79 protein-coding genes, 7 tRNA genes and 1 pseudogene are annotated in these 110,507 nt (G+C 57.3%); 45 read left to right on the top strand and 42 right to left on the bottom strand.

Annotated elements, in window-relative coordinates; genetic code table 11:
* Positions 1–59: 59 nt before the first annotated feature.
* The 6 genes from nrdF to KHW85_RS04315 all read right to left on the bottom strand — a co-directional run bounded on the left by nrdF (position 60) and on the right by KHW85_RS04315 (position 6,952).
* Positions 60–1,022 (bottom strand): class 1b ribonucleoside-diphosphate reductase subunit beta, encoded by a 963-nt coding sequence (gene nrdF, locus KHW85_RS04340; protein WP_019126625.1) that lies wholly within the window; start codon positions 1,020–1,022, stop codon positions 60–62.
* Between the two features lie 140 nt (positions 1,023–1,162).
* A complete protein-coding gene (locus KHW85_RS04335; protein ID WP_291458937.1) occupies positions 1,163–2,473 on the bottom strand; it encodes an alpha/beta fold hydrolase in 1,311 nt (436 codons plus the stop codon).
* A gap of 237 nt (positions 2,474–2,710) precedes the next feature.
* Entirely contained in the window at positions 2,711–3,004 is a 294-nt protein-coding gene (locus KHW85_RS04330; RefSeq protein ID WP_291458936.1) for an AzlD domain-containing protein, read from the bottom strand.
* Between the two features lie 35 nt (positions 3,005–3,039).
* Complete coding sequence (locus KHW85_RS04325; protein ID WP_291458935.1) at positions 3,040–3,729, bottom strand: AzlC family ABC transporter permease; 690 nt, start codon at positions 3,727–3,729, stop codon at positions 3,040–3,042.
* Between the two features lie 104 nt (positions 3,730–3,833).
* Complete coding sequence (locus KHW85_RS04320) at positions 3,834–4,757, bottom strand: ribonuclease H (RefSeq protein ID WP_291458934.1); 924 nt, start codon at positions 4,755–4,757, stop codon at positions 3,834–3,836.
* An 11-nt stretch (positions 4,758–4,768) separates the two neighbouring features.
* A complete protein-coding gene (locus KHW85_RS04315) occupies positions 4,769–6,952 on the bottom strand; it encodes a prolyl oligopeptidase family serine peptidase (RefSeq protein ID WP_291458933.1) in 2,184 nt (727 codons plus the stop codon).
* Here KHW85_RS04315 and KHW85_RS04310 point away from each other — a divergent pair, their 5' ends adjacent.
* Together KHW85_RS04310 and KHW85_RS04305 are read left to right on the top strand one after the other, a co-directional pair.
* Positions 6,953–7,522, top strand: coding sequence for a GtrA family protein (locus tag KHW85_RS04310; RefSeq protein WP_291458932.1), 570 nt, complete (start codon positions 6,953–6,955; stop codon positions 7,520–7,522). It abuts the gene before it with no gap.
* Between the two features lie 63 nt (positions 7,523–7,585).
* Complete coding sequence (locus KHW85_RS04305; RefSeq protein WP_291458931.1) at positions 7,586–8,482, top strand: patatin family protein; 897 nt, start codon at positions 7,586–7,588, stop codon at positions 8,480–8,482.
* A gap of 130 nt (positions 8,483–8,612) precedes the next feature.
* On the opposite strand, the gene KHW85_RS04300 is transcribed toward KHW85_RS04305, so the two are convergent.
* The 7 genes from KHW85_RS04300 to nrdH form a co-directional block, all read right to left on the bottom strand.
* Positions 8,613–11,159 carry an FtsX-like permease family protein gene (locus KHW85_RS04300; RefSeq protein WP_291458930.1) on the bottom strand — a complete coding sequence of 849 codons (2,547 nt, stop codon included), beginning with the start codon at positions 11,157–11,159 and terminating at the stop codon, positions 8,613–8,615.
* A 5-nt stretch (positions 11,160–11,164) separates the two neighbouring features.
* Positions 11,165–11,896: an ABC transporter ATP-binding protein gene (locus KHW85_RS04295; protein WP_291458929.1), complete on the bottom strand. Its 732-nt coding sequence runs from the start codon at positions 11,894–11,896 to the stop codon at positions 11,165–11,167.
* 83 nt (positions 11,897–11,979) lie between these two features.
* Positions 11,980–13,773, bottom strand: coding sequence for an ABC-ATPase domain-containing protein (locus tag KHW85_RS04290; RefSeq protein WP_291458928.1), 1,794 nt, complete (start codon positions 13,771–13,773; stop codon positions 11,980–11,982).
* Positions 13,774–13,777: 4 nt separating this feature from the next.
* Positions 13,778–14,257: a hypothetical protein gene (locus KHW85_RS04285; protein ID WP_291458927.1), complete on the bottom strand. Its 480-nt coding sequence runs from the start codon at positions 14,255–14,257 to the stop codon at positions 13,778–13,780.
* A gap of 302 nt (positions 14,258–14,559) precedes the next feature.
* A complete protein-coding gene (gene nrdE / locus KHW85_RS04280) occupies positions 14,560–16,716 on the bottom strand; it encodes a class 1b ribonucleoside-diphosphate reductase subunit alpha (RefSeq protein WP_291458926.1) in 2,157 nt (718 codons plus the stop codon).
* On the bottom strand, positions 16,686–17,102 hold the full coding sequence (gene nrdI, locus KHW85_RS04275) for a class Ib ribonucleoside-diphosphate reductase assembly flavoprotein NrdI (protein ID WP_178704823.1): 417 nt from the start codon (positions 17,100–17,102) through the stop codon (positions 16,686–16,688). The genes nrdE and nrdI overlap by 31 nt, the downstream gene beginning before the upstream one ends.
* Positions 17,103–17,193: 91 nt before the next feature.
* The gene (gene nrdH, locus KHW85_RS04270; RefSeq protein ID WP_009407829.1) at positions 17,194–17,454 is read right to left on the bottom strand and encodes a glutaredoxin-like protein NrdH; all 261 of its coding nucleotides are present in this window, start codon (positions 17,452–17,454) and stop codon (positions 17,194–17,196) included.
* Positions 17,455–17,955: 501 nt separating this feature from the next.
* Here nrdH and KHW85_RS04265 point away from each other — a divergent pair.
* Both KHW85_RS04265 and KHW85_RS04260 read left to right on the top strand, forming a co-directional pair.
* Positions 17,956–19,551 carry a SpaH/EbpB family LPXTG-anchored major pilin gene (locus KHW85_RS04265; RefSeq protein WP_291458925.1) on the top strand — a complete coding sequence of 532 codons (1,596 nt, stop codon included), beginning with the start codon at positions 17,956–17,958 and terminating at the stop codon, positions 19,549–19,551.
* 99 nt (positions 19,552–19,650) lie between these two features.
* Positions 19,651–20,640 (top strand): class C sortase, encoded by a 990-nt coding sequence (locus tag KHW85_RS04260; RefSeq protein ID WP_291458924.1) that lies wholly within the window; start codon positions 19,651–19,653, stop codon positions 20,638–20,640.
* On the opposite strand, the gene KHW85_RS04255 is transcribed toward KHW85_RS04260, so the two are convergent.
* Positions 20,602–22,242: an L-serine ammonia-lyase, iron-sulfur-dependent, subunit alpha gene (locus tag KHW85_RS04255; protein ID WP_291458923.1), complete on the bottom strand. Its 1,641-nt coding sequence runs from the start codon at positions 22,240–22,242 to the stop codon at positions 20,602–20,604. The genes KHW85_RS04260 and KHW85_RS04255 overlap by 39 nt on opposite strands.
* 173 nt (positions 22,243–22,415) lie before the next feature.
* On the opposite strand from KHW85_RS04255, the gene KHW85_RS04250 reads away from it, so the two are divergent.
* The 5 genes from KHW85_RS04250 to KHW85_RS04230 all read left to right on the top strand — a co-directional run bounded on the left by KHW85_RS04250 (position 22,416) and on the right by KHW85_RS04230 (position 26,207).
* Positions 22,416–22,898, top strand: coding sequence for an S-ribosylhomocysteine lyase (locus KHW85_RS04250; protein ID WP_009407833.1), 483 nt, complete (start codon positions 22,416–22,418; stop codon positions 22,896–22,898).
* A gap of 45 nt (positions 22,899–22,943) precedes the next feature.
* The gene (gene mtnN, locus KHW85_RS04245) at positions 22,944–23,708 is read left to right on the top strand and encodes a 5'-methylthioadenosine/S-adenosylhomocysteine nucleosidase (protein ID WP_291458922.1); all 765 of its coding nucleotides are present in this window, start codon (positions 22,944–22,946) and stop codon (positions 23,706–23,708) included.
* A gap of 27 nt (positions 23,709–23,735) precedes the next feature.
* Positions 23,736–24,206, top strand: a complete 471-nt coding sequence (locus tag KHW85_RS04240) for a low molecular weight protein-tyrosine-phosphatase (RefSeq protein ID WP_291458941.1) — start codon at positions 23,736–23,738, stop codon at positions 24,204–24,206.
* The gene (locus KHW85_RS04235) at positions 24,203–25,051 is read left to right on the top strand and encodes a hypothetical protein (RefSeq protein WP_291458921.1); all 849 of its coding nucleotides are present in this window, start codon (positions 24,203–24,205) and stop codon (positions 25,049–25,051) included. The genes KHW85_RS04240 and KHW85_RS04235 overlap by 4 nt, the downstream gene beginning before the upstream one ends.
* Positions 25,052–25,148: 97 nt before the next feature.
* A complete protein-coding gene (locus tag KHW85_RS04230) occupies positions 25,149–26,207 on the top strand; it encodes an ROK family protein (protein WP_178705853.1) in 1,059 nt (352 codons plus the stop codon).
* A gap of 89 nt (positions 26,208–26,296) precedes the next feature.
* Here KHW85_RS04230 and KHW85_RS04225 read toward each other — a convergent pair whose 3' ends face one another.
* The 4 genes from KHW85_RS04225 to KHW85_RS04210 form a co-directional block, all read right to left on the bottom strand.
* A complete protein-coding gene (locus tag KHW85_RS04225; protein WP_009407838.1) occupies positions 26,297–26,845 on the bottom strand; it encodes a phosphoribosyltransferase in 549 nt (182 codons plus the stop codon).
* Between the two features lie 72 nt (positions 26,846–26,917).
* Positions 26,918–27,439, bottom strand: coding sequence for a SprT-like domain-containing protein (locus tag KHW85_RS04220; protein WP_178705856.1), 522 nt, complete (start codon positions 27,437–27,439; stop codon positions 26,918–26,920).
* Positions 27,436–32,247 (bottom strand): DUF3418 domain-containing protein, encoded by a 4,812-nt coding sequence (locus KHW85_RS04215; protein WP_366494699.1) that lies wholly within the window; start codon positions 32,245–32,247, stop codon positions 27,436–27,438. The genes KHW85_RS04220 and KHW85_RS04215 overlap by 4 nt, the downstream gene beginning before the upstream one ends.
* Before the next feature lie 45 nt (positions 32,248–32,292).
* A complete protein-coding gene (locus KHW85_RS04210; RefSeq protein ID WP_009407841.1) occupies positions 32,293–33,072 on the bottom strand; it encodes an alpha/beta fold hydrolase in 780 nt (259 codons plus the stop codon).
* Between the two features lie 168 nt (positions 33,073–33,240).
* On the opposite strand from KHW85_RS04210, the gene KHW85_RS04205 reads away from it, so the two are divergent.
* The 5 genes from KHW85_RS04205 to KHW85_RS04185 all read left to right on the top strand — a co-directional run bounded on the left by KHW85_RS04205 (position 33,241) and on the right by KHW85_RS04185 (position 37,962).
* Entirely contained in the window at positions 33,241–33,531 is a 291-nt protein-coding gene (locus KHW85_RS04205; protein WP_048712395.1) for a hypothetical protein, read from the top strand.
* Positions 33,532–33,549: 18 nt separating this feature from the next.
* Complete coding sequence (locus KHW85_RS04200; protein WP_291458920.1) at positions 33,550–34,698, top strand: VIT1/CCC1 transporter family protein; 1,149 nt, start codon at positions 33,550–33,552, stop codon at positions 34,696–34,698.
* A gap of 117 nt (positions 34,699–34,815) precedes the next feature.
* A complete protein-coding gene (locus KHW85_RS04195) occupies positions 34,816–35,556 on the top strand; it encodes a trimeric intracellular cation channel family protein (RefSeq protein WP_048712392.1) in 741 nt (246 codons plus the stop codon).
* Positions 35,553–37,085, top strand: coding sequence for an amino acid permease (locus KHW85_RS04190; protein WP_291458919.1), 1,533 nt, complete (start codon positions 35,553–35,555; stop codon positions 37,083–37,085). The genes KHW85_RS04195 and KHW85_RS04190 overlap by 4 nt, the downstream gene beginning before the upstream one ends.
* Before the next feature lie 196 nt (positions 37,086–37,281).
* Positions 37,282–37,962 (top strand): HNH endonuclease family protein, encoded by a 681-nt coding sequence (locus tag KHW85_RS04185; protein WP_291458918.1) that lies wholly within the window; start codon positions 37,282–37,284, stop codon positions 37,960–37,962.
* Positions 37,963–38,079: 117 nt separating this feature from the next.
* Here KHW85_RS04185 and KHW85_RS04180 read toward each other — a convergent pair.
* Positions 38,080–38,152 (bottom strand) — tRNA-Arg (locus KHW85_RS04180).
* A 275-nt stretch (positions 38,153–38,427) separates the two neighbouring features.
* On the opposite strand from KHW85_RS04180, the gene KHW85_RS04175 reads away from it, so the two are divergent.
* A complete protein-coding gene (locus KHW85_RS04175) occupies positions 38,428–40,353 on the top strand; it encodes a solute carrier family 23 protein (RefSeq protein WP_291458917.1) in 1,926 nt (641 codons plus the stop codon).
* A gap of 442 nt (positions 40,354–40,795) precedes the next feature.
* On the opposite strand, the gene KHW85_RS04170 is transcribed toward KHW85_RS04175, so the two are convergent.
* The 5 genes from KHW85_RS04170 to KHW85_RS04150 form a co-directional block, all read right to left on the bottom strand.
* On the bottom strand, positions 40,796–46,708 hold the full coding sequence (locus tag KHW85_RS04170; protein WP_291458916.1) for an SdrD B-like domain-containing protein: 5,913 nt from the start codon (positions 46,706–46,708) through the stop codon (positions 40,796–40,798).
* A gap of 265 nt (positions 46,709–46,973) precedes the next feature.
* Positions 46,974–47,741, bottom strand: coding sequence for a hypothetical protein (locus tag KHW85_RS04165; protein ID WP_291458915.1), 768 nt, complete (start codon positions 47,739–47,741; stop codon positions 46,974–46,976).
* A gap of 297 nt (positions 47,742–48,038) precedes the next feature.
* Positions 48,039–48,127: transfer RNA gene (locus KHW85_RS04160), tRNA-Ser, on the bottom strand.
* A 76-nt stretch (positions 48,128–48,203) separates the two neighbouring features.
* Positions 48,204–48,290: transfer RNA gene (locus tag KHW85_RS04155), tRNA-Ser, on the bottom strand.
* Between the two features lie 76 nt (positions 48,291–48,366).
* Entirely contained in the window at positions 48,367–49,731 is a 1,365-nt protein-coding gene (locus tag KHW85_RS04150; protein WP_178705768.1) for an AGE family epimerase/isomerase, read from the bottom strand.
* A 176-nt stretch (positions 49,732–49,907) separates the two neighbouring features.
* Between KHW85_RS04150 and pgm the strand changes: the two genes are divergently transcribed.
* The 10 genes from pgm (at position 49,908) to KHW85_RS04100 (ending at position 64,484) form a co-directional block, all read left to right on the top strand.
* The gene (gene pgm / locus KHW85_RS04145; RefSeq protein WP_178705765.1) at positions 49,908–51,581 is read left to right on the top strand and encodes a phosphoglucomutase (alpha-D-glucose-1,6-bisphosphate-dependent); all 1,674 of its coding nucleotides are present in this window, start codon (positions 49,908–49,910) and stop codon (positions 51,579–51,581) included.
* Between the two features lie 153 nt (positions 51,582–51,734).
* The gene (locus tag KHW85_RS04140) at positions 51,735–52,952 is read left to right on the top strand and encodes a hypothetical protein (protein ID WP_291458914.1); all 1,218 of its coding nucleotides are present in this window, start codon (positions 51,735–51,737) and stop codon (positions 52,950–52,952) included.
* Positions 52,945–54,321, top strand: coding sequence for a hypothetical protein (locus KHW85_RS04135; RefSeq protein WP_178705762.1), 1,377 nt, complete (start codon positions 52,945–52,947; stop codon positions 54,319–54,321). The genes KHW85_RS04140 and KHW85_RS04135 overlap by 8 nt, the downstream gene beginning before the upstream one ends.
* Positions 54,318–55,739, top strand: a complete 1,422-nt coding sequence (locus KHW85_RS04130; protein WP_291458913.1) for a multicopper oxidase domain-containing protein — start codon at positions 54,318–54,320, stop codon at positions 55,737–55,739. Before KHW85_RS04135 ends, KHW85_RS04130 begins: the two co-directional genes overlap by 4 nt.
* 75 nt (positions 55,740–55,814) lie before the next feature.
* The gene (locus KHW85_RS04125) at positions 55,815–57,137 is read left to right on the top strand and encodes an MFS transporter (protein ID WP_291458912.1); all 1,323 of its coding nucleotides are present in this window, start codon (positions 55,815–55,817) and stop codon (positions 57,135–57,137) included.
* A 5-nt stretch (positions 57,138–57,142) separates the two neighbouring features.
* Positions 57,143–58,438 (top strand): phosphatase domain-containing protein, encoded by a 1,296-nt coding sequence (locus KHW85_RS04120; RefSeq protein WP_291458911.1) that lies wholly within the window; start codon positions 57,143–57,145, stop codon positions 58,436–58,438.
* 386 nt (positions 58,439–58,824) lie between these two features.
* On the top strand, positions 58,825–60,423 hold the full coding sequence (locus KHW85_RS04115; protein WP_291458910.1) for an ABC transporter substrate-binding protein: 1,599 nt from the start codon (positions 58,825–58,827) through the stop codon (positions 60,421–60,423).
* Between the two features lie 335 nt (positions 60,424–60,758).
* Positions 60,759–61,682 (top strand): ABC transporter permease, encoded by a 924-nt coding sequence (locus KHW85_RS04110; RefSeq protein WP_291458909.1) that lies wholly within the window; start codon positions 60,759–60,761, stop codon positions 61,680–61,682.
* Positions 61,675–62,643: an ABC transporter permease gene (locus KHW85_RS04105; RefSeq protein WP_291458908.1), complete on the top strand. Its 969-nt coding sequence runs from the start codon at positions 61,675–61,677 to the stop codon at positions 62,641–62,643. Before KHW85_RS04110 ends, KHW85_RS04105 begins: the two co-directional genes overlap by 8 nt.
* A gap of 35 nt (positions 62,644–62,678) precedes the next feature.
* Complete coding sequence (locus KHW85_RS04100) at positions 62,679–64,484, top strand: ABC transporter ATP-binding protein (protein WP_291458939.1); 1,806 nt, start codon at positions 62,679–62,681, stop codon at positions 64,482–64,484.
* 198 nt (positions 64,485–64,682) lie between these two features.
* Here KHW85_RS04100 and KHW85_RS04095 read toward each other — a convergent pair whose 3' ends face one another.
* Positions 64,683–65,783, bottom strand: a complete 1,101-nt coding sequence (locus tag KHW85_RS04095) for a LacI family DNA-binding transcriptional regulator (RefSeq protein WP_291458907.1) — start codon at positions 65,781–65,783, stop codon at positions 64,683–64,685.
* Between the two features lie 141 nt (positions 65,784–65,924).
* On the opposite strand from KHW85_RS04095, the gene KHW85_RS04090 reads away from it, so the two are divergent.
* The 5 genes from KHW85_RS04090 to KHW85_RS04070 all read left to right on the top strand — a co-directional run bounded on the left by KHW85_RS04090 (position 65,925) and on the right by KHW85_RS04070 (position 75,746).
* A complete protein-coding gene (locus tag KHW85_RS04090) occupies positions 65,925–67,850 on the top strand; it encodes a sugar-binding domain-containing protein (RefSeq protein ID WP_291458906.1) in 1,926 nt (641 codons plus the stop codon).
* Complete coding sequence (locus KHW85_RS04085) at positions 67,843–68,913, top strand: sugar ABC transporter permease (RefSeq protein ID WP_291458905.1); 1,071 nt, start codon at positions 67,843–67,845, stop codon at positions 68,911–68,913. The genes KHW85_RS04090 and KHW85_RS04085 overlap by 8 nt, the downstream gene beginning before the upstream one ends.
* Before the next feature lies 1 nt (position 68,914).
* Complete coding sequence (locus KHW85_RS04080) at positions 68,915–69,742, top strand: carbohydrate ABC transporter permease (RefSeq protein WP_178705737.1); 828 nt, start codon at positions 68,915–68,917, stop codon at positions 69,740–69,742.
* Positions 69,743–69,856: 114 nt separating this feature from the next.
* Positions 69,857–71,245: an extracellular solute-binding protein gene (locus tag KHW85_RS04075; protein WP_291458904.1), complete on the top strand. Its 1,389-nt coding sequence runs from the start codon at positions 69,857–69,859 to the stop codon at positions 71,243–71,245.
* A gap of 520 nt (positions 71,246–71,765) precedes the next feature.
* Positions 71,766–75,746, top strand: coding sequence for a cell wall protein (locus KHW85_RS04070; RefSeq protein WP_291458903.1), 3,981 nt, complete (start codon positions 71,766–71,768; stop codon positions 75,744–75,746).
* A 272-nt stretch (positions 75,747–76,018) separates the two neighbouring features.
* Here KHW85_RS04070 and gluQRS read toward each other — a convergent pair whose 3' ends face one another.
* The gene (gluQRS, locus tag KHW85_RS04065; RefSeq protein WP_291458902.1) at positions 76,019–77,053 is read right to left on the bottom strand and encodes a tRNA glutamyl-Q(34) synthetase GluQRS; all 1,035 of its coding nucleotides are present in this window, start codon (positions 77,051–77,053) and stop codon (positions 76,019–76,021) included.
* A gap of 23 nt (positions 77,054–77,076) precedes the next feature.
* Here gluQRS and KHW85_RS04060 point away from each other — a divergent pair, with 23 nt between their 5' ends.
* The 5 genes from KHW85_RS04060 to KHW85_RS04040 all read left to right on the top strand — a co-directional run bounded on the left by KHW85_RS04060 (position 77,077) and on the right by KHW85_RS04040 (position 80,862).
* Entirely contained in the window at positions 77,077–77,655 is a 579-nt protein-coding gene (locus KHW85_RS04060) for a CrcB family protein (RefSeq protein WP_291458901.1), read from the top strand.
* The gene (locus tag KHW85_RS04055) at positions 77,652–78,029 is read left to right on the top strand and encodes a CrcB family protein (protein ID WP_291458900.1); all 378 of its coding nucleotides are present in this window, start codon (positions 77,652–77,654) and stop codon (positions 78,027–78,029) included. The genes KHW85_RS04060 and KHW85_RS04055 overlap by 4 nt, the downstream gene beginning before the upstream one ends.
* Before the next feature lie 71 nt (positions 78,030–78,100).
* Positions 78,101–79,186, top strand: a complete 1,086-nt coding sequence (locus KHW85_RS04050; protein WP_291458899.1) for a methionine ABC transporter ATP-binding protein — start codon at positions 78,101–78,103, stop codon at positions 79,184–79,186.
* Positions 79,183–79,905, top strand: coding sequence for a methionine ABC transporter permease (locus tag KHW85_RS04045; protein ID WP_291458898.1), 723 nt, complete (start codon positions 79,183–79,185; stop codon positions 79,903–79,905). Before KHW85_RS04050 ends, KHW85_RS04045 begins: the two co-directional genes overlap by 4 nt.
* A gap of 117 nt (positions 79,906–80,022) precedes the next feature.
* Entirely contained in the window at positions 80,023–80,862 is an 840-nt protein-coding gene (locus KHW85_RS04040) for a MetQ/NlpA family ABC transporter substrate-binding protein (protein WP_291458897.1), read from the top strand.
* A 149-nt stretch (positions 80,863–81,011) separates the two neighbouring features.
* Here the strand turns inward: KHW85_RS04040 and upp are convergent, their stop codons facing one another.
* A complete protein-coding gene (gene upp / locus KHW85_RS04035; protein ID WP_009407884.1) occupies positions 81,012–81,650 on the bottom strand; it encodes a uracil phosphoribosyltransferase in 639 nt (212 codons plus the stop codon).
* 57 nt (positions 81,651–81,707) lie between these two features.
* Between upp and tadA the strand changes: the two genes are divergently transcribed.
* Positions 81,708–82,715, top strand: a complete 1,008-nt coding sequence (gene tadA / locus KHW85_RS04030) for a tRNA adenosine(34) deaminase TadA (RefSeq protein ID WP_291458938.1) — start codon at positions 81,708–81,710, stop codon at positions 82,713–82,715.
* A 103-nt stretch (positions 82,716–82,818) separates the two neighbouring features.
* Here tadA and KHW85_RS04025 read toward each other — a convergent pair whose 3' ends face one another.
* The 7 genes from KHW85_RS04025 to KHW85_RS03995 form a co-directional block, all read right to left on the bottom strand.
* Positions 82,819–83,433: a biotin transporter BioY gene (locus KHW85_RS04025; RefSeq protein WP_291458896.1), complete on the bottom strand. Its 615-nt coding sequence runs from the start codon at positions 83,431–83,433 to the stop codon at positions 82,819–82,821.
* Positions 83,434–83,444: 11 nt separating this feature from the next.
* Positions 83,445–83,951: a holo-ACP synthase gene (locus KHW85_RS04020; protein WP_291458895.1), complete on the bottom strand. Its 507-nt coding sequence runs from the start codon at positions 83,949–83,951 to the stop codon at positions 83,445–83,447.
* An 8-nt stretch (positions 83,952–83,959) separates the two neighbouring features.
* Positions 83,960–93,133 (bottom strand): type I polyketide synthase, encoded by a 9,174-nt coding sequence (locus tag KHW85_RS04015; protein WP_291458894.1) that lies wholly within the window; start codon positions 93,131–93,133, stop codon positions 83,960–83,962.
* Positions 93,134–93,152: 19 nt separating this feature from the next.
* Positions 93,153–94,742 carry an acyl-CoA carboxylase subunit beta gene (locus tag KHW85_RS04010; RefSeq protein WP_009407895.1) on the bottom strand — a complete coding sequence of 530 codons (1,590 nt, stop codon included), beginning with the start codon at positions 94,740–94,742 and terminating at the stop codon, positions 93,153–93,155.
* Positions 94,739–96,544: a biotin carboxylase N-terminal domain-containing protein gene (locus KHW85_RS04005; protein WP_291458893.1), complete on the bottom strand. Its 1,806-nt coding sequence runs from the start codon at positions 96,542–96,544 to the stop codon at positions 94,739–94,741. The genes KHW85_RS04010 and KHW85_RS04005 overlap by 4 nt, the downstream gene beginning before the upstream one ends.
* Entirely contained in the window at positions 96,541–97,317 is a 777-nt protein-coding gene (locus KHW85_RS04000; protein WP_291458892.1) for a biotin--[acetyl-CoA-carboxylase] ligase, read from the bottom strand. The genes KHW85_RS04005 and KHW85_RS04000 overlap by 4 nt, the downstream gene beginning before the upstream one ends.
* 162 nt (positions 97,318–97,479) lie before the next feature.
* Positions 97,480–98,220 (bottom strand): TetR/AcrR family transcriptional regulator, encoded by a 741-nt coding sequence (locus KHW85_RS03995; RefSeq protein ID WP_178704085.1) that lies wholly within the window; start codon positions 98,218–98,220, stop codon positions 97,480–97,482.
* A 133-nt stretch (positions 98,221–98,353) separates the two neighbouring features.
* On the opposite strand from KHW85_RS03995, the gene KHW85_RS03990 reads away from it, so the two are divergent.
* Positions 98,354–98,644, top strand: a complete 291-nt coding sequence (locus KHW85_RS03990; protein ID WP_178704087.1) for a hypothetical protein — start codon at positions 98,354–98,356, stop codon at positions 98,642–98,644.
* A gap of 162 nt (positions 98,645–98,806) precedes the next feature.
* Here KHW85_RS03990 and KHW85_RS03985 read toward each other — a convergent pair whose 3' ends face one another.
* The 4 genes from KHW85_RS03985 to KHW85_RS03970 form a co-directional block, all read right to left on the bottom strand.
* Positions 98,807–100,387 (bottom strand): Ig-like domain-containing protein, encoded by a 1,581-nt coding sequence (locus tag KHW85_RS03985; protein WP_291458891.1) that lies wholly within the window; start codon positions 100,385–100,387, stop codon positions 98,807–98,809.
* Positions 100,388–100,705: 318 nt separating this feature from the next.
* Positions 100,706–100,781 (bottom strand) — tRNA-Phe (locus KHW85_RS03980).
* 28 nt (positions 100,782–100,809) lie between these two features.
* Positions 100,810–100,883 (bottom strand) — tRNA-Asp (locus tag KHW85_RS03975).
* A 61-nt stretch (positions 100,884–100,944) separates the two neighbouring features.
* Positions 100,945–101,017, bottom strand: a tRNA-Glu gene (locus tag KHW85_RS03970).
* A gap of 218 nt (positions 101,018–101,235) precedes the next feature.
* Between KHW85_RS03970 and KHW85_RS03965 the strand changes: the two genes are divergently transcribed.
* Genes KHW85_RS03965 through KHW85_RS03950 form a run of 4 tightly spaced genes read left to right on the top strand, consistent with a single transcriptional unit; the run spans position 101,236 to position 105,429 of the window.
* Positions 101,236–103,086 (top strand): mechanosensitive ion channel family protein, encoded by a 1,851-nt coding sequence (locus KHW85_RS03965; protein ID WP_291458890.1) that lies wholly within the window; start codon positions 101,236–101,238, stop codon positions 103,084–103,086.
* A 15-nt stretch (positions 103,087–103,101) separates the two neighbouring features.
* Complete coding sequence (gene msrB / locus KHW85_RS03960; RefSeq protein ID WP_178705922.1) at positions 103,102–103,569, top strand: peptide-methionine (R)-S-oxide reductase MsrB; 468 nt, start codon at positions 103,102–103,104, stop codon at positions 103,567–103,569.
* Between the two features lie 7 nt (positions 103,570–103,576).
* Positions 103,577–104,494, top strand: a complete 918-nt coding sequence (locus KHW85_RS03955) for an EamA family transporter (RefSeq protein ID WP_291458889.1) — start codon at positions 103,577–103,579, stop codon at positions 104,492–104,494.
* Positions 104,491–105,429, top strand: coding sequence for an EamA family transporter (locus tag KHW85_RS03950; RefSeq protein ID WP_291458888.1), 939 nt, complete (start codon positions 104,491–104,493; stop codon positions 105,427–105,429). The genes KHW85_RS03955 and KHW85_RS03950 overlap by 4 nt, the downstream gene beginning before the upstream one ends.
* A 16-nt stretch (positions 105,430–105,445) precedes the next feature.
* On the opposite strand, the gene KHW85_RS03945 is transcribed toward KHW85_RS03950, so the two are convergent.
* Positions 105,446–105,517, bottom strand: a tRNA-Lys gene (locus tag KHW85_RS03945).
* 66 nt (positions 105,518–105,583) lie between these two features.
* Here KHW85_RS03945 and KHW85_RS03940 point away from each other — a divergent pair.
* From KHW85_RS03940 to KHW85_RS03930, 3 genes are all read left to right on the top strand, one after another.
* Positions 105,584–106,222, top strand: a complete 639-nt coding sequence (locus KHW85_RS03940) for a hypothetical protein (RefSeq protein ID WP_291458887.1) — start codon at positions 105,584–105,586, stop codon at positions 106,220–106,222.
* 59 nt (positions 106,223–106,281) lie between these two features.
* The gene (locus KHW85_RS03935) at positions 106,282–106,452 is read left to right on the top strand and encodes a hypothetical protein (protein WP_291458886.1); all 171 of its coding nucleotides are present in this window, start codon (positions 106,282–106,284) and stop codon (positions 106,450–106,452) included.
* Between the two features lie 96 nt (positions 106,453–106,548).
* Entirely contained in the window at positions 106,549–107,577 is a 1,029-nt protein-coding gene (locus KHW85_RS03930) for an NUDIX hydrolase (protein ID WP_291458885.1), read from the top strand.
* Positions 107,578–107,590: 13 nt separating this feature from the next.
* Here the strand turns inward: KHW85_RS03930 and KHW85_RS03925 are convergent, their stop codons facing one another.
* The 3 genes from KHW85_RS03925 to KHW85_RS03915 are packed head-to-tail and all read right to left on the bottom strand — an operon-like array spanning position 107,591 to position 109,738.
* Positions 107,591–108,028 carry a septum formation family protein gene (locus KHW85_RS03925; RefSeq protein WP_291458884.1) on the bottom strand — a complete coding sequence of 146 codons (438 nt, stop codon included), beginning with the start codon at positions 108,026–108,028 and terminating at the stop codon, positions 107,591–107,593.
* A gap of 12 nt (positions 108,029–108,040) precedes the next feature.
* Positions 108,041–109,102 carry an inorganic phosphate transporter gene (locus KHW85_RS03920; RefSeq protein ID WP_291458883.1) on the bottom strand — a complete coding sequence of 354 codons (1,062 nt, stop codon included), beginning with the start codon at positions 109,100–109,102 and terminating at the stop codon, positions 108,041–108,043.
* 3 nt (positions 109,103–109,105) lie between these two features.
* Positions 109,106–109,738, bottom strand: coding sequence for a DUF47 family protein (locus KHW85_RS03915; RefSeq protein ID WP_291458882.1), 633 nt, complete (start codon positions 109,736–109,738; stop codon positions 109,106–109,108).
* A gap of 301 nt (positions 109,739–110,039) precedes the next feature.
* Here KHW85_RS03915 and KHW85_RS03910 point away from each other — a divergent pair.
* A pseudogene (locus KHW85_RS03910) lies at positions 110,040–110,507 on the top strand (phosphoenolpyruvate carboxykinase); the annotation flags it as partial.

Genomic DNA, 110,507 nt, shown 5'->3' with positions numbered 1-110,507 from the left:
GCCGCTTGGCGAGCACCCCCACTTGTAAAGCTCAATGAGCTGAGCTGGTAGAGCAGAACTCAGAAGTCCCAGTCTTCATCTTCGGTGTCGACAACTTCACCCATGACGTAGGAAGAGCCAGAACCAGAGAAGAAGTCGTGGTTCTCATCCGCATTCGGTGAAAGCGCCGCAAGAATTGCGGGGTTCACGTTCGTGGCGTCTGCGGGGAAAAGGGCCTCGTAGCCCAGGTTCATCAGGGCCTTGTTGGCGTTGTAGCGCAGGAACTTCTTAACGTCCTCGGTCAGGCCAAGCGGATCGTAAAGGTCCTCGGTGTATTCTTCTTCGTTTTCGTACAGTTCGAAGAGAAGAGAGAAGGTGTAATCCTTGAGCTCTTGACGACGTGCTTCATCGGATTCGTTCACGGCCAGCTGGTACTTGTAGCCAATGTAGTAGCCGTGAACTGCCTCGTCGCGGATGATCAGACGGATCAGGTCTGCAGTGTTGGTGAGCTTTGCGTGGGCGCTCCAGTACATGGGAGCGTAGAAGCCCGAGTAGAACAGGAAGGATTCAAGCATGGTCGAAGCGACCTTGCGCTTTTCCGGGTCGTCGCCCTGATAGTAGGACTTCACAATCTCTGCCTTGCGCTGCAGGGCCTCATTCTCATTCGACCAGCGGAAGGATTCGTTAATCTCTTCGGTGGACAAAAGCGTGGAGAAGATCGAAGAGTAGGACTTCGCGTGCACCGACTCCATGAAGGCGATGTTCGTGTAAACGGCCTCTTCGTGGGGAGTGCGGGCATCGGGGATCAAAGAGACCGCACCAATGGTTCCCTGAAGGGTGTCAAGCAGGGTCAGACCAGTGAAGACACGGTTCGTCATACGCTGTTCTTCGGCGTTCAGCGTCTTCCACGATGCCAAGTCGTTGCTCAAGGGCACCTTTTCGGGAAGCCAGAAATTACCGGTCAGACGATCCCAGACCTCAAGGTCCTTCTCGTCCTCAATGCGGTTCCAGTTAATCGCTTCGAAAGCTGGCGTTACGCTCACGCGTCCTCCTGACACGAATGTTTTCCACGGCCTCGGCGTGATGGTCGGCGGGCCTGATAGTTTTTAAGGTTACCGTGTTGACGCGCGCGCGTCTGCGCCTCGTCGGAATATTCACGAAAGTGTCTCACGGACCCTAGGTGTTAATCTGCGAGCAGCCCCAGCAAGTGATCGACAACCTTCCCTCCCGAATAGGCAGAGCCATCGTGTTGGTACTCATTCGTGATGTAGTGGTGAGCGCCAATGAGCTCGCCCGTCTGAAGGGACAATTCACGCGGCACAAACATGTCATCGTAGTAGACCGCGGCTGCAACGGGGACCGTGTTCTGCGCCAAGGCCTCGGGAAGGTAAACCGGCGCTGCATCTGTCACCTGCGCGAGGATATCGGCGACCTCCGCCAAGGGAGCGAGTCCCGGGTCCTCGTCGAAGACGCGGTGCATGAAGTGCTCGCCCGTCAGGTAGTAGGGCTCGGAGGTATCCAGGGGATCAGCGTCCTTCGCGAAACCGGGGATCTCTTCGGCTAGGCGGTCAGCTGACCAATTCGTTGCGGTTCCGTGCAATTCGGGCGTTGCGCAGGCGTAGATGAATTCCTGGAAAACACCGTAAATCGGAGCAACATTCGTTGCGTCTCCGATTGCTTCGAGGAATTGGGTGGACAGGCGGCGCTGGCCGTTGATGGTCACCCAAGGACCCTCGAGCAGATAGTGCAGCTGGTCGGTGCGTCCCTGTCCGCCCAGCATCATGCCGATCTGGCGGAAGCGTGCACTGCTCAGGCGCTCACCGGTGGGAAGAAACTCTTCGGTATCGCGCAGGTGCGCTGCGATTTCGCGGACTGTTGTTTCATCCTCGGGGTGACGCTGGAAATAGACGCGGTTGCGCGCTGCTGTGCGCTGGTAGGTCAGGCGGTAGATCTCATCGACATGGACGAGGCCGGGCAGGCCTCCCGTGATGAGGCTGGCTTTCAGGCCCTGGGGCGCAAGCGAGAGGTAGGAAGTTGTGATGAAACCGCCGTAGGACTGGCCAAGAGTCGTCCATGGTTCGTCTCCCGCGAGCTCGTGGCGGAAAGCCTCGGCATCGTAGACGATCTGATCTTGGCGGAAATAGCGCAGGTAGTTGGCCTTTTCCTGTGGCGTCGGAAGGAAGGAGAGGGATTGCGTATCCATGCGGGTGGACTGACCGGTGCCTCGTTGATCGAGGAGGACCACGCGGTAATCCTGAAGTAGGCGGTTTATCCACCCGCTGTCAAAGGTGCCGAAACGAGGGCTGGGATAGCCGGGTCCGCCTTGGAGGAAGACTGCATAGGGCGCGTTTTCCTTGCCGGGACGCACGACCTCGCGCGCGAAGATCTCGATGGTCGGGTTATCTGCACCGAGGGGGCGAGTGTGATCGAGGGGAACGTCGAGGCGGTGCTCGTAGACGGTGTGAGCGTGGTGAGTGTAAGAGGTCGTACGCATGGAACAAGGGTAGCGCCGCGGAGCGCGCGGCGGGACCCGCGGAGTCGGCTGCGGGCGCCGTTCCGCCTGCCGCTCCCCGAATATCACACGAAGTCGGTAAATGTCGCAGGGAATAAGCTGTGTCTTTTGTCGACTTCGTGTGGAGGGGGGTGAGTCTTCGTGTGAGATGGGTCGGGCGGGACGAGGCGGTGGCTGGGGTGTCGAACGCGGCGGGGCGGGGCAGCGCAGGTAAGGCCGCTAGAGCCAGTTCAGCATGAGGATGTAGCTGAGTGTCCCGAGGCCGACGCTCCACAGAAGGCGTCGTTTCGTTGCCAGGTGGACAACAACCGTAATGGTGGTTGCGACAATGGCTGCCCACCACTGGGAGCCCGCAGTGCCCGCATTGTCACTCAAGGTTGCCAGAACAAGGATCAGCAAAATTCCCGGAGGCATCCATACAGCCAGATTCCGAACAAAGCTGGACTCGCGCAGCGGTTCAAGGATTTTAAAGGGGAGCGCGCGCAAGGTGAAGTCGATGACGAAGACGACCAAGAGGATTCCAAAGAGGTAGGGGAGCGAGTGAGATATCAGGATCCCTCACCTCTTTCCGTCATCACATGGCGCACCACAAGGGAAGCGACGAATAGCAGCAGTGCAAGCAAAAGCCGTTGTTGTGGCCAGACCAGCATTGCGATGAGGAATGATCCGGCCGCCAAAATAACCGAGGGAATGTCCTTGAGGGAGCGAATTGAATCGATGGTTAAAGTAATGAACAGCGCAGTGAGCGCGAAATCCAAGCCCTGGATCTGAGCAGGAATGAAAGACCCTGCAAGAACGCCAATTAATCCCGAGGTCACCCATGTCGCGAGATAGGTCACTTGCATGGCAAGAAGACGAGGCTTCGTCCAGCCTTCGGGGCGCGCAGCGGTGATCGCGTAGGCCTCATCAACCAGGGCATACATGGAAAATAGGCGCGCGAGCTTGCCCTCAACGAGGTGGAGAGGGAAGGAAAACGCGTAGAAGAGATGCCGGAAGTTAACGAGCAGCATCGTCACCGCAATGACGGCAATGGGGGTGTATGAAGCCGCCAAAGTAATGACAAGGAGCTCCGCAGATCCTGAATAGGCAGCGAGAGAAAGTGCCGGTGCCATCCACCAGGGCATACCAAGCTGCATGACCAAAATGCCGTATGCAATCCCCAAAGGAATATAGCCCGCCGCAATGGGTGCAGTCATGCGGATTCCGGTGAGGATTTCCGCGCGGGTTGAGGATGGCATTCCCCCATTTTGAGCCGCGGGAACAGGACGTGCATTCGGTGTTCGCGAATCGGAACAGAATGTATCCGTTAACCCGGATGGTCGAGGCTCTTGAGTGAGACGAGTTACCGAGCCGAGATTGGTGAGGACTGGTGCATGAGAATTCGAGGCCCGTTTTCCCCTGCAACCCAGGTGCTGCTTTCGCGCAGCTTTCCGCCCGTCCAGGTCAAAACGTAGGTGATGACCCATGCGTCCGGATAGCCTGTGGCGGTGTTGTGATGGTCGCCTACGCCCTGCACGTGACTGACCTGGAAATTTGAGGACTCCGCATGCTCGGGTGCGCGCCCTTCCAAACCTTGTGTGAGAGAACCGTTGTGCCAGATCCGAATGCACCCGGGTGCTTCGAGTGCTTTGAGAGCAAGAGAGTCTGCGCGAAGCCATGCCTCAAGGAATTGGCGCTCAAGCAGTACTTCCGGCGTTTCCATCTCCGTCGTGTTTCCCGGAATTTCCCTGCCTGCCGAGGCAGCATCAGCTGCGGGCATGGAGGTTTCGAATTCCGTCGCCGTGCTTTCCGCAGGTGAAGCGAACCCCGGTCCGTGAGGAATAGCGCGACCATCGCGATAAGCTTCTGCGCAGGAACGCGCTGCGTCATCGGCACGCTCGTTGAGTGGATGCCCGGCATGCCCCTTGACCCACTCGAAGGTAACTCTGCGCCCCTGCATAGCGCGGTCGATTTCTTGAATGAGCTCGAGGTTTTTAATGGGTTTCTTATCGGCCTTGACCCACCCGCGCTTCTTCCAGCCGGGTGACCACTTGGAGATCACATTGATCGCGTACTGAGAGTCTGCGAGGATGTGGAGATCTTCGTCGGCTAAACCTGCTTGATCGGTGGCTTTGAGGAGTTCAAGGACAGCATTCAATTCGCCCAAATTGTTGGTACCGCTGGGCCACCCGCCCGCATCCCAACACTCCTCTGAGATTACCCATGCCCATCCAGCAGGTCCAGGATTGCCCAGAGAAGAACCGTCTACTGCAGCTGTAATTGTCATAGAAAATTCCTCTACCTGGTGATTCCGACCTGGTGCAGTACGAAGGCAAATTCTTGAGCCCTGGCCTGCCAACGCCCCCTGCGCCCAGAAGCTCCCGCGTGTCCAGCGACCATTTCGGTACGGATCACGATAGGAGGCTGATCGGGAACCTGCGCGGTGGCCTGTCGAAGACGCTGGACCCATTTGTGGGGTTCAACGTAGAAGACTCGCGTGTCATTGATCGAGGTGGTCGCCATGATTGCGGGGTAACGCACGCCTTCGCGGACATTTTCGTAGGGGGTGTAGGAACGCATGAGCGCGTAAACTTCAGGATCTTCAATGGGATTTCCCCATTCCTCCCATTCGCCCACGGTCAAGGGGAGTGAGGGATCCAAGATGGTTGTTAGCGCGTCAACGAAAGGCACTCCCGCGATTATCGCGGCAAAACGATCGGGCTGCGCGTTCGCGACTGCACCCATGAGAAGACCACCTGCGCTACGACCCTCGGCGATCAAACGATCTGGGTGAACCCATCTGGAATCAACCAGATAGTTCGCAACGTCCAAGAAGTCGGTGAAGGTATGGGATTTCACCAGTTTCTTGCCGTCTTCGTACCATGCGCGTCCCATTTCTCCACCGCCACGGATATGGGCGATTGCGTGCACGATGCCTCGTTTAAGGGCAGGAAGACGCAAGATGTCGAATTCGGGGTCAAAGGAAATTTCATAGGACCCGTAGCCGTGGATCCACCCCGCATGTGTTCCGTCGGGCTGGGCATCGCGACGATGAACCAAAGTGACGGGAATTTGAGTGTGCCCATCTCGGGCACTCACCCACACGCGTTCTTCCGTGAAATCAGACGGATCCCAGTTGGGAACCTGAGTGACCTTGAGGATATGCGACTTCCCTGTTCGCAGATCGAGTTCTTCCACGGTGGGTGAGGTGAGGACGCTCTGGTATTCCACTCGAACAAGACAGTCTTCAAATCGCCCAGAACTGAGGGGGTAGAGGCTGCGGATCGCACCTTCTTTGTTGAGTTCTTCCCCGAGCGTCCACAGATCACTGCAATCCGAGGCCGGGATGGGCTTGCCGTCGACGACTTCGAGGCGGCGTGTACGCAGGTAGTAGCGTGCTTGGGGGAGCGCGTCACTCCTGTAGGACAGGGTGAAGAAATCGCGATAGGCCTCGAGATCGCTCAGGCGCTCACCGTCACGGGCAGTGTAGAGCGTCACCCAGCGCTTGGGGTCCACGAGCGAATCCATCGTGCCCTCTTGAGGCAAAGGAATACATGCCAAACTTCCTTCACGTGAAAGCGCCGTGTGGATGACAAGCAGGTGATCGCCTGCGGGCTCAACGTTGATCTGGACATCATCACGCTTGGCAACAATGGGCCGCGGAGGAACGCTGGGTGCATAAGGATCCCACAGCCATGCACCGCCACTGGTTGTCGAGGTCGAATGAACAACGACGTGCCACGGGTCGTTCGACACGGAAAACCACAGATCGAAGGCCTCGTCCGGCTCTTCCAACAGCAGGGAATCCTCATCGATATTTGCGCCCACTTGGTGATGCCAGAGCTGGAACTGGCGCCACGCTTCATCAACCCGCGTGTAGATGAAGGACCGTGAATCAGACGCCCACGCGAAGCCATAGCCCGCGTCACTGACGACCCGGTCAACGATGTCGCCGCTGGATGTGTCCTGAATGATCCACGTCCAGCGTTCGTCCCCTTCGGTATCGCGAGACCAGGCAATCAAGTGTCCATCTGCGGTTGGCACCAATTCCCCGACTTTGAAGAACTCTTCGCCTTGGGCACACAGGTTTTCGTCGAGAAGGAGCTGCTCGCCTTCCAGTGTTTCGCTATCTGCCAGCAGCGGGGTTTCGGTGTAGTGCAGGGCAGAAACTCGATAATGCTTCGCGTAGGAATCTTCGTGGAATTGGCGCTGGAAGTACCACCAGTCACCAATCCGCTGAGGAGCCGAATAGACAACAGGTGCAGTGAAAGAATCGAACTCTGAAACAAGAGTGTCGACCAATTCCCGTGTAGGTTCGCACACCTTGTCCGCCCAGCGGTTTTCCGCCTGGATATGAGTCACAACCTGGGGATCATTACGGTCGCGCAGCCAATCCCAGGGATCGTCAAAGTAGTCCCCATGGATGGAACGAACGCGCGTGCCAAAACGCTGCGGGGCAAGAGGAGCTGCTTCTTCAGTCATATGGATACTGTAAGGGAGTACACCCGCATCTGGAGACCGTTCGGGGCACGCTGGCCAAACGCCCTCAAATTAAACGTTAAAATCAGTACCGTGCCCACAGATCAACACATCACTACACAAGCCCCCCAGAGCCTCGGAGAGACTCTGCGCGCGTGGATTAAGGAATTCATCCAATTCGGACTGGTTGGAGCAACCGCCTTCGTCATCGACATGGGGCTGTTCAACCTTTTTCAGCACGGACCGCTGGGATTCCTTTCAGGCCATGTCAATACCGCGAACGCGCTTGCAGCCAGCATCGCGACCATCTACTCGTGGATCATGAACCGCGTGTGGACCTACCGCGGGCGAACTCAGGAAAATGCGGGACGTGAAGCATTTCTATTCTTCTTTGCGAACGTGTGCGGCATTGGAATTACGCAGTTCTGCCTGCTGTTCACGCACCACATCCTCGGTTTGACGTCGCCTCTGGCGGATAATATTTCCGCCTATGTCGTCGGCTTTGCGCTGGGAACGGCTTTCCGCTTTGTTTTCTATCACTACGTCGTATTCACGGGAACAAAGAACAGGTAATTTTCGCCATATATTCGTCCCCACCCCTTCGCCTGCCCCCGCTTTGCGCCGTAGAGTCGAGGGGTGAACACGAAAACTCTCAAGCACATTGATGACACTGCCCTGGTTTTCGAAGGCGGCGGTATGCGCGGCGCCTTCACCGCTGGAATCGCCGCAACCCTGATCGAAGAGGGTATTGATTTCCCCCATGTTTCGGGGATTTCCGCGGGTTCATCGAACACCGTTAACTATGTGTCTCGAGATGCTCAGCGTGCTCACGATACTTTCACGACAGTCGCCGACAGCCCTGAATTCGGAGGTCTCAAGCACTGGGTGCACGGCCGCGGGATGTTCAATGTCGACTATTTGTACGATGAGATCGCTCAGCCCGACGGCGATGCGCCTTTGGACCTCGATACTTTCCTTTCGAACCCGGCAGAGGTTCGCATCGGAGCCTTCAATGCGACCCGAGGGGAAGAAGTCTGGTTCACCAAGGAAGATATGCGTACGGTGGAAGAAGTTGGTCGCTGCGTTCGTGCCTCCTCGACGCTGCCGATCATCATGCCGACGGTCACGATCGATGGCGACACCTACGTTGATGGAGCCCTTGGGCCCGATGGTGGAATCCCGCTGGATGCACCCATGCGCGATGGCTACCGCAAGTTCTTCGTCGTCCTTACGCGCCCGCGAGAATTCGTCAAGTCCCCGATCAAGCCCGGCGTTTACTCCGCCCTCAGGCTGGCTTTCCCCCATCTTCCCTCCATTGCCGAGGCCGTGGCCCGCCGTACCGTTGCCTACAACGCTGCCCGCCGGAAGCTATTTGAGCTGGAGGAACAGGGACGTGCGCTGATCGTGACCCCCGAAGATCTGGCCATCGACAAGATGGAGATGAATGTTGACCGCCTTGAAGATGCCTTTGATGCCGGAGTTGCTCTGGCGCGTCGGGATCTTCCCCGTTGGGAAGCTTTTTTGGGGCTCTAAGGCAGTCTTCAGCGCTCATCAGCGCAAGAAAACTCAGCACCTTGAATAACAAGGGTGTGGGGCCAGACGGAAAACCGCCCGGCCCCACACCCTTACTTGTGATCTGGCAGAAAGCCTGAATATTCCGGTCTTATTCGGTAGCCAGGGCGACCGAAGGACTGACCTTTGCTGCTCTGCGACCAGGTAGCCACGAGGCAAGGAGTGCAGCAAGGATCGCGATCATGACCACCGCAAGGATCTGCATCCATGGGATGGTGATGAAGACCGTTACACCTTCCAGGGGAAGCGCAAGGATGCCGATCGCTCCAAAGAAGATCCCGCAGGCGGTTCCGATAAGCGCTCCTGTCACCGAGATGAACAATGCTTCAAGAGCGAGCATGGATTTCATCTGCCTCTTGGTCAGGCCAAGGGCTCGAAGCAGGCCATTTTCGCGGGTGCGTTCGGCAACTGACAGTGACAGAGTGTTCGCAACGCCCACCAGTGCAACCAGGACAGACACTCCCAGTAGAGCGACGACAATGAGCAGCATCCGGTTAATGATGCCCGTGTACATCTCACGTTCGATCGCTGAACCGCCAACAGACAGACCGGTGTCAATCTTTTCCAGGTTCTTCTGGACAGCTGTCGCAGAGGCACCATCCTTGAGCTTGACAATCATTCCGGTAATTGGAGCCTTGGGAGCAATTTTCAGTAGATTCGCCTGACTGACCTTATACGGTGCTGTGGAATTCTTGTCGTACTTTGCCTTCAGGGTCATGCAAGACCCTTCGGCTGCACACAGCTTGACGTTCTTCCCATCCAGGGAACCCAAACTGACCATCACAGTCGCATCGTCGATCTGGTCGACGCTCGAGTGCGCGACCGTTGAGTAGTTGGGCTCTCCTAAAATTTGCATCGCTCCGGGCTCTTCAGAACCACTACCACCGGGGGCAATGGTTCCATCCTCTGCATTAGCGCCGCCGACGGTGGAATAGACAGGGACTGTAGCGGCAACTCCATCGGTCGAAGAGATGCGCGACTGGATATCGCTACTCAGGGCCTCGTCGCTGAAGCTCGACACCGAAATATCGAAAGGACGACGCTCATTGACTTCATTAATCAAGGAGTCGCGCATCGACGAGGCGCCGACCATCATGGTGACAACTAAGGTGACGCCAATGACAATCGATGTACCGGTTGCGGCTGTTCGACCGGGGTTGCGGACCGTGTTTTCGCGTGCCATTCGCGCAAGCATTCCCGGCCACAGCTTCCCAAAGAGCTTTGTTGCCGCGGGGACAATGACGGTGCAGGTAATGAGAATACCCACCAAGCACAGCAATGACAGGCCGAAAGAGGCCAAGAATTTCTGCGAATCATTGTGAATACGAAGTGAGGCGAACAAACTTCCACCGCACAGCACCGTCATCAGCAGTCCCAGGGTCAACGCGAAACGGTGGCTCTTCTGGGAAGTCGCGTCGGCCTCGTTAATCGGGGAAAGGGCAGCGATCGGTGGAACTTGAGAAACCGCGCGGGCAGGTCGGCGCCCAACGAAAACGGTCAGTAGGGTACCGAAGAGCCACACGAGCACGACATAGAGGGGTGAAATCGAGGAGATGACATCGACAAAAGTGGTGTCCTCTGTGGTTGTGCTCAGCAAGCCGCCCAGTAGGAGTCCCAAGACGATGCCGACGAGCGAGGAAATCCCGCCAACCGCATAGGTCTCGCGGCGAACCAGAGAGCGCACCTGCTTCGTACTTCCGCCGAGTGCGCGCAGAAGTGCCAGTTCGCGCCTGCGCTGTTGGAGCAGTACTCGGAAGGTCGAAGAGACGACAACCGAGGCAACCACGATTGCAATAGCCGGGAAGATCAGCGCAATCGCGGTGATCATCGCCGATGAGATTTGAATCGCTCGCAGGTTTTCGTCCACGGTTGCGGAAACACTCGTCACTTTGACGCCCTTGAGTGAAGCCAGCTCAGTTGTGAGCTTTTGTGTCCACTTTTCCTGATCATCAGTTGAGGGGTTTCCGTACTTATTCACTGCAGGCGCATTGGTCGCAACGTGAATTTCACCGGTCGGCTTCATTCCCGTGCTCGCCTCGAAACCTTGAGTCGTCACGTAGGACGGTGCCAAAGTGCGATTTCCAGAAGAGTAGGTTCCGACGATGGTGAACTCGTGTGCGGAAACCGCATTGTCACGGGACAGGCTTGTCAGTTTGTCGCCAATTTTGAGGGAAGATTCCTTTGCCGTGCGCTGGGGAATGACGATTTCCGAGGCCGTGGCAGGGGCTTTTCCTTCACTCATCTTCACTGCGCTGAGGGGTTCCGCGAGCGCTGGAGAGAGGAAGATCGTTGTCTGATCGTTGCCGGCCTTCACTGCAATGGGGTATTGCGCTGTAATTCCAACCGCCGTCACGCCCTGAATCTTTGCGATCTTTTGGGTGAGGGTATCGAAATCATTGCCGACCTGGGCAGGCGTCATGTTCAGCGCCTCGTCATCGGCAGGACTGTAGGTGACCACTGATGTGGTCCCGCGGTAGGAATTGCGGACGCTACCGGTAAGCGATGAGGTCATCGTATTTGAGAACAAGAGCGTGATGACGATGAACGCAGTGGAGATGGCAACCGCCAAGCCAGTTGAGAAGTAGCGGCGACCGTGGGAATGAAGATTGGCTTTTAACAGCCGTGTCGTTGCGCTCACGGATGTCACCTCAACGCGGCATTCAGCTGCTCTTCGCTGGCATTGCGAAGATCGGACACGATTTGGCCGTCACGGACAACCAAGACGCGATCAGCGTAGGTTGCGGCATGAACATCGTGAGTGACCATAATGACGGACTGACCCAGTTCGGTAACTGCTCGACGCAATAGATCAAGAACCTCTGAGGTCGAGTGAGAATCTAGGTTACCGGTGGGTTCGTCAGCAACGATGACTGCGGGACGGCTCATCAGTGCACGAGCTACAGCCACACGCTGCTGCTGGCCACCCGAAAGTTCTGATGGCCTGTGGTTGAGGCGTTGTTCCAGCCCCAGCGAAGAAACAACGAACGTGAACCAGTCTTCATCAACTTTCTGTCCCGCAAGTTCCAAGGGGAGAAGGATGTTTGCCTTGGCATCCAGGGTGGGAATCAAGTTGAAGCTCTGGAAGATAAAACCGATGCGATCACGGCGAAGTTTCGTCAGATCAGCATCTTTCAAAGCGGTGATCTCTGTGTTTTCGATGAGCACGCGGCCTGAGGTCAGCGAATCGAGTCCCGCAAGAATGTGCATCATGGTGGACTTACCCGAGCCGGAGGGGCCCATAATTGCGGTAAATTCACCAGCGTAGAAATCAACGGTGACGTTATTGAGGGCAGTGACCTGGGTATCACCCATGCCGTAAACCTTGGACACGTTAGCGAGGCGAACGATCGGGGTCGCAGATGGATCTGTATTCATGCCTCCATCATGGCGGCGCGAGCAGAGCGAGCGCTATGGGGGGATGCCCTGGGCCTTCCCTGATTTCCCCCGGTGTGCCCCCCTTAGTCTTTGGTGGTGCTGGAGGGCTCTTTCTCGCTCAAGCTCAGTCCTCGGAAGCGGTTGAGGGCCGCCGCGACATCGACGAGGCGTGGGCGGGCGAGGCGTCCTGGCAGGGCGTGCGCCCCGAACTTTACGACGGCATCCAGACCTTCAGAGTTCAGTGCGCGCTCAAGGCGCGCCAAAAGATCACTGAGGCTACTTGCCCCATTCGCGTAGGTGTAAAGCAATCCGCGAAGCATCCATGCAATTGCCTCGGTCTGCCCAGGATCCACAATCTGCTCAACGTCGCCCAAGTCAAGGTTGATCTTGTCGATGGTGATTGAGGACAAACCTGCTGCCTTCGTCTTTGGCCGATCGGAGGAATGCAAACGCGCAGGGGCGCACCGCGCTAAAGGAGCGCTCATTGTCAGGTTCTGATGTGCACGAGGAAGCTCGTCGATGACTTGACGGGCTCGATCGCTCACGTCTAGGCAGCGGTAGTGGTCCATCATCAAGACCCGATCTGCCTGATCGAGATAATCTCCCGATCCACCCATGACGAGGATCGTTGAGACACCCAGATCTTTGTGAAGAGAGGAAATTCGATCAACCAGAGGAGTAATCGGCTCTTTCTCTGATTGGACCAGCTCGCGCATGCGCGCATCACGGATCATGAGGTTCGTTGCGCTGGTGTCTTCGTCGATCAGTAGAAGCGTCGAAGCCAACTGGATTGACTCGATTAAGGATGCAGCCTGCGATGTTGAACCCGAGGCATTCTCAGTGGAGAAATGCGTTGTGTCGGTATCTCCCGGAAGATGAGTGATGAAGGATGAGACGTCGACGCCGGTGACCGCCCGACCATCGGCAGCGCGTACCTTCATCGCATCCTCAAGGGTTGCAACGTATTCGCGGCCATCTCCAGGAATGTGCGCATATACGCCGCGCTGAATCGCGCCCAAAAGCGTGGACTTACCGTGGTATCCGCCGCCGACAATCACCGTGACTCCGGGCTCGATTGCCATCCCGCGAAGGATGCCGGCGTGGGGGAGCTCGACCTCGGCCTCGAGAGTAGCGGGGGAGGTGAAGGGAAGTGCACCCTCCATGGGGGACTGCGAGACTCCGCTGCGGCGAGCAAGAATGGAACCGTTGGCGATGAAAGATACCCAGCCGCGATCGATGAGGATCTGCTGCAGGGCACGATAATCCTCGTAAACCGCGATATGACGCAACAAAGCCTCACGTTCGCGTTCGACTTCAGGAATATCGCTCAGGTAGTCGAAAGTATCTTGGACTGCATCCGGTACGTCGAGGTCGAAAATCTGTGCTGCGCGGTGGCCAAGGATTGTTCGGCCTCGTGCGGGCATACGGACTTCAAAACGCAATTCAACGCGGTCGGGCTTGACGGTGCAGGCACTGCGATCAAGAATCTCGACGCTGGGGGACATTACCTGAATGTCATGAAGGCGTCGCTCGCGTAGGGAACGGTTGAAAGCACGCAGTAGGTAATCTGCGCACGCTGCCCGGGCATCGGGTGAGGCGATTGCGGCCTGTGGAAGTCCCATTTCCTGCGGGGTTGAAATGGCACGCACCTTCGAGGGCGGAGCGTAGGGATCGGCCTGAATTCGGTCGATTGAAAGCGAGAAGCTCCCGAAATCCCACATTCCAACGACGGACTTGTAAGCGGGATACGAGCGTCCATCAAGTTTGTGAAGCGTTCGGATGAGTTCCTCATCGCTACCGGTGTGTTTGCGGAACTCAGCGGTAGAACTCTGGCCGGAAATGCGCTGTGCGCGCTCTTGATTGCTTGAGGTGCTCATGAGCTCAGCCGATCGCGTGCGAGATCGTGATGATCGCGTAAATGATGAGGAAAACGACCAGGCAGGAGTGAATGACTGTGCCTGCGATGCCCAGAGATCGGGCGATGAGGGCCTTCTGATAGGAATTTTCGGGAAGGGATGCCGAGCGAGCGCTCTTGATCGCGGAAGTGCTCCATGCCCATGCCGGAATCGAGCCGAAAAGGCCGATGAGGAACAGACCAAGAAGAGCAAGAACCAGTGGGCCGTTGCTGGGGACTTCGCGTGCCTCCAGCGTCGGGGTGGTCGGCGTGTAGGTGAATTCAGGTGCGCCGAACTGGGGTTGGGGGGAAGTTTGGGGCTGTTGGGGTGCAGCGGGAGTTGGCGCTGGCATTGCCGAGGGTGGTGCTGGCACTTGCGGTACCTGCGCGGATTCCGCGTATCCCGGAGCGTTCATTGGGACGGGGGCTGTGAATGGTCCGGAGTTCTGCGGATCAGGTTGCGTCATGCCTCCATCATAGGCAATGGCTTGAGGTACAGGCGCGTTCCAAGCATCCTCTAAGCGTGCTCCACATGAAGTCGGTGTTTGTCACAGGTTATGCCCTGTGTCTTTTCCCGACTTCGTGTGACTTTCCGAGGCCGTGCCCCCACGTGACTTTCCGAGGCCGTGCCCCCCCACGTGGCTTTCCGAGGCCGTGCCCGCTGGTCCGCGTGCCTCTTTCCGCACCCGGAGGCACTCCGCGCAGTAGCACAAATACAATGCGGGGGCCGGTTTCCCGACCCCCGCTCTACCCGCAAACGGGCTTGACGTCACAGCATGCAGGACACGCAGCCCGAAACTTCGGTGCCTTCCAGTGCCATCTGACGCAGTCGCATGTAGTACAGGGTCTTGATGCCCTTCTTCCACGCGTAGATGTAGGACTTGTTAAGGTCACGCGTGGTCACCGTATCGGGGTAGAACAGCGTGAGCGACAGGCCCTGATCGACGTGCTGGGTCGCCACCGCGTAGGTGTCGATGATCTTCTCGGGGCCGATTTCGTACGCATCCTGGTAGTACTCCAGGTTTTCGTTCGTCATGTAGGGCGCAGGGTAGTAGACGCGACCGATCTTGCCTTCCTTGCGGATTTCGATGCGTGACACGATCGGGTGGATCGACGAGGTCGAGCCGTTGATGTACGAGATCGAACCGGTCGGCGGGACCGCCTGCAGGTTCTGGTTGTACATACCGTACTGGGCGACGTCGGCCGCCAGAGCCGCCCAATCCTCCTGCGTGGGCAGGTGGATTGTCGAGGCCGCAAGAAGTTCGCGGCAGCGCTCAGTTTGGGGCTCCCACACCTGGTCGATGTACTTGCGGAAGTACTCGCCCGAGGCGTACTGGGAATCCTCGAAGCCCTCGAAGCTCACTCCGCGCTCGCGGGCAATCGTGCACGAGGCCTTGATGGCCTCGTAGGCGACGGCCATAAAGTACATATTCGTGAAGTCCAGGGCTTCTTCGCTGCCGTAGTAGACGTGCTCGCGGGCGAGGTAGCCGTGGAGGTTCATCTGGCCCAGGCCGATGGCGTGACTCATAGCGTTACCGCGGGCGATCGAAGGCACCGACTGGATATCCGACAGATCGGAGACGGCAGTCAGGCCGCGGATGGCGGTCTCGATGGTCTTGGAGAAGTCCGGGGAATCCATGGTCTTCGCGATATTGAGCGAGCCCAGGTTGCAGGAAATGTCCTTACCAATGTGCGAGTAGGAGAGGTCATCGTCGTAGGTCGAGGCCTCGGACACCTGGAGGATTTCCGAGCACAGGTTCGACATGGTGATGCGGCCCTTGATGGGGTTCGCAGCGTTGACCGTGTCTTCGAAGACAATGTAGGGGTAGCCGGACTCGAACTGAATTTCGGCGATGGTCTGGAAGAAACGACGTGCGTTGATCTTCTTCTTGTGGATACGGCCATCATCGACCATCTCGTGGTACTTCTCGGTGACCGAGATTTCCGAGAAGGGCACGCCGTAGACGCGCTCGACGTCGTAGGGGCTGAAGAGGTACATGTCCTCGTTCTTGCGAGCCAGTTCGAAGGTGATGTCGGGGATGACCACGCCCAAGGAGAGAGTCTTAATACGGATCTTCTCATCCGCATTCTCGCGCTTGGTGTCCAGGAACTGCATGATGTCCGGGTGGTGTGCGTGCAGGTAGACGGCACCTGCGCCCTGGCGTGCGCCCAGCTGGTTTGCGTAGGAGAAGGAGTCCTCGAGAAGCTTCATCACGGGAACCACGCCACTGGACTGGTTCTGAATCTTCTTGATCGGGGCGCCGGCCTCGCGAAGGTTGGTGAGCTGCAGGGCCACGCCACCGCCGCGCTTGGACAGCTGCAGTGCGGAGTTGATGCCGCGGGCAATGGACTCCATGTTGTCTTCGATGCGCAGAAGGAAGCAGGAGACGAGCTCGCCTCGCGCGGCCTTGCCGGCGTTGAGGAAGGTCGGGGTTGCCGGCTGGAAACGTCCGGTCATCATCTCATCGACCAGGTGTCGCGCCATCTCGATGTCGCCCTGTGCCAGGTAGAGCGCGACCATGACGACGCGGTCTTCGAAGCGCTCCAGGTAGCGGGTTCCATCGAAGGTCTTGAGCGTGTACGAGGTGTAGTACTTGAAGGCGCCCAGGAAGGTAGGGAAGCGGAACTTGTGGGCGTAGGCCTGCTTGTGGAGGTCCTTGATGTCCTGGAAATCGTATTGGTCCAAGACGTGCTTCTCGTAGTAGCCCTGCTCGACCAGGTATTCCATCTTCTCTTCCAGGTCGTGGAAGAAGACGGTGTTCTGGTTGACGTGCTGGAGGAAGTACTGGCGCGCTGCCTGTCGATCGGCCTCGAATTGGATCTTGCCGTCGGCGTCGTAGAGGTTCAGTTGCGCGTTGAGCGCGTGGTAATCCAGCTCGGGGGAGGGGGCTGTTTCTACTCCTGTGTCGGTGAGGTTTTCTGCCAAAACTCGCTCAATCCTTCGCGAACTCGTGAGACGTCTTCGGCAGTGCCGAGGAGCTCAAATTTGTACATGTGGGGGATGTGTAATTTTGCGGAGATGATGTCTCCGGCCAGGCAGTAGGCCGTGCCGAAGTTTGTGTTCCCGGAAGAGATGACTCCGCGGCAAAGGCCACGGTTGTGTTCATCGTTGAGGAACTTGATGACTTGTTTGGGGACTGCTCCCTTGACGTTGCCTCCGCCATAGGTGGGGACGATGAGGACGTAGGGCTGATCGACGTGAAGGAATCCGTCACGGGGGAGAAGTGGGATTCGCTGTGCTGGGAATCCGAGTTTTTCCACGAAACGGCGGGTATTGCCCGTCGCCGACGAGAAGTAGACGACGTTGACCATGTGGTCTTTTCCTTTCACGAGGCCGCCCCTGGGCAGGGGGCAAAAAGTGACCCGGTCCCCCGGTTTGCTTGGGGGACCGGGTGGGTTGCTTTTAGGCGTTAACGACGCGTGCCGTTCCCATTGCCGAGGCCTGTGCTGCGGCCTTGATGAGATCGGGGCGGTAGCCGCTCCAGTGGTCTTCACCGGCGATAACGACGGGAGCTTGCTGGTAGCCCAAGCCCTTAATGAACTCGAGTGCCGAGGGGTCTTCGGTGAGGTCGACCTTCGTGTAGTCCAGTCCCTGCTTGTCGAGTGCGCGGTAGGTCGCATCGCACTGGACACACATGGGCTTGGAGTAGACGGTGATAGACATGGTCGGACCTTTCAATGTCGTGTGTTGATGTGTGTTTTTCCGCTGTTTACCCGGGGGAGCGGAACATGCGATAACACTACACCTTGTGTGTGCTTTCGTCACGAGACCCAATATGTTGTGTCTAACTATGTTCCTGACCCTAGATGTGGATGGATGAGTGTTCCTCTGTGGATGGGGTGTGGATGAGGGTGGCTTACATCGGTGTAATTTGAGGAAATTGTGCCCGAGGGGGCCTGTGGATAGAGCTCCTCGATTTCTCCACAGAGTGGGTTGAGGCTGTGGGTAAGCGCACGAAAAATTCGAAAAATTTCGTGCCCATGTCGGCGTGTCGCACCTACCGCATGAGCGTTTGTGGCTTCGTCCCGAATGGATCGCCGGTGGTCACCATGAAACAGCGTCTCAGGCAGATAACTTTGCCCAAGACACGGACCCTGTAAATGACTAGTTCAATCGCCATCACTTAATCTGTTTAAAGATCCCGTACAACAGGAGAACACAAAAATGACAACTCTTAAGACCCGTCGAGGTATCAGCCTCCTCGCCGTCATCGCGGTTGCCACCGGTGCCGCAGCGGTTCCTGGTATTGCTACGGCGGCCCCCTCCGGATCGGCATTCGGTGTTGTTGCCACCGCTGAGCGTCTTCCCTCACTGGTTGATCTGGATACCAACAGGACCGGCTCCATCACCATCCACAAGCTAGTGAAGGACGCCACCAACGGCATCAGCGAAGGTACCGGTCTTGAGGACAGCACCGTTACCGGTACCCCGCTTGACGGCACAAAGTTCACCGTCGAGCGTTTGACCAATGTTGACCTGACCACTCAGGCTGGCTGGGAGAAGCTCGTTGGTTTCAACGGTGACGTTGCTACCGCGAAGGCAGACGGCGTTGACGCAGCAGTTGAGAAGACAACGGCTGGCGGCGGTCTGGCCACATTCTCCAACCTGCCCCTGGGCGCCTACGTCGTGACCGAGATCGAAACCCCCGCGGGCTACGTCGGCTCCAAGCCCTTCATCGTCACGGTTCCGATGACAAACCCGAAGGACCTGAACAAGTGGGTCTACGACGTTCACGCATACCCGAAGAACGCCAAGGCCGGCGTCGAGAAGACCGTCGCCGACGAAAGCACCCCCGCGGTGGGTTCGGAGATTTCCTACGCCTTGAAGTCCGACATCCCCGCAGTTGAGGGCCTTGACTTCTACGATGTCGTCGACCAGTACGATAAGCGAGTTGAACTGCCCGAAGCCGCCATCATGCTGAAGATCATCAACGGCAAGACCGGTGAGGTTGCTCTGACCAAGGGCACCGACTACAAGCTGATCGGCGCCACCGGCACCGACAGCACAACCATGTTCTGGACCGCTGAGTTCACTGAGACCGGCCGCGCCAAGCTGATTGCGAACCGTAAGGACGACACCACCAAGGTCCAGATGGACCTGGTTGGTACCGTCAAGGAAAAGGTCGGCACCGACGGTATCTTCAAGAACAAGGGCATCTTGCTCCCCAACGCTCCCACCAACGGTTGGAAGCCCAACTCGGGTGAGGTTCCCCCGCCGGATTACCCGAACTCTGAGGTTGTTTCCAAGTTCGGCAAGGTGAAGATCACCAAGGTTTCCGCAGAAGATACAAGCGCGAAGCTCAAGGGCGCAGAGTTCGAGGTGTACCAGTGCACGCCTCAGAGCACTCCCACCAAGAACTTCGACCCGGTTGACGCAACCCTGGACACGAAGCTGAGCCCCGCCGGTGTTACCACCTACGTGACCGACGCGAACGGTGAGGTTGCCATCGATGGCCTGCGCAACAACGACTGGGCAAACAACAAGCAGGTCACCAACCCCGGTTGGTACTGCCTCGTTGAGACCAAGGCTCCCGAAGGCTTCGAGCTCCAGACTCGCCCGATCGCCTTCCAGGTCCTCGAGACCAACTCGACGGCTGATAACCACTACACCCTGGAGACCGCGGTCAAGGATGCTCCTCGCAATGGTGGATTCCGCCTTCCCATTACCGGTGCTGCCGGTGTGGGCGTGCTGATCGCAGCTGGCTCCGCACTTGTTGTCGGCGCTGGCGCCATCACCATTGCGAACAAGCGTCGCAAGTAAAACGTCTGATCTCTAACAGCCGGGTGCGGGAAGACCCGTGGGTCTTCCCGCACCCGTTTCTATACAATCAACGCAACCCCCCCATTTAAAAGGCGACTCATGAGCGAGAACGAGATCCACGCAGACGACAGCCTCTCAAATACCCAGGTTCAGGAAGAGGTATCTAAAACTGCGGAAGAACGTGGTCAACGCATTCGCAAGACCCAACGCCGCCGTCGCCTCTTCACAATTCTTCCGCCCGTTCTGCTGGTGCTGGGGATTCTGGTTCTGCTTTATCCCGTTATCGCGACCTATCAGAACAACCTCGAACAACAGCGCATTGCCAAAGCATTCAGCGCCGAACAAACCAACCTTGGTCCCGATGTACTAAAAGATGAACTCGCACGTGCTGACGAATACAACCGCCACGCCGCCGAAGCGCCGATCCTTGACCCCTGGTTGGAATCTCAACGGCCCAACACTCCCCAATACTCCGATTACCTCTCACAACTTAACGTGAACCCTGTGATGGCAACCGTTAAGGTTCCTTCGGCCGATATCAGCCTTCCGATCTATCACGGCACCGAGACCTCGACTCTTGAAAAAGGCGTTGGACACCTTTTCGGAACCGCGCTCCCCGTCGGCGGTGAAGGAACCCACACGGTCCTCACCGGCCACTCCGGACTGGGCAGTGCAACCATGTTCGACCACCTCAACAGCGTTAAAGTCGGTGACGTCTTCTACATTGAAGTCTTAGGGCGTCACCTGAAATACAAGGTCACCGACATCCGAACCGTTCTCCCGAACGAAACAGAGAGCCTGAACAAAGTTGCCGGAAAAGATCTCGCAACTCTGATTACCTGTACGCCCTACGGCATCAATACTCACCGTCTCCTGGTTACCGGTGAACGCGTCCCTATGGATGATCAGCAAGTTGCTGCAGAATCGGCAAAGGTTGAACCCGCAGTCGTTCAGACCTGGATGATTGCCGTCGTTGTCGGCATTATTGCCGTGCTCATGACGACTGCAGTGCTGTGGTTCCTCGCCCGTAAGAAGCGCAAGAAGCGGAGATCAACACTCCACAACGTTGACGGCCAGGCCGCCCGCTGAGGTCTCCTTGTACTTTGAGAGCATGTCGTTTCCTGTCTGACGCATTGTCTCAATGGCGACATCCAAGGACACGGTGTGGCGGCCATCGCCCCACAGGGCCATGCGAGCAGCGTTGATTGCCTTAACAGCAGCAATCGCATTGCGCTCAATGCAGGGGATCTGAACAAGCCCGCCAACGGGATCACAGGTCAATCCCAGAGAATGCTCCATGGCGATCTCGGCAGCGTTCTCCACTTGCTGAGGGGTGCCGCCCAGAGCTTGAGCGAGCCCTGCAGCCGCCATTGCCGAGGCCGAGCCGACCTCTCCCTGACAGCCGACCTCAGCACCGGCAATCGATGCGTTCGTCTTGATCAAAGCGCCAATCGCAGTCGCGGCCAATAAGAACTCGTGAACCGATGCGCGACGGCAACTGGCAGACTCTGACGACTCATCCAGAGGAAGCTCTGAGATCCCAGCCAAATTCGAGGGGGAGAAGTCGGGGAAACTTGCTCCGGCCTCGGGACAAAAAGCAACGAGGTAGCCCAGCACTGCGGGGATCACGCCGGCTGCGCCATTGGTGGGTGCGGTGACGATCCTGTGCCCGGCCGCATTTTCTTCATTCACAGCCAGCGCGTAGAGGTTGACCCAATCCATGGCGCGCAGGGGATCTTGCATAACCCCGGCCCAGCCTCGGCGCTCACTCGCCGAAAAAGCTTTCTCGGCGCGTGCGCGCAATTGTGCGGCCAAGGCGTTCGCCCGCCGAGGAACATCCAGTCCACCGGGCAAAATACCGGTGGAGGAAATCCCCGCCTCAATCGCGTGGAACATCGTGTGCGCGATCTGGTCGAGATAGGCATCCAAGGCCATTTCGGAACGCGCAGAAAGTTCATTTGCGCGGACAACATCGGCGATGGATTGGCCTGAGCGTGCGCATTGCGCTAAAAGCTGTGCGGCCGTCGAGAAGGGATAGGGCGCGGGAGTACACATTCCCGTTGTCTCTTGTGCAGAGGCCAAGGATGCGATCTCGGGGTGCTCAGGATCGTTATTCGTCTGGGCCATGACGAAGCCGCCACCCACCGAATAGTAGGTGCGCTCAAGGACCAAGCTCTCGCCTGCGTAAGCGGTGATTGTGAGCGCGTTGACGTGGTAGCTCAGGACCGTGCGCGGAAGAAAACGGATATCAGACTCGATATCAAAAGGAATTTCCCGGCCACCCGCAAAAGGAAGACGGCCACTGGAAGCAATCTGGGGAATCAGACTCTCGACTGTTTCAATGGACACGGTTTCAGGGTCATATCCCGCTAATCCCAGCAGTACCGCACGGTCTGTGTTGTGACCTCGTCCGGTTGCGCCAAGGGAACCAAAAAGGTCAATGGTTACGTGAGACAGATGCGAATAATCGGGAAGTGCACACAGCTCTGTAGAGAAGGCGAGGCCGGCACGCATCGGACCGACCGTGTGTGAAGAAGAGGGACCAATGCCGATTGAAAACATATCGAAAGCGGAGAGCGGGCGAGGGGCCTCGCTGGCGGGAACTTCACCGGCGACAATGGCTGCAGGTGTAGGGGTGCCTGCGCTGTACTGATCGGGAGAAGTGACATCAATCGACGGCTGAAGATCCATGCCTCTATTGTGCCTGAAAATAACTGGAGATGAACGACGGTGATTACTCATTCGCTCCGCTGCAATGAAGCGGAGTTTGCAGCGAAAAGCCCATCATTGATGGTGTTCTATACAACGTGCGGCATCCGAGACTCGCCCGAGCACGCCACCTAAATCCCGATAAACTGGGTTTCATGAGTGAACGTATGAATGTTGAGTCCTTTAACCTCGACCACCGCACTGTCCTTGCTCCTTACGTCCGCGTCGCAGATCGGAAGACTCTTCCCGGCGGCGATGTCTTGATCAAGTACGACGTCCGTTTTACCCAGCCCAATAAGGCACACCTTGAGATGCCCACGGTTCACTCCATCGAGCACCTCAGCGCTGAACTGATGCGCAACCACACCGATAAGCTCATCGATTTCGGCCCCATGGGTTGCCAGACCGGCTTCTATGCCCTCCTCCTGGGCGTTGAGACTGAGGAGTTCCTGCCTATCCTGCAGGCGACTTTCGAAGATATCCTCAATGCCACTGAAGTTCCTGCCGCAAACGAGGTGCAGTGCGGCTGGGGTGCAAACCACTCCCTAGAAGGCGCGCAGGAAGCCGTTCGCGAGTTCCTCAATCACCGCGACAAGTGGCTGGTTGTCACTCAGGATGACGCCGCGGCAGCAAAGTAATCATTCAGACCTGACGGCCCCCAGACACTTCTCAGAGAGGTACTCATGTCCCTGACCTTGACCCTTTCGCGCCAGCTTCCCGAGGTCGACGCCTTCATTCAGTGCGCGATGGTGATGGAAGCCCAGCCTTTCTTGGACGCTCTTGCGCCTCTTCCCGGTTCTCACGCGGTTGAAACCCTTGTTGTGGGCGCCGATGGTCATCACCAGCAGAGCTACGCCCTTGGTCAGCTCGAAGGCCACACCGTCGTCGTCATCACCTCGGGTATTGGTATTGCGAACGCGGCAGCAGCAGTGGCCCGAGGCCTGACCCTGGCCACCCCGAAGATCGTGATCGCGGGTGGTACCGCGGGCGGTCTTGAGGGCGGAATCCAAGTGGGTGACATTGCGGGAGCGATCTCCACGATCTACAACGATGCCGACGCTACTGTTTTCGGCTATGAGTTGGGTCAGATTCCGCGTATGCCCGTCGACTACCACTCCTCGCAGCGAGCGATCGACGCGCTCGCGGGCCTCAACGATGCCCAGCCGCACCACGTGCGCACCGGCCGCATCGTTACCGGCGACTCCTTCGCCTCGGAAAAGGTCGTTGCCCGTATCCGCGCAGGCTTCCCCGATGCGCTGGCTGTTGACATGGAAACATGCGGCATGGCCCAAGTGTGCTGGTCCAACGGCGTGGATTGGATCTGCCTGCGTGCGATCTCGGATCTGACGGGAGAAGGCGCTGACGAGGACTTCCACATGAATGGTGAGAAGGCCGCATACCACTCCTTCGAGGCCATTTGCGCCTACCTCTCACTTTTCAGCAAGTGAGCTGATCCCGTGTCCTATCGCGTCCTTATGGTGTGTACCGGCAATATCTGCCGCTCGGTCATGGCCGAAGAAATCCTGCGTGAAGTCGCCGCACAGCGTGGGCTTGATGTTGTTGTTGATTCGGCCGGGATTAGCGATGAAGAGCATGGACACGGGATCGACTCTCGTGCTGCGCGAGCGCTGCGAGAGGGCGGGTATCGCGTCCCCTCACACCGAGCCCGCCAAGTCGAGGTGGGGGAGCTTCAGCGCTGGGATCTGATTCTTGCGATGACTTCCTCCCACCTTCGCGCCCTCGAAAGGCTTGCAGGAGGGCCCGATCCGAAGATTCGCATGTTCCGTGAATTTGAGGTGAGTGGGGAAGAGTTTAGCCACGGGTGTGACCTCGATGTTCCGGACCCCTGGTACGGTGATTATTCTGATTTTGAGGCCACTCGTGAGACCATTGAGAACTGCACTCCAGCCATCATTGAGTACATCATGAGGAGCACAACTCGGTGACGAAACGAAACAAGCGCATAGGCGCGCTTGTCGCACTTTGCGTAGCGGCGGCCTCGACAATCGGGATAGCCGGCTGTACGGACACAACGCCGCAAGAGCAGCCGCAAGAAACAGCTTCTGAGGCGCCTCGCGGGATTCCTTTGGACTACTCGGGTTTTGACCCGGAAAACATCATGTCTGATGCCGTGCTGGATGACTCGCGCGCTATGAATGACGAGCAGATTGCTGCTTTTATCAACGAAAAAGGGGAGGGCTGCCGCGCGGGACGGGTGAACGACCAGGATGTTCCGTGTCTAAAGGACTTCAAAGCCGTCACCGAGACTTTCCCTGCTGATGAGTATTGCCCATGGGGATACCAGGGCGGCGAAGAGGAAAACGCTGCGCAAATTATTGGTCAGTCGGCACGTTCATGTGGAGTAAACCCGCAAGTTTTGTTGGTGACGCTGCAAAAAGAGCAGGGTCTGATCTACGCGTCGGGTGGAATGTTTCAGTGGTTTAGCTATCCCAGCGCGATGGGATATGCCTGCCCGGATAACTCGACCTGCGACCCGGATTATGCCGGTTTTCAGCGGCAGGTTTATTACGCCGCACGCCAGTTTGCGATCTATCGGGTGAGGCCTGAGCGTTTCCGTTTCCGTGCGGGAGAAAGGGTCGAGGCCCGCTATGGTCCCGCCGAAGAATGCACTTCCGTTGAAATCACTCCGGCTAATCGTGCAACCGCCAGTTTGTACAACTACACACCCTATGTTCCCAACCAGGGGGCGCTTGCGGGACACGGTAATGACTGCTCGGTCTATGGCAATGCGAATGTTTATGGTTATATGCGGGCCTGGTTTACCCAATAATGTTGAAATCCGAGCAATTATAGGTGGTCATGGTATACACTGAGCGCGCTGGGTACGCCCGTGTCTAGGTGACGAAGAAGTTATCAAGAGGTGCGCGATGGAGCCATACGATATTCACAAGAAGACTGCCGACCCTCCGGGGCCGCCGATTCACATACCGCATTTCAAGCGCTCTGATGAGTGTGCTGTTGGGATTGCGCTGTTGCCTGGAAGGGTCCATACCGTTGTGATGGATCGCTCTGGGCGTGCGCGCGAAGAGCGAGCGCGAATCATTGAAAATAATTCGAATGCCATTCTTGCCACGATTAACACTCTCTGCAGTGAGATGGCAGAAAGCGTTCGTTCATATGGGGATATCAAGGGAATTGGCCTATCCCTCGATGGGAAAGTGATCGATGGGCGAAGGTGTACGGTCGAAGAACTGGGATGGTTGGACTTTCCGCTACTCGATTCAATCTCTGGACAGGGCGGACTTCCGCTTTCTCTTATCAACAGTCTTGAAGGGCTGGCAAGGTACGAAGCCATATACGGTGTCGGACAGCGTTTGGATAATTTCCTGATCGTTCAGATCGCGGAAAACGTCTGCTACGTTGAAGTGAAGAATGGCGCAATTTGCCCTGATCCCGCTGGAAATTACCGAAGAATTGCTCACCTTCATCTTGAGGGAAGCAATGCGGTATGTGCACAGGGGCATTACGGATGTGTCAGTGGGTCGCTGGTTCCTTCAGCCGTTATTGGGCAGGCGCGCGCAGCCCGTATAAGTGCTGGTGATACTGATCGGCCACGTGATATCGAAGAACTGATTCGTATGGCACAGGGCGGCGATCAGGCCTGCCGAAAGGCGATTTTGAGCTTTGTTCGCAACCTTGCGAGGTTTCTGGAGCGGCTCAGTGAAATGACCAAGATTGATCACATCGTCCTTGATGGAAGCGCAGTGCGGATTCTTTCCTCGGAGTGGGCGGTCCTCTTTGAGGACGAGCTCTTCACTGTGGGTTCTCAGGGGGAAGTGCTTCCGGTTGTGATTCGTCGTGCCAGTGAGGATTCTCGCTGGGCATGTGGGGCGGCGGCGTATTTCTTTGAGTCGTGTGATCACGGAAGACGAAAAGTGCCTGGGGGTGACTTAAGCGGGAGTTATGTGCCACTCATTGCGGTGTAACCGGCATCGATTGGAAAATACCGGTCGTTTAATGAAACGGGACTGCGAGCAGCGCGCAGTCCCGTATTATTCATGCTCGAAGTTGAGTGTTACTCGGCCTCGACCACAGGCAAAACTGACCAGGGGAAGTTGATCCACAGAGCGGTCTTTCGCCAGATGTAGTCCGGTTCGATGATCGAGACAGGCTTCTTGTAAATAACAACCGAGCGAGCGTCGACCTTTGCGTGGGTCTTCCCATCAAGGCTCAGTCCGTCTTCGTCGATCAGTTCCATAACCTTCTTTAGGGTTTTACCCGAGTCAGCGACATCATCGACAACGAGTACCTTCTTGCCATCCAGAGCCGAAACATCCATCAGCGGAGGGAGAACCTGAGGCTCATCCAGAGTCTCACCCAGACCGGTGTAGAACTCAAGGTTCATAGTTCCGATGGCCTTCACACCCATTGCGTAGGCGATTGCTCCAGCGGGGATCAGTCCACCGCGCGCAATTGCAACGATCAGGTCGGGCTTCCATCCGGAATTCACGATCTGCTGTGCCAGCTCGCGTGCTGCGTCGCCGAACTCTTGCCAGGTCAGGTTTTCGCGTTCTTCGCCAGTGTTGGTCGTTGCGCCGTCATCGAATGGGGTGGAGGCAGACATGTATACGTCCTTCAGCAAAAGTGATCAGGTGAATGGACATATGGTAACGCCCGTCAGTACGTTTACGCATTGTTATCCATTTGGGTGACCGTATCGTCTCAAACTGCGTAGTTGGCGAGCATACTGTCCGCCGGGTTGACGAGGTTGTCCTTTATGGGACCAGATAAAGATTCGCGAGGCATCAAAAGTGCGTGAACACGCACCGCAAGAGGTGACCCGTCGGGGAGCTGAATATAGTTCCCGCCGTGTTCCGCAGACGGGGCATACTCCCACCCATGATGGCCGAGGCGAGGGCAAGTATGCCGATAAGCGCGCACTATCGGGGGCACCAAGTTGGCGAGCTTTCGCCTGCCAGATCGCATCGTGATGATGTGAGGCGCCAACTAGAGCGTGGGCAATTTCGTGCAGGATGACTCCACGTACCGTTTCCGCATCGTAGAGGTCAACCAACGGCCCCGAAAGGCGAATTTCGCGAAGTGTATGGACGCATGCCCCCGCGCGTCTACGCGCACGATCAAATCGCAGCGACCAGTCTCTTAAACCGTGGTGATCCATTAATTCACGTGCCATTGCGCGTGCGTCTTCACGCTTCATATGGCCTCGTGAAGACGATCAATCGCTGCCAACATGCGTTGAGGTGAAATCTTGCGCGCGGTCCCCAGTTCTTGCGCAAATAGAGAAACGCGCAGCTCCTCACGCATCCACAAAAGTTCTTCAAATGCACTGGCGTGGCGCGCGTTGAAAGGACGCGTATCCATGAGCTCGCGAAGTTCATTGAGCTCGTTATCGACCTGCGCTAGGGCCTGGACAGACCCCTCGTCACGTGCAAGATCGGAAGGTGAACGCAAAGCTTTACGGACGCGTAAAGATTGAGCCTGAATGTATCGCGGAAGGTTACGAAGGCGCTCAATAGGTGTTGCTGCAATGAATCCATCAAATACCAGGGAATGCGCGACCCTTTCGGCATCCTCGCGGAGTGCGCAATAGGCCCGTGCATCCGCAGTCGCAAGGGTATCTTGTAGCTGCGCCCAGGATTCCATCGCGCGCACAACGACTTCAATAATCGAATAAACCTGGTCTTCGTGTAGATCCCTCACGCGCTGGGAAAGGTCGTCAAAGCTTGAGCGATTACGTACCGTCCATAGCCCTTGATTTCCGCTCAGAGATACCGTGAGCGTGCGCACGCTTGCCCACTGCGCATCTGCGATCAGAGCCTCGCTGCTTCGATAGGGAGTTGAGGTCAGCATGAGTGCCTCGCGTCCACTCCAACGCGTTGAGACGCGCTTGGTCGATAGCTGAACGCGGCGTAGGACGAGGTTTGCCACACCCAATCCGTGTTCACTTCTTGCCTGCGAAGCATTTGCCATGACACGCACACCTGCCAGCGGATTCTCGGGCTTCCCTTGGGGGACTAAAGCCGGGAATGCGCGAATTGTGAGCCCCTGTGCTTGAGATTCAATCGAGGGTGGCAAAGGGGTGGTCGGGAAATCCTCAAGATCGTCGGCGAAAAGTTCACTTCCGGGAGTGCCCTCGCTACCATCGATTGTTCCCGAGGCCGTCGCTTCCTTCCTTTGCGCGCGAGCTTTTTGCTCGCCAGGCGCAGTCCTTGAGTATCTCCCAGACTCAGGCTTTGGTTTCGCATCTGAGCGATGTGCACTGCGTTCTTGTGCTTCGGTCAATGCTTGGCGAACGGCCGTTCGCAATGCGCTATCGGTCGCACCGGCCAAGGTGCGTTTGAGATATCCCAGATCTTTCCCGCTTCCCAGTTCGCGTCCTTGACGATCGTGGACAACGAAGGTCATGAGCAGGTGATCGGGAAGTGCGTCGCGCATGGTGTGGATATCAGAATCGCTCAGGTCAACGCCTCGCAGCTCACGGATTGCACGCGTGAAAAGTTCGTCGAAGGATGCCGAGTGAGTCTGTGCGGTAGCGGTGCGGGCTCCACCGGGATTTTGAGTGGAAGATTTCGGGGACCTATCAGAGCTTTGAACTGAGGAAGCTGCGGAAAGATCACGGCCTTGACCCCGTTCGTCTTTCGTTGACGTACTGGCCTTGGACAGGCGCTTATCGCTACGACCCTGACCTGTTTTCTGTCCCCATGCCGCTAGGCGCCCAAGAGCGGCGCTCAACGAGGCGGGATCTTTATCAGGAATAGCGCCAGCGGAACTCTCACCAGAGTGTGCGTGATCAGGCTCTTTGTGAGCACTTACTCGGCCGTCTCGGAAATCATCAATCCACGTGGCAAGGCTCTTTGCGACTTCGGGAGCGGGTGCAAGTAGGCGGCGCTTGGCCTTGGGAAGAGCGCGTATTGCCTCGGTGATGAGTTCTTCGCGCATACCCGGTACTAACCAATCGGTACCCTCATCGCTTACGCGACCCAAGGCCTCGACGGGAATGGACATCGAAACACCATCGCGCGGGGAGCCAGGGTGGAACTCATAGGACAGGGGAAGGCGAAGCTCTCCCTGCTGCCAATGGTTAGGGAAGCCCTCTCCGGTCTGGCCCAGGCCTCGAGGAAGAAGAAGCTCAGGAGGATAATCCAAAAGATGAGGATTCTGGCGCTTTTCGTTCTTCCACCAGCGATTAAAGTGCCCTGCAGAGATGATCGAGGCGGGGAGGAGATCGTCAAAGAAACGCTCCAGCGCCATTTCATCGGCGACGAGGCCGTGGGTGCGGCTGCGACGTTCGGTTTCCCGTGCCCGCTCGATCGCCTCGTCGTTGCGACGTTGGAAGGCATGACGCTCACGCCACTGACCCTGAACCAGCGCGTGGCGGATGAACATTTCACGAGCGAGCTCGGCAGCGGTGATTGGGCTTTGCTGGGCGATCGCAAAAGGAGAATCTGTGGGAACAGCGCCTCGGATTGACCCCAGGGGAGTAGATCCCAGTCGTCCCAGCAACACCGAGCGGTCTGCGATCAATGTCAGCCCGTAGAGCATCACTTTTTCTTGAACGTACGCCGCGCCCCGCGAAGAATTCCACGTGGGTTCGGAATAGACATGGTTGAGTAGGTCTTTTGCCAATGGCTCGACCCATTCGGGGCGAATACGGGCGACCGTACGTGCAAAGAGTCGCGAGGTCTCAACCAATTCCGCGGTCATCACCCAATCGGGATGGCCAGTGATTCCCGAACCAGGCCAAATGGTGAAGTGAGTGCCTCGGCTACCCGTATAGTCTCGAGTTGCCGGATCCCACGCGCCCAGACTGGAGAGAAGACCAACGAGGATCGAACGGTGAATATCGTCGGTGTCGACCGCGCTGGTTGAGCGCGTGAAGGCAACTGCAGCCTTCGCTGCGGCGTCCGCAATTCCCGTACGTGATGCCTGCTCGACTACATCACCCGCTGAAGGCATCCCCAGTGGCTCGGTGTTGATGCCGATGCTGCGGGCCATATCGCGCAGCTGGTGGGCGATATCGCGCCACTCGCGGAAACGCAGGTAGTGAATGAATTCTGCCCGGCACATACGTCTAAACGCGCTACCTGAAAGATCGCGCTGTTGGACGTGCAGGTAGCGCCATAAATTGAGGTAGGTCAAGAAATCGGAGTGGGAGTCAGCAAAACGCGCGTGTGCCGTATCTGCAGCTTCTTGGTGTTCCAGTGGGCGCTCGCGGACATCCTGAATCGATAGCGCAGCAACGATCACTAAAATTTCCGACGCGCATCCTGATTCATGCCCAGCGATCAGCATGCGGCCCAGGTGCGGATCGATGGGAAGGCGAGCTAAGTCGCGACCAATGCGTGTGAGCTCAAGTCCTTGGTTTCCCTGTGCCAGCGCGGAAGAATCGGAGTTCTTTGACGAATCCAGCGGGCGCAGTGCCCCGATTTCAATGAGCTGATTGATGCCATCGCGGATCGCTCGCGAGTCCGGCGCATCGACGAAGGGGAAAGACGCAACGTCTCCCAACCCTAAAGCGCTCATCTGTAAAATGACCGAGGCCAGCGAGGTACGCAAGATTTCCGGCTCGGTGAAGTCTGGCCTCGATGCGAAATTATCAGCGGAATACAGGCGAATCGCGATACCGTCCGCAACGCGTCCGCAACGTCCAGAACGCTGATTTGCGCTGGCCTTTGAAATCTCTTCGATGGGTAGGCGCTGAACCTTGGTCTTATTGGAATAGCGCGAAATTCGCGCCATTCCCGGATCGATCACGTAGCGGATCCCCGGAACCGTCAGCGAGGTTTCAGCGACGTTTGTCGCCAGAACAATGCGCCGATGGCTGTGTTCCTCAAAAATCCGGTGTTGTTCCGCGGAGCTGAGGCGCGCAAATAGGGGCAAAATTTCGATATCTGCGGGGCTCTTCGAGTGCGAGATATCCCTGGGCGCGCGGTTGCCCAGGTGATCGCGCAACGCCTGTTCGGTATCACGGATATCGCGCTCACCGGGAAGAAATACCAAAATATCCCCCGGGCCCTCGCTGCATAGCTCATCGACCGCATGGCAAATTGCGGTTTCGACGTCGATGTCTTGACCCGCGCCGTAGCCCTCCAGAGCAAGGGGATCATCTGGGTCCTCTAAAACCAGTTGTTCGACGCCGCTTCCAGTGCTTTCTTCCTCGATTGCCGAGGCCGTGGCCGGGCTGCTTTCAGCGGGCTGAGCATCGGGGGACGTGCTTGAGGAGGAATAGGAAGCCGGGGTGTCGGCGGCAAGGGGACGGTAGCGGATTTCAACCGGGAAAGTACGACCCGAAACCTCAATGACCGGTGCGGCTTCAATGAGCGTTCCCTGTCCAATCGGACCGTTCCATCGACCGAAGTGGCGCGCGAAACGATCCGAGTCAATGGTCGCTGACGTGATGATGACCTTGAGGTCGGGGCGCAAGGGGAGCAAGCGCGCAAGGTAGCCCAAGATGAAATCGATGTTTAGGCTGCGTTCGTGGGCCTCGTCGATGATCAGGGTGTCATAGCGACGCAGCATTGGGTCCGATTGAATTTCTGCCAACAAAATACCGTCGGTCATGAGTTTGACCAAAGTGGTGGGACCGACCTCATCGGTGAATCGCACCTGGTAGCCGACGACCTCGCCGGGCTCTTTGCCCACCTTTTGGCCAAGCTCAGCGGCAATGCGCTCTGCAACCGAACGCGCTGCAATACGGCGAGGCTGGGTGTGCCCGATCATGCCGCCTACGCCTCGGCCTAAGTGAAGGCAAATCTTTGGGATCTGCGTGGTTTTTCCCGAGCCGGTTTCGCCGGAGATGATGACAACCTGATGCTGCGAAATTGCCTGTGCAATTTCGTCACGTCTTGCGCTGACCGGAAGATCGGGGAAAGAAATCAGTGGAATCGCAGCGGCCCGAGCAGCAAGCTGTTCGGGTGTGAAAGGGCGGAAAGGCGCGGATGCATGAGGGGAGCGACCCCTGCGTGAATGTGCGCGCCGGCGCCTTGGCTGCGATGAAGTGGACACCCCTTCAGGGTAACGAAGAACTTTCGCCACAGCTGGGTGTGTACGTTACTGGCGGAACTCCCCACTGGGCTCTGCCCACAGATGCGCCCACTCAAGCGCGGCCTCGAGAAGGATTTCTGGATGTTCACCGGCACCAAAACGGGTATCGTGAACCATTTCAACCCGAGAGCCGTCGGGAAGACGGTGGAAAGCGTCGCGCGTCAGATCAACCAGACCCAAATCGATATCGTCGGCATCGTGGAGGATGAATGCAGGTGCGCCCTTCGGATCGATGATTGAAGAATCGACCATGGAAAGATCGGCCAGCGTCTGCTTGGAGATCGTGAAAAATTCGCGAGGCCCATCGGAGTCGTCCGGGATCCGGGTTTGGCCGGTGTGCTCCAATTCGTCTAGTTGGCTATTGGAAAAAATTGCACTCCAGTCGTAGGAGAGCGGGCCAAGTACCGGAGCAGAAAGAAACAGCGCGGTCGCATGAATCAGGTGCGCGGCAAGTGCAGTAACCGAGCCAAAAGAGTGACCGTGAATAATCTGGTGGGTGAAACCCTGATCGGCAAGCCAGCCCGATGCAGCCTGGAGGTCCTCGATCTGAGACTCGCGCGTAATCACCTCGTCATCGGAGCGTCCATGCCCCGAGTAATCGAATTGGAGTGTCGCGTACCCGGCCTTGCGATAGGCGCGGGCGAGCTCATCGTAGTGTCCACCCGAGTGTTCATCTGCAAGAAAAGAATGCGAAAACAGGACAGCGGCGTCCCGTGAATCTACGGGCTGAACGAAAGTTCCCGACAGGGTGATCCCTCGGGGTGTGTTCATACGTACTTCGCTCATACCTCCACGGTACTGGTTTCATAGAAGATGTGAAATACCCCGTCTCATAACGTGCGAAAAGGTAAACAAGTGGCGTGTTACTTTGGGGAACTACTAGGCTAGTTTTTATTCGATAGTCACCATCGCACACCGGCGCGTACGCGCCTGATAGCACAAGAAAGACGCATCATGGGAACGAAAATGGGAATCGCTGTCGGTTTCGGGATCGGCTACGTGCTGGGGACCCGAGCGGGGCGTGAACAATACGCGCGAATTTGTGCGTGCGCGGGAAAGCTCCGTCGCTTCCCGTTGATCGCTCGTCCTCTAGATGCTGCCGGTGAAAAAATGTCTGCGCTTGTGCGCACCCAGGGTGAGAAGGTCACGGATAAAGTTGCCGACGCGGTGAAGGAACGACTCTTCCGCATGCCGGCCGCCGAACCGGAGATTACCGAAGATGATCTACCAACCTACGCGGGCTGAGGCGCGGGCGCATTCACAATGACTGATTCCCATCACACTGAAAAGCAAGCTTCGCGCGCGCAGATTCGACGTTGGCGCCGCTACCTGGCCGAAGAACGCATGGAGGCGCATACCTATCGCGCACTTGCTGAACGTCGGACGGGCGAAGAACGTCAGGTACTCCTTGGCCTTGCCGAGGCCAAGGGTCGCCATGAGGAGTATAGGCTATCTCTGCTGGGGGAGCACGCACTTCCCGCACCGCATCCTCCGCTTCGTACCCGAATTTCATCTGCACTGGCCTACATGTTCGGGACGATTTTTATTCTGGCGATGGCCCAACGAACCGAGGAACGTTCCTCATATGATGACGACGCTGACGTTCCAGCGGCGATCGCTGCCGATGAGCGTCTGCATGTCGAGGTTGTTCGTTCACTTGCACAGCGTTCCCGTGAATCCCTAGCGGGTACTTTCCGGGCTGCGGTCTTTGGGGTGAACGATGGTTTGGTATCAAACCTTGCGTTGATTCTGGGAGTCGTTGGTGCGGGACTGAGCTCGCAAGCGATTTTGACGACGGGAGTTGCTGGTCTGCTTGCGGGTGCAATGTCCATGGCTGCCGGTGAATGGGTCAGCGTGAGTTCTCAGCGCGAGCTATTGGACGCATCGATTCCAGATCCCGGTGTTGATAACACTTTGAATGAAGTCGATGTCGATGCCAATGAATTGGCACTGCTTTTCCGCGCTCGCGGGGAAGATGAGGAAAGCGCGAAGGCACACGCAGCAGATGTCTTCGCAAAACTTGCAAAATCTGATCGTCGTTCGGGTGGTAATGCCGCTCCAAGTACAGATGGCACAGAGCGACGCCCCATCTTTTCAGCGTACAAGGATGAAGATGCGGGAGCTAGCGAAGAGATCGGTACCCCGGCGCGTGCGGCGGCCTCGTCCTTTATTTGTTTCGCTCTCGGCGCTCTTTTGCCCTTGATTCCCTATATTTTCAGGCTTGATGGATTGTTTGCCGCGGGAATTTCGGTTGTCCTTGTCGGTATTGCGCTCATGTTTACCGGTGGAATTGTTGGTGTGCTTTCGGGTCTTGCACCCGCCCCGCGTGCTTTCCGTCAGCTGGCAGTTGGTTTTGGTGCGGCCGGTGCAACCTACCTGCTGGGTCTTGTCTTCGGTACCAGCGTTTCCTGATCGGGGGCAGTCGCGCGACTGCGCTGCGCTGCGGAGGGGAATGGCCTCGCGCTTGATCTTGGCTACTGAGACTGCGCGTCCACAACCTTGGATTCTGTTGAGAGGTGGAAGACAATAGTGAGCGTGCTCGATACTCTCAATCAAACCTTGCCGGACCTGTTCCGCGTCATCGATCTTCTTGGCGTGCTCTTGAACGGGATCCTCGGCGGACGTATCGCGCGCATTAAACGTTTCGATGCCGTCGGCTTCATGGTCTTGGCCATCATGTGTGCACTGGCCGGTGGAATGCTCCGCGACATTATGCTCGATCAAGGCCCGCCGGTGGCATTGACCGATCCTTTCTACCTAGGGACTGCACTGGTCGGTGCGTTGATCGCTATGCTCTGGCGCCTCGATTCTCGTTTCTGGCGGATTGCGCTGGTGCTGGCTGATGGAACCGTTCTGGGATGCTGGGCGGCCACTGGAGCGCTGAAGACACTGAATGCTGGCCTGGGAGTAGGACCGGCGATTCTGCTGGGAATTATGACCGCCGTCGGTGGCGGCATGATTCGAGATATTTCTGCTGGGATGGTCCCGCAGGTATTTGGCGGAAATAATCTCTACGCAACTCCTGCATTCGTTTCAGCGGCGATCATGGCTGCATTTGGCCACTCGGGCCTGGAACAAATTGGCATGCTGGTTGCGACGATTGTCGGGTCGAGTTTCACAGTACTTGCGCATTGGAGAAAGTGGCAGCTTCCTTCACATAATGATTGGACATTGACCATGACGGCAACGCAGCTGCGGGCACTCCTTCGGTTGCGTTCGCTTGATGAACGTGACGTCAAGAAGATTACTGAGGACAATTCGGATCAATGAGTGCAGACAAGGCTCAGAGCGGAGCAGGATCTACAGTGGAAGGTGCCCGCGGACCGCAGATGGCATCCCCGGGTCATGGCACGCCTCGGTCAAAAGGATTCAAGGCTGCACACCTGTCGATGATGGCGCTGGGAAGCGCGATTGGTGCCGGCTTCTTCCTGGGTACCGGTGTCGCCGTTTCCGAGGCCGGCCCGGCCGTTTTGGTCTCCTACATTCTTGCCGCGTTAATCGTCGTCACCGTGATGTACGCGCTGGCTGAGTTGGCCGCTGCGATTCCTTCCTCTGGATCTTTCTCGACCTACGCCGAGGCAGGCATCGGCCGGTGGGCAGGCTTCACCTCTGGCTGGCTCTACTGGTTCATGCTGATCATGGTGCTTGGCCTGGAAATGACCGGCGCAGCGCAGATCTTTACAGCTTGGTTCCCCAGTGTTGACCAGTGGGTTGTCACCTTGGTCATCGTTGTTGTCCTGGGCGGGATTAACCTGCTGGCGGCCGGCGAATTCGGTCGTGTTGAGGCGTGGCTTGCAGGATTGAAAGTCGCTGCAATTATCTTCTTCCTGGTCGTTGGACTGGGCCTTCTGATGGGCATTATTCCCGGGCGCGCTCAGAGCCTGCATCAGGCTTTCATTGGAAATGGTGGTTTTGCTCCTGCTGGCCTTCCCGGAGTCGCGGTTGGTTTGCTTGCGATTATTACCTCCTTTGGTGGGCTTGAGATTGTTACCATTGCCGCCGCCGAGGCCGATGATGCCAGGCGCGCGATGTCGCAGGCTATTCGCTCGGTGATTTGGCGCATTTTGGTGTTCTACGTGGGCTCCGTTGCCCTGTTAATCTGCCTGCTGCCGTGGAATTCGGATGAGATGAAGACCAGTCCTTTCGCTGCGGTTTTGAACATGGCGGGGATCCCCGCGGTCGGAATGATTATGGAGATCATCGTCTTTGTCGCACTGATTAGTGCTTTTTCTGCGAACATCTACGCGTCTTCCCGAATCGCATACTCGCTGTCCGCACGCGGAATGGGACCGACCTGGATTCTGGGTGCGCGCGTGCACAAAGCTCTTGATGAGAGTGACGAGGCCCTTGGAGTAACCGCGCTTCACGGTGATATTGAGGACGGGCGAACCCCGCGCCGCTCGGTTGCGGTTTCTGTGGCTCTGGCCTTTATTTCCGTCGCCTTGAACTGGTATCTTCCATCGTCAATCATGCAGGTGCTCATCAATGCAGTGGGCATGGTGCTGTTGATCGTGTGGGTGATGATCGTTATTTCGCAGATCCGTTTGCATTCGAAGCTCGAGGCCGAGGGGGTTTTGTCCCTGAGGATGCCGGGTTGGCCGTGGCTTCCGTGGTTCGCTGTTATCGGATTGCTGTCGATCGCGGTTCTGATGATGTTTAACGCTGCCGGACGCGCACAGCTGATCGCAATGGGATCACTGACCCTGATCCTGGTGTGTCTGTACTTTGCGCGTGAGAATCTTCGAAATCGCAAGGCTGCACGTGCTTCAGTCGCGAAGATCGTCGGGAGCGGTGACTAAGACGCTGGTATTTGCGCAGCGGATTTTTCCACAGGATCAACGCTTATTCGGTGTTTTCCACAACTTTGTGGCTCTTAGTGTCTGCGCGCGTTTCCTGGGCCATAGTGGCTGAATAACTGTCAGAAGGAGGTAAGTGTTGATGCGCCGGAAAAGCCCCAGACACTCACGGCTTCTGATGGGGGTTCTTCTTATATGCGTGAGTGTGGGAATTGTCTTCGCACTTGTCCACACTGGAATCGTCGGCGGTGCTTTTGGCGTGTGGGACACAGGGGTGAATAGTTCCAGCGGTCCTTCGGATTCTTCCTTAGGAAGCGTGGATGACAGTGCGAAAGCCCTGGATCAGCTTCCCGTGCTTCAGACGCGCAGTGGATCTGTTCCACGCTATTCACGTGATGAATTTGGTCAGCGATGGGCAGATGTCGACCGAAATGGCTGTGATACGCGAAATGACATCCTTCGAAGGGATTTACGCAGCCTACAAATGAAGACGTCCTCTCCGAACTGCGTGGTTGTCGGGGGAATCCTTGACGACCCTTATACGGGTAGAACGATTGATTTCCACAAGGGTGAAGATTCCTCAGATCAGGTGCAAATCGACCACGTTGTTGCGCTTGCCAATGCGTGGAGCAGCGGTGCGTGGCAGTGGGATGCTCCACGTCGACAAGAGTTTGCGAACGATCCAACAAACTTGCTGGCTGTTGACGGTAACGCGAATCAAGATAAAGGGGCGAGCAGAGCGGATCAGTGGCTCCCACCGAATGCCCGTTATCGTTGCGCGTATGTGCAGCGGCAAATCGTTGTGAAGAGTTCCTGGGGTTTGGGGGTGACCCCGCGGGAAAAGAAGGCGATGAAAGCGGTGCTTGATCACTGTGAATAAAGGGAACGACCGAAGGGGAGTGCCCGTGCAAGTGCCGCGCAGATCTATGCGCCAAGGTGGGGATAGACGGATATAGCAAAGCCCCGACCGGTGGGACGCACCGAGCGGGGCCGCTTGCGCGCTCGAAGGGACTCGAACCCCCAACCTTCTGATCCGTAGTCAGATGCTCTATCCATTGAGCTACGAGCGCATTGCCGTTTGATTGGCTGGGAAATAGTTTAGGCACAACGCGCCTTTACAAGCAAACTCATAAATGCGTCATCAATCACATCGGCCTCTTTTTGCTGCAGAGGAAGTCGCAGAATCTTGCGGAAAAGAAAGAAAATTTATGCGAGTTTGTCAATTAGTGCAACCGAAGTTTCCGTGAAACGGTACTTTCATTGCTTCTTTCGAATGGGTAAGAATTAAGAGGTCCATTTTTGAGCGACATGCAGGAGCAGCGCAATGGCAAATAGCCATCCAAAAATGTCCACCACTCGAATCGACCCGGTCAATGCGGTCCCTTCTTTCCCCAAGCTCACAATCCTCGGTTTTCAGCATGTCCTGGCGTTTTACGCCGGGGCAGTTGTTGTTCCGCTGGTAATTGCAACTGGTCTGGGACTTGACTCGGCTACTACTGTTCACCTGATCAATGCGGACCTCTTCACCTGTGGTATCGCGTCAATCATCCAATCTGCAGGTCTTGGCCCAAAGATTGGTGTTCGTCTTCCCTTGCTTCAAGGCGTGACATTTACGGCTGTTTCGCCGCTTATTGCAGTCGGTTTGGCTGCGGGTGGAGGAGTCGAAGGCCTCGCGTCGATGTACGGCTCGATTATCGTTGCAGGCATTGCAACCTTCCTTGCCGCTCCCTTCTTTGCGAAGCTTCTTCGTTTCTTCCCGCCGGTTGTTACCGGCACGTTGCTAACGGTTATGGGAACGACCCTTATTTCGGTTGCCGCAAACGACATCGTGTACTGGGGAACTGAGGCAGCGAAGGCTGGCGCCGATCCCATTCCTGGAACTCTTCGTGGTCTTGCATACGCTCTGGGCACTTTGGCTGTCATCGTCGTTATCCAGCGTATTTTCTCTGGCTTTATGGCGACGATTGCCGTCCTTTTGGGTCTGCTTGGCGGAACGGTTGTCGCGTGGATTCTGGGGGATGCAAACTTCTCTGCTGTCTCTCAAGCGGCACCGATTGGAGTGACCACTCCTTTCTTCTTTGGAATTCCGAAGTTCTCAGTTGCCGCGAGTATCTCGATGCTCATCGTTATGGCAATTACCGCCGTCGAAACTACCGGTGACGTTTTTGCGACCGGCGAGGTCGTGGGTAAGCGCATCACTCCTGCGCACATTGCGAATGCTCTTCGCGCGGACGGCCTGTCGACCGCGCTGGGTGGTGTCCTGAACTCCTTCCCCTACACGTGCTTTGCACAGAACGTTGGTTTGGTTCGTCTTACGCGCGTGAAGTCGCGCTGGGTTGTTACCGCTGCGGGCGTCTTCATGATCATTCTGGGAATCCTCCCCAAGGCTGGCGCGATCGTCGCCTCGATTCCGAAGCCTGTTATCGGTGGAGCGTCTCTGGCAATGTTTGCAGCCGTTGCTGTTGTCGGTATTCAGACCCTTTCCACTGTTGATATGCGCGATAACCGTAACTCGGTGATCGTCGCGACCTCGCTTGGCTTGGGGCTGCTGGTCACTTTGAAGCCAGAACTCGCCAGCTACGTGCCTTCGTGGATGCAGATTCTTTTCGGCTCAGGCGTGACGATCGGTTCAATCTGCGCGATCATTCTCAACCTGATCTTCTTCCACATCGGTCGTAAGCCTTCTCCGGCTGTTTCACTGGTTGACGGCCGTCCGCTGAACTTGGACGCAATTAATCGTCTTGATCAAGCACAGTTCACTCGCGCCTTTGCTCCCATGTTCTCGGGAGTGACGTGGCCGGTTGAACGTGCGTGGACACACGCTCCTTTCGAGTCGGTCGCTGACCTGCGCCACGCTTTCCAGGATGCAGTAGGCCAGGCTGACCGTGAAGAACAGGAAGCTCTGATTGCCGGCTACACCGACATCGTTGATCTGATTCTGGGTGGCGAGGCCGATGAGCAGGCCCTGCTGGACACCGGTTCGACCCTCTTGGGTGACTTTAACTCGGAGAAGCAGGAAGAATTGCGCGCGCTAGGCCAGGCGTACCATGAGCGTTTTAACCGCCCGCTGATCGTATGCGTCTCGCGTGTGGATTCGGCCGATCAACTTCTTGCTGATGGTTGGCGTCGTGTTGAGGGTTCTGACCTTCGAGAGATCCGCGTGACCTTGAACGAAGTCATGCAGATTGCCGAAAACCGTTTCGAGGCCATGGTTGCCGACGCGAACCCCATCCATTCCGCGTGGGCACATTCCTTTGACCAGTTGAACTGAGGTTTTTTGCCACTAACGAATACTGATTAGCGTTTGCCCCCGGGTGCTCATGCGCCCGGGGGCAAACGTTTGTCGCTCTGCGTTACTCTGCACGGCCTTCGTCCCCTCGCTCTCTCCCCTCCCTCGTTCTCGCCCCTTCGCTCCCTCTCCCTCCCCATCCTGGTTTAGCTCATTCATTCCGGGTCTGTTGCTGTTCTAAGGCGGTAGGTGAGCGAGCTAAACCAGGAATGGGAGAGCTAACGGGGGAATGGGAGAGCTAAAGCATGAGTCCACGATCTATGCCCCGCGCGCTCCGAAAAGACCGCAGCTCGGGCAGCATAAAGCGAACTCACGAAAGCATGCCCAGGGGACGTAACGATAAAACACGCAAAAGGGCCGGGCCCCGATTTTCATCGGGGCCCGGCCTGTGCCTTGCGCTTAGAAGCGCATTCGCGTTATGCGATCAGTCGCGGCGCTTGCGAGCTGCACCGACAGTCCCAACGCCTGCTGCCAGCAGCATGGCGGTGAGGATTGCGATCCACTGCGCATCCGAACCGGTCTTCGCCAGGATCGACTTCACGGGCTGCGAAGGTGACGGGGCTGCCGGGATCAGCGTGAGCGGGAAGTCCATATCAAGGTTGACTTCGCCCTCTGCCACGGTGACATCCTTGGAGGTTGCCACTGCCTCGTAACCGGAGGGAACCTCAATCGACACACTGTAGGTGCCGGGGAGGACTCCCTCGAAGCGGTAGTTACCGTTTGCGTCGGTCGTCGTGCGAGCAACTTCGTTGCCGGATGCATCCTTGAGGATGACGGTCACACCGGGGACACCGGGTTCACCGTTGTCAACACCGTTGTGGTCCTGATCGTTCCACACGCGGTCGCCGATGGTCGCCGGCTTGACGAAGCCGAAGTCAACGCCCTGGACCGAAGAGTCACCGATGGTCACCGATGCCTCGGTTGCGTTGCGACCGTTGTAGGCCTGCGTGTTGATCAGACCAGCCAGATCACCGGTGGTGGGATCAACGATCGACACCTTGTAGTTGCCGGGGGCGAGACCGGTGAACTGGTAGTTACCGTTTTCGTCCGTCGTCGTGGTCACGGGGTTGCCATCCTTGTCCAGGATGGGGTTGCCGTTTCCATCGAGCAGTGCAATGGTGCGTCCTGCGAATCGAGCTTCGGTGTCGCTCTTCGAGTAGCTGGCATCGGAGTCGCGGTAGAGCGTTCCTCCGAGGTTGTAGCCACCCTTGAAGGATGCCGAGGACTCGTTATTCGTCGGGTTATCACCGTACTGATCCTGGTGCGTGATCGTTGCGACGTTCGTGATCAGCGAGCCAACGCCCTCACCGGTGATACGCACGGTGATGGTGATGGTCTTGACCTCATCCTTCGCAATGGTCAGGTTCGACAGATCCCACTTACCGGTCTCTGCGTTGTAAGAGCCATCACCTTGGGCGGACACGAAGGTGACGCCTGCGGGCAGCTTATCGGAAGCGGTCGCACCGGTTGCCACGCTCGGACCATTGTTGGTCAGAGTGAGGGTGTAGGTGATTTCCTTTCCGGGTGCGAAATCGAAGGTGTTCTGTTCCTCTGCCGAGGGAGTGGTGATCGCCTTCTTAATCGCGGTGTCTGCTGCAGCAGTGAATGCCCAGTCCTGGTCCTCGTTGGTCATCGAGGTCGGGGACAGGGTGACCTTAGAGCTCAGGGAGAGGGTTTGGTTCTCCGAGGCCTTCACGTCGCCCGAAGGTGCGTGGCTCTGAGCGGTGCACTCGGGGCAAGCTGTTGCCAGCGAGTCCTTATCGACGGTGACTGTGTAGTCTCCGGGGGCCAGATTCTTGAAGGAGTACTTGCCGTTCTCATCGGTTGTCGTCGTGAGAGTCTTCTGAACTCCTGCAGGAGTCGTGTAGGTCAGTGTGACCTTCACTCCAGCAAGCGGCTTGTCTGCGCCAGAGGGAGCAGAACCACCGTTGTTGTCGACATCCCAGAAGATCGTGTCACCGATCTTTCCGTCTGCAACGAGGCCGAAGTCGACGGTCTCATCGTTCTGCCCCTCGGTGAGCGTCACGTTGCTCTCGGCACCGTTGGAATCCTTCTCGCCATCCGCAGCCGCGTAGGACTTGGTTGCGGAGTAGCCGGCGGGAGGAGTGAAGGTGACCTTGTAGCTCTCCTCGCCCGCGTTCGCGATGATCCGATCGACGTTCGGCATCAGGTTGGTGAACTCGTACTTGCCGTTGACGTCCGTGGTCACCGGCTTGACGGGGTTGCCGTCCAGGTCGATGACCGGGTTGCCAGCACCGTCGGTCAGAGTGACGGTGACGCCTGCGACGCCATATTCATCGGCATCCTGGATGCCGTCCTTGTTGGCGTCGAACCACACGTAGTCACCGAGTGATGCAGGCTTGACGAATCCAAAATCAACCTTCGAAACGTTGGCGTTCGAGGTAGTCAGAGAAATCGTCGGGGTTGTGAGCTTCCCCTTGCCTGCCTCGCTGCGCTTGGTCGAGGTCTGGTAGCCGTAGGTCTGCGTGTAGTCGGACAACGATGCGTTCTCTCCGTCAACGGTGGCTTGGTCGGGAACGACCTCAACCTTGTAGTCGCCCAAAGGCAGGCGGGTGAAGGTGTAGTTGCCGTTGGCGTCGGTAGTCGCGGTGATGTCAGCGCCAGAGGAATCCTTAATGGGGTTGCCGTTAGCATCCAGCAGGCGGACAGTCACGCCTTCGAAAGGCTTATCGATTCCGGGATCATTCGTCCAGGTGGCATCCGTGTCGTTGTAGATGGTTCCGGTGATGGAGCCGCCAACGGTGAAGGATGCGCTTGAGGTGTTGTTCGAAGGATCTGAATCCTTCTGATCGTATTCACCCAGAGTTGCCGTGTTCGTAATGGTCCTGCCCTCGGTGTAGGGGTTGACCTTCACCAGAACGTAGAGCGTCTGGGTTCCGTTCACCGCAAGGTTTGTATCCAACTGGCCGGAGGGCATTGCCTCCCAGTCGGTGTCCAAATTCGCGAAATCCGGGTTCGAACTGTGCTGTACGCCGATGCAGGGAGTGGTTCCATCAGTCTGGCACAGACGGACCTGCGAGGAGATAAATTCGATTCCCTGCGGAAGGACATCCTTAATCTTCATGCCAGAGGCGACAGCCGGTCCCTTGTTATTCAAGGTTATCGTGTACAGCATGTAATCGCCGGGCATAACCGGGTCAGACGACTCGATTGTTTCCGGGATTCCATTTGCATCCATGACCGGTTGATCACCGTTCACCTTAACGCGAGCAACCTTCTTGGTGACCGACACGTCAGTGGAGACGTTGATGCCAACCTTGGGTGCTTCGTTCGGCTGCAGGTAGGAGACCTTACCGTTTTCGGTCACACCGCCAGCCATTGCAACGGAGTTCCAAGCGATCAGGTTCGCGTTGACCGGAGAGGTCATGGTTGCCACGAACTGGATCTTTTCGCCGACCTCAATATCGCGGTTCATCACCAGGCGGAAGCCCTTAACGGTCTTCAGGTCAGACGGCGCGGGACCCCAAGCATTGGGCGTACATCCCGCAGGACCATCGTTCATTGCGCCACCGACGCTCATCACTTCACCACGGCAGGGGTTATCAACCGTCGTGTACTGGATTGTGATATCCGAGGCGGGAACCTCGGTGATCACGGGATCCTGACCCGACTTCTCCTTGATCGACTGGAAGGTCCAGTTGGTCGAGTTCAGGTGGGGCTGCCAAGAGGAGCCGCGTGCCTGAGAAGAGGCAGGGCCAACGCCCACGTCACCCTGGTGGGGGAGGATGTCATAGGCGACAACCTTCGTCAGGGGAGTGTTGCCAGTGTTTGAAATGGTGAAACGGTATGCGCCATCCGAACCCGGATCGATCTTTGCGATCTCTCCGGCAGGAACGAAGTCAGCATCCTTATTGCCCTTGACTTCCTTCGTGATGTTCATTGCGGGGGTGATCGCAACGTTGAAGTTGGCATTGGCGGAACAGAGGTAATCCTCAGTTGAACCATTGCCGTTGACGTCGAAGGTGTCTTTGTCGCGACCGCTGATGCAGTAGTTTGCGTTGCGCAGGCTCTTGTCTACAGCAACGTCCTTGGCGCCCTCACCAGGCATGTAGGTCATTGCCTGGTTGACGGTTTGTCCGGCAGGTGCGGAGCCCTTCACAGTCGTGTCGAAACTCGTGTACAGAGATCCTTCGACCGGGTCGGGGACAATCATGCGGAGCAGGGTACGTCCCGTACCGTTGTAGTTCTTCGTGATCTCGATCTGGACCTTGCTGAGGTCGTACTTGCTTCCATCAGGGTTGGTTAGAGGTGAACCAGAATTGAGGCTGACCGAAGAGGCATCGTCGATGTCGAAGCCTTCAGGAAGAAGATCTGCAATGGTAAACGGTGTGGGCGTACCACCTTGAGCAGCGGTACGAACAGAGCCATTGACGCCGAAAGATGCTTTCTTTCCGACGACTACGGGATTCGTCCTGACAACCTTGAATACTCCCACTCCGGGGAGGTCGTCGCGCACGCGCATCCAGGAGCACAAGTCATCGCTGGAAGCGAGGACTGCACCGGTGTCCTTATCCGTCAGAGTGCCGGTTGCACAGTTCTGGAAGCGGACGTAGTCGGGAGAAGCGACATAGTTGAAGTACTTCTCAGGCGGGAGGACCGGGTTGTAGTGGCTGGCGAAATCCGAGGGCTCTTCCTTGGGGAGGGAATCGGAAATCGTGCCTTGGAACCAGATAGATGCGCTGGTCTGAGGGGCAACATCGCTATCGATGGTGAAGCGGGTAATCCATTCGCCATCGGGAAGGGTGATGTTAGTCGTCTCGGTGTAGTTGGCGACAACGTGGTTACCCTTGTTGGTCCAGTATTCGAAAGTCCAGCCGCCCTTATCTTCATAGCCAGACTTGCCGAAGATGCTGAAGCGGTACGGGCTCACCATGGTCGGTTGGTCACAGTTGCCACCTGCAGCCTTTGCGTCCTGAGTGGACCATGTGCACGGCAGGGTGTCATCGAAGTGAACGTGTGTCGTGGTATTGCCGGTGTTGACAGCGCCGAAGCGCCATGGAGTGAGGCCCTTGCGAACTTGGTACTGGTTGTCGTTACCAGTCTTAATCACGCGACCACCAGGCTTACGAATGGCGAAACCGTGGGTGATTTCAGAGCTCTTGGTCATGACGGTTGTCGGGTCATTCTGAACCGCAGCCGTGATGGTGGCTTTGTTTGTGACCGTGTCGGCCGTCGTTACCGAACCTTCGGGGTATTTCACGGTAACGAGGGACTCGATGGGGTTTTGCCAGGCCCACTTGTCATAGGACCACGTAACAGTGTGGGTTGCTGCATCGTAAACGCCGCCGTTGGTAGCGGAGACGAATACTGCCTTTGCAGGAAGCGGATCGACGACCTTAATGTCTTGGACCTGCACGAAGCCGGTGGCGTTGACGCCATTCTTCAGTGAGGAACCATTCCAACGGATGCCAACCTTATTGGGGTTGGTTTGGTCGATCTGCTGGTAGCCGTAACGCAGCTTATAGGTCGTTTCACCGCCGACAGCAGGGTAGCCATTCGGGTTTGTCGAACCGCTCTTCTCGATGGCGATATCGGTGTTCGCGGTCCACTTGGTGGTCTTTGAGTCATCGATAGAGTCAGCGTTGGTAGCCGTGAAGTTCACCTGTTGGGTGGTCGTTGAGTTGTTCGGCGCATCGTTGCCGTCGTAGTTCCAAGTGATCTGGATACGGTCGGAGGTTCCTGCGGGGATCGACTTCTTTAGGGGGAAGACGAGTTTCTTCATCCGCGGGTTGCCCGCCACAATGCTCTGCTCGGTGCGCAGAACCGTCGAACCTGTCACGGCGACTGCAGTGTAGAGGTTGTCTGTTAGCGCCGTACCCGCAGGGGTAACGGGTGCAGGAAGCAGCACTTCAATGCTTGCGCCTTCACAGGGGGTGGTCACCGACGAGCAGGCGTAGTTGATCGTCGTGATCTGCTTGTCGCGAATCGCAAGGGTAGGACTGTCGTTCGTGACCGTCATTGCAAGGGTTGCCGGCTTCGAGCTGGTCGAACGTGCACGACGTGAACGAGGCTGGTTTGCCTCTGCAGAAGTACCTGCGTACTGAGTGGAGGTGCCCGAGGTGTTTGCCTCGGTTCCGCCTGCTGCAGGGGTCTGCGAGTTGGAGGCTGCCGTCTGCTCGGATGCGGAGGTGCTAGCGTCGCTAGCGTTCTCCGTTCCCGAGGTCGAGGTGGCCTGGGTGGTTTCGCTTGCGCTGTTGTTGTCTGCCGCAACACTACCGTTAAACGGAGTGAAGGAAGTCAACAGAAGCGAGGCTGCTGCAAGAGTTGCAACACCCGCCGCTCGCGCGCGCGTTTTTAAAAGTTTGGGATGTGACATCGAAAATCTTTCTCAATCGCACAATTTATAGGGATTCAGTATCTAATCTACAGTTCGAAGAATCGCTGGGCAATTGCTTGTGGAAATAGTCATTTCAAACTATTTCTTTCAAAAAAGTGGTTGACTGATGGCCATTTGTATGCTGTGTGTTCCGGGTACAACGAAGCCCCGCGATTCCAAGGGAACCGCGGGGCTGTATGAAGTCTAACCGATTACCTGGCGCCGCCATTGAAAAGGTGAGTGTAATAATGAGGTGTGGCTAGGCTTAGTTTCGAGCATCGCGTACAAACTTTTGCAAGGCTGCAATATGTGCGCTGCTTGCTGGGGTGTTTGGCTGGTTTATCGTCCACGTATTCCCGCCATTGGAAACTACAAGTGCAAGTGCTGTGCCGCCGTCGGGAGTAGAAATTGTCTGAGATGAGATGCTCACATCTTTTGCTGGCCACTGGTAACTTGCGATCTGCTCGCGATACGGGTGACGGAGGTCGAAAACGATTTCACTGCCGTAGAGCCAGCCTTTGACTGAATACAATGCGCACATTCGAAAAGTAGAGAAAAGACGGGCATCTGGATCTGTTGTATCGCGATCTGATGTGTTCCCCCAGACTGTTCTCTGTGATGAGTTATTGGGGTCGGGTAGTTCATATTCAGCTGCGGCAAACGAGAAAAATGGAGCAACGTCGTTATCCTCAGAATCGCCTTTGGCTGCTAGATCGATTGATTGTTCCGTTCTAATGGTCTCATCGACCTCGGCGTGGAATGTTTGCACAATTTTTTTGAATGTTTCTTGGTCTTGCCAATGTAGGTATACGCATGTGCCGCAACCAATGGCAGTGAGCACCGTGAGACCAAGGCATAGCCCTTGGAATGACTCTGAGAATAAGCCAGCTACAAGCGTCAACAAGAACAGGACACCACTTGTTTTTGCGAGAGGGGTGATGAAGTGCTTCCACGGTTTGAATTTGAATGTGTAGTAGTCGAATATTGACCGATAGTTAATGGTCGATCTTTCGTAGTGGTTCTGTGCACTCATCGGATGCTGGGCTTTCGTAGTAGGTGTTGATGGGGGCGTGAAGGCTGATTGGAAGTACGTAAAACCCTAGGCCCGCAGCTTGGATTCTATCAGTTAAAAGTACAAAAGTGGATGTTCCATGGATGCTCTTAGGTGCTGCATCTGAATTTCGTGCCGCACCTCTTAAGAGCTTGTTTTGGTCCGCATTGGGATAAGACGGTTAGTGCAACCGGTTGGGTTTGGATGCTAGTGGGTCAGAGACCTGCTCAGAAAATGTGACAAAGCCCCGCGATTCCAACGGAACCACGGGGCTGTTTGCGGAGACGGCGGGATTTGAACCCGCGAGGGGCGTGAACCCCTACCTCCTTAGCAGGGAGGCGCACTCGACCGGACTATGCGACGTCTCCAGTGCCGACTACTCTAAGGCATTTTCCCTTCGCGCGCGAAATGCGCACGCTGGGAAGCTCAGTATCGCCGGTACAGCGGAGGGCAAGGGATTCGAACCCCTGGTGCCATTGCTGACACAACGGTTTTCAAGACCGTCACCTTCGGCCACTCGGTCAGCCCTCCAGACCCGCCAATCATAGCGGATCTTGATCTATTCGCACATTCGTCTTTCCAAATGTGCCCTCGATCCCTTTATTTCTCAGCGGTGGCGACGGAAAGGCACCCACGAACGACGGTCAGCTGGCGCCTCTTCTGGATGGTCCAATAGGCCTCGGGAAATCGCGGAAGCAAACGGTGGCCACATCGGCACTCGGCCAACCAAAACGCACTGAATTGCCCAGGCGATATCGCCGCTGCGAGGCCTCGACTCTTCAATCCGCTCATTGTCAAAGGACAAGGCATGAAGCCACTGTCCAGGCTGGACAATAAGCTCATCGTTAATGAAATCCAACCACGAGCGGTAACAGTGTTCGTAGTGCTCGACTTCACCTTCGCTGGCACCGTCATCGCGCAGTGCTCGTGCAAGTGATACCGCGGCGCAGACGCCTTCACAGGCGACCCACATGAAGTGTCGGTCGTCCAGAATTTCCGCCTCGTGATGCTCGAAGCCCACCGAGGTCACAAATCCCGCGTAGCCCTTCTTACGCCATCCATCAACGCGTGCTCGCTCGAAGAAGTCTTGCCCGGCTTCGAGAAGCGCGTCATCACTCTTACGCCCTAGGGACCTCAAGGCTGCGCGAACCTGAATGCACAGCCGGGACCAGCGCAGCAAGCTGCCGATCTGCACGCCTTCAAGCACCGGAGTTGCAGACCAATGCTCCCATTTCTTCGACCAATCGGCCTCGGTTTGAGGAACGGGGGAGAGCTCCTCGATATCGATGTATTCGCCCACCCTCCACGAGGCCTCGCTTCCCATCTGCACGACCGTGCGGGTGATGGATTCGGCTCGGTCGATCCATACGGGGTCGGCGGTTGCCTCGGCAGCTGCTAGGTACGCCTCGGCGGTCGAAGCAAGGGTTCCAAGGGAGATAATTGGCGCCTTGTGCTGCGTACTTCCCGAGGCTATGGCTCCGTAGACCAGTCCGTTGGGGGCAAGCCAACGGCGCTCTTGCTCGTGGAGGGCATCAAGGAGGAGCTCGTGGGCACTGGGGCGATTGGCAACCGTCGCGGCCGCGCTCGCACTGATGAGCAGTGCGTTATCAAGCTGGTAGTCGATTTCTCCGCTGCGCACGTCAGCCTTGTATTCATCGGAATTGATGGTTTCCGGATCGTCGGTGGCAGTCGCTTCGGGAAGCTTGTGAAGATGATCGTGGATGACACGGCGAAGAGTCTTAGTCGCGTGGTCGGCATAGCGTCGTGAACCAGGAAGGCCAAGAAGCGTTCCCAAGGAAAAAGCGTGGAGCATTCGAGCGCTGAGGCTGAATTGATCGCGTTCACTGGGTTCCTCGCCGTCTGGACCTTCACTAAACCCCGAAGGCGTCGTACTCACTTTTGCTTCTGCGATCAGTGCTTGAAGTTGTGCTGACAGCCAGCGATTGTGCTCGATCGAATCCAACCAGCCCATGGGGGTCTCCTTTGTCTTCCATGCATGTCGCGCTGCGTCGTTGCCGGGGCGACATTCACATTGAGTTTAACGCAAGGGAGTAAAGCGTGTGAGTAGGCCAATCTGCTTGCGGAGTGAATCTGTCCCTTATCGTGAAATACCTTGCACGGTTTAGGGAAACATTGCAGACTAAAAGCATGTTTGATCGAGCTGGCACTGTTGCCCTTCCCGAAGACCTTACTGATATTGATGCGCTGATTTCTGCGTATTACGACATTGAGCCGGATCCCTCAAACCCCGATCAACGGGTGTCTTTTGGTACCTCCGGTCACCGCGGTAGCGCATTCGATGGCAAGTTCAATGAAGCACACATCGCTGCGATTACCCAGGCGATTGTTGACTACCGAGCCGAGCAGGGTTTCAACGGCCCGCTTTTCATCGGTCGTGACACCCACGCGCTGAGTGAACCCGCATGGCGCACCGCCCTGGAAGTCTTGGCCGCAAATAATGTCGATGTTCGCATCGACGCACGTGGTTCCTACACTCCGACCCCTGCGGTTTCTGTGGCGATTCTCGGTGCAAATGGAGCTCCCAAGCACCTGCGTACGACTGGGGAAGGGCTGGCCGACGGTATTGTTGTCACCCCCAGCCACAACCCGCCTCGTGACGGCGGATTCAAGTACAACCCGCCTCACGGTGGTCCCGCGGACTCCGATGCGACCTCGTGGATCGCCAAGCGCGCAAACGAAATCCTTGAAAAGGGCTGGCGCAGCGTCGATCGCGTGCTGGGTTCGGACCTGCTGGATCACCCCAGCATCCACCGTTTCGATTACCTCGCCTACTATGTCGATCAGCTTGACCAGGTGATCGATATTGATGCGATTCGCGAGGCCGGCGTGCGCATTGGCGCCGATCCCCTCGGTGGCGCTTCGGTGGACTACTGGGGAGCGATCGCCGAGCGTTACGGCTTGGAACTGACCGTTGTGAACCCCAAGGTTGACCCCGCATGGTCCTTCATGACACTGGACTGGGATGGAAAGATCCGCATGGATTGCTCCTCTCCCTATGCGATGGCTTCTCTTCGCGATGCAATGACTCCGGATGAGAACGGAAATACTCCCTACGACATTGCGACCGGAAATGACGCCGACTCGGACCGTCACGGAATCGTGACGCCCGACGGTTTGATGAATCCGAACCACTACCTGGCCGTTGCGATCGAGTACCTGTTCACGCATCGCCCGAACTGGCCCGCAGAAGCTGCGGTCGGTAAGACCCTGGTGTCCTCGGCCCTCATCGACCGCGTTGCTGATTCGATTGGCCGAAAGCTCGTTGAGGTCCCCGTCGGCTTCAAGTACTTCGTTCCCGGTTTGGTTAGTGCTGAGCTCGGTTTCGGTGGCGAGGAAAGCGCAGGAGCCTCCTTCCTTCGTAAGGATGGCACCGTGTGGTCCACCGATAAGGACGGAATTATCTTGGCGCTGCTTGCCTCTGAGATTCTGGCTGTTACCGGCAAGACGCCCTCGCAGCTGCACGAAGAACAGGTCGAACGTTTCGGGGCCTCGGCTTATGCGCGAATCGATGCGCCTGCGAACCGTGAAGAAAAGGCAAAGCTCGCAGCTTTGTCGCCCGAGGATGTTTCCGCAACCGAACTGGCCGGTGACCCCATCACCGCAAAGCTCGTGCGCGCTCCGGGTAACGATGCTGCGATCGGTGGTCTGAAGGTCACAACCGACGTTGCGTGGTTTGCTGCCCGTCCGTCGGGCACCGAGGATGTCTACAAGATCTATGCCGAGTCCTTCCGTGGGGCCGAGCACCTTGCTCAGGTTCAGGAAGCGGCGAAGCAATTGGTGAGCGAGGCCTTGAAGGGCTGAGTTTCGCAGAGAAAGCGTTGTGGGGTGCGGAGTTGCATTGCGGCGCTGCACCCCACTGTTATTCACGTTCAGGATTTGCGGCCTTGGTGGAAAAAGAGCCTCCTGACCGGTACCTTTAAGGGGTCTCAATAAAGCAGGAGAGGGCCGGTAAAAATGGTGGAGAAAACGCGCGAAGGTGCGGATACCTTAACCTCTGCACGTCCGCCTTTTCCCTGGCGCCGGATGATCCTCCTCATGGGTGCGGCAGTCGGACTTCTTGCGGGGCTTGACGCTGCTCTTGTTCGCTTGGGTGCTCTTGCTCCCGTGGGCTCTACTGATTTGGGTGCAATCCACGGAATCCTTATGGTCTACGGCTTCCTAGGAACAGCGATCTGTTTAGAACGTGCGGTAGCGCTGAACTCTCGTTGGGCCTACCTTTCCCCGGCCGCCTCGGCGCTCGCGGGAATTGCCGCCATCGTCATCTCTCAAAGCCCTGCGGTTGCCAATTTCATTGCCACATTGCCGCTTCCGGCTTACCTGAGCCGCATCCTTCCCGGATATCAATCCCAACGGATGCTTCCGGCAGTTCTGTGGACAATCTCCATGATCACCCTGATCATGATCTATCGGCACGTGTGGAGAAAACGTCAGGCCTCCTACGCAGTCCTCATCCAGCTGATCGCTGCCTGCGTCGGCCTGTGTGGGATCCTCTTGTGGATGCGAGGTCTAGAAGTCGCTCTCATCATGCCCTGGTGGCTATTCTTCTTGGTTCTGACGATCATCGGTGAGCGACTTGAGCTGGCACGCCTTGCCTTCAGTGAGACAACCGAGAAACGAATCTTGGTCTGGGTCGCTGCTCTGTTCATCTCGCTTGCGCTCACGCTGATTGTTCCCCTTGTCGCCTACCCGCTTCTGGGGATCTCCCTTGCGGCCCTTGCGATCGATATGGGTTATCACGACGTCGCCCTCAAAACCATCAAAATCCCTGGAATCCCGCGTCTTTCAGCAGTTGCGATGCTCGCGGGATATGGGTGGGCACTGCTTCCTGCTCTCCTCTGGATCGCCGCGCCACCAAGCTTTTCCGGCTACGGCTACGATGCGATTGTCCACGCCCTGACAGTGGGTTTTGCAGTCTCCATGGTCATTGCGCACGCGCCGGTTATTATTCCCTCGGTGATTCGTCGCGAGGTTCCCTACCACTTCTCGATGTGGGTCCCTTTGGCTCTTTTCCACCTGAGCTTGCTGATTCGTTTCCTGTCTGGCGCGCGCGAGGCCGCACTTCCCTGGCGCTTTGGCGGAGCGCTGGGAGTGTGCGCATTCCTCCTCTTCGTGATTACGACTGCGAGCGTGACAATTGCGAACACAAGGCGTGATCGGAGCGCCCATGCCTGAGATTTCTTCTTCTGGGGCGGGACTGAGTATCGGTGCGGGACCGGCGGGCGCTCCCACCGGCGCCCCGGGACGCGGACGCCCCTCCCGAATGCGCATCGATCGCTTGGGAACCACGTGGATGATCATCGCGGTTCTCATGGCAGTAGTAACCCTCTTCCTTCACCGCCACATGCCGCAGCCTCTGTGGACCATGATCCACTTGGTGACATTAGGCGTCTTAAGCAATGGAATTTTCCAATGGTCATGGTTTTTTGCCCGCTCCCTTGCACGTCTGGCAGCCGATGATCGCAGAGCCCACTCGGACAACCTGCGTCGGATGTTGGGCTTCAATGCATGTTTTGCTTTGCTCTTTATTTCGATGTGGCTTGGTTGGTTCATCGGAACTGTCGTTGCGGCAACGGGTATTGCTGCAATTGCTGCCTGGCATGGAGCCGCGATGCTGTCGGTTCTTCGCGAGCGTTTGGCCTCGCGCTTTGTCATTGTCGTGCGCTACTACGTGTGTGCCGCAGCTTTCTTTGTACTCACCGCACTTCTTGCTGGTTTCGTCACCACCACAATGTTTTCTTCTTCCATTCCCGAGGCCTTCCTGGCGATGCGCGATCGTCTGACCTTTGCGCATGCACTCAGTGGCGTCGGTGGTTGGTTGGGATTAAGCATCGGCGGCACCGCGATTACCTTGGGGCCAACAATCTTGCGTACGCGGATGTCTCCCGATGCAGTTTCTTGGGGTATTAAAGTTCTTCCGCCCTGGTGCGTCAGTTTGCTGATCGCGGTATGTGGAGCTCTCTTAGGAGTTATGCCCCTAGTCGGTGCCGGAATTTTAGGTGCGGCAGCCTGCGCGATTATGGGAATTCTTATCCCCTATGCGCGTGTTTTAGCAGCAAAGAAACCTCAAGAGTATTCCGCATGGTCATTCCTGATCGGATTGGGATGGATTGCCCTCGGCATTCTTTTCTTGGGAATCATGGCGCTTTTTGTCAGTACGCCGAGCCAGATACGGGTACTGACCATGATGTGGCTTCCGATTATTGGAGCGGGTGGTTTTGTCCAGCTTTTTGAGGGAGCACTGAGCTATCTGATGCCAGTTGTCATCGGAGGCGGTCCTTCGGTTGTCAGAATTGGTATCGCGATTCTTGACTGGCAGTTTGCGTTGCGCGTGTCGCTGAGAAATGGAGCCCTGTTCCTTCAAGTTGTCCTTTTCTGTGCTGCCGCAAGCACAGCGGTTACTACTCTTCGATACGCGCTCTGGCTGGTCGTGATTATGACCTTCGCAATTGACATCGTGATGTTTGCGCGCGCGGGAAAAAATCAAGCACGAGCGCGTCTAGAACGCATCAAAGAGATGAGTGAAAGTAGGAAGGCTCAATGAGCGAAGAAACCACCGGACCCTCGCGGGCAGCAATGGTCTTCACTGGCCTTGGCGCTGTTGTCGCACTGGTTCTTGCCAGTGTCCTAGCTGGCGGAAGTAACGCAACGCAAAACTCAGTGGCGGGGAATACCTCAAGCGTGGCCTCATCAACTCAGGTGAAAGAAACCGGCGAGACCACCCACGTGGAAATCGGCGTCCAAGGGATGTCCTTCACTCCCTCTGTCATTCATGTTCCTGCGGGAAATCGACTGCACATCACTTTCACAAACACCGCGGAGCAACGACATGATCTCGTTCTTGCTAGCGGTCAAACGACCGGCTCTCTGGCCCCCGGTGCAAGCGCGGAGCTGGATGCCGGAGTGATCACAGCCGATACCGAAGGCTGGTGCTCACTGCCAGGACACCGTGAGATGGGGATGACACTGAGCATCGTCGCCGATGGAGCACCGGGCGGCTCTGCCTCAGCAGGCTCGCACTCTGGCGGCGCCTCCCACAACCACGAGGTTGCAACGGGGACGGGAATCCCAACTGCAGACCAACTGCGAGCCTATGCGGCGAAAGTCGATCCCTATCCCGCTGAAGTTGCACCGGCCTCGGAAGAAAAAGATCACTACTACACCCTGGTTGCACGCGATGATATCGTGCAGAACCTGAGCGATGATGTCAGTCGGACGGTCTGGACTTTCAACGGGAACACTCCCGCACCCACCCTCCGTGGAAAGATTGGCGACACCTTCCACATCACCCTCAAAAACGAAGGAACCATGGGGCACTCTCTGGACTTCCACGCGGGTGATATTGCGCCGGATGAGGCCATGAAGACCATCGATCCGGGGCAAACATTGGAATACACCTTCACAGCGAAGGCAGCCGGTATCTGGATGTATCACTGCTCGACGCACCCCATGTCTATGCACATTGCTAACGGCATGACCGGTGCGGTGATTATTGACCCCACTGATCTGCGCCCAGTGGATCACGAGTACGCGATGGTTGCGACCGAGCTGTACTTGGGGGACAACGGTGGTACTGCGAACGCAACGAAGATCGCCTCGATGATGCCTGACCTGCAGGGATTCAACGGTCGCCCCTTCCAGTACGATGCGCACCCCCTCAAGGTGAAGGTCGGTCAGCGCGTGCGTTTCTGGCTGATGGATTCGGGCCCAAATACCGCCATGTCCTTCCACATCGTCGGTGGTCAATTCGATACCGTTTGGGATGAAGGTGGGTACACGCTCATCGACGGCGGCAATGCCATTAGCCGTGGGGGAGGGGGATCTCAGACCTTCCCCATGCTTCCTGCGCAGGGGGGTTTTGTGGAGCTTTCCTTTAAGGAACCGGGTACCTACACCTTCGTGAACCACATCATGAGCCTTGCCGAGGCCGGAGCTCACGGAAAGATTGAAGTAACTAACTAACCCACTTATATGGGGTGCGCGGCGCCATAAGCGTGGGGAGTGCCAAAGGCGCCTCAGAGCGCATAAACTGGCACAGTGCTGTCGACCTATGGGGAAATTCTTCGTCTGAACCGGGCATGGCGTTTTTCAGCCGCCGGCTTCATTTTGCGCCTACCCATGTCCGTCATGCCGATCTCGATCATCTTGGCAATCCAGGCGGCTTATGGAAACTACACCCTTGCGGGTGCGGTGGCGGCGATCAATATCATCGCTTTGGCAGTAAGCGCGCCGATGTGGGCACGCCTAGTCGACCGCTACGGACAGCTCAAAGTCATGGGGCCGGTTTTTGCGGTGTCGGCAGTTGCGACCATCGTGTTGTTCGTGGCGATTCTTCAGATGGCTTCGCCGTCGATCTTGTTCGTTTCGGCCGGAATTGCTGGTGCGAGTTGGGGGTCTCCGGGCGCATTGGTCCGAGCTCGATGGATCCGCACCACCGACACGGTGTCACAGCTCAATAGCGCATTTGCTCTCGAGGCCGCTGTCGATGAATTCGTCTACATTGTTGGCCCTGTCGTCGCAACGGTTTTGGGAACGGCTCTGCACCCGACGACCGGTGTTGTGGTCTCCATTGTTTTCCTTTCTGTCGGCGCAGTTCTCTTCTTATCCCAGCGTTCTTCGGAACCCCTTCCATCGGGGAAGGCTGGTCGCGCCGCTCAGGTAGCTAGCGACGGAACTGAGTGCTCAAAGGACGCGGCATCGGATGCTCAGGGCGCAACGGCCTCGGCACCCGTACGCGAACGATCCCTGCTTCTTCTTCCCGCGATGATCGTTCTCACGCTGACTTACGCGGCAATGGGCGCACAATTCGGTGCAAATGACATTGCTGCTGTTGCTTTCACCAAGGAACTTGGGGTTCCCGCTCTTTCGGGTGTTCTACTTGCAATGTTCTCGCTTGGCTCGTTTATCGCCGCGCTGATCTACGGTGCGCGGAGCTGGCGACGTCCTCTGTGGCAGCTCTTTGCGATTGGCGTTGTCGCCTTGGCAATTGGTATGACCGCCTATCTGCTGGCGCATACGATCATTGCCTTGGCCGTCATCATGTTGATCAGCGGTATTGCCTGCGCCCCCACCATGACGAACGTCAACATGATGGTCACCAAATCTGTTCCCAGACATCGTCAGACCGAAGGCCTGGCATGGTTGAGTACTGCCATTAATCTGGGTGTTTCGCTAGGATCTTCTGCCGCGGGTCCCGCTGCCGACCGTTATGGTTCGGGCGGCGCCTACGTGATGATTGCAATCTTTGCATGGGTCATGGTTCTCATCATGCTCGTTGGTCTTCCGCCTTTGAGGCGTTCCATGGAGAAGTCTGCTGTGGAAGAAGCGCAGCATCAGCGCGATCTTCTGAATGAGGACTGAAATTGGTGTTTGCCCGAAAGAGCCTTCCCTCCCTTGCGCTTTCCGTTGCCTCTCGCCTTGACGAGGCCACGTCGACGGGGCTTGCTCGAGTGCTGGGATGGGCGGGCTTCTACCCGGGTGTTGTTGGCTTTGGAGGTTATGCCTCGCAGAGTCGTGCGCGTGTTCTGGCTCGCGTGATTATGGAAGATCGAGTCGGGGAGCGCTCGTGGTTGACCCAGCGGCGAGGATGGCGTCAGTTTTTTGATGCTCAGGTTCCTTTCCAACCGGTTCTGGTGACCTGTGGTCAAGCCCAGAAGGTCGTCTTCACCGATGGTGGTGGATACGTCGATATTGAGCTTGAAGGACACGGTTTGGAACCGGGGTGGCAGGTCGCTTCGATTCAGCCTCTGAACGCCGTGGATGTTCAGCGAATGGGTGTTTGTGAAGGAGATCGCCTGTATCCCTCTTCTACTGTTGAAGGGACCGCCGCTGCGGGAGAGTCTCTTTTGCGGGTGGGTAGGGCAGAAGATGGCCGTGTCCTTGGTCGAATCCGCGCGGCAAAATCTGTTGCTGTTCCGTTACGAGTGATCGGCGACGATGAACGTTACGGTGTTGTTTCAGATATTGATGACACGATCATTGTCTCGATGATTCCGCGTTTGTTGACTGCGGCAAAGCATGCACTGATGGAGAGAGTCTCTGATCGTGAGGCGGTGCCCGGGATGGCGGGGTTCTTGCGGCGAGTAGCTCGTTTCAACCTCTATCCTTCGGCTCAGGACAAGCACGCTGAATATAAGGAGTCTTCTTCGGCTGCGCATGGAAGGCAGGTGAATGCCTTGCCGGTCATGTATCTGTCGACTGGTCCGTGGAATCTGGTACCCGGCTTGCGGGAGTTCTTGCGCCGAACGGACTTTCCCATGGGGGCCTTCTTGATGACGGATTTTGGTCCATCAAATACGGGATGGTTCCGCTCGGGAGTTGAACATAAGAAGCGTGAATTGCGACGCCTTGCGCGTACTTTCCCAAATATTCAGTGGATCTTAGTCGGTGATGATGGGCAGCACGATCCAGAAATCTATGCGGAATTCGCGCGTGAGTTTCCGAAGAATGTCGCTCTAATTGCGATTCGCTCACTGTCACAGCTTGAACAGCTGATGGCACACGGTACTCTTGATCCAATTTCCTCGGGAGAACTGGAAAAAATCCCCGACCAAATACCTCGTTTGTATGGTGAGGATGGATTTAGGCTAGGCCGAGCGGCTGCGGCTCTGGTGCCACAACCGCCCGACCCGCAACGTCTAACCGGATATTTGGATCGCTGAAGCTAGTCAAATATCCGGCTCCAGTCCTCGAGGCGGCGAGTCCTGCACTGTTTAGATTAGTCTGTTTCGCTTCGTATCGTCAGTGCTTAGTTCGCATCTTTAGCTTGAATTTCGCGCCTTTTAGGGAGCTGTTGACAAGGCAATAAGCCTGATCGGACCGGGTATGAATGGTTGACGAGGAAGCAAAATCTGTCATGATGTGATATCTGGCATAGGTTGACAAATTTGAGAGCCTATTAACAGATATCTCTTTACCAAATCTTTGTAATTGTAACCGAAATGTAATGTTTACATCATGGACATGTGAAGGTTTCGAGAAAAAAGTGGGCTAAGCTTCTGAGACATCAGCACGTATGACTGAACAGAATTCCTACAGGAGGAATCTCATGAATCTTAAGAGGTCGTGGCTGGCAGTGCCCGCCGTCCTTGGTCTGGCACTGACCGCATGCTCTTCTGGCAGCACTGGTTCCAATGGTGGTTCTTCGGACAACATTGTTACCGTTAATGGTTCTGAGCCGCAGAACCCGTTGATCCCGGCTAACACCAATGAGACCGGTGGTGGCCGCATTGTCTCCAGCATCTTCTCGGCCCCCGCTTACTACGCGGCCGACGGTTCGACTCAGCTGGACGCTGCGGAGTCCATCACACCCAATGCCGACAACACTGAGTGGACCATCAAGCTGCGTCACGATGGCAAGTTCTCCGACGGTACCCCCGTTCTAGCAAAGAACTTCGTCGAGGCATGGAAGATGGCCACGAAGGAAAACCAGGGTTCCGCAAGTTTCTTCGCTGATGTTATTGGCACCGATGATGACGGCGCTGGCGACATGGAAGGTGGCCTGCAGATCGTTGACGACTACACATTCGTCGTCAAGCTGAAGGGCCCCGAATCGGACTTCATGAAGCGCTTGGGCTACACCGCCTACTCTCCGCTTCCCGATTCGACTCTGGCAGACCCCAAGAAGGGTGGCGAGCACCCCGTGGGTAACGGCCCCTACATGCCCAAGGGTGAGGATGCTTGGCAGCACTCCAAGCAGATCGATCTGGCCGTGAACCCCAACTACTCCGGTCCTCGTACCCCGAAGAATAACGGCCTTCGCATTATCTTCTACCAGTCCCTCGATGCTGCTTACGCTGACCTGAGCTCCGATAACCTCGATGTCCTCGATGGCGTGCCCTCCTCGGTCTTCTCCAGCTACCAGCAGGAACTGTCCGGGCGTACTGCTAACCAGCCCGCAGCCGTCATCCAGTACATCACTATTCCTGAGCGCTTGGAGCACTTCTCCGGTGAAGAAGGCAAGCTGCGTCGCAAGGCCATCTCAATGTCTATCGATCGTGACTCGATTGTCAAGACGGTCTTCTCTGGCACCCGTACCCCCGCCAAGGACTTCACTTCCCCCGCAATTGAGGGTTATAAGGAAGGCCTGAAGGGTTCTGAGGTTCTGACCTACAACCCCGAGAAGGCTAAGGAACTGTGGGCGCAGGCCAACGCCATCTCTCCGTGGAGCGGCAAGTTCCTCATCTCCTACAACTCTGATGGTGGCCACCAGCAGTGGGTTGACGCAACCTGCAACTCCATCAAGAACACCTTGGGTATTGAGGCTGAAGGCGATGCATACGCAGACTTCAAGTCGCTGCTTGGCGATATGAAGGCCGGCACCACCAAGGGTGCGTTCCGTCAGGGCTGGCAGGGTGACTACCCCTCGCTCTACAACTTCCTCTTCCCGACCTACTCGTCGAGCGCTTCCTCCAACTACTCCGGTTGGAAGAGCAGTCAGTTTGACAAGTACCTGAGCGACTCGCTGTCCGCTTCGCCTACCGAGGCACTTGACCTTCAGTACAAGGCCGAAGAGCTGCTCTTCGAGGACATGCCGGTCATCCCGACCTGGTACGCCAACACCAACGGTGCATGGTCCACCAAGGTGAGCAACGTTCAGTTCACCTGGAACTCGAACGTGCAGTACTTCGCGATTACCAAGAACTGAAAATAGTTCTTCCCCGCTAAATACTTGAGCGGATGAGGTGTGGGGTGGAAGTCTGTGGACTTCCACCCCACACGCATTGAGCGTGTGTCTTTCAGTGAATTCTCAATGGGGGATTCTTCAGAGTCTTCTCTACGTAATTAAAGACACACGATTGACCATTTACCACTTCTTTGCATTACTATGAGCGATAGTGCGCGTGCGTTTGTGTGTATCTCTTGCGGTATCTCACTGATCCGTTTGTAGCTACAGGCGTATGTGAAAACCCCGTTCATGATGATGAACCCCGATACGTTTACGGAAATTCTTCGTAAACACATGTAATAAAGGACCTGTCCATGCTGCGATACATCGGACGACGTCTCCTGCAGACCATCCCGGTCTTCTTTGGAGCAACGTTCCTGATCTTTGCGATGGTCCACCTGATGCCAGGTGATCCCGTCGCGGCCCTCGGAGGCGATAAGGGCTTAACCGAGGCTGCGGCAGCTCGAATCCGCGAAGATTACAACCTTGATAAGCCTTTCTGGCTGCAGTACCTGCTCTACCTCAAGGGCATCTTCACCCTTGACTTTGGGAAGACCTTCTCCCAGCAACCGGTAACGACGGTGCTGGCAACCGCATTCCCGATCACCATCCGACTTGCCATCTACGCCCTGTTGATCGAGGCAATCCTCGGTATCCTCTTCGGTGTTATTGCAGGTGTGCGTCGCGGTGGTTTCTTCGACTCTACGGTCTTGGTCCTCTCTCTGGTTGTCATCTCAGTGCCGACCTTCGTTATCGGCTTCCTCATGCAGTTCTTCCTTGGCATCAAATGGGGATTGCTTCCTGCTACGGCAAGTACGGTTTCCTTTAAATCCTTGACGATGCCTGCGATTGTGCTAGGCGCGACCTCTCTCGCATACGTCATCAGACTCACGCGCCAATCGGTGTCCGAAAATGTCTCTGCCGATTACGTGCGTACCGCACGCGCTAAGGGCCTGAAAGAGGGCACCGTAATGACGCGCCACATTCTGCGTAACTCACTGATCCCTGTCGCAACCTTCCTCGGTGGCGACTTGGGTGGCCTCATGGGTGGTGCAATTATCACCGAAGGTATCTTCAACATCAACGGCGTTGGCGGTACCTTGTGGCAGGCGATCGTTCACGGTGAGGCAGCTACCGTTGTTTCCTTCACGACAGTTTTGGTCATGGTTTACATCTCAGCAAACCTCCTTGTTGACCTGCTGTACGCCGTTCTTGATCCGAGGATTCGCTATGAGTGATTTCATTCCTTCGCAAGCTATTTCGCGTACTCGTGCCGGACAGGATCACTACGTCTCGGATATCGATGAGACCGGTTTGGGTGCAGTTGATGCCGTCGCCGATGAATCCGCACCCGCCTCAATGTGGGGGGAAGCGTGGAAGAATCTGCGCAAGCGTCCCCTGTTCTGGATTGCTGCGGTCATTATCTTCGTTGCCCTCATGGTTGCTGTCTTCCCGCAGCTCTTCACGAGCACCAATCCTCGCTTCTGCGAGCTCTCGCACTCTTTGGGCAAGCCCGAGGCCGGACACCCCTTCGGCTACACCTTCCAAGGCTGCGATATTTACGCCCGCGTCATCTACGGCGCACGCGCCTCGGTTTCCGTCGGTGTCCTGACGACGATCTGCGTCGTCTTGATCGGTGCAACTCTTGGCTCCATCGCCGGCTTCATCGGCGGCTGGATCGACGCCGTGATCTCACGTGTCACCGACATCTTCTTTGCAGTTCCCCTGCTGCTCGCAGCCATTGTCTTCATGCAGATGTTCAAGCAGTACCGCAACATCTGGATGGTCATCTTGGTCTTGTCGTTGTTCGGCTGGACTCAGATCGCACGTATTACACGCGGCTCGGTCATGAGCGCCAAGAACGAAGAATTCGTGACGGCCGCGAAGGCAACCGGTGCATCGCGTTGGCGCATCCTGCTCTCCCACATCATCCCGAACTCGATGGCACCGATTATCGTCTACGCGACGGTTGCTCTGGGTTCCTTCATCGTCGCCGAGGCCTCGCTGTCCTTCATGGGTATTGGTCTTCCCACGACGGATGTGTCTTGGGGTGCTGACATCTCGCAGGCGAAGGATAACCTGAGGCAGGCACCGATGGTTCTCTTCTACCCCGCTATGGCACTGGCCTTGACCGTGCTCAGCTTCATCACGATGGGTGACGCCGTTCGCGAAGCCCTTGACCCGAAGGCGAAGAAGTGAACGAAGAACAATTCGAAGAGACTGTCACCGAGGTCATCCTCGAAGGTGCTGAGAAGGCCGAAGTCCACCCGGACGACGCCAACCCTTTGCTGAAGATCACCGACCTGGAGGTCACCTTCACGACCTCGACCGGTGTCGTTCCCGCCGTTCGCGGAGCCAACCTGACCATTTACCCCGGTCAGACCGTCGCAATCGTGGGCGAGTCCGGTTCGGGTAAGTCGACCACCGCTGCTGCCGTTATTGGCCTGCTTCCGGGTACCGGTAAGGTCACCGGCGGCTCCATCGAGTTCGACGGTAAGGAGCTCACGACGATGAGCTCCAAGGAATGGATCGAAGTGCGTGGATCCGGCATCGGCTTGGTTCCCCAGGATCCGATGAGTAACCTGAACCCCGTTCTTCGCGTCGGTACCCAGGTGAAGGAAGCTCTGCTGGCGAACAATATTGTTCCCCGCTCCGAGGCAGGGGAGCGAGTAACCGAGCTCCTCGAGCAGGCAGGCCTTCCCGACGGAGAGCGCCGCGCAAAGCAGTACCCGCACGAGTTCTCGGGCGGTATGCGTCAGCGCGTGTTGATCGCTATCGGTCTTGCTTCTCGTCCGAAGCTGCTCATTGCTGACGAGCCCACCTCGGCACTGGACGTGACTGTTCAGCGTCGCATTCTCGATCACCTTGAGACGCTGACCAAGGAAATGGGCACGGCAGTGCTCTTCATTACTCACGACTTGGGTCTGGCCGCTGAGCGCGCCGAACAGCTGGTCGTTATGCACCGTGGTCGCATTGTGGAATCCGGTCCTGCCTTGGAGATCCTCCAGCACCCGCAGCACCCCTACACGAAGCGTCTGGTTTCCGCGGCTCCGTCCTTGGCCTCGGCACGTATCGAGTCCGCACACGCACGCGGCATCACGCACACGGAAGAAGAGTTCACCGGCTCGGCGAAGAACGCCTCGAGCGAGGAAATGATTCGCGTCGAGCACCTCACCAAGGAGTTCCACATCCGCGGTGCGAAGGGCGAGGCCTCGAAGCTTCTCGCGGTCGACGATGTCTCCTTCACGCTGCGCCGTGGAAAGACTCTGGCGGTCGTGGGTGAATCCGGTTCTGGTAAGTCAACTGCCGCGAATATGATCCTCCACCTGCTGGAGTCGACCTCGGGCAAGATCTTCTTCGACGGTGAGGACACCTCGGAGTACACCGAGGCGCAGCTTTTCGCGTTGCGTCGCCGCTTGCAGGCCGTGTTCCAGAACCCCTACGGTTCGCTCGACCCGATGTATTCGATCTACCGAATCATCGAAGAACCGTTGCGCATTCACAGCTACGGTACGAAGGCCTACGCTCAGCAGGAAGTGGAGCGCGCCAAGGCTACGGGTCGTGACCCCGAGCCGTGGGCAGTTGCCGCTCTTGAAGGACACTCCGAGTCCGATAAGAAACTGCGCGAAGAGCGCGTCGCCGAGCTGCTTGACTTGGTTGCCCTGCCGCGTAGCGCCATGCGTCGTTACCCGAATGAGCTCTCCGGTGGTCAGCGTCAGCGCGTCGCGGTTGCGCGTGCTCTTGCGCTCAACCCCGAGGTAATCGTCCTTGACGAGGCCGTTTCCGCACTGGACGTGCTGGTTCAGAACCAGATTCTGCACCTGCTCAACGACCTGCAAGCTGAGCTTGGACTGTCCTACCTCTTCATTACTCACGACCTGGCCGTTGTTCGCCAGATCGCAGACGATGTTGTGGTTATGGAGAAGGGACGTCTGGTCGAGGCAAACACGACCGATGCACTCTTCGATCACCCGGTTCAGGAATACACTCGCGAACTGATCGAAGCTGTCCCCGGACGCAAGATCCAGCTCAACCTCTGAGAGTTTTTCGAGCTTTTTGTGTGGGCAGGCCTTCGGGTCTGCCCACACGTGTATCTGGGCGTAGTGTATGTGTGCGCGTCGGCTGCTCACCCTCCGCCCTATTCCTGCTTTAGCTCGCTCATTCCTGTCCTATTGCTGTTCTGAGGCCGCAGGTGTGCGAGCTAAAACAGGAACGAAGGAGCTTAAGAGCTTAGGAGCTTAAGCGCGTACCGTTGACTGACGGATTGTTAGTGTGTGTGAAACCGTCACGTCTGCCACTGATTGTGGGAGATCAACTGACGAGGCCTTGCTTTCCTCATTGCTCTGCTCTTCACTTGATGTGGGGGCCTGTTTGCCACCTGTGTCCCCGCGTCCCTCAATGAGCGCGATGAGCCCAGCCACGGCCTCGTGCGCGATTGCGTGAGTATCCGGGGAAATAGTTGTGAGTGCCGGGGTTGAGAAGCGCGAGAGGACGGTGTCGTCCCACGAAGAAACCAGCACATCTTGGGGGACGCGTACCTGTGCGCGAGAAAGAGCACGTAGAGCACCTGCCCCCAAAAGGTCATTCATCGTGAAAATCGCATCGGGAAGCGTATTCGATTCCAGCCACTGACCGAGAGCTGATTCAGCCCCCTCGGCGGTCCAAGGAGAGACTTCAACGCTGCGCCACGCCCATGAATCTAAGCCGAGCTCAGTCAGTGCCTTCTCGATCCCGCGTTGACGAAGTGCGCCCGCGCTGGAAGTCGCTCGAGTATGTGTCGAGCCAAGGATGAGGAAACTGCGCGCGCCCTGCTGGTAGAGGTGGTGCACCATTTCCGAGGCCGCAGAGACGTTATCCATTGAAAAGTGCGGAATACCCGCATCCTGGATCCTCTCGCCGAGCAGTACCAGCGGTGCGTCCAACTCGAGCTGGTTGAGGCCTTCGAGGTCGAGTTCGATGGGGGAGAGGATGAGTCCATCAATGAGGTTGGTGCGGAAGTCGCGCAGCACCGAGACTTCATGTTCGCGCGAACCTGCAGTCTCGACAACCATGATCGAGTATCCGCTGCTCCGCGCCTCTTCTTGGATCAGATGCGCAAGTTCCCCGAAGTAGGGCCATGCAAGGTTGGGGATTGCGAGCGCCAAGGTATGGGTCTGACCCTGTCGAAGGCGCTGCGCAGCAATGTTTGGTCGATAACCTAGTTGACGGATTGCATCCTCAACTGCCTTCCGCGTAGCAGGGGAGATGTGCGGAAAGTTGTTTACTACGTTTGAAACCGTGCGCTGTGAGACGCCGGCAAGTTGCGCAACATCGCGCATGTTTGGCCGCGAAGATTTCATATGCGTCTCCATAAAGTGTTGTTAACACCGATCTCATCAGGGATTACTGCTTCAGTCTACTGAAAATTCTGGTGGGTTGCTGAGGAATTGTCATTAATTTGCTACGTTGCAATTTTGTGGCAAATCATGCATGATGATCCCATGAAGGTCAACGTAGATACTTTCGATGCATGGAGTGACGCGAATTATCCGCGCCCGGATCTCTGTCGTGAATCCTGGCTGAATCTCAATGGCCAGTGGTCCTTCGCCACAGATTCACGTGATGAGGGACTTACTCTGGGCTGGTACCTCCCCGGAGTCACTTTCTCCAAGACGATTACTGTCCCCTTCCCGCCCGGAAGCCCTAACAGCGGCTGGAGTGGGGAACGATCCGATGTCGTCTGGTACCGGCGCACCATTACCCCTGAAGACCTTCAATGGGCAGGTGCTGATGACACTTCCTCGCGCCAGCACCTGCGTATTCATTTCGAAGCGGTTGATTTTAGCTGTGATGTCTGGATTAACGGCCGTCACCATGTGCACCACGAAGGTGGGTATACGCCCTTCAGCATCACCGTTGACTCATCCGATTATTTGGATGAAGGTCTTGAACTTGTCGTCCGCGCACAGGATCGCCTTGACGCAGTGGACCAGCCGCGCGGCAAACAAGACTGGCAAGAAAACCCCCACGGTATTTGGTATCACTCGGTCGTTGGAATCTGGCGCGATGTCTGGATGGAAGTTGTCCCCGAAGGCTACATCGAGTCGCTGACCTGGTCGTGGGATATTGAGAATGCTCAAGTCGCCTGCGATATCGCACTATCGGGTCTGCGTGAAGCCAGCGGTGAGATCGACCCAATTGAGGCCAGTTTGACCCTTGAACTTGCAGGCGAACCCCTGGCTGCAAGTATGATCCGGATGCGCTCGCGTTCCCTTCACCTCGTCGCTCAAATCCCCGGGCTGGCAAACCGGCAGGAATGGGGGCGCTTACTGTGGTCACCCGCCCACCCCAACCTCATGAATGCGCGGATCTGCGTTGGTGATGACGAGGTTGTTTCCTACGTCGGTATCCGCGATGTCAGCCTTTCGCACCGCTATGTGGAAATCAACCACCAGCCCACCTACCTGCGCGGTGTGCTGGACCAGGGTTACTGGCCCTCGTCCTACTTCACTGCCCCCAGTTCGCGGGCCTTGAAGGCGGATCTGGAACTGGCCCGCGATATGGGCTTCAACTTCGTCCGTATCCACGAGCGAAGCGCGGATCGACGCACACTGACGTGGGCTGATCGCATGGGAATGATGGTGTGGGGAGAATCCGCATCCGCCTATGCCTTTAGCGATCAGGCAGTCAGCGTGACGACGCAGGAATGGCGCGATCTGGTTTTACGCGATCGCAACCATCCCAGTCTGATCGTTTGGGTGCCCTTCAATGAAAGCTGGGGAGTGGACCTGATCGTCACCTCACCAAAGCAGCAGGCCTTCGTCCGCTCGGTCGTTGCTTTAACCGAAGCACTTGATGGAACCCGCCCCGTAATTGCCAACGATGGCTGGGAACAGCTGGAGACTCCGATAGTGACGACTCACGACTATGGCGTCTATGGCGAGCAGCTCCGAGTCAACTACGCCGACCGTGAATCGATTGCAGAGCTGGTTAACGGAGTCGGTCCGCAGGGACGCAAGATCCTACTTGGCGAAGCCTGGAGCGATGATCGCCCCGTTATGGTCACGGAATTCGGTGGGATATCGCTGCCTCTGGATGCGGAGGATGCGTGGGGATACGCAGTTGTCCCCACTGTCGAGGCCTATGAGGAGCGCGTGAGCGGACTTTTCGATGCTCTTGAATCCTCGCCCATTCTGGCTGGATTCTGCTACACGCAGCTGACGGATACCCGTCAGGAAACCAACGGCCTTGCCGACGAAAATCGCAATCCCAAGCTTCCATTGGAGGTTATCCGAGGATTTGTCACCAGTTCTGCTCGTCAGAGCGGGCAAATCCGGCCTCGAACGATTGTCGAGGCCAGTGCGGTGCTTGGTACCGATGAGCGAAGCGCCGTTTCACGAGCCTTTGAAGGTGATCGCAATGCCTAAAGCCCGCGTCCTTCGCAGGTGGGCAACGAACTTCGCTTTCACCCTCCCCTTCCTGATTTTCTACGGGGTCTTCATCCTCTTTCCCGTGGTCCAAGCGATTCTGATGTCCTTCTTTGACTGGGATCTGCTTGGGAGTACCCGGGATTGGATCGGGCTTGAAAACTACACCCACATGCTCGGCGGTACCGGCTTGGTCTGGGACGTCACGTCGATGTGGCTTGTCCGACTGCTGTGCGTGGCCTGCGGAGTGTATGTGGCCATCAAGGCAGTGCGTGAAGGTGACCTCAACTCGGGACGCATTCTGCTGATCGTCACTCTGATCGGTGCGGCGATTCTCTTGGGAATCCATCCAGGAGATGGCGGTTCCTGGTCTGATCCGCGTTTTTGGAACGCGATGATGAACACCGCGGTCTTTACCCTGGTGTCGACCCCCATCATCGTTGGGCTAGGCCTGATCTACGCGCTTCTCCTTCAGCGCGGCGGGAAAGCCTCTGCGTTCTATCGTGCGGCATTCTTCGTCCCCTATGTTCTTCCGGTTTCGGTGGCCACGCTGATCTGGGGCTATATGCTCAACCCCTCGAGAGGCATTGTCGCGCGCTTCACCGAATACATGGGGTGGGGAACCATTGCGTGGCTGTCGGATCCCAAATGGGCAATGTCTGCAATCGTTGTGACGACCGTGTGGTGGACCGTTGGATTCAACCTCATCCTTTTCGGTGCGGGATTGCAAGACATTGATCCGACGCTGTATGAGGCCGCAAGCTTGGACGGCGCGAACTCTTTCCAAAAGTTCGTCAGCATCACCCTTCCGGGTCTGCGCCACGCAACGGTGCTGGTCCTCGTCACCCAGATCATCGCCTCGTTCCAGATCTTTGGTCAGGTCAACATCATGACGGCCGGAGGCCCGGGAGGTACGACCGATGTTCTGGTGCGCTACATCTATCAGACCGGTTTTAGAGACACTCAACTTGGCTATGCCTCGGCAATGTCCCTGGTGCTTTTCGTCCTGATGGTCTTCATCTCTTTGATCCAATTCCTGATCTCACGGCAAAGGAGCCGCTGACATGCGCGAGAAACTCAAGTCGTGCGGCTACCACGTCGTCATGATGGCACTTGCTCTGCTGTGGCTTATTCCTCTGCTGTGGACGCTGGTGATCTCTCTGAGTTCGAATTCGTCATTGAAGACGAACTCGCAGATCCTCATGCCCACAGAGCCGACCTTGTCGAACTATGCTGATGTTTTCCGCACTGGCTTGGCTGGTCGATGGTTCCTCAACTCGATGATCGTCTCGATCACTGCCACGGTTATTACGGTGATCATCTGCGCTGCTGCCGGTTATGCATTCGCGAAGCTTCCCTTCCCTGGACGAACCATTGTTTACGGACTGACCTTGGCCGGAATGATGGTTCCCAAAGAAGCGATGTTCGTCCCCCTATTCATGATGTTTTCCGAGGCCGGGCTGGCGAATTCCTATATTGCGCTGATTTTCCCCCGGGTTGCCTTCCCCTTGGGTGTGTTCATCATGACGCAATTCTTCTCGCAGGTGCCAAGTGAAATGGAGGAAGCTGCGCAGGTTGATGGGGCTTCACCCGTGAGGATTTTCTTCTCCATCATGGTGCCCCTTGCGCGACCGGCTCTGATCGCGCTTGCGACCTTCTCCTTCGTTCAAACCTGGAATGACTACCTGTGGCCGCTGGTCTCGGCGACAAAGCCCGAAATGTTCACGGTGACGACCGGTTTGGCCTCCCTGCAGGGAACATTCGCACAATCGACGGAATTGGGGTCGCTTATGGCCCGAGGAATTGTCGGTGCGGCGCCCCTGCTCATCGTCTTCCTACTGCTTCAGAAGTATCTGATCCGAGGAATCTCACTATCCAGTGGCGATAAGTAGGCATCGCCACCTGTGCCACACGCCTGATCGTCACTGTCGGGAAAGGAAAACTCGGCCTCGGCAATGAGGATCTTACTCACACGAAAACTCACCATTCACCACACAACGAAAGGCATGACAATGCGACAAGGACGCGCACTGACACGTCACGCGGGAATCGGTGCATGCGCACTGGCGACGACCGCGCTCTTTGTACTCACCGGATGTGGAGTGAACTCCGCCTCCTCCTCAAAAACTGTTGATGGAGCGGCAATTGCTTCCGTCAGCGATGACGACCTCAAGGGAACCACCATCACTATGGCTCGCTTCTTTGGCGACTGCCAGGAAAAGACCGATGGTGTCACTGACCTGTCCAAGGCCAACAGTGAATGCACAGCTATCTCGATCCTTACCAACAAGTTCAATGCAGAGAACAAGTGGGGAATCAAGGTTGAGCGTATGGGCGGTGCTTCCTGGCACAGCTACTACGACTCGCTCAATGCCGCTTTGGCCTCGTCGGATCGCCCCGACGTGGCAATCATGCACGGCTCCAACCTGCCCGACTACGCTGCCAAGGGCCTGCTCATGGAGGTGCCCGATGGAGTGGGCATCGACCTGTCCGGCTCGACGAAGCCCGCTTTGGATGCCGTGACCTACAAGGACAAGAAGTGGGGCGTTCCCTTCGACACCCACGCCATCATCAGCCACCTGAACATGGATATCCTCTCCCAGGCCGGATTGGTTGGTGAAGACGGTACCTACAAGCTTCCGACTTCGCCTGATGAGCTGCTTGCGCATGCAAAGGCCGTGAAGGAGAAGACCGGAAAGAACTACATTGATATCGCCCTGTCGAAGGACCCGATGGGCGAACGTTTGTGGATGACTCTGGTCCAGCAGCAGGGATCGGACATCATTTCCGCGGATGGAACCAAGGCAAATATGAACTCGGCTGAGGCGAAGACCTCGTTGGAATTCATCAACACCCTGGTTAAGGAAGGCTACACGACCGTCAACCATGACTACGATGCCTCGGTTCAGGGCTTCCTGCGTGGTGAATCAGCAGTGATGTACAACGGTGTGTGGTCGGTGAACCAGTTCACCGCTGAAGCCCCCTTCAAGTACGAGACCAGCGATGCGCTCATGCTCTTCAAGGACAAGGCAACCTGGGCGAACTCTCACGTGTGGACGGTTCCCGTTTCGGCCAAGCCCGATGCGAAGAAGTACCGTGCGGCTTTCGAATTCACCAAGTTCCTTAATGAGCACACCGGCGACTGGGCAATTGCCACGGGTCACATGCCGTCAACCCAGAAGGCTCTGGACTCTAGCGAGTACCTGAATGCTCCGCATCGCTCGCAGTACCTGAAGACCGCGACGACTTACGCTCGCATGGCTCCGCGCGTCGAGGCCTGGCCGAAGATCGCCGATCAGATCCAGGAGCAGATTGAGGCCACTTGGCTGAACGGAGCTGAAGTCGGTACGACTCTGGACAAGCTGCAAGAAACTGCTAGCTCTTCACTGAAGTAGGAGTGTGCATCAGAGGTTTCCCTACGGGGTACTTCGTTGAGGGGCGTCTTGCTGATCCCTCAACGGTGGCAGCCGCTTGTTAGCGCGACGCTATGATTCGATTCCAGTGGGGTTAGGGGCTGACACGTGAATAAACGCCAGTGATGTGTCGGATAGAGTGCTCGCTGAGATATCGCGAAAGTTCGCGCTAGTTGCGAGAAAGCGGCTGGATAATCGGGACGGGAACGTATTCCATGTGAATGCGTTCCCGTCCCGTCTTCTTGCCATATGTTCAGAGCAAGTTGCTCCTTCATGTGGTTTATCAAATCGTTATCATCGTTGGCCAGAACTGGTTTTGGTGTCGATTGAGCTTTGGTACCATGACTTCTAACCGACGAACTTAACCGGTTTTTCTTTTCGGCAATCGATCGCAGCGGATTGGGCGCCGCTTGTGACTCTTGGAATCTCACATGGGCCACATTGGTACTTACGCGTACCCACAACTACACACAAATCGACAGGGCGAAGGAGCTCCTGGCAGATGTCGACACATAAGAATAAGAGGCGCCTTGTTGCCATTGGCGCACTGAGCGCCGCTAGCGCATTGATAATCCCGGCTGCATTCGCTGCAGACTCCTACCCACCTCAGGGAGATTCTGCGGTCGCAAGTGCACAGCCCGTGGTCTCGGGCTACCGCGTTCAAGACCTACGTGACTGGACCCCCGAATCTGACCCATTTGCAAGTCAGCTTCGCGCAACCGTCCCACTCCAGCCTCGAATTGATCGAAATCCTGACACCCAGGTGAAGCCGGAACTGGACGGAAAATCCGAAATCATGCTTATGCAGGGCGACTACGGCAATTCCTTCTTCGGTTCAACAACCTTTAACAACACTTTTACTGACCATACCTTGAACTTCTGGCAATACACCGACTATTGGTCACCGTGGCACGGCGCTGCATCCTTGGGTGTCCCGCAGGCGATCTACAATCCAGCAACCTCGGATTGGCGTAACCGCGGATTTGAGTTCGGTGTTCTTACCCTTCCCACTCCCGAATACACCAATGCTGCACACCGCAATGGTGTGAAGTCGATTGCGATCTTGTACTTCGACCCCTCATTCCGCCCGGGCCTGACCTTCACTGAGATGTTCGATAAAGATCCGAACTCCCATGGCTACCTTATCGCCAAGAAACTCGTTGATATGGCCAAGTACTACGGTTTCGACGGTTACTTCCTCAACCAGGAAGAATGGGGCGATGACTCTGAATTCAAACCCTTCATGTCCTATCTGACCAGTCAGGGTTTGTGGACCCAGTGGTACGACACCAACTCTTCCTTTAACGAATCCAAGGCCGCGTGGCTGCGCGATGATGAACACGGGCGTATTCACTCCTCAGTTTTCGTCAACTATGGAAACAACGGCAAGCAAATGAACAGCTGGGCGCTTGCGCATGGATATGACCCCTACAAGGAAGTATTCGCAGGAATTGAAGCTAACCAGACCGGTTTTCGCTCCAGTGGTGGGGTCGACCAAGGCTACACCTCGAAAGAAAATCACTCTCCGCTGACCTCGATTGCTCTTTTTACTCCCTCGGATCACTACCAACGCGGTCTGGATGACAATATTCAGGAAATCACCGGTCGCAGCGATTCGGCTCGTCCTTTCATGCAGCAACAGCCCTATCAGTGGATGATTGCCCAGCGTGAGCGCATGTACTTCTCTGGAATGAAGCAGGACGTCACCCAGACCGGCTCAGCCAACGGGCAGCCCAATCCTGCCGTAGGTGTGAAGGGCAACGGATGGGTTGGAGTTGCAGACTTTGCCCCGGCTCGAAGCGTCATTCAGGGAAGCAATTTCTGGACGAATTTCTCGACCGGTAAAGGAATGCGTTCCTACACGAACGGTGCGGTTAGTAATACTTCCGAGTGGTCGGATATGGGAGCCCAATCTATCTTGCCCTCGTGGCAGTGGTGGATTACTGGCCAGGGCAGTCCGACGCTGAAGGCTGACTTCGACTATGGAGAAGAACCCCGAGTTGATCTTCAGGGTAAAGAAGTGGCTCTTCCATATTCACCAGTTGGCGCCTATCAGGGAGGAAACTCCCTTGTCCTCTACGGTCAAGCGCAGCAAGCGCAGACCATTCGCCTCTACAAGACGAACCTGAGCGTGAAAGACAACTCGACCGCTGAAGTTGTGTGGCGCGCAAAGGACGCGTCGACGAAGGCCCGCCTGGCACTGGTCTTTGCCGACAAGCCGGGGGAAGTCGTCACTCTCTCCTTGGGTGCAGCTTCGACAGATGGATGGAAGGATTCGCTTGTTGATCTTTCTGACTTCCAGGGGCGAACAATTGCAACGATGGGCCTGCAGGTCGAAGGAAGCGGCGATGTTCAGGTGAATGTCGGCAAACTTGCTGTCAGCGATGAGTCCGCAACACCCGCTATCCCTGCTGGATTTACGATCAACGAACTGACCACCGACGGTGAGATGAACGTTTCTTGGCAGAAGGCAGACTTTGCCTCCGTTGATTCTTACATTCTCGATGCCGTGGATGCCTCAGGCAATGTGCATCATCTTGCTCAGGCCTATGGGGATTCGCGCTACGTCAAGAAGGTCGATCTTGAAGGCAGCTATATGCTTCGACTTCGAGCAGTGGGTAAGGACGGATCGATTTCGCAGCCTGCCGAACTGGTCGTCAATCGCTCTGCACTTCCCAGCGGATTGACCTATACAACAGCGAAGGATGCAAACGGTAACTTTACTCAAGCAGCGACTTCGGGGCAGGTCGAACTGTCGTGGAAGGCACCTGCTTCTGGGACACCCAGTGGATACAAGGTTCGCCTCGAAACCTTGTACGTGGGAAATGACAACCCCTACCACGGATATGCCGAATACACGGTCGGTCCAGAAGATACTTCAGTATCTCTGCCCGCTCCTGCAGAAGGCCTGATGTTCCGAGCAACGGTTCAACCCTTGGGTGTCGATACCGGTGCGATTCCCGCTCTGGCACTGCGTGGACGTTACAACGATTCATACTCACGACCAATGGGACGACAGGACTTTGTTGGACTAGACGGCGCGAAGTACAAGCTGGTTAACCCAACGACAAAGGATTGGCAGAAGATCAATGCGACGGGTGACCAAAGCTGGACTGCTACCCGAGGTAAGAACAACCGTTCCGACTGGGGTAACCGAGATGAGAATGGTCAGCTCAAGCGCACGCGTCCTCTGGGGACCCACGGTGCAACCTACTCGATTACCGACTACGCGGGTAACACCTCGGGACAAGTCGTTGTGAAGGCAAAAGACGGGGCGATGGGAATCGTCGACCGTGCGGCACCGGAACTGTGGGCCAGCCCGTGGAACGATCAAGAGATCACCTGGGGTGCGTCAATGAAGAATATCGTTGCAACTGCGCGTGATAACTTCTCGACAGTGACTTTGTCGGCCAAACTGGTGGATCCGGATGGTCCCGAAGGCAATTCTGTGGCAATTCCGACCACGGGCGAGGGGCCAAAGGCCATGAATGACCCGATGCTTCTCCCCAATACCAATGAGCCGAGCGATGAACCCAGTACTGCGCCCACCGCTGAGCCCACGCACGGTGCTCATGATGGCTGGGATGACGATGATGAGCCAATCTTCGATGGGGGAGCTCGCTCTGCGAACACGCGGAACAGCCACTCAACGGAGCGTGCAGCTCATGATGAAGGAGTGACCGCCTCGGGTCTCTCGCTTGATTTGGCCAGCGGAACTATTTCGGGAACTCCGACGTGGAGCGGGACTCGGGAACTGGTTCTCACTGCGACAGATGAATCGGGAAACGCTTCGACAATGAGCCTGATGCTGACGGTGAATGGGGGAGCGGATACGCCGACTCCTGCGCCCACGACTGAGCCCTCTGTTGCGCCGACAGTAGCACCGACGGTTGAACCAACAGCTGCGCCGTCAACGCAGCCCAGTGCACAGCCCTCGACTGAACCAAGTGCTCAGCCCACCGCGGAGCCTTCGGCCCAGCCGCAACCCTCCCAAGAACCCAGCTCTACTCCTTCTGCGTCAGTGATTCCCTCGGTATCGCCAACTGCCGAGGCCACCGCTGAGCCCAGCGCTCAGCCCACTGTCCAGCCAAGCCAGCCCAGCGAGCAACCCACGACGCAACCTCAGCCTTCCGCCTCGGCCTCGTCCGATAGCGACCAGGGCAACGGTCAGGGCGGCACTCCGGGCAGCCAAGCTGGAAACGGCGGAAACACGGGGATTGGTATTGGGAATGTGCCGAATGATCCGCAGGGTAATGCCCCGGGAGCTAACGGTCAGCAACCCGGTAAGGCTCAGGCGAGCCAAGCGGGGGATGATCAGGGTAAGTCAGCGATGACGAACCCGAAGCGCAGCGCGAGCAAGAAGGCGGGCTCGTCTCTCGCTGGCACCGGTGTCACTGTCGCGGTGATTGGTGCAATTGCACTGATCCTGGTGATGGCCGGTGGGACTCTCACCGCTTTGCGTCGCAAGCGCGAGGAAAGGTGAGCGGCTCTTCTAAGTGTTGAGAAGAGCTTTGTGCCCGGGAAGGAAACCGCATCCGCTGCATACGCGGTTTCCAACCCGGGCACTCGCATATCTGAGTGAGTGTTGCGGCTATCCGTGCTCGCGTCTGTGCTGTCGTTGCGTCCCGTTTGCGCCCCCTCCACACGAAGTCGTGAAATGACACAGCTTATGGTCTGTGTCTTTTGCCAACTTCGTGTGTCATTTGCGGGGGGCGGGCGGGGGAGGGGAGAGGGGCGAGGCGTCACGCCGAGCGATCAAGCGAAGAGCTTCTCCAAGTCTGGTGTCCACGGCTTTTGGGGGAGTGCGCGCAGTTTCTCAACATCCATTGATTCAAGAAGCTGCGAGGCAGAATGCACCCCTTCAATACCCATCGAGCGGGCTAAAACCTCAATGATCTGGGCGATAGTCACCCCACGTTCCGCAAGTTCCTCGATGGTCACTGCGCCATCGCGCTTAGCGAGCCGCGCGCCCGATTGTGCTAACACCAGGGGGACATGTGCGTAGGCGACGGTGGGGTACCCCAATAAACGCGCCAGAATTGCTTGGCCGGGCGATTGAGAGAGGAGGTCGTCACCGCGAACCACTTGGTCAACTCCCTGGAATGCGTCATCAATGACAACCGCCAGGTTATATGCCGGTGCGCCATCGGAACGCTGGATGACAAAGTGGTCGACAGGACCCTTGAACTCACCAAAATATTCGTCGTATACAGTCCACTCCGATACGGGAGCTTTCAAGCGCAGGGCGGGACGGCGTCCCTCGGCTGCGAATTCTTCGTGCTTTCGGGCGATCTCAGATGCGCTCAGGTGCAGGCACGTCCCGGGGTAATGGCCAGGCGGAACGTGCGGTGCGGATGCAGCTTCACGGATGTCTTTGCGCGAGCAGAAACATTCGAATGCATACCCATTGCGCAGCAGCGTTTTGACAGCTTCATCATGGAACTTAGCGCGAGAAGACTGAATCAGAACCTCGCCATCCCAATCAATTCCCAGCGCCTTCAGTTCGTCAATCTGACGTTGTGCGGAGCCCGAACGCACCCGGTCGATATCTTCAATCCTCAAAACGAAACGTCGGCCCGTGAGCCGTGCCCACATCCACGCGAGCAGCGCGGTGCGAAGATTGCCAAAGTGGAGGTCGCCGCTGGGGGAGGGGGCGAAGCGTCCGGCGCCTAGGGTATGCGTAGGGTTGCCTTCTCCGATTGTGGTTTCCGAGGCCGAGTTTGCAGGGGAGGAAGCCGAGTTTCCCGCTCCATCGTGTGCCTGGGATGTCAAGGTCGACGCAAATGCCATACCCCCAGACTAACCTTGGAGGCATGGAGACACGAGCGCATCTGAAAGGTGATGAGCTGGAAGTCGGCGTATCGGCGCATCATCACCTGAGCTGGCTTACGCGCATTCCCTCGTGGTTGTGTGTTGCTTTCGGAGCCTTCCTTGGCACAGCAATTCGTGCGGGATTGGATCTTGCTGCTACGGGCAGTGGGAAATTTACGGTTTTTTCTTGGTCTACGGTGGCTGTCAATCTTTGTGGAGCCTTCTTTCTTGGTTTTGCCACTGCCTGGGCACAGGGCTATTTCCGCGAGGATGCCGTGCGCAGAAAAGTCATGCTTGTCGCAGGAAGCGGATTCGCCGGTGCTCTGACTACATACGCCACCATGGTCATGGCCAGTATCCATAATGCAGTCCAAGCAATGACGGCAGTCCCCGCTGCTGGGGGTGAGCTATCCGGAGCTGTCTCTTCTCCGTTGAGTGCTGCGGTGGTGTCCTCCGTGCCTCTGCTCATCGAGGGAATGCTTGCAAGCCTTGTATTGCTGGTCGTTGGGATTGGGCTTGCTGCTTTGGGGTATTCTCTTACTTCGCATGAGGAGCCAGGCCTTCGGGGGGCAAAGAAATGACCCCACTGCTCTTTCTTCTCGTGTGCGTTTTCGGTTCCTTGGGCGCGCTCTCTCGCTGGCAGCTGGATCTTTATCTCAAAAAGTGTCGAGCAAAGCGAACACCCCAGTGGGGGATCGGTGTGGTCAATCTTTTGGGATGCACATGTGCTGGTGCGCTCGCGGGTATTCTTGCCCCCAACGCTCCTGTTTTCTTCTTGCTCTCGACGGGATTTTTAGGCGGGTTTACAACCTTTTCCACTGCCGTACTCGACGCTGTGATGCTTCTGAGTCGTCGTCGGTACTTGTCTGCAGCGGGTCTTGTTTTCGGCGTCTGGTTGGGGGGAAGCGTCCTGGCTATCTGCGCATTTCTTCTCGCGTCTAGTTTCGCAATGTGAAGCTGTGTAACGAAAAATTTGGACACTCCGGCACGGACTCATAGTCTAAGTGTGCATGGAAGGAGGACCCAGTGATTGATCTGATCGACGTCTCGAAGATCTATCCCGTGAAGGGAAGTGATGATGTCGTTGCCCTTGATCATGTGAATCTGCACGTTGAAGCAGGAAGTATTCACGGAATCGTGGGCCAATCGGGTGCCGGTAAGTCAACGCTCATTCGCTGTCTGACGGCTTTGGAAAAACCCACTTCTGGGTCGATTATCGTTGATGACATTGATCTGTCACAGCTTCGCGGGCGCGAGCTGCGTCAAGCGCGACGCAAGATCGGCATGGTCTTCCAAGCAGCTAACCTTTTCGACGCCAAGACCGCGGGAGAAAATATCGAATTCCCGCTGAAAGTCGCTGCGAAGAAAGAATTCACCCGCGAGGAACGCAAAGGACGCGTTCGTGAACTTCTTACGCTAGTCGGCCTCGAACATCGTGGTGGTGCCTACCCCTCAGAGCTTTCCGGTGGCCAGCGCCAGCGCGTTGGTATCGCGCGTGCACTTTCAGATACCCCTCGAGTCTTGCTCTGCGATGAGCCAACCTCAGCCCTTGACCCTGAATCAACCCGCGCGATTTTGTCACTGCTGCGTCAGGTGCGCGACGAAACCGGCGTCACTATTGTCATCATCACCCATGAAATGTCGGTCGTTCGCGAAATCTGTGATTCCGTAACACTCCTAAAAGACGGAGGAATCGTCCAGAGCGGAACAATCGAAGAAGTTCTGGCTGACCCGGGTTCGCCTCTGGCAAAGGAATTGGTTCCTGCGCCCAGTGTTGACGAACTGGATGTCACCGATTTCAATCGTGAGCTGACTGACCGTGAAATCGCTGCACAGAGCAGCTCAGCGGAGGCCAAAACCTCAACCCAGGCCTCGGAAGACGGAAATATCCTTCTGGACGTGATCTTCACGTCGCATCCTGGCGTTCCCACGGGTTCGAATATGCTCAATCTTGCCGCAGAGCTTGGCGCGGATGTGACCGCAGGGACTTTTGAGTCGATGGGTTCTGTCCAAGTCGGTCGCCTGGCTCTGGCGATCCCCGCAGCCCAGCGTTCGTCGATTATCGACCAGCTTCGTGCCCAGGGTGCGCATGTGGAGGTGAGGTCGCTGTGAACCTTTCGGCTCTTTCAACAGTCCTGACGCTGCTTCCACTGGGTAAAGGTGACCCGACGTGGGGAGACAACCCCGCACTCACCCAGCAGTTCCTCCCGGCAATCTGGGAGACCCTGCTCATGGTCTTCTTCGGCACCTTCTTTACCGTGCTCGTTGGCCTTCCTTTGGGTCTACTTCTTGTCCAGACCTCGAAGACGGGACTTACCCCTAACAAGACCATCAACCAGATCGTTGGTTTGATTGTCAATGTTGGCCGTTCTTTCCCCTTCCTTATCCTCATCATCGTGCTGCTTCCGGTGACCAAGTTCGTCATGCGCAGTGCAATCACGTGGCAGGGAGCGACCTTCCCCTTGGTTATCGGTGCGATTCCGTTCTTTGCTCGCCTCGTCGAAACGAATCTCCTTGCCGTCGAAAACGGTAAGGTCGAGGCCGCCCTCATGGCTGGAGCCTCAAACCGCCGGATCCGTTGGAGCATTTTGGTTCGCGAGGCCCTGCCCGGCATCATCCAGTCCGTGACGGTTTTGGCGATTACCCTGGTGGGCTACTCGGCAATGACGAGCGTCGTTGGTGCGGGCGGCCTCGGAAAGATGGCGATCGAATACGGGTATCACCGCTTCCAGGCGGACACAATGGTCTGCTCGGTCGTTGCGATCATCATCATCGTTCAGTTAATTCAAATGATTGGCGACATGCTCAGCCGGCTGGTGGATCACCGCTGAGCATCCACCAGCCGGGTCGCGAACTCTGCTTGGTAATTTGGAAAAATTCGCGGGATTATCGCGGGCCACTCAGGTCCCCCCGCTTGTAGGAAACAGACAATCTAAGGAATTACTCTCATGCGTCACTCTCGTTCTCTTCGTACTCTTGCTGGTCTTGGTGTTGCAGCAGCACTGGTCCTCTCGGCCTGCTCCAGCGGTTCCACGGGCTCTTCATCATCTTCGAACGGTGCAACCACCATTACCGTTGCTGCCAGCCCCTCACCTCACGCAAAGATCCTCAAGTACATCCAGGACAACCTGGCAAAGGATGCGGGAATCAACATCAACATCAAGGAATTCACCGATTACGATCTGCCCAACCGCGCGTTGGATCAGGGTGAAGTGGATGCCACCTACCACCAGACTGTTCCCTACTTGGAGAAGGCTGAGCAGCAGTTCAACTACGACTTCACTCCCGGTAAGGGCATTCACCTCGAGCCCCTGGCTGTCTACTCCTCCAAGCACAAGTCCCTGGATGAGCTTCCCGAAAAGGGCGGAATCATTGGCGTGATCTCCGATGTCACCAACCAGGAGCGCGCACTTCGCCTTCTTGCTGCGAACGGTTTTGTTGAGATCCCCGCAAGCGGTGACGTCAATGTTTACACCGTTAAGAAGCTGAAGAACTTTGACTTCAAGGAAATTGACGGACCCGTTCTGGTCTCTAACCTGGGTGAGACTGACTACTCGGTGATCAACGGTAACTTCGCGCAGGAAGGTGGCCTGGCGCCCTCGCGCGATGGTCTGGCTGTTGAGTCCCCCGAGAACAATCCTTCGGTGAACGTCCTGGTGTGGAAGACCAATGTTTCAGGCGATAAGGCCGAGGCAGTGAAGAAGCTCGATGAGCTTTTGCACTCTGACCAGGTGAAGAAGTACATCGAGGACACCTGGAAGGATGGCTCGGTGATTCCGGCCTTCTGATCAAGGCTTCTGGCGATTAACTGATCGTTACTTTGATGTGTGGGGGCGCGGCTTGGCCGCGCCCCCACACATGTCCCACACGCATAAAGGTGGCCACGTCCCTTGGACGTGGCCACCTTGAGTTTTGAGGAATCTAACCGAAGCTACACTCAGTCGACGATGCCGTAGAGGCGGTCGCCGGCGTCACCCAGACCGGGAACGATGTAGGACTTTTCGTTGAGGCGCTCGTCAACCGAAGCGACAACTACGGTCACATCTGCGCGATCGCCCACGAAGTCTTCCAGAACCTTCAGGCCCTCGGGAGCAGCCAGCAGGCAGACGCAGGTCACATCCTTGGCTCCGCGATCGAAGAGGTACTTGGTTGCGGCAACCATGGTGTGACCGGTTGCGAGCATTGGATCCAGAACGAAGCACTGGCGGCCCGAGAGATCTTCGGGAAGACGGTTTGCGTAGGTTTCAACCTCAAGAGTCTTTTCATCGCGCTTCATTCCCAGGAAGCCAACCTCGGCGGTGGGAAGAAGACGGGTCATTCCTTCGAGCATTCCCAGCCCAGCACGAAGTACGGGGACTACGATGGGGCGCGGCTCGCTAATGCGCTTGCCAACGGTAGGCGCAACAGGAGTGTTGATTGCGATCTCAGTGGTTGAGACGTGGCGTGTGGCCTCGTACGCAAGAAGGGTGACCAATTCGTCAACCAGTTGGCGGAAAGTTGCCGAGTGGGTGTCGCGGTCACGCAGAACGGTGAGCTTGTGGGCAATGAGCGGGTGATCAGCAATATGAAGGCGCATGGTTCAAGAGTAACCCGCGAAGTAGGGTTTACGCGATAGGCTGAAGGGGTGGCAACTATGGATCAGTACAAAGAAGCGATGGCTCGCGCACTCTTCCTAGCGAATAAAGCACGCGAATTGGGAGATGTCCCCGTGGGTGCGGTCGTTATTGACTCAGTAGGACGGATTATCGGACGCGGTTGGAATTGTCGCGAGGCCGAGCACGATCCCTGCGGTCACGCTGAGATCATGGCCCTGCGAGAGGCCGGAAAGCGTTTGAATCGATGGAATCTCATCGGTTGCACGCTGGTTGTCACCTTGGAGCCCTGCACGATGTGCGCGGGTGCAATAGTTTCATCTCGTGTCGATCGCGTCGTCTTTGGCGCATGGGACCCCAAGGCTGGAGCAGCTGGCTCGCTGCGCGACGTTCTTCGTGATTCTCGCCTCAATCACCAGGTCGAGGTCGTTCCCGGAGTTCTGGCTCAGGAAGCGACCGTCCAGCTTCGTGCATTCTTCGAAACACGTCGGGATCGCCCGGACAACCCCTTCGTTGGAATTCCTCCACGTGAACGCGAATCGAAAGAACCTGAAATTGAAACCCTGAGTGGCTGGGCGGCTTCTCATCCTCAGCCGGAAATTTCCGCCCCCGAGGCCTCTGCCGCGCAGGAAACCCCAGACGCTGACCCGACCGCCGCAGCCATCGCCTCGATCCTTGCAGGCATGAACCATCCCGAGGCCACGGAACCCTCGCAAGCGGCTCAGGTGGAGCTGGCAGGTGCACAGCAAGCCACAGCAATGGAAACCCCCGCAGTGGTGCCTCAAACAGCCTCAACGGCCTCGGCAGCTCCGCGCAGTGGCCACAGCTCAGTGCCGCCTCGTCGGGTGCGCTCGTACGCGGCTGCGAACGACGCTCCTCAGGCTAACTCCCACGCTCAGCAGGTACCTCAAAGCACTACACAGCCCACTGCTCAAGCCAAGCAGGCTCCGGCACTTCCTCAACTCAAACCCGCCGAGTTTGTCCCCGGAACGGCCGGGATTGTTGTGCGTACACGTGCCTCGAAGCATGGAAGGACCACTCAGGAGTAGTCCGGCCCTGAGGGAAGCCCGAAACGCTCCTCATCAAACAATATGGGTGTGGCCCGCGCACAATGTCCGCGGGCCACACCCATCAAAACTGTCGACGTGGTCTTTATCGATCGAGTCCCACGTGGCCGACCGCCTTCCACAGGCTTCCAATCACAGCCGCCCCTGCGATTGCCTTAACGATTCCGCCCACGATAAAGGGTGTGAACCCCGCATTCATGGTCTGCGCGAAAGACATGGTGACGCCGCCCATGCGGACAACCATCCACATGTAGGGGATGCCGACCAGGAAGGGAACTAGGGTTGCGCCACCAAAGGCCGCAAGAGACAGCCAGAGGTGACGATCCCATGCGCGTTCAGAGAGCTTTCCGATCAACCATGCAGCCGGAATAAAGCCAATGATGTAGCCAAAAGACGGCTTTGCAAGCGCAGCAAGACCACCAGTTGCGGACGAGAACCACGGCACTCCGGCAAGGCCAAGTACCAGATAAGAAAACAGTGAGAGAGCCCCGCGACGTGCTCCCAGAACAGCGCCGACCAACAGAACGCCAAGAGTTTGACCGGTGATGGGAACAGGCCACATGGGAATGGCGACCTGTGCCAGAATTCCGACAAGTCCTGCGCCTGCGAGAACGGCAAGAGCATCTCGACGCAGCGATGCGCGACCGAAGTGGTCAGCTAGTACCGGTGAGAAAGTTGATGAAGCCAGTGGAGTTGTCATGAGAAATCCTTTCAAGAATGTGATTCAGATGGATACGCATGAATCCATGCGATCGCGTAGTTACCGTCGTGGGATAAAGAAACAAGCCATGTGAGTGAAGCTGAAATCTCGCGTTCTGTTTGCTCAAGCGCGGTGGCAATTGCTCCGTGGAAGCGCAGCGAAGGGCGCCCCCAGCGGTCATTCACCACTTCGATTTCGGCCCAATCAACCTGGTCGCGCTCAAGTGGATCTTCGCGACCGTAGTACAGCGAGGACCAGGCCTTGATGAAGGCCTCTTTCGCTGCCCAGCGGGCCGCAAGGGACTGAATCGAACGCATTGACAGACCTGAAGGCAGGCTAGAAGTCGAAAGGGCCCCAGAAGCCTCGCAGGCGGATGCTCCCTGCTCGGGAGTGAAACGCGCTGCTGCATTCCACTCCCGAGCAGTGAAGACTCGATGAAATACCGAGCCTTCCTGGCTGAGTTGCTCCCCGAAAGAAGCAACATCGACCAGGTCGACACCGATAGCTGCCGGTTTCATGCCGCTTCTCAGTTCTGAGCTTCCTGTGAATCCGAATCCGCCGATGCGTAGGTGCCATCTGCACCCAAGCGAGCGGAAGGATCCAGGAGCAGGGCAACTTCGGCCTCGTGAGTGTCGGTTGCCGGAAGGCGACGCCCCTCAATGGGAACGAAGAGCTCCGCGTGCCTGATCATTCCCTGCTCCAGGTGACGACGTCCCTCTTCCAGGCGCTTCTGGGCGCGTTCACGCCACTGAGCCAGAGCGGCCTCGCCACGCTCGGCACGCAGCGCAGCCTCAAAGGCAGCGGGGTGAACAAGGACGACCATCGCGGCGATGTGCCCAAAGCCCAGCGAGGTCAGGACACCGGCGCGGACGGGGGAAGCGGACATATCCAGCGGCTGACGCAGCCACAAGAGTGGCATCCACTGAGCCATTTCCGGATCCAAGCAATCCAGCGCGCGGTTTGCGGGCAGTTCCTGGCGGCGGAAGATATCGATCAAACCTGCCGCCTGGAAGAGCGCAGCACCACCCTTTGCGTGACCGGTCAGGGTCTTCTGCGACACGACATACAGCGGGTTGCCCGCTGAACGCCCAAGTGCGGCCGATAGACGCGAGTGAAGCTCGGCCTCGTTCGGGTCATTCGCACGAGTCGAGGTGTCGTGCTTGGAGACAACCGCAATATCGTCCGCGCTCAGTCCGAGGTCCTCAAGGGCACGGGCCAGTGCGGAATTGCGACCACCGCGTGCTGCCGCCAAGGCGCCGAGGCCGGGGGCGGGGATCGAGGTGTGCGCACCGTCTGCGAAGGAACGCGCGTAGGCGACAACCGCTTGGACCGGCAGGCCCAGATCCGCTGCAATATCGCCGCGGGTCACCAGCAGGGTGCCACCGCCAGCGGCCTCGAGGAAGCCCGCACGACGACGGTCCCCTGCGCGGGAGAAGTGGCGCGGAGTAATTCCACGTGCTTCAAGCGCGGCGGACTCAGCGGTCGCGTTCATGTTGCCAAAGCCGGTCAGCGATTCGACTGAGATATCGTCGATACCGCCGGCGACAACGAAGTCGGACTTGCCCAGACGGATCTTGTCGACGGCTTCCTCGATGGAAACCGCGGCAGTTGCGCAAGCACCCACCGAGTGGATCATCTGGCCGTAGCCACCGATGAAGGACTGCATGGTGTGTGCGGCCACGACATTGGGCAGGGCCTCTTGAAGGATGTCCTGCGGGCGATCCTCACCCAGGAAGCGCGAGAGGAAGACGTGACGCAGGGACTCCATGCCACCGATACCCGTGCCCTGTGTCGAGGACACATCGGCCGGGTGGACGGCTTGCAGGAGCTCAGCGGGGGAGAAGCCCGAAGAGATGAAGGCATCCACTGCGGTAACCAAGTTCCAGACAGCAATGCGGTCCAGGGCCTCGACCATGGAAGCGGGAATACCCCACTGAGCCGGATCGAAGTCTTCGGGGATCTGGCCGCCGACCGTACGGGTCAGAGTTGCACGCGCGGGGACCTGGACGGGGGATCCAGCGGACTTGGTGACATGCCACGTACCGTTTTCTTCCCAGATCGTCGTGTGCGAAGGATCTGCCAGGACGTAGTCTTCGGCTTCAGCCTTGGTGTCCACGGTGAAGGTCTGTTCGCTGGTCAAGAAGACCGTGCGAACGTCGTTTGAACCGCAATCGACCATGTTTGAATCGTCGTTGAAGCGACGGATACCCGAGCGGGCCACAACTTCATCGCGGAAACGATCGTAGATCTCGGCCTCGTCAACCGGTGCGCCAGAAGCGTCGTACCAGCCGGGCTGCGGGCTATCAGACCAGTTGATGAGCTTCATCATCCAGGCCATCTCGAGGACGCCGGCAGCGGTCAGATCAAAGTCCTGACCGAATTCGGCCTCTTCACGGGTACGTCCCGAACCCCAGGTACCGATCTCACCGGTGCCAACAATGACGATCTGATCGCGCAGTTGCGTGCGAGGAGTTGCCCACTCGATCGGCGCAGCCAGCGAAGGAACAACCGGGTTGGGCAGTGCCCGCAGGGTTGCTTGCTTCTCTGCCTGAGTTTCCTGTGCCGAGGCCGTAGCCTGCTCGCGTGCTTGGCGAGCCAGCGCGGGAAGGTCAAGTCCCGCCTCGGCCAAGCCGCCGGTCAGGTCGGCGTGAACAGGAGCCTGAGCGGCCTGCTCGCGGACCTCACGGGTGAGGAGCTGGGCGAGTTCGCCGGCGATTTCTTCGGTCGTGTAGACGTGCACGCCTGCCGCCTCAGCCGCGGGAACCAGGATGTCGTTTCCACCCATGAGGGAGGTTCCCTGAACCCAACCGATCAGCGGGTGAGCGATGCTCGTGCGCGTCGGCCAACCGGACTCGTGCTCCCACTTGGTCGCAATCGCGTCGAAGGCTGCCTTTGCTTCGCCGTATGCACCGTCGCCACCGAAGATTCCGCGGTTCGGCGAACCGGGGAGCAAGATGTGCGTGCGGTGGTTGGGAGCCGTGTCTGCACCCAAGCCGGAGAGCAGGTGGATTGCGCGTTCGACGCTCCACAGAAGCAGGCGTTCTTGGGCAAGAGCCCCCTGAGGATCCGAACCAACGGTCCCGGAAACGCGAGGCGCTGCGAAGGGAACGAAAAGATCGGGAAGAAGCGCGGGCTTGACGACCTCGGTCGTTGCTCCGTGCGTCTCGGTCTGTTCGCTACCAACCCAGGAGATCAGCGCGTCAACATCGCGGAAGGACGCCATGTTTGCGGGGACGATCCACAGGGTTGCGCCGATTGCGGCGTGTGTGCGGTACAGCTCCTTGGCGAATGCCAGTCGTGCATCGTTGACTCGCGATGAGGTCATGATGACGGTTGCGCCACCGGCAAGAAGCTCGCCTACGACTGCAGCCGCGATCGAGTGGGGAGCAGCGCCGGTCACAAGTGCGACATCTCCGGCGAAGCTGCCCTCAGCTGCCTCAAGAGCAGCCTGGGCGATGCGGGCGAAGTAGTCCTTGAGACCTGCATCCGAGGTGTTGGCGCTGTACCACTTCGCCAGTTCGCTCAGCGATTGTCCTGCACCGCGTAGACGCTCAGGCGCAAGGCTTTCAGCGGAAGCAGCACCAGCAAAGATACGGGCAAGGTCTTCGCGAGCAGTTGCCCAGCGATCGTCAAGGAGGACCGCGCGGCCTTCATCAAAGGCGGGGCGCACGGAGGCTTCCCAATTTGCCCCAAGCTCGGCCTCGACAGCCGCGATCAGAGCGGAGGAATCTTCGCTCTCCGCCACCGCGGGGGTAGTAGAGATACCCAAAACCTTGAGAATGTCGCGTGCTTGGTTAGCCAAGATGCCGCGCTCACCCAAAACGCGATCTTCCAGGTCGCGCAAAGCCGCAGAATCAACGACCTCGCCGCTGGCGCCGCCACCGGAGCTTGGACGCGAGAGAGTCAAGCCCTCGCGTGCTGCGATCAAAGCCAGAGCCTGATCGATGAGCGCCGAGGCGTCCTTCGCAGAGGAAACCGAGCCGGGCAGAGTCGAGAGGCTACCACCACGAATCGAGTCACCTTCACGGGTGCCCAGCAAGATTTCTGCGTTCACGCGTGCGGCCCACTGCTCGCTCAGGCCCCAATTGTCCTTGACGTAACCGGTCGTGAAGCTTGCGGGAAGGCCGGCAGAACCGAAGATCTTGCGTAGCTTGGAGTTGATTGCGTCGCTGAGGACCGGGCCAAAAGGCGTGTAGCTGGGAACCAGAGTGTCGATGGTTGCGAAGAGATCGCCCATCGATGCTTCGGCCGCGCCTTCGATGGTCGAGAGCGAGAGCTCAGCGGCCATGTCCATGAGCAGCTGGTTGCGCTTTGAAGACACGCCATTCGTCAGGGTTTCGACCGTGTCAGAGGCATCGATCTGCTCGGGGAGAAGCTTGTTCGAGAAGGCCAGAAGAACGCGGATAGCATCCGAGGCCGAGAGCGGGAGTTCCGGCATGGTTCCGCTTGCTGCAGCCGCGGGGGCTGTGGCCGGGGCCGCGGAAGGTGCTTCGACCGCGGGTGTGCTTGCTGCGGGGACTTCCGCTGCCGAGGCGTTGCTTTCGGGAGCAGCGGGAGCGGCCTCGTCGCTGGGCGCCGACGCGTCGGATTGTGCACGCTCGGGCTGAGCGACCGCGTCCTCGTTGCGGGCACGTGCGGCGTCGCGCTCGACGTTCAGCACATCGATATTCGTCTGCGCGAACTTAGGCTGCGAAAGCGTCCGCGAGGCCATGTTTGCCAGAGTCGGCGACGATGCCAAACCGATCTCAATCACGCGCTCAACGCCCAAGCCCTGCGGGGGAGCGCTGAAGAGCAGATCCTGAGTCTCAATCCAGCGAACCGGCGAAGCAAACTGCCACGAGAGGAGCTCGATGAGCAGGGTGCGTGCGGTTGCCTGCGGATGAGCGATCGCTTCATCCCAATTGTCGACGATCTTTTGAGTTGCCTCAGATGGAACAACGTCAAGGATCGACTGAGCAAAATCTCGAGTGAGCTCGAAGGGACGAGCAACCAAGTTCGGGATGTAGCGTCCTTCGAGAACCTCAAGGTTAATGTCCTGGGGAAGCAATGAATCGAGCTTGTCACGGAAGGCCGGGACTCCAGCGCGCAGGCGCGAGGAGTGGAAGGGAACGTCGATTCCGGGAATCATGATGAGCGCTCGGCGGCCACCGTGTTCGCGGGCACGCTGTGCGGTGTCCTCTTCCAAGGCCTTCAGGCCGGCGACCGTTCCGGCAACCGAGTACTGAGAACCAGCCAGGTTGTAGTTAACGATCTCCAAGAACTCGCCGGACTTTTCAGCAATCGAGGCCACGTAGTCGCGGACCTCTGCGTCGCCCATACCGAATTGGTTGGGGCGAAGAGCGCCCATTGCGTAGTTCGATCGACCCTGCGCGTCGCGCTCGACCAAGTGGTGCATGGCTGAACCGCGCTGGAACACGATTTCCAGAACCTGCTCGAGGGGGAAGATCCGTGCGTAGGCAGAGAGGGCGGTGTATTCGCCCAAAGAGTGTCCCGCGTAGAAGGAGTGATCCACAAGGGCGTTCTCCGCGCGGAGTTCCTCGGTCTGGTCGTAGGCCAAAGTCGCCAGAGCAACCTGGGTGAATTGCGTGAGGTTGAGGACGCCCTTGGGGTGGCGGAAGACCTCATCGCCGACGCGAAGTTCGGTCGGGTTTGTGCGAACAATGGCCTCGATGGAGAAGCCCAGAGCCTTGCGAGTATGCGCATCGGCCTGTGCCCACACCGCGCGAGCGGTTGAGCTCATGTGCTCCAGGCCCATCATCTTTCGCTGGATACCCTGACCGGGGTAGACATAAGCGGTGCGGGGTGCGCGAGTGAGTGCACGTGCGATGGAGACGACCTCATCGCCAATGCGGCATGTGGCCTCAAGGACCAATTCGCCACCGATACGACCCACGCGCTCAATGGTGATATCCACGATGTCCGAGAGCTGAACCATACCGAACATACGGTAGGACCAGGCTTCAATTTCGACTTCGGGCATGTCAACGGAACGAATGACACCCAGTCGATCAGGACTGTCAACCGGTTGAGTCGAGTGAGCGCACAGCAGGTGCTGAACGGTCGCAGACAGCCACATTCCGTGAACCAGCGGAGCTGCAAGACCGGAAAGACGTGCAGCAGCGTAGGAGGTGTGAATCGGGTTGAAGTCCCCGGAAACAATAGCGAAAGCCGTCATGTTTTCGGGAGCCTGAACGCGCACGTGACGCAGGAAGGAACGCGGTGTGTCCGTGTAGGAATCTGCGACCTCGGGTGCCGGTGCGGGCGGCTGGGTCGAGGCGATGCGGCCTCGGATAGCGAAACGCTCAACCAGGCGGGCGAAAACTGTGCCTTCAGCGCTCAACTCAAGTTCGACGCGCACCACGCGACCGGCCGAAGACTCAGCAAGCTCAGCGCAGCGTCCCACGACTTCGACGCGGGTTCCATAAGCGGGAAGCGGTGCATCGAAGAAGATTGAGTGGTCCAGGTGAACGGCATTGACCAGGCCTTCAATGACCGGGACTCCCTGGTACATTGCCGAGCCCAGTGCGGCGTAAATCGCGGGCCAGCAGGGGCCGACCAGGGCATCGGGAACTCCCGAGGCGAGCTGCGTCGACAGCGCGCCACCGGTCACCGCGCCGTGAGCGTAGCCCAGGTTTTCGGTGAAAGTGAAGGAGTCGCGAACCGTGCCAAAACCTTCGCCGGGGATGACAGCGGGCATCTTCTCAATGTGGTCGCCATTCACGGTCGTCGTGCCCACACCAGCGGCACCGGCAAGCAGATCGTAAGCGGTCACGGACAGGCGCGACATGTCAACAACCGGGTAAGCGCCGGTCATGCATGCGCTGGAGAGAAGAACGGGGATGTCGATGTACTCAACTGAGTGGTGAGAGCTATTCGGGGTCTGATCCCACATCGAATCGCAGTGGATGCGAATCGAGTAGCCGCCCTCATCGTGAAGGATTTCCGTGGCCTCGACCGAGGTGTAGGCCGGGTTGTCGACCAGGTTGCCCGCCCACTGGATGTGGGAGATTTCCCGCAGGAACGAGGCCGCGTCAGCTAGGTCGTGGAAACGAGACCAGACCTGGGGAACACGCGCGTCGTCTGTGGAGACAGCATCGACGACAGCCTGCTCGAAGCGGGCAAACATTTCACCGATGGGCTCATCAACGCGATCAATTCCAGCGACCGAACGCGGGCCGGGGATGATGCGGACTGCGTCTGCATCGAAACGTGCGTCTTGGGACTGCCACAGCGTGTCGGTTCCCCACCAGCGTGCAAGATCGCCGTCCAGAACGGGAACGAAAGGCATGGGCTTGTGGTGCTTGCGGCACAGGACCGGGAACCATGCGACATCGGCGGGAATCACGCGGGTGGTCTCGGCCTGAGGGTAGGCCTCGAGCAGGCGGGCCAAAGCGGCCTGTCCGTCTTCAAGATCATCGCGGCTTTCAAAAAGCGTGGGGATATCGCCGTGGTCGGCTGGGTTCAGACGGGACTCAATACGGTGGAAGAGATCCAGAGCGCGATCCGTCCAGGTCCAATCGGCCCAGGGGTAGGACAGGTCAATGACGCGGCGTGCCCAATCGGCGTAGGTCATCTCGGAGAGCTCACCGAAGTACGGCTTCGCAGTCTTGTTCATTGCCTCGATGAGTTCATCGCGGTGTGCGTCGATGGACTCCTGGTCGGGGCCGACCTCGTGAATCAGGCGCGAAGCGCGAGCAGAGGAGTTCTTGATCTCGTGCATGTCTGCGTTCAGGTGGGACAAACCGGAGGTCATACCTCCGCGGACCTGGCCGCTACCGACCCAGCCATCACCGCCGACGCCGGGGGTGTCCTTGAGCAGTTGCTTCACCTGAGGAGAAGTTTCGGCTTCCAGGGTTGCCATCGAGGCCGTACCCACCAGAACAGCATCGACGGGCATCGGTGCCGAACCCAGATCCACGGACCACTGTCCGGTGATGTAACGAGCAGCGTCTGCAGCCGAACCAATACCGCCGCCAACAGCAAGAACGAGGTTGGGTGTGCGACGGATTTGCGCGTAGGTAGCCAGAAGCAGATCATCGAGGTTTTCCCACGAGTGGTGGCCGCCAGAGTGGCCGTCTTCCACCTGAATAATCAGAGTTTGATCCGGGTTCGCCTGTGCGATACGAACGACCTGTTCGATCTGCTCGACGGTTCCGGGCTTCAGGCACAGGTACTCGAAGCCATCGGCGCGCAGCTGCGCGATCAACTCGCGCGCCTCGTCCAATTCGGGAATGCCGGCGGCGATTGTCACCGCGTCGATGGGAGCACCTGCGCGGCGTGCCTTGGGAACAATGCGGTTGACACCGAATTGCAGGTTCCACATGAAACGATCAAAGAACATCGTGTTGAATCCCGCGGTGCGTCCGGGTTCAAGGAGCTTTTGAAGCTCAAGACGGTGCTCGGTGAAGACCTCTTCGGAGTACTGGCCGCCACCGGCCATTTCCGCCCAGTGGCCAGCATTTGCGGCTGCGGCAACAATACGAGGCCCGACGGTCGTGGGAGTCATACCCGGAAGGATGATGGGTGATCGACCCGTCAAGCGGGTGAACGCCGTTGAAACCACGCGACGTCCGTCGGGAAGAGCAACAACCTTGGGAGCGAACTGTGACCAGTCTGCTGCCGCTTCGATTGACGAGCCTTCTTCATCCAGTTCGGTGCGGCGCGATGCAGTCGACGCATCCACGATCTGTGCGCCGGTTCCATCCAGAAGGTCCTGGGTCAGGCGAGTGAGCATATTCGACGGCCCAAGATCAACGAAGGTCTTCACGCCTTGGCCGAGGGCTGCGGAAATCGCTGCAGACCAGTCATCGCGCTCAACGAGGATTGCGCGGGCAACGCGCTCGGCCTCGGCGTCATCAATTCCGTGACCGGCTGCTGCCAGGCTGCGCGCCCACGAAACCACCTGCGCGACTGCTTCCTCCAACAGAGGCGAATGGAAGGGGGCGGAGACAGGCAGGAACTCGACGATTGCCTCAAGAGGAGTGCCACCGGTCAGGTGCTCTTCCAGCGCGCGGTTCGAGGCTGCAACCTGAGCCTCAAGCTGACGGCGGCAGGCTTCAAGATCACCGGGACGACCGGAAAGAACGACGGAACGCGGGCCGTTGACAACGGCCAGGGAAACGGGAGAACCCTCAACGGCCTCGGTAATCATCGAGGCCGGCAGTCCGCGAACGGAAAGCATCGGGGTTGCTTCGCCCAAGTTTGTCGCGCCCAAACGGATGCTGACCGATTGCGCAGCGGCACCGATGAGCACTGCGAGGGCCAGGACGTGGGTGAGGCGCTGGTCATCTCGGGCGATCCACGCGCGGGCAACCTCGGCGCCCAAGATGCCCTGGGAGTGACCGAGCAGCAGGGGAGAAGTCGTGTGGACATCCAACTGGGTTGCATCAAGATCTGCCAAAGCAGCCAGCTGGGCCAAGGTGATACCGGGGACGGAGACCGAGGCGGAACGATCCAGAGGAAGGTCCTGAGTGTTGCCGTCCAAAAGCGCGTTCAGGCGCTCCAAGGAACCGGGAGCGCTGGTCAGAAGCTCGCCGGCAACGGGAGCAAGAAGCTCACGCATCGCCTGGTAGTGCTTGCGCAGCAGTGCGGCGTGAGGGGGGAAGGAGAGGGAGGTTGAGAGAGCAGGGCGCCACGCGGACCCCTGTCCCGCAAAAGTCAGTGCGTAGGGAGTGGGGATTTCGGCAAAAAATGCAGTCATGATTAATCTACTTTCCTCATCACATAGGGGCGTTGTCGTGGACGCGCGGGGTCGTTACGGTGCGATCCTTTAGGTGAAGGACCGATAGGGCTCGGCAAATGTTCTGGCGGGTTGTGGAAGGCTCGATCAGTGCGTCGAGCTCTCCGTTTTTCAGAGAAAGATTCGGGTTCATCGCCTGGCGCTCATACATTTCCTGGTAGTGCGCACGCTGCTCGGCAACATCGCGCCCTTCCTTTCCGGCCGCGGCAAGCTGGCGACGGAAGACGATGTCCACCGCCCCTTCAGATCCCATCACGGCAATTTGAGAGGCCGGCCATGAGAAGTTAATGTCTGCGCCCAGCGACTTCGAGCCCATGACGATGTAGGCGCCGCCGAATGCCTTGCGCAAAATAACGGTGATCATGGGGACGGTTGCGGTCGCATAGGCGGTGATCAATTTGGCGCCACGGCGAATGATTCCCGCTCGTTCCTGTTCAGAACCGGGACGATACCCGGGGACGTCAACGAGGGTGATGATCGGGATTCCGAAGGCATCAAGGAATTGAACGAAGCGTGCAGCCTTTTCAGAGGCGTTCACATCCAGAGTTCCCGCATCGATGCTGGGCTGGTTGGCAACAATTCCAACCGGTCGTCCTTCAAAGCAGGCGAAGCCAACAATGATGGAAGGAGAGAACAGGGGCTGAACCTCAAGGAACTCCCCGTGATCGACAAGCGCTTCAATGACCTCGACCATGTCGTAGTCCTGCTTGGGGGATTCCGGAACCAGGGATGCGACCTCACGTGCGCGTTCTTCGGTGCCATCGTTTTCGAAGAGATAGCGCGGAGGCTTCTTATCGCAGTTCTGCGGCAGGTAGGACAGCAGAGTGCGCGCGTAATCCAGGGCCTCATGCTCATCTTCGGCAAGGAAGTGCGCAACGCCCGACACCGAGTTGTGCAGGTCGCCGCCACCGAGGTCTTCAGAGGAAATCTCCTCGCCGGTCGCAGCCTTCACAACGGAAGGGCCGGTGACAAACATGTACGAGGAGTTCTTCGTCATGATGATGAAGTCGGTGAGTGCCGGCCCGTAGACCGCGCCACCTGCGCAGGGGCCCAAAATTACCGAAATCTGGGGGACGACTCCCGAGGCCTCGGTGGTCTTGCGGAAAATTCGACCGTATTGTGCAAGCGCGGTGACGCCTTCTTGGATGCGAGCGCCGCCCGAATCCAAAAGCGCAATGATCGGAATTCGCATGGAGAGCGCGCGATCCATGAGGAGAAGGATCTTATCGCCTTCAACCTTGCCCAGTGTGCCGCCGCGGATCGAGAAGTCCTGGGCGTAAACGGCGACAGGCCGGCCATCCAGCGTGCCGATACCCGTGATGACGGCAGAACCGAGCTCACCGGCCTCGATGTCGCCGCCGGCGTAGCGATTGAGCTCACTGAAGGAGCCCTCATCAAGCAGGTAGTCCAAGCGCTCGCGGGCGGTTTGGCGTCCGCGAGCATGCTGTGCCTTGCGTGCTTTTTCTTCCGCCGCTTCCAAGATGCTGTGCGTGCGATCGTAGAAGTTTCGGCGGCTGATGGCTTCGTGCTCTTCGGCCTCGTCGATTCGCTTGGCGCTCGATGGGGTCATGCTTCCTCCTTAATGCTCACCAAGACGTCTCCTGCTTTGACGGTGTCGCCCGCGCAGACGTGAATCGCCGAGATCGTTCCCGAGCAACCTGCGTTCAGGGCCTTTTCCATCTTCATGGACTCAATGACTGCAACCAGTTCGCCCTCTTCGACCTCTTGGCCTTCTTCTACGGCGATGCGGATGACAGTTGCTTGGATGGGGGAGGTGACGTTCGGGCCCTCGTCGTTTGCGCCGGTGCGTGGACGCAGCGAGCGTCGCAGTGGCTGACGAGGCCGGAGTGCGCGTCCCCCCGATTCGCCCCCGGCAGCGCTCAGAAGTTCCGCGGGAAGGCTCAGCGTTGTGCGCTTTCCGTCAATTTCGATGACGAAGGAGCGCAGTGCGTGCGCTTCGTTTCCTTCTTCCGAGGCCTCGCGTGAGCTGTGCGTACCACCTGCAGTCGAGAGCTCGCGCGCAACTTCTTCGAGAACTCCTTCGCGTTCCAACCACTGGGTGTAGACACCCAAGCTGTCGCTTTCTTCACTTCGAAATTCGGCAGTTGCGAGGATATGAGCGAGTAGGGGAGCGGAGGTCGGTAGGCCTTCGACGCGAAACTCATCCAGCGCGCGCTGAAGACGAATAATTGCCTGAATACGCGTCGGTGCGTGAACGGTGATTTTTGCAATGAGAGAGTCGAAATCGGTTCCGATTTCTTCACCGGGACGGATGAAGGAATCGACACGGACTCCGGGGCCGCCGGGCCACTGGATTGTGCTCAAACGACCGGTTGCTGGCATTAGTTCTTGAGCGGGATCTTCACTGGTGACTCGCACTTCGATCGCATGACCGCGAGTAGAGGGGATCTCGCTGAGTGGAAGACCTTGAGCAATTCGAATCTGTTCGCGAACCAGATCGATTCCGGTGACCTCTTCGGAAACCGTGTGTTCGACTTGCAGGCGAGGGTTGACTTCCAGGAAATAAGCGTTGCCGTCTTCGACCAAGAACTCACAGGTACCGACACCCACGTACTGGACCGCGTCGAAGAGTGCGCGGGAGTACTTCTCAAGTGCCGCGTGGAGTTCTTCGGAGATAAAAGGAGCAGGTGCTTCTTCAACAACCTTCTGGTTGCGACGCTGGACCGAGCAGTCTCGCGTTGAAACGACTGCGAAAGTTCCGAAAGAATCGCGAGCGCATTGGGTTTCGACGTGACGACCGTGAGAAATGAATTTCTCCATGAAGCACAGCGTCAACGTCGAAGGATCGATCAGGTTCGTGTAGAAATCACGAACATCGGAGTCGGAATTCATGCGAGTGATTCCGCGCCCACCGCCGCCATCGGCACGCTTGATGAGGACCGGGTAGCCAATAGACTGTGCAAGCTCAAGTGCATCCTCGACGCTGCTTCCTTCCAAGGAACGACCGGCGATCGTTGGGACCTTGCACGAATCAGCCAGTTCGCGGGCTCGAATCTTGTCACCCAAGGCTTCGATGGCCTCAGCGGAAGGACCGATCCACACCAGGCCGGCTTCTGCGACGCGCGAGGCGAAATCGGCATTCTCGGAAAGGAAACCGTATCCGGGGTGGATTGCTCGCGCGCCCGACTTTGCGGCGGCCTCGAGAATCGCTTCCGGCTTCAGGTAGGTCTCAGCAGCGCTCTTCCCACCCAGGCTGTAGGCAGAAGTAGCGAGCTCGCAAGCCAAGGTATCCCGATCGGCCTCAGCGTAGACAGCGACCGAATCCAAACCCATTTCGCGAAGCGTGCGAATGACGCGAACCGCGATTTCACCTCGGTTCGCAACCAGAACGGGAGAAAGGGCAATCGTCATGACTGGTGTCCTTCCACTAGTGGGGTGGGGGAAATTTCCCCCGTGGTGACGGTCAGAATTTCGCCTTCCGTGGAGCGACAAATCAGGTGTGCGTGCTCATCGATGCTGATTGGAGTCGCGGTGAAGCGAATACCTCCGGGAAGGTGCAGTGGACATTGCGTACCGAAGATGCGCATGTGTGAGCTGTACTCTTCGCGCCAGGATTCAGGTGCGCCGGGGAGCGTGAAGAGCTGATCGAGATTCATGCGCAGTTCGCGGATCAATGATTCGCGTTCCTCGCTGCTCAGTGTGGTGTCGAAGCTTGCGGCGAAGTCACGAACCTCAGCCGGTAGGGCGCCGATGTTGACCCCAATGCCGATGATCACGCGGTGGGTGTCATCTCTTGTGTCGAGGTGTTCGCAAAGTATTCCAGCGGCTTTACGTCCGTTGATGAGCAGATCGTTTGGCCACTTGAGTGAAAGTGCGTCCTCACCGCTTGCAGTCTCATCGAGCCCTGTAGTGCGGATCGTGCGCAGGAGTGCGACACCGGCCAGCGCGGTCAGCCATTCTAATTCGCTTTCCGAGGCCTCAACCATGAGAGAGAAAGTCAGTGCCTCATCGGAAGAGAGCCAGACGCGTCCATCGCGTCCGCGCCCCTTGTTCTGGCGGCTTGCCCATAGCGCTATTCCCGAAGGCGCAGTTGAGCCCTCGCCGAGCACGACGCGGGCAAGGTGAGTGTTCGTTGAGTCAACTTCGTCGTAGTGAAGGACAGGTGCTTCTTGATCAATCTGCATTACACCCATCGTTCAATTTGCCGCATGAGCGGACAAATACAGGGGTGCATATTGTGAGTACCGCGCCTGAAACTCGGATAAAGTGCTATGAGTTTTTGGCGTGATTCTGCGATTCTTGAAGTTTCCTTCGAAAACGCTTGAAGGCGATACCGATGTGTATTTTCAGTCGATTTCGCGCGAGCAGGCGTAGAGCAGGACCAGGACGACTTCGAGAATTGATCGGGTTGCCGGGCTGGCCTGTGAGGCTGTGTGGGCAGGTGGGACCGGTGGGTGATCTTCACGAGGCGTCGGCGCGGGGTAGCCGGAGTTTGCGGCAGTACTGTGCTTACTTCGGTACTTGCGAATAGATTGACGCCACCCTGCAAGTCCTGCGGCACGTATGACGACACCGATGACGCTTTGGGTCAGCGCATCAATGGGAACCGTGAGTTCACGCCCGGCGGCCGTCAGGATTGTCTGCAGAACCGAACCGAGTTGATCCGCAAATTGACGGTTGAGGTCCAGCAGTCGCATACCCCACTCGGGGTCGCGGATTGAACGCATGAGCATCTCGGAGTGGAGGATGTAGAGTCCTTCGTCAATGTGGATTGCGTCCAAGGCTTCGTAGAGCAGGTTTTCCATGAGGAGGTGACGATCCCCCTCACCTCCCTGCGATGCGGGGGTTTGAGCGTTCTCCCACAGAAGGACGCGTTCACGCAGGCGTTGGATCAGGTCGGCGTATTCGCCTTCAGCCAAGATTCCCAGCAGTGAGTCTTTAGAGGAAAAATTTGAGTAGAAGGCGCCGCGGGTAAAACCAGCGACTGCGCAGATGTGCTCAAGCGATGTGGCTTCAATGCCTTCGGTGATGATGATGTGTCGAGTTGCTGCAAGGAGACGGTCCTGGGTTTCGGCTCGTTTTCCCATATGTAACCGCCTTTTCCTACCGACACCGAGTGGAACATGCATGGGCGAAGGCGATGCGTCTTCAGTGACATGTTCGTTTAGAGCTGAGGGTTCTATTGTCTCACGACCATCGTGCCCAGTGTAGGGTGAATGCATGATTGGTGGACTTCTTACGCTACTGGGCAACCTGATTCTGATCGTTGTCATCGGTGTTGCACTGATTTCAGCTGCCTTCATTTTCTTTGTCCGTCGCGCGATGCGTCGCGGGATGGGTCAAGGTGCGCCTTCGCGTTATGGATCCCCGCGACCGGGTGTGCGCGTTGTTGACAGCACTGTGGTTGAGGAGCCTTCGACCAGTGATTCTGGGAAAACTGCTCCTCGCGCGGCTGATATTCCAGATTCTGCGGAAGTTCAGATCATTGAGGTTACGACCCGCGAAGACTGATCACCACCGCTAGATGCGGTTATGACAGGGTGGGGGCCAGACGCTGCGCGTCTGGCCCCCACCCTGTTGTGCATGGAGTCGATTGCGTGTCGACCAATCAGGCTGTGCCTTTGTGGCCCTATGTGTGGGCTCTCAGGTCACAAACGTGATCGACTCTTGATCTCAATCCTGTTCGCGACGAGTGCGAGCGACGAGCACCCCACCGGCAATTGCCGCACTCAGTGCAGCTGCTGCGGCGAGAGTTGCATCGGTGCCGGTCGAGGCAAGAGAACGATTCGCTTCCTTGGGTGAAGGAGCCGCGGGCGGCACATCCTGCTGTGGTGCCGGCGGAAGCGGAGGGTTGCTTGTCTCGGGCGCTACCGGAGGAGTCGTACTGCTTGTTGAGGCCGAAGGTTGAGGAGTCGTTGTTGAAACCTTGGGAGTCGGCGCAGTTGTCGTCGGGGTGGGTTTTGGAGTGGTGGTGCTGGGGGTCGGCTCCGGAGTGGCCACAGTCGTTGTTGGGGTGGGCACCGGGGTTGTCGTACTGGGGGTTGGTGCCGGAGTGGTTGTGCTCGGGGTTGGCGCCGGGGTCGTTGTGCTGGGGGTTGGCGCCGGAGTGGTTGTGCTGGGGGTTGGTGCCGGAGTGGTTGTGCTGGGGGTTGGCGCCGGAGTGGTTGTGCTGGGGGTTGGCGCCGGAGTGGTTGTGCTGGGGGTTGGCGCCGGTGTTGTCGTGCTCGGGGTAGGTTGCGGAGTCGTTGTGCTCGGGGTGGGGCGAGGCAATGAGGGGTTGTCGTCGGTGGAACCACCACCATCGGCCGTGATTACCGCTTTTCCGACCAATGCAACAGCGTTGACAGAGGCGTTGTTAGTGAAGGTCGCAGACTTACCGACCATCGCCGGGTTCTTGATCTTGGTGTTATAGGAGATCGAATAGATTGCGTTTCCGTTGCCCTTCGGCCAAGTCGCGGTGAAACCGCTGCCGTCGGCTTTCTTCGTGACGGTGAAGGTGCCGCCGTTCAGAGCGTCGCCATTCGATACCGTTGTGGAATCGCCCAATGGGAAGTCATCTCCGTTAGCCCACACTGACATTGAGGGCTCGTTGGCTAGGGTGTAGCCACCATTGTCATTCGTGAAGGTGTCGTCAACAGTGATGGTCTCGACTGAGATTCCCGACTCCACGACGTTGATCGACCAGTTAATCAACGAAGGATCATCGGAGTCGACTGTTCCGCCCTTGTTGTGTTTGGTGGTTTTTCCGATATTGGTATCGCCAATTCCGGTCCCGTCACCGGGGAGCGGAACAGAAACAGCCTTGCCATCAATCAAGAAGGACACAGCGCCAGCAGTGGTCTTTGCAGCTGCGCTCATCTTTGCCCAACCTGAACCGGTGATGTTTTGGTGGGAGTTTGCGTAGTCTGTGAAGGTACAGGTAATAACCGCTCCGGGTTCAGGTGCGGGAGCAGAGCAATTGACAGCGACCTGACCATCAGGGGCGATCATGTCGAATTGAAGTTGTGTGCCGGTCGAAGCGAAGGTATTGAGCTCCGGGGGTGCTTGGATGGTGAAAGTGTCTCCCTGGCGGATCGCCTTCCCAGTTCCGTCGATGGTGAAGTCAACCTGCATCATGGTGCCAACGCCAAGCTTCGTTGAGGAGCTGACTCCAGAGAGTTTGACATCCTTGACGATGTCGTTGACGGTTGCGGCCTGTGACACGCCTTGAGAAACGACGAAATAGGCCAATGCGAGGAAACATGCGAGGAGCATTGAAAGCCCCGAAATCGCTGATCTTGTAAGAGTTTGAACGCGTATCGACACCTGAAAATCTCCTGATTGATTTGTGTGGGATAACTAAATGCTAGTCAGTTCAGCGATGAATTCACAAATATCTGGGATGGTCTAAAAGTTCTCAGGTGGCTTTCTCGGTGCATCATTCTGGTTGACCATGTTGTCAACTAGCGTTGTCGTGCGGGTATCGTTGCAGGTCAAAAGTGGTTTGTGCTTTGAGTTGTGAAGTTTGGGGGAGGTGGTGTGATTCTGGTCGCAGTAGATACAACAAAACCCTCGCGGTGCGAGGGTTTTATCTGGTGGCTCCGACCGGCGTCGATCCGGTGACCTTTCGATTTTCAGTCGAACGCTCTACCAACTGAGCTACAGAGCCAGGACCGAAACCTACTGGCCTGGTCTTGCGACCCCGACGGGACTTGAACCCGCGACCTCCGCCGTGACAGGGCGGCGCGCTAACCAACTGCGCTACGGGGCCTCACAATAGGTGAAGCCTATTGAAATTTTCTTCACTGTCGACACGAGCGACTTCGAAGAAGTACCCCCAACGGGATTCGAACCCGTGTCGCCGCCGTGAAAGGGCGGTGTCCTAGGCCTCTAGACGATGGGGGCCACTGTCGGCCACCGGTCTGGCGTCCGAGGACGAAGAGAATATTAGGCAGAAGCGAGGCGTTAAAGCAAAAAGAATGGCAGTGATGACCGTCACATGTCTATTTTTCCTTGATATTCTGGGACTCATGATGCTGCCCATCGATTCAAGGCTCAGGCGATTCTCAATGATCGCGCCTAGGCTTGAGGGAGTACAAAATGAGTGATTCAAGGACGGTTTTATGATTTTCAGTGCCGATGATCCGACACCTTCGCCTTCGCCAACGGGTGTTGCACAGGCCGCTGTTCAAAATGCGCTGGACTTGGCATCGCTGATCTTCGGCGCCGCAGTTGGTCTGGTTATCGCCTTCGTTGTCGCGCTGGTGATCGCCCTTTTGACGCGTCCAATTGCCCGTCGCTCGCGCTATTTTGCAGCAGTTACCAAACGCGTCCGGACCTCGTACTACATCACTGCGATGGCTTGGGGTGCGTGGGCTGGCCTGCAATTCATGCTGGTCAACACCACTTTGTCAGATTGGTCCAATGGCGGAATGGTGGGTTTTATCTCCCATGTTCTGCTCATTATTGGCATTTTGACGATGACCTGGATGGTCTACGACAGCGCGTGGATCTTCGAAGACGCGGCACGAATCCGCCAGGAAAAAGACGGAGGGGTTTCCCGTAAGTTTGAAACCCAAGCGCAGGTCATCCGTCGTCTCCTACAGGCTCTGGTTATCCTTCTCGGTGTTTGCGCAGCCCTCTTTACTTTTGACGCTGCGCGTCAGGCAATGGCAACCGTTCTGGCCTCTGCCGGTATCATTTCGGTGATCGCCGGTCTTGCAGCTCAGCAGACCTTGGGAAATGTTTTTGCCGGTATTCAATTGGCTTTCACGGATGCAATTCGCGTGGGCGATGTGGTCGTTGTCGGTAAGGACAATGCCTCGGGCAAGGTTGAAGAGATCACTCTTTCTTACGTTGTTGTTCGGCTCCCAGACGAACGCCGGCTTATCGTTCCCTCGACCTACTTCACGTCCAACACCTTCGAAAACTGGACGCGTCGCGCGGCAACCCAGCTGGGTAATGTCGAACTCAAGCTCGACTGGGCGGCGCCTTTAACTCTGATCCGCAGTCACGTTCAAAAGCTTCTTCTTGCAACTGATTTGTGGGATGGGCGTTCGTGGGCCGTTCAGGTTGCTGACTCGAATGAAACGACAATAACCGTTCGCATTGTTGTCTCTGCCAAGGACTCCGGAGCGCTGTGGGACCTGCGCTGCTACCTACGTGAAAACATGATTCGTTGGGTTGTTGATGAGGATCCTGCGATCCGTCCTCATACGCGTGTTCAGTCCTTGGAGGTTGAGAAAGTCACGCAGGATACCTCTCGCGAGGCCGTCGCCCGACTGGCGAAGGAACTGTCGGGTATTGCCGCCGATACGACGGGTGACCCCAACTTGCATCCGGTTTCGCCGGTAGGAAAGCCCACTCAGGCCTCGCCTGTTTCTTCTCAGGGCAAGACAGAAGAAAAGGCTGATTCGGACCCCCTCGATGACGCCGTGCATTCTGTGCGGCTCTTGGCAGCCCGACAGAAAGCCAAGCGCGCGCGCAGGAGGGCAATGGCCCAGCGTCAGCGTGAACTTGCTGATACGGGGAAGGTCACAGCGGTGGCCTCGGCCAATGACGCGCAGACCCAGGTTTTTTCGCAGACTATGCTGCATTCTTTGGTTGCCGAGCAACTAGCCGCAAAGGTTGCCGAGGCCAACGCACGTCTAGGTAAGAATCACCTTGGTGGGGGATCAACCGCGCTGTTGCCTCAGGCTCAGGCGGACGGTGACAAGGTGCAGGCCTCGGCCCCGCAGGCACATTCCGGTCACGCTCATATGGATGCGACTGTTGTTCGCGGGGAGCGCCTCTTCTCGGGGTCTCCCGATGCCGATGAGCGCAATCAGATTTACGCCGGTCCAGGTGACGATGTCCTGGCAGAACGTGAAGCTACGGCAAAACGTCACGAAGAAAAAACAACTCATTTGAACAGTGGACCTCGAGTGCCCGAGGATGCAGTGCGTCCGCAGCGCAGCGATGTTCAACAAGACTGAATTGAGGAAAACAAGATGAAGATCATTCGAACCCGTGATCGTGCAACGCAGCTCGAACACCTTGCGCAGGCACAACAGTCGGCACCCAGCGTGAATTACAGTGACGACGAGTGGCGTGAGCGGCTTACTCCCCAGCAGTACTTGGTTCTTCGTCAAGCCGGTACTGAGGCGCCATGGACAGGTGAGCTGCTGGATGAACACCGCTCGGGTACCTATCTGTGTGCGGCATGTGGTGCTCAGCTTTTCCCCTCGTCAACGAAGTTTGAATCGCATTGCGGGTGGCCGAGTTTCTATGAAGCGCTGCCCGGTGCAGTTAACTATTTCGAGGATATTTCCCACGGAATGCGCCGTATCGAGGTGCGCTGTGCAAGCTGTGATTCTCACCTAGGGCATATTTTTGATGACGCACCGAATCAGCCGACGGGAAATCGTTTTTGTATGAATTCCGTGTGTCTACAGTTTGTCCCTGACCCTGTGGCATAGTGGGGGAGTGCTATCCCATCTTCGTGCGCTTCTTTCACGCGTTCCCGCGCCCATTCTGATTGTTGGTGCTGCGCTTAGTGCGTATAGCGGTGCGGCCGTTGCGGTCCTGATTTTTGGGTCTGTCCAGCCCAGTGCTGTGGCATGGATGCGTGTTTTCATCGCCGGGATGATCTTGTGTGCGTGGCGACGCCCCTGGCGTGTGGGCCTGAGCGTTAAGGATCTTGTTGAGTCCGCTTGCTTCGGCTTGGCGTTGATCACCATGAACATCACGTTCTTTGAGTCGATCGCATATTTGCCCCTAGGCCCAGCCGTCTCCATGGAGTTCATTGGGCCGGTTGCAGTCGCAGTGATTCGTGGCCGAGGCTGGCTTCCGCGCCTTGCCGCATTCCTTGCCTTGGCGGGGGTCGTTGCTATTGGCGGGCTTGGCCTCGACACCAATGATCCAGGTTTTATTCCCGGGCTGAAATGGGCGGGCTTGAGTGCTGTCGCGTGGGCGGTCTATATCCTTTTGGGGCAGCGTGTGGCATCGAAACGCTCGGGAATTACCAATGTTGCGGTCGGTTGTGCGCTCAGTGGGCTGATACTTTCACCTTTCATGGCTCAGCCAGCCTTACCTGCGCTCACTCAACCATGGTTGCTTGGGATTGTCGTGCTTGTTGCGGTCCTATCCAGCATCATTCCTTGCTCCTTTGAAGCCCTTGCCATGCACAGGATCTCGGCGGCAGATTTTTCGCTGTTCACTGCGCTTTCTCCGGCCTCGTCGCTGCTGATGGGTGTGATCATCCTTTGGCAGATTCCTACACCGTGGCAGATTCTGGGGCTTGTTCTCATTTCGGTCGCTGTTGGAATTGCTTCAAAAGATTCCTCGAAGGAAGATGAGTTTCTTGCCGAAGAAGTGCGTGAACTACTCGGAGGAGGGTCGTGAACAGCCGATCATTAGTGGGAATAGCAAACCGCATTCCCGCACAGATATTGATCGTTACCTCGGCTCTCATTCAATACAGCGGAGCTGCCGTCGCAGTTTTTGCCTTCTCTGTCGTTGAACCGGCCTCGGTTGCTTGGTGGCGCGGTTTCGTTGGTGCATTGGTGCTGTGCGCGTGGGTTCGTCCTTGGCGAGGCCTCGACCGCGCAACCCTCAAGGGAGCCTTTTATTTCGCTATCGCTCTGGTCTGCATGAATTCGTGCTTTTACGAGGCCATCTCCCGCATTCCTTTGGGGGCGACAGTATCCCTGGAATTTCTTGGTCCCGTGGCGGTTGCGGTGTTCCGAGGCCGCGGATGGGCACCGCGAATTGCCGCATTTTTTGCGTTGTGCGGAGTTTTCGCCATTGGTGGTCTTGGCCTGGATTTAAGCGATCCGCAAACGCTTCCGGGATTGGCCTGGGTGATGGGGGCTGCGGCCTCGTGGGCAGGATATATCGTTCTCGGGCAAAAGGCTGCGTCTTCAAGCTCCGCGATGACTAATCTTTCGCTGGGTTGTGCGTTCAGCGCCTTGATCTCTGCGCCAATTCTGGCCCCGGGGGCAATGGTTGCATTCAGTGATCGAAAGGTTTTAGTCGCGGTCATTGCCTTGGCATTCTTGTCAACGGTTTTCCCATACAGCCTTGAAGCCATGGCGATGAAGCGGGTTTCTGCAGCGACTTTTGCCTTGTTCACAGCGCTTCTTCCCGCCACCTCGGCCTTGATCGGCGCGGTACTTTTGCGTCAGATTCCTACCCTGTGGCAATTGGTTGGTCTGGTGTGCATTTCAATTGCCGTGGGGATTGCCTCGATGGCTGGGCGCGCACATCCCGATGTCAATGGGAAAGAAACATTCGTGGAATCTGCTGGGGTTCAGGGCACAGAAGAAACAGAAAACTAGAAAAGTGCAAAAGAAGTAGGCCCAGGGGGACTCGAACCCCCAACCCACGGATTAAAAGTCCGCTGCTCTACCATTGAGCTATAGGCCCGCGGGTACTCCCGCTGTGTGGCCCATCGGGTGGACCAACCCCACCATCTTACTGGTAGGAGAGCAAATGGGCGAACCGCAACGCATCCCAAGGCGTCCGGCGATCTTGGACTACGCGCAAACAGAGGCAATTATTGGTGCGCCAGATGTTGCGGATTCTTCTGTTCTTGCTCACTCAACTGCGTGGGCGCTGCTGGGTGTGGGAGATGAAGATTTTGATGCCGAGGCCTTGCGTCGCCTTCGCGAGCTGCTCTCTACCGGTGGAGTTCCTCTAGTTGCCGAGCTGTGGTCGCAGAGCCCTGATTTCACTCTTCCTGGCGCGCTGTGGCGCGTGTACTTGTTCAGAGAGTGGTTCCACCGTGACCCGCTCACGGTTGCTGATCTGTACATCTTGGGATTGCATGCAGAGCAGATCCCTGGACTCGAAGAGCCTATTCATGCGCGTCCTTTGGAAGATGTTGTCCATGACGCGGACGCGCTTCTGTCCGGAAAAAAACGTGATGATGATCTGGAAGACATCTTTACTGAGCTTGCACATGCGATGCGCATTGTTGCTGCGGGCGATCCCAGAGTAGGAAGACAGTGGATCGATGATCCGCATGATGCTTTGGCGTACGGAGTGACGATGCGTGCGCGAGCACTGGTCATGACCGCTCAAGAACTCGAAGGTGCTGCCTCCCGAGCGCGCATCGGGGAGTTGGACTGAATTTTAGCGGCCCTCGGAGCCAATCGAAGGCGTGACCTACAACCACGGTGACCTTCTCAATGAGGAGGTCCTCCGCAGCGTTGTCGATGGTGCGGATGTCGTCGTTGGTGCGTTTCCGCCTCGGTGGTGATGTTCTGCTCACTGATGAGAATGGGGTTTCCGATATCTCTGGAGCGGACTTTGCCCAGGCCTTTGTCGATGAGATCGAAACGCCCACTCATACGGGATAGCGTTTCACTGTCGCCTACTAAATCACCAATCTGAGAAGAGCGCGGGCGCGGGTTTTAAGCCCGCACCCACGCTCACTCTAGGTTAGGGTTAATAACGTGACACCCAGCCCTCAGCCCATGCCCCCGATGCGCCTTATTCGTGCAGGCGGCGCCCTTGTATGGCGCTTACGCCACCCGGGTCGTGAGATTCTCCCAGGAGATGTGCTTGACGAGGCTGAGATCGAAGTTCTGCTAGTCCATCGCCCGCAGTATCACGATTGGTCGTGGCCGAAAGGCAAGATTGAGGGACGAGAGACCATTCCCGTCGCGGCTGTGCGTGAGGTCGAAGAAGAAACCGGTCACGTGATCAGCCTCGGTGCTCCACTAACGACTCAGCGCTACCGCCTCGGCTCAGGGCAGACCAAGGAGGTCCGCTACTGGGTGGGAACCCTCATGGAAGACAATCCTCATTCTGATTATGGCCTCGTCCACCTGCGTAAGCCGGTCCACCGTGCCCCTACGCGGGAAATTGACCAGGCGCGATGGATGTCTCCTTCGCGCGCCCAGGATCTTCTTACTCGTCGCGGAGATCGTCGTCTGCTCAATGAACTTCTCATGCGAGGCCGAAGTGGTGAGCTTGTGACTACTCCTTTGGCCATGTTGCCCCATGCGCGTGCGCTTCCACCCCAGCATTGGGAGGGCGATGACGACGCGCGTCCTCTGTCGCGTACCGGGGTCCGCGAGGCACTTGAACTGGTAGACCTGCTGTCTGCATACGGGGTTCGTCGAGCGATGGCGACTTCTTCCGCGCGGACTCGGCAGACGCTGGGGCCTTGGGCTGCGCTCGCGGGAGTATCAATCGATACTCTTCCCTCACGCGATGGTACCGATTCTGCCTCTGATGAGGCTTTGGTGCATGCGCTTTTGGCGGACGGTCAGCCGCGAGTGCTGTGTACACCACGTACGATGCTTCCGGGACTTTTTGATGTCTTCCGTCAATTCACGCCTTCGGGCGTTCGGATGAATTTCCCGCTTGACGCCAGGGAGCTATCGGCATCTGAGATGGTTATTTTGCACACTCTTCCGGAGGGGAACCGGGTGCGTGTAGTCGACGTTGAACGTCACGCACCTAGAGTCGCAGAGTAGCCGCTAGCTAGCGCTAGTACGCCGAATCTCGAACAGAACCGCGAAGAGTTTGGTCGCCGTTCGCAGCGGCAAGACATACAATCTGTCGGTCGCCCCGCTCCCATGACTCTCGGCTAGGCGTCATCCAAATGAGGTCAAGGGCTGAATCTTCGACACCGCTTCCTACGTAGGGCGTGAAGTCTTTTTCGCACTCGCGCCGCGCTTCTGACTCAAGTTGCGCGGCCTCGGGGAATTCTGATCCCCCAACGGTGGGGAGGGCAAAAACCTCAGCCTGGTGAGGACGGGAGCAGGAAATAGTTTCTAAAGAATACGCGCTGGTTGAGGTTGGAATCTGAACGCAGGCCCCGACGGAAAGCCGCATAACAGAAGAAAAACCACACCCGCTGAGTGTGCTTGCCCCAAAGAAAAGGGCAAGCACACCGCAGCAGGTGCGAATGAATGATGCTTTCACTGAATTGGGGCCTCAGACTCCAACGATCAGTGCGCAGACCCAATAGACAACCGCAGAAACTGCGGCAGCTGCGGGGAGGGTCAAGAACCAGGCGGTCACGATCGATCCCGCGACACCCCAACGCACTGCTGAGAAACGTTTCGTACACCCAACGCCCATGATCGAGGTTGAAACAACCTGAGTTGTTGAGATCGGAGCGTGGACGACGTAAGAGCACAGGTAGAGGATTGAGGATGACACGGCCTCGGAAACGAAACCGCGGGCGGGATCGAGGTCGATGATCTTACGACCGATGGTTCGCATAATCCGGCCACCGCCGGCCATAGTGCCCAGGGAGATTGCAAGTGCTCCTGAGATCTTGACCCACATGGGGACGGTCATATCTCCGGTGACGGGGTCGTAGATCTGGTGGGCCTCGCCGTAGCCACCGGCTAGAAGAGCCATGACAATGATGCCCATGGTCTTCTGCGCATCTTGGATACCGTGGCCAAGAGCCATAGCGGCCGAAGAGAAGCGCTGGGCGGCACGGAAACGGCGCATCGTGTGGTGGTATTGCGCGTGACGAAGCAGGAAAAGCACGATGCGCATGACGATATAGCCGACGAAGAAGCCGATGATGGGGGAAGCGAACATTGGGATGATGACTGACTTGACGATTCCCCACCAATAGACGGCGGTGCCGCTCATCAAGCCGGCGCCGACCATACCGCCAATTAACGCGTGCGAAGAAGAAGAAGGAAGCCCAAACCACCATGTGATCAGGTTCCAGATACAGGCACCGAGAAGTGCAGCAAGAATGATGACGAGGCCCTTTTGCTGCATTTCTACCTGGGCAGATTCAGCATATGGAGAGATGGAAATAATCCCCTCGCCAATGGTCTTTGCAACCGCAGTTCCCATCATGGCACCGAGAACATTCATGCCTGCGGCCATCAAGAGAGCCGCGCGGGGAGTCCATGCCTTAGTGGAAACGGAGGTTGCAATCGCGTTCGCAGCGTCATGGAAGCCGTTGGTGTAGCTGAAGAACAGTGCAACGGCAATGACGACGCACACTAGGATCAGGTTAAGATCCACGGCTCAGGATTCCTTCAGTGCAAGGGCTTCGATGACATTGGCTAGATCTTCGAAGGCATCTGCGCATGACTCAAGGCTCTGAATGACGTCCTTGAGCTTGATGACCGTGATGGGGTCAAGACCGGAGTCGAAAAGTGTCGTGAGAGTGCGGCGGTACGCCAAGTCACCCTCATTTTCGAGGCGGTTGATCTCAATCCAGTAATCGCGCAGGTCCACGGGAGACTTGAGCGCCGGAATGTTCTTAGCCGTCAGCTCTGCACAATGAACGATGACTGCGATCTGCTCATCAAGCAGGTGTGCAATCTGCTCGGGGATGCCTGCAATGCCGTAGACGACCAGCATGTCGCCGGCTTCGTCAATGAAGTCCATGCAGTCATCCAAGTGGGATGCAAGAGACTGAAGGTCTTCGCGGTCGAAAGGGGTGATGAAGGATGAGTTAATCCGTTGGAAGATTTCGTGGTTGAGCTCGTCGCCCTGGTGTTCGACGCCATGAAGCTGGTCGCGAAGTGCGATTCGCTCTTCGGGGGAAGCGGCGTAGATATGCGAAAGAATTTCAACTCCCTCGACAAGCTTATTTGCTTGCTGGGTGAAGAATTCGAAGAAGTTCGGGCCCTGCGTTCTGCTTCGGATCCCCATAATGTCCCTCCGATTGTGTTGAGACTGCCTCAAGGCAATCGTCATCCATTACACACTGGATATTCAAGTTCACTTTAGGGTGAATCTCCTGTTGAAGAATGTGTCTATTGCCACACCTGTATGAATGGTCGATATATTGCCGGAAACTCAAGGAAATGTGGCCACAGTTGACGGAATTGTCAGATTTAAATGGAAAGAGGGACTTTGCGCCCGCGCAAATACCGGTGGGGTAGAGCATGATTAAGAACGTAGATCGGGGCGTGACCACGTCCCAGAATCACCGAGTGCCTCAGGAGGCAAAATGTCCGTGACTGAACAGGATGTGCGCGCAGCCGCTCCGGCGAACGCTCCCGAAGACGTCATCAAGTGGGCTGCTGAGATTGCAGCGCTGACCACCCCTGATCGCGTGGAGTTCGCTGATGGCTCCCAGGAAGAGTGGGATCGTCTGACCTCTGAAATGGTCAAGAGTGGCATGCTCACCAAGCTGAACGAAGAGAAGCGTCCCAACTGCTTCCTTGCTCGCTCGAAGCCCTCCGATGTTGCGCGTGTTGAATCGCGTACCTTCATCTGCTGTGAGAAGGAAGAGGACGCAGGTCCGACCAACCACTGGGCAGACCCCAAGGAAATGAAGGCAACCCTGCACGAGAAGTTCACGGGTGCCATGAAGGGCCGCACCATGTACGTGGTTCCCTTCTCCATGGGTCCCCTGGGTGGCCCCATCTCCCAGCTCGGCGTTGAGATCACCGACTCTCCTTACGTTGTTGTGTCC

The organism is Actinomyces sp. oral taxon 181, from assembly GCF_018370895.1.
GTDB lineage: Bacteria > Actinomycetota > Actinomycetes > Actinomycetales > Actinomycetaceae > Pauljensenia.
This window is presented reverse-complemented; position numbering and strand designations above follow the sequence as displayed.

Bases quoted from the DNA above. Each gene is read 5' to 3' on its own strand.
- KHW85_RS04020 (WP_291458895.1), bottom strand. From the start codon at position 83,951: ATGAAACCGGCAGCTATCGGTGTCGACCTGGTCGATGTTGCTTCTTTC.
- KHW85_RS04260 (WP_291458924.1), top strand. From the start codon at position 19,651: ATGAGCGAGAACGAGATCCACGCAGACGACAGCCTCTCAAATACCCAG.
- KHW85_RS04210 (WP_009407841.1), bottom strand. From the start codon at position 33,072: ATGAGCGAAGTACGTATGAACACACCCCGAGGGATCACCCTGTCGGGA.
- KHW85_RS04310 (WP_291458932.1), top strand. From the start codon at position 6,953: ATGGATACTGTAAGGGAGTACACCCGCATCTGGAGACCGTTCGGGGCA.
- KHW85_RS04130 (WP_291458913.1), top strand. From the start codon at position 54,318: ATGAGCGAAGAAACCACCGGACCCTCGCGGGCAGCAATGGTCTTCACT.
- upp (WP_009407884.1), bottom strand. From the start codon at position 81,650: ATGCGCCTTCATATTGCTGATCACCCGCTCATTGCCCACAAGCTCACC.
- KHW85_RS04010 (WP_009407895.1), bottom strand. From the start codon at position 94,742: ATGACCCCATCGAGCGCCAAGCGAATCGACGAGGCCGAAGAGCACGAA.
- KHW85_RS04135 (WP_178705762.1), top strand. From the start codon at position 52,945: ATGCCTGAGATTTCTTCTTCTGGGGCGGGACTGAGTATCGGTGCGGGA.
- gluQRS (WP_291458902.1), bottom strand. From the start codon at position 77,053: ATGGCATTTGCGTCGACCTTGACATCCCAGGCACACGATGGAGCGGGA.
- KHW85_RS03985 (WP_291458891.1), bottom strand. From the start codon at position 100,387: ATGCTCCTCGCATGTTTCCTCGCATTGGCCTATTTCGTCGTTTCTCAA.
- KHW85_RS04200 (WP_291458920.1), top strand. From the start codon at position 33,550: ATGACTGATTCCCATCACACTGAAAAGCAAGCTTCGCGCGCGCAGATT.
- KHW85_RS03965 (WP_291458890.1), top strand. From the start codon at position 101,236: ATGATTTTCAGTGCCGATGATCCGACACCTTCGCCTTCGCCAACGGGT.
- KHW85_RS04115 (WP_291458910.1), top strand. From the start codon at position 58,825: ATGAATCTTAAGAGGTCGTGGCTGGCAGTGCCCGCCGTCCTTGGTCTG.
- KHW85_RS04110 (WP_291458909.1), top strand. From the start codon at position 60,759: ATGCTGCGATACATCGGACGACGTCTCCTGCAGACCATCCCGGTCTTC.
- msrB (WP_178705922.1), top strand. From the start codon at position 103,102: ATGAAGATCATTCGAACCCGTGATCGTGCAACGCAGCTCGAACACCTT.
- KHW85_RS04250 (WP_009407833.1), top strand. From the start codon at position 22,416: ATGAGTGAACGTATGAATGTTGAGTCCTTTAACCTCGACCACCGCACT.
- KHW85_RS04220 (WP_178705856.1), bottom strand. From the start codon at position 27,439: ATGAAGCGTGAAGACGCACGCGCAATGGCACGTGAATTAATGGATCAC.
- KHW85_RS04060 (WP_291458901.1), top strand. From the start codon at position 77,077: ATGGAGACACGAGCGCATCTGAAAGGTGATGAGCTGGAAGTCGGCGTA.
- KHW85_RS04055 (WP_291458900.1), top strand. From the start codon at position 77,652: ATGACCCCACTGCTCTTTCTTCTCGTGTGCGTTTTCGGTTCCTTGGGC.
- KHW85_RS04325 (WP_291458935.1), bottom strand. From the start codon at position 3,729: ATGCCATCCTCAACCCGCGCGGAAATCCTCACCGGAATCCGCATGACT.
- tadA (WP_291458938.1), top strand. From the start codon at position 81,708: ATGGATCAGTACAAAGAAGCGATGGCTCGCGCACTCTTCCTAGCGAAT.
- KHW85_RS04090 (WP_291458906.1), top strand. From the start codon at position 65,925: ATGAAGGTCAACGTAGATACTTTCGATGCATGGAGTGACGCGAATTAT.
- KHW85_RS03940 (WP_291458887.1), top strand. From the start codon at position 105,584: ATGGGCGAACCGCAACGCATCCCAAGGCGTCCGGCGATCTTGGACTAC.
- KHW85_RS04105 (WP_291458908.1), top strand. From the start codon at position 61,675: ATGAGTGATTTCATTCCTTCGCAAGCTATTTCGCGTACTCGTGCCGGA.
- KHW85_RS04085 (WP_291458905.1), top strand. From the start codon at position 67,843: ATGCCTAAAGCCCGCGTCCTTCGCAGGTGGGCAACGAACTTCGCTTTC.
- KHW85_RS04005 (WP_291458893.1), bottom strand. From the start codon at position 96,544: ATGACGATTGCCCTTTCTCCCGTTCTGGTTGCGAACCGAGGTGAAATC.
- KHW85_RS03915 (WP_291458882.1), bottom strand. From the start codon at position 109,738: ATGGGGATCCGAAGCAGAACGCAGGGCCCGAACTTCTTCGAATTCTTC.
- KHW85_RS04205 (WP_048712395.1), top strand. From the start codon at position 33,241: ATGGGAACGAAAATGGGAATCGCTGTCGGTTTCGGGATCGGCTACGTG.
- KHW85_RS04255 (WP_291458923.1), bottom strand. From the start codon at position 22,242: ATGGATCTTCAGCCGTCGATTGATGTCACTTCTCCCGATCAGTACAGC.
- KHW85_RS04175 (WP_291458917.1), top strand. From the start codon at position 38,428: ATGTCCACCACTCGAATCGACCCGGTCAATGCGGTCCCTTCTTTCCCC.
- KHW85_RS04140 (WP_291458914.1), top strand. From the start codon at position 51,735: ATGGTGGAGAAAACGCGCGAAGGTGCGGATACCTTAACCTCTGCACGT.
- KHW85_RS03990 (WP_178704087.1), top strand. From the start codon at position 98,354: ATGATTGGTGGACTTCTTACGCTACTGGGCAACCTGATTCTGATCGTT.
- KHW85_RS04230 (WP_178705853.1), top strand. From the start codon at position 25,149: ATGGAGCCATACGATATTCACAAGAAGACTGCCGACCCTCCGGGGCCG.
- KHW85_RS04165 (WP_291458915.1), bottom strand. From the start codon at position 47,741: ATGAGTGCACAGAACCACTACGAAAGATCGACCATTAACTATCGGTCA.
- KHW85_RS04265 (WP_291458925.1), top strand. From the start codon at position 17,956: ATGACAACTCTTAAGACCCGTCGAGGTATCAGCCTCCTCGCCGTCATC.
- KHW85_RS04070 (WP_291458903.1), top strand. From the start codon at position 71,766: ATGTCGACACATAAGAATAAGAGGCGCCTTGTTGCCATTGGCGCACTG.
- KHW85_RS04150 (WP_178705768.1), bottom strand. From the start codon at position 49,731: ATGGGCTGGTTGGATTCGATCGAGCACAATCGCTGGCTGTCAGCACAA.
- KHW85_RS04190 (WP_291458919.1), top strand. From the start codon at position 35,553: ATGAGTGCAGACAAGGCTCAGAGCGGAGCAGGATCTACAGTGGAAGGT.
- KHW85_RS04320 (WP_291458934.1), bottom strand. From the start codon at position 4,757: ATGACAATTACAGCTGCAGTAGACGGTTCTTCTCTGGGCAATCCTGGA.
- KHW85_RS04240 (WP_291458941.1), top strand. From the start codon at position 23,736: ATGGTGTGTACCGGCAATATCTGCCGCTCGGTCATGGCCGAAGAAATC.
- KHW85_RS04015 (WP_291458894.1), bottom strand. From the start codon at position 93,133: ATGACTGCATTTTTTGCCGAAATCCCCACTCCCTACGCACTGACTTTT.
- nrdH (WP_009407829.1), bottom strand. From the start codon at position 17,454: ATGTCTATCACCGTCTACTCCAAGCCCATGTGTGTCCAGTGCGATGCG.
- KHW85_RS04225 (WP_009407838.1), bottom strand. From the start codon at position 26,845: ATGTCTGCCTCCACCCCATTCGATGACGGCGCAACGACCAACACTGGC.
- pgm (WP_178705765.1), top strand. From the start codon at position 49,908: ATGTTTGATCGAGCTGGCACTGTTGCCCTTCCCGAAGACCTTACTGAT.
- KHW85_RS04170 (WP_291458916.1), bottom strand. From the start codon at position 46,708: ATGTCACATCCCAAACTTTTAAAAACGCGCGCGCGAGCGGCGGGTGTT.
- KHW85_RS04095 (WP_291458907.1), bottom strand. From the start codon at position 65,783: ATGAAATCTTCGCGGCCAAACATGCGCGATGTTGCGCAACTTGCCGGC.
- KHW85_RS04080 (WP_178705737.1), top strand. From the start codon at position 68,915: ATGCGCGAGAAACTCAAGTCGTGCGGCTACCACGTCGTCATGATGGCA.
- KHW85_RS03935 (WP_291458886.1), top strand. From the start codon at position 106,282: ATGAGGAGGTCCTCCGCAGCGTTGTCGATGGTGCGGATGTCGTCGTTG.
- KHW85_RS04025 (WP_291458896.1), bottom strand. From the start codon at position 83,433: ATGACAACTCCACTGGCTTCATCAACTTTCTCACCGGTACTAGCTGAC.
- KHW85_RS04290 (WP_291458928.1), bottom strand. From the start codon at position 13,773: ATGAGCACCTCAAGCAATCAAGAGCGCGCACAGCGCATTTCCGGCCAG.
- KHW85_RS04285 (WP_291458927.1), bottom strand. From the start codon at position 14,257: ATGACGCAACCTGATCCGCAGAACTCCGGACCATTCACAGCCCCCGTC.
- KHW85_RS04000 (WP_291458892.1), bottom strand. From the start codon at position 97,317: ATGCAGATTGATCAAGAAGCACCTGTCCTTCACTACGACGAAGTTGAC.
- KHW85_RS04075 (WP_291458904.1), top strand. From the start codon at position 69,857: ATGACAATGCGACAAGGACGCGCACTGACACGTCACGCGGGAATCGGT.
- KHW85_RS04335 (WP_291458937.1), bottom strand. From the start codon at position 2,473: ATGCGTACGACCTCTTACACTCACCACGCTCACACCGTCTACGAGCAC.
- KHW85_RS03995 (WP_178704085.1), bottom strand. From the start codon at position 98,220: ATGGGAAAACGAGCCGAAACCCAGGACCGTCTCCTTGCAGCAACTCGA.
- KHW85_RS04295 (WP_291458929.1), bottom strand. From the start codon at position 11,896: ATGAATACAGATCCATCTGCGACCCCGATCGTTCGCCTCGCTAACGTG.
- KHW85_RS04315 (WP_291458933.1), bottom strand. From the start codon at position 6,952: ATGACTGAAGAAGCAGCTCCTCTTGCCCCGCAGCGTTTTGGCACGCGC.
- nrdI (WP_178704823.1), bottom strand. From the start codon at position 17,102: ATGGTCAACGTCGTCTACTTCTCGTCGGCGACGGGCAATACCCGCCGT.
- mtnN (WP_291458922.1), top strand. From the start codon at position 22,944: ATGTCCCTGACCTTGACCCTTTCGCGCCAGCTTCCCGAGGTCGACGCC.
- KHW85_RS04040 (WP_291458897.1), top strand. From the start codon at position 80,023: ATGCGTCACTCTCGTTCTCTTCGTACTCTTGCTGGTCTTGGTGTTGCA.